Source organism: Alphaproteobacteria bacterium (genome assembly GCA_019635875.1).
Classification (GTDB): Bacteria; Pseudomonadota; Alphaproteobacteria; order Reyranellales; family Reyranellaceae; genus JAFAZJ01.
The window spans coordinates 114,579-228,287 of record JAHBYP010000007.1 but is presented as its reverse complement, the minus strand read 5'-3'; the positions used below and the strand labels follow the sequence as shown (position 1 = coordinate 228,287).

The 113,709-nt window shown below is 69.2% G+C and carries 106 protein-coding genes and 1 riboswitch (2 of these 107 running past the window's edge); of the genes, 51 read left to right on the top strand and 55 right to left on the bottom strand.

Annotated features, from left to right (window positions below; all coding sequences use genetic code 11):
- Both KF889_23620 and KF889_23615 read right to left on the bottom strand, forming a co-directional pair.
- Positions 1–647, bottom strand: the 5' portion of a protein-coding gene (locus tag KF889_23620; GenBank protein MBX3502444.1) for an AI-2E family transporter. 526 nt of this gene lie to the left of the window's left edge; 647 of the gene's 1,173 nt are visible here — the first part of the coding sequence; it begins with the start codon at positions 645–647; the stop codon falls past the left edge of the window.
- Between the two features lie 128 nt (positions 648–775).
- Entirely contained in the window at positions 776–1,468 is a 693-nt protein-coding gene (locus KF889_23615; protein ID MBX3502443.1) for a hypothetical protein, read from the bottom strand.
- 283 nt (positions 1,469–1,751) lie between these two features.
- On the opposite strand from KF889_23615, the gene cobS reads away from it, so the two are divergent.
- The 4 genes from cobS to KF889_23595 all read left to right on the top strand — a co-directional run bounded on the left by cobS (position 1,752) and on the right by KF889_23595 (position 6,790).
- On the top strand, positions 1,752–2,732 hold the full coding sequence (gene cobS / locus KF889_23610; GenBank protein MBX3502442.1) for a cobaltochelatase subunit CobS: 981 nt from the start codon (positions 1,752–1,754) through the stop codon (positions 2,730–2,732).
- Between the two features lie 79 nt (positions 2,733–2,811).
- Positions 2,812–4,674 carry a cobaltochelatase subunit CobT gene (cobT, locus tag KF889_23605; protein MBX3502441.1) on the top strand — a complete coding sequence of 621 codons (1,863 nt, stop codon included), beginning with the start codon at positions 2,812–2,814 and terminating at the stop codon, positions 4,672–4,674.
- A gap of 125 nt (positions 4,675–4,799) precedes the next feature.
- Positions 4,800–6,128 carry a hypothetical protein gene (locus tag KF889_23600; protein MBX3502440.1) on the top strand — a complete coding sequence of 443 codons (1,329 nt, stop codon included), beginning with the start codon at positions 4,800–4,802 and terminating at the stop codon, positions 6,126–6,128.
- Positions 6,092–6,790 (top strand): fused MFS/spermidine synthase, encoded by a 699-nt coding sequence (locus tag KF889_23595; GenBank protein ID MBX3502439.1) that lies wholly within the window; start codon positions 6,092–6,094, stop codon positions 6,788–6,790. The genes KF889_23600 and KF889_23595 overlap by 37 nt, the downstream gene beginning before the upstream one ends.
- Before the next feature lie 3 nt (positions 6,791–6,793).
- On the opposite strand, the gene KF889_23590 is transcribed toward KF889_23595, so the two are convergent.
- Together KF889_23590 and KF889_23585 are read right to left on the bottom strand one after the other, a co-directional pair.
- The gene (locus KF889_23590) at positions 6,794–7,357 is read right to left on the bottom strand and encodes an AAA family ATPase (protein ID MBX3502438.1); all 564 of its coding nucleotides are present in this window, start codon (positions 7,355–7,357) and stop codon (positions 6,794–6,796) included.
- Positions 7,357–8,151: a dienelactone hydrolase family protein gene (locus KF889_23585; GenBank protein MBX3502437.1), complete on the bottom strand. Its 795-nt coding sequence runs from the start codon at positions 8,149–8,151 to the stop codon at positions 7,357–7,359. The genes KF889_23590 and KF889_23585 overlap by 1 nt, the downstream gene beginning before the upstream one ends.
- Positions 8,152–8,232: 81 nt before the next feature.
- Between KF889_23585 and KF889_23580 the strand changes: the two genes are divergently transcribed.
- Both KF889_23580 and KF889_23575 read left to right on the top strand, forming a co-directional pair.
- Entirely contained in the window at positions 8,233–9,267 is a 1,035-nt protein-coding gene (locus tag KF889_23580) for an esterase-like activity of phytase family protein (protein MBX3502436.1), read from the top strand.
- A 187-nt stretch (positions 9,268–9,454) separates the two neighbouring features.
- Positions 9,455–11,545 carry a fused MFS/spermidine synthase gene (locus KF889_23575; GenBank protein MBX3502435.1) on the top strand — a complete coding sequence of 697 codons (2,091 nt, stop codon included), beginning with the start codon at positions 9,455–9,457 and terminating at the stop codon, positions 11,543–11,545.
- A 204-nt stretch (positions 11,546–11,749) separates the two neighbouring features.
- Here KF889_23575 and rpmB read toward each other — a convergent pair whose 3' ends face one another.
- From rpmB to KF889_23525, 10 genes are all read right to left on the bottom strand, one after another.
- Positions 11,750–12,055, bottom strand: coding sequence for a 50S ribosomal protein L28 (gene rpmB, locus KF889_23570; GenBank protein MBX3502434.1), 306 nt, complete (start codon positions 12,053–12,055; stop codon positions 11,750–11,752).
- Between the two features lie 121 nt (positions 12,056–12,176).
- Positions 12,177–12,722: a GNAT family N-acetyltransferase gene (locus tag KF889_23565; protein ID MBX3502433.1), complete on the bottom strand. Its 546-nt coding sequence runs from the start codon at positions 12,720–12,722 to the stop codon at positions 12,177–12,179.
- 2 nt (positions 12,723–12,724) lie between these two features.
- Positions 12,725–13,279 (bottom strand): YcgN family cysteine cluster protein, encoded by a 555-nt coding sequence (locus tag KF889_23560; protein ID MBX3502432.1) that lies wholly within the window; start codon positions 13,277–13,279, stop codon positions 12,725–12,727.
- The gene (gene meaB, locus KF889_23555; GenBank protein MBX3502431.1) at positions 13,276–14,274 is read right to left on the bottom strand and encodes a methylmalonyl Co-A mutase-associated GTPase MeaB; all 999 of its coding nucleotides are present in this window, start codon (positions 14,272–14,274) and stop codon (positions 13,276–13,278) included. The genes KF889_23560 and meaB overlap by 4 nt, the downstream gene beginning before the upstream one ends.
- Positions 14,275–14,387: 113 nt before the next feature.
- Positions 14,388–15,560 carry an MFS transporter gene (locus KF889_23550; GenBank protein MBX3502430.1) on the bottom strand — a complete coding sequence of 391 codons (1,173 nt, stop codon included), beginning with the start codon at positions 15,558–15,560 and terminating at the stop codon, positions 14,388–14,390.
- A 34-nt stretch (positions 15,561–15,594) separates the two neighbouring features.
- Positions 15,595–15,825 carry a DUF86 domain-containing protein gene (locus KF889_23545; protein ID MBX3502429.1) on the bottom strand — a complete coding sequence of 77 codons (231 nt, stop codon included), beginning with the start codon at positions 15,823–15,825 and terminating at the stop codon, positions 15,595–15,597.
- Positions 15,826–15,945: 120 nt separating this feature from the next.
- On the bottom strand, positions 15,946–16,245 hold the full coding sequence (locus KF889_23540) for a nucleotidyltransferase domain-containing protein (protein MBX3502428.1): 300 nt from the start codon (positions 16,243–16,245) through the stop codon (positions 15,946–15,948).
- A 116-nt stretch (positions 16,246–16,361) separates the two neighbouring features.
- Positions 16,362–16,607 (bottom strand): DUF86 domain-containing protein, encoded by a 246-nt coding sequence (locus tag KF889_23535; GenBank protein ID MBX3502427.1) that lies wholly within the window; start codon positions 16,605–16,607, stop codon positions 16,362–16,364.
- 108 nt (positions 16,608–16,715) lie between these two features.
- A complete protein-coding gene (locus tag KF889_23530; protein ID MBX3502426.1) occupies positions 16,716–17,012 on the bottom strand; it encodes a nucleotidyltransferase domain-containing protein in 297 nt (98 codons plus the stop codon).
- Positions 17,013–17,052: 40 nt separating this feature from the next.
- On the bottom strand, positions 17,053–18,918 hold the full coding sequence (locus KF889_23525; protein ID MBX3502425.1) for an ABC transporter ATP-binding protein/permease: 1,866 nt from the start codon (positions 18,916–18,918) through the stop codon (positions 17,053–17,055).
- Positions 18,919–19,043: 125 nt separating this feature from the next.
- Here KF889_23525 and KF889_23520 point away from each other — a divergent pair, with 125 nt between their 5' ends.
- Positions 19,044–19,916, top strand: coding sequence for a DUF3108 domain-containing protein (locus KF889_23520; protein ID MBX3502424.1), 873 nt, complete (start codon positions 19,044–19,046; stop codon positions 19,914–19,916).
- A 133-nt stretch (positions 19,917–20,049) separates the two neighbouring features.
- Here KF889_23520 and scpA read toward each other — a convergent pair whose 3' ends face one another.
- On the bottom strand, positions 20,050–22,206 hold the full coding sequence (scpA, locus tag KF889_23515; protein MBX3502423.1) for a methylmalonyl-CoA mutase: 2,157 nt from the start codon (positions 22,204–22,206) through the stop codon (positions 20,050–20,052).
- A gap of 149 nt (positions 22,207–22,355) precedes the next feature.
- On the opposite strand from scpA, the gene KF889_23510 reads away from it, so the two are divergent.
- The 3 genes from KF889_23510 to KF889_23500 all read left to right on the top strand — a co-directional run bounded on the left by KF889_23510 (position 22,356) and on the right by KF889_23500 (position 25,296).
- Positions 22,356–23,330, top strand: a complete 975-nt coding sequence (locus KF889_23510) for a tripartite tricarboxylate transporter substrate binding protein (GenBank protein ID MBX3502422.1) — start codon at positions 22,356–22,358, stop codon at positions 23,328–23,330.
- A 7-nt stretch (positions 23,331–23,337) separates the two neighbouring features.
- Positions 23,338–24,285: an alpha/beta hydrolase gene (locus KF889_23505; protein ID MBX3502421.1), complete on the top strand. Its 948-nt coding sequence runs from the start codon at positions 23,338–23,340 to the stop codon at positions 24,283–24,285.
- Positions 24,286–24,351: 66 nt separating this feature from the next.
- Positions 24,352–25,296 carry a polyhydroxybutyrate depolymerase gene (locus KF889_23500; protein ID MBX3502420.1) on the top strand — a complete coding sequence of 315 codons (945 nt, stop codon included), beginning with the start codon at positions 24,352–24,354 and terminating at the stop codon, positions 25,294–25,296.
- A gap of 34 nt (positions 25,297–25,330) precedes the next feature.
- Here KF889_23500 and KF889_23495 read toward each other — a convergent pair whose 3' ends face one another.
- The 3 genes from KF889_23495 to KF889_23485 are packed head-to-tail and all read right to left on the bottom strand — an operon-like array spanning position 25,331 to position 28,893.
- Positions 25,331–27,127, bottom strand: coding sequence for an adenylate/guanylate cyclase domain-containing protein (locus tag KF889_23495; GenBank protein MBX3502419.1), 1,797 nt, complete (start codon positions 27,125–27,127; stop codon positions 25,331–25,333).
- 12 nt (positions 27,128–27,139) lie between these two features.
- Entirely contained in the window at positions 27,140–28,015 is an 876-nt protein-coding gene (locus KF889_23490; protein ID MBX3502418.1) for a TIGR01459 family HAD-type hydrolase, read from the bottom strand.
- Between the two features lie 11 nt (positions 28,016–28,026).
- On the bottom strand, positions 28,027–28,893 hold the full coding sequence (locus KF889_23485; GenBank protein ID MBX3502417.1) for an SDR family oxidoreductase: 867 nt from the start codon (positions 28,891–28,893) through the stop codon (positions 28,027–28,029).
- 127 nt (positions 28,894–29,020) lie between these two features.
- On the opposite strand from KF889_23485, the gene KF889_23480 reads away from it, so the two are divergent.
- From KF889_23480 to thiE, 4 genes are all read left to right on the top strand, one after another.
- Positions 29,021–29,959: a TAXI family TRAP transporter solute-binding subunit gene (locus tag KF889_23480; GenBank protein ID MBX3502416.1), complete on the top strand. Its 939-nt coding sequence runs from the start codon at positions 29,021–29,023 to the stop codon at positions 29,957–29,959.
- 34 nt (positions 29,960–29,993) lie between these two features.
- Positions 29,994–31,868 carry a TRAP transporter permease gene (locus KF889_23475; protein MBX3502415.1) on the top strand — a complete coding sequence of 625 codons (1,875 nt, stop codon included), beginning with the start codon at positions 29,994–29,996 and terminating at the stop codon, positions 31,866–31,868.
- Positions 31,869–31,947: 79 nt separating this feature from the next.
- Positions 31,948–32,045: riboswitch (TPP riboswitch) on the top strand.
- Positions 32,037–32,834, top strand: a complete 798-nt coding sequence (gene thiM, locus KF889_23470) for a hydroxyethylthiazole kinase (protein ID MBX3502414.1) — start codon at positions 32,037–32,039, stop codon at positions 32,832–32,834. (Overlaps the previous riboswitch by 9 nt.)
- Positions 32,831–33,442: a thiamine phosphate synthase gene (gene thiE / locus KF889_23465; protein MBX3502413.1), complete on the top strand. Its 612-nt coding sequence runs from the start codon at positions 32,831–32,833 to the stop codon at positions 33,440–33,442. The genes thiM and thiE overlap by 4 nt, the downstream gene beginning before the upstream one ends.
- On the opposite strand, the gene KF889_23460 is transcribed toward thiE, so the two are convergent.
- Genes KF889_23460 through KF889_23450 form a run of 3 tightly spaced genes read right to left on the bottom strand, consistent with a single transcriptional unit; the run spans position 33,443 to position 38,154 of the window.
- A complete protein-coding gene (locus KF889_23460; protein MBX3502412.1) occupies positions 33,443–34,816 on the bottom strand; it encodes an amidase in 1,374 nt (457 codons plus the stop codon).
- 31 nt (positions 34,817–34,847) lie between these two features.
- A complete protein-coding gene (locus KF889_23455; protein MBX3502411.1) occupies positions 34,848–36,605 on the bottom strand; it encodes an adenylate/guanylate cyclase domain-containing protein in 1,758 nt (585 codons plus the stop codon).
- A gap of 37 nt (positions 36,606–36,642) precedes the next feature.
- Positions 36,643–38,154, bottom strand: a complete 1,512-nt coding sequence (locus KF889_23450; GenBank protein ID MBX3502410.1) for an altronate dehydratase — start codon at positions 38,152–38,154, stop codon at positions 36,643–36,645.
- A gap of 115 nt (positions 38,155–38,269) precedes the next feature.
- On the opposite strand from KF889_23450, the gene KF889_23445 reads away from it, so the two are divergent.
- Positions 38,270–38,632 carry a VOC family protein gene (locus tag KF889_23445; protein ID MBX3502409.1) on the top strand — a complete coding sequence of 121 codons (363 nt, stop codon included), beginning with the start codon at positions 38,270–38,272 and terminating at the stop codon, positions 38,630–38,632.
- A gap of 60 nt (positions 38,633–38,692) precedes the next feature.
- Here KF889_23445 and KF889_23440 read toward each other — a convergent pair whose 3' ends face one another.
- Positions 38,693–39,028 (bottom strand): YXWGXW repeat-containing protein, encoded by a 336-nt coding sequence (locus KF889_23440; GenBank protein ID MBX3502408.1) that lies wholly within the window; start codon positions 39,026–39,028, stop codon positions 38,693–38,695.
- Between the two features lie 248 nt (positions 39,029–39,276).
- On the opposite strand from KF889_23440, the gene KF889_23435 reads away from it, so the two are divergent.
- On the top strand, positions 39,277–40,443 hold the full coding sequence (locus tag KF889_23435) for an acetyl-CoA acetyltransferase (protein MBX3502407.1): 1,167 nt from the start codon (positions 39,277–39,279) through the stop codon (positions 40,441–40,443).
- Positions 40,444–40,445: 2 nt separating this feature from the next.
- Here the strand turns inward: KF889_23435 and KF889_23430 are convergent, their stop codons facing one another.
- Together KF889_23430 and KF889_23425 are read right to left on the bottom strand one after the other, a co-directional pair.
- Positions 40,446–41,975, bottom strand: coding sequence for a tetratricopeptide repeat protein (locus tag KF889_23430; GenBank protein MBX3502406.1), 1,530 nt, complete (start codon positions 41,973–41,975; stop codon positions 40,446–40,448).
- Positions 41,972–42,601: a TetR/AcrR family transcriptional regulator gene (locus tag KF889_23425; protein ID MBX3502405.1), complete on the bottom strand. Its 630-nt coding sequence runs from the start codon at positions 42,599–42,601 to the stop codon at positions 41,972–41,974. Before KF889_23425 ends, KF889_23430 begins: the two co-directional genes overlap by 4 nt.
- Before the next feature lie 106 nt (positions 42,602–42,707).
- Between KF889_23425 and KF889_23420 the strand changes: the two genes are divergently transcribed.
- From KF889_23420 to KF889_23410, 3 genes are read left to right on the top strand one after another with little or no spacing between them, the layout of a single operon-like run.
- Positions 42,708–42,956: an acyl carrier protein gene (locus KF889_23420; protein MBX3502404.1), complete on the top strand. Its 249-nt coding sequence runs from the start codon at positions 42,708–42,710 to the stop codon at positions 42,954–42,956.
- A 9-nt stretch (positions 42,957–42,965) separates the two neighbouring features.
- Positions 42,966–43,412, top strand: coding sequence for a hypothetical protein (locus KF889_23415; GenBank protein MBX3502403.1), 447 nt, complete (start codon positions 42,966–42,968; stop codon positions 43,410–43,412).
- A gap of 42 nt (positions 43,413–43,454) precedes the next feature.
- Positions 43,455–44,597 (top strand): mandelate racemase/muconate lactonizing enzyme family protein, encoded by a 1,143-nt coding sequence (locus tag KF889_23410; protein MBX3502402.1) that lies wholly within the window; start codon positions 43,455–43,457, stop codon positions 44,595–44,597.
- Positions 44,598–44,952: 355 nt separating this feature from the next.
- On the opposite strand, the gene KF889_23405 is transcribed toward KF889_23410, so the two are convergent.
- From KF889_23405 to KF889_23375, 7 genes are all read right to left on the bottom strand, one after another.
- Complete coding sequence (locus tag KF889_23405; protein ID MBX3502401.1) at positions 44,953–46,467, bottom strand: amidase; 1,515 nt, start codon at positions 46,465–46,467, stop codon at positions 44,953–44,955.
- Between the two features lie 10 nt (positions 46,468–46,477).
- A complete protein-coding gene (locus tag KF889_23400) occupies positions 46,478–47,164 on the bottom strand; it encodes an ABC transporter ATP-binding protein (GenBank protein MBX3502400.1) in 687 nt (228 codons plus the stop codon).
- 7 nt (positions 47,165–47,171) lie between these two features.
- The gene (locus KF889_23395) at positions 47,172–47,906 is read right to left on the bottom strand and encodes an ABC transporter ATP-binding protein (GenBank protein ID MBX3502399.1); all 735 of its coding nucleotides are present in this window, start codon (positions 47,904–47,906) and stop codon (positions 47,172–47,174) included.
- A gap of 3 nt (positions 47,907–47,909) precedes the next feature.
- Positions 47,910–48,995, bottom strand: coding sequence for a branched-chain amino acid ABC transporter permease (locus tag KF889_23390; protein ID MBX3502398.1), 1,086 nt, complete (start codon positions 48,993–48,995; stop codon positions 47,910–47,912).
- A complete protein-coding gene (locus KF889_23385) occupies positions 48,989–50,233 on the bottom strand; it encodes a substrate-binding protein (GenBank protein ID MBX3502397.1) in 1,245 nt (414 codons plus the stop codon). The genes KF889_23390 and KF889_23385 overlap by 7 nt, the downstream gene beginning before the upstream one ends.
- Before the next feature lie 2 nt (positions 50,234–50,235).
- Positions 50,236–51,093 carry a branched-chain amino acid ABC transporter permease gene (locus KF889_23380; protein ID MBX3502396.1) on the bottom strand — a complete coding sequence of 286 codons (858 nt, stop codon included), beginning with the start codon at positions 51,091–51,093 and terminating at the stop codon, positions 50,236–50,238.
- A 66-nt stretch (positions 51,094–51,159) separates the two neighbouring features.
- A complete protein-coding gene (locus tag KF889_23375) occupies positions 51,160–52,308 on the bottom strand; it encodes a substrate-binding domain-containing protein (GenBank protein MBX3502395.1) in 1,149 nt (382 codons plus the stop codon).
- A gap of 107 nt (positions 52,309–52,415) precedes the next feature.
- Here KF889_23375 and KF889_23370 point away from each other — a divergent pair, with 107 nt between their 5' ends.
- Positions 52,416–52,856, top strand: a complete 441-nt coding sequence (locus KF889_23370) for a MarR family transcriptional regulator (GenBank protein MBX3502394.1) — start codon at positions 52,416–52,418, stop codon at positions 52,854–52,856.
- A gap of 30 nt (positions 52,857–52,886) precedes the next feature.
- Here KF889_23370 and xdhB read toward each other — a convergent pair whose 3' ends face one another.
- Positions 52,887–55,193 (bottom strand): xanthine dehydrogenase molybdopterin binding subunit, encoded by a 2,307-nt coding sequence (gene xdhB / locus KF889_23365; GenBank protein MBX3502393.1) that lies wholly within the window; start codon positions 55,191–55,193, stop codon positions 52,887–52,889.
- Positions 55,190–56,590, bottom strand: coding sequence for a xanthine dehydrogenase small subunit (gene xdhA / locus KF889_23360; GenBank protein ID MBX3502392.1), 1,401 nt, complete (start codon positions 56,588–56,590; stop codon positions 55,190–55,192). Before xdhA ends, xdhB begins: the two co-directional genes overlap by 4 nt.
- Positions 56,591–56,656: 66 nt before the next feature.
- Between xdhA and KF889_23355 the strand changes: the two genes are divergently transcribed.
- Complete coding sequence (locus KF889_23355) at positions 56,657–58,084, top strand: hypothetical protein (protein MBX3502391.1); 1,428 nt, start codon at positions 56,657–56,659, stop codon at positions 58,082–58,084.
- Between the two features lie 158 nt (positions 58,085–58,242).
- Positions 58,243–59,415, top strand: a complete 1,173-nt coding sequence (locus KF889_23350; protein ID MBX3502390.1) for an acyl-CoA dehydrogenase family protein — start codon at positions 58,243–58,245, stop codon at positions 59,413–59,415.
- 45 nt (positions 59,416–59,460) lie between these two features.
- Here the strand turns inward: KF889_23350 and KF889_23345 are convergent, their stop codons facing one another.
- Positions 59,461–59,958, bottom strand: a complete 498-nt coding sequence (locus KF889_23345; GenBank protein MBX3502389.1) for a gluconokinase — start codon at positions 59,956–59,958, stop codon at positions 59,461–59,463.
- Positions 59,955–61,385: an NADP-dependent phosphogluconate dehydrogenase gene (gene gndA, locus KF889_23340; GenBank protein MBX3502388.1), complete on the bottom strand. Its 1,431-nt coding sequence runs from the start codon at positions 61,383–61,385 to the stop codon at positions 59,955–59,957. The genes KF889_23345 and gndA overlap by 4 nt, the downstream gene beginning before the upstream one ends.
- Positions 61,386–61,474: 89 nt before the next feature.
- On the opposite strand from gndA, the gene KF889_23335 reads away from it, so the two are divergent.
- A complete protein-coding gene (locus KF889_23335) occupies positions 61,475–62,272 on the top strand; it encodes an aspartate dehydrogenase (protein MBX3502387.1) in 798 nt (265 codons plus the stop codon).
- Positions 62,273–62,357: 85 nt separating this feature from the next.
- Here the strand turns inward: KF889_23335 and KF889_23330 are convergent, their stop codons facing one another.
- Both KF889_23330 and KF889_23325 read right to left on the bottom strand, forming a co-directional pair.
- Entirely contained in the window at positions 62,358–64,538 is a 2,181-nt protein-coding gene (locus KF889_23330) for an LPS-assembly protein LptD (protein MBX3502386.1), read from the bottom strand.
- A gap of 182 nt (positions 64,539–64,720) precedes the next feature.
- Positions 64,721–65,899, bottom strand: coding sequence for a mandelate racemase/muconate lactonizing enzyme family protein (locus KF889_23325; protein MBX3502385.1), 1,179 nt, complete (start codon positions 65,897–65,899; stop codon positions 64,721–64,723).
- 65 nt (positions 65,900–65,964) lie between these two features.
- Between KF889_23325 and KF889_23320 the strand changes: the two genes are divergently transcribed.
- Positions 65,965–67,125: an NADH:flavin oxidoreductase/NADH oxidase gene (locus tag KF889_23320; GenBank protein MBX3502384.1), complete on the top strand. Its 1,161-nt coding sequence runs from the start codon at positions 65,965–65,967 to the stop codon at positions 67,123–67,125.
- Positions 67,126–67,138: 13 nt separating this feature from the next.
- Entirely contained in the window at positions 67,139–68,269 is a 1,131-nt protein-coding gene (locus KF889_23315; protein MBX3502383.1) for an LLM class flavin-dependent oxidoreductase, read from the top strand.
- 84 nt (positions 68,270–68,353) lie between these two features.
- Here KF889_23315 and KF889_23310 read toward each other — a convergent pair whose 3' ends face one another.
- The 6 genes from KF889_23310 to KF889_23285 form a co-directional block, all read right to left on the bottom strand.
- The gene (locus KF889_23310; protein MBX3502382.1) at positions 68,354–68,764 is read right to left on the bottom strand and encodes a hypothetical protein; all 411 of its coding nucleotides are present in this window, start codon (positions 68,762–68,764) and stop codon (positions 68,354–68,356) included.
- Between the two features lie 9 nt (positions 68,765–68,773).
- Positions 68,774–69,286 carry a hypothetical protein gene (locus tag KF889_23305; GenBank protein ID MBX3502381.1) on the bottom strand — a complete coding sequence of 171 codons (513 nt, stop codon included), beginning with the start codon at positions 69,284–69,286 and terminating at the stop codon, positions 68,774–68,776.
- Between the two features lie 38 nt (positions 69,287–69,324).
- Positions 69,325–69,693, bottom strand: coding sequence for a VOC family protein (locus tag KF889_23300; GenBank protein MBX3502380.1), 369 nt, complete (start codon positions 69,691–69,693; stop codon positions 69,325–69,327).
- A 50-nt stretch (positions 69,694–69,743) separates the two neighbouring features.
- On the bottom strand, positions 69,744–70,910 hold the full coding sequence (locus KF889_23295; protein ID MBX3502379.1) for a mandelate racemase/muconate lactonizing enzyme family protein: 1,167 nt from the start codon (positions 70,908–70,910) through the stop codon (positions 69,744–69,746).
- A gap of 12 nt (positions 70,911–70,922) precedes the next feature.
- Positions 70,923–72,155, bottom strand: a complete 1,233-nt coding sequence (locus KF889_23290; GenBank protein ID MBX3502378.1) for a hypothetical protein — start codon at positions 72,153–72,155, stop codon at positions 70,923–70,925.
- A 339-nt stretch (positions 72,156–72,494) separates the two neighbouring features.
- Positions 72,495–73,472, bottom strand: a complete 978-nt coding sequence (locus KF889_23285; GenBank protein MBX3502377.1) for a transposase — start codon at positions 73,470–73,472, stop codon at positions 72,495–72,497.
- Between the two features lie 248 nt (positions 73,473–73,720).
- Here KF889_23285 and KF889_23280 point away from each other — a divergent pair, with 248 nt between their 5' ends.
- Together KF889_23280 and KF889_23275 are read left to right on the top strand one after the other, a co-directional pair.
- Positions 73,721–74,830, top strand: coding sequence for a mandelate racemase (locus KF889_23280; GenBank protein ID MBX3502376.1), 1,110 nt, complete (start codon positions 73,721–73,723; stop codon positions 74,828–74,830).
- Positions 74,831–75,126: 296 nt separating this feature from the next.
- The gene (locus KF889_23275; GenBank protein MBX3502375.1) at positions 75,127–76,365 is read left to right on the top strand and encodes a threonine ammonia-lyase; all 1,239 of its coding nucleotides are present in this window, start codon (positions 75,127–75,129) and stop codon (positions 76,363–76,365) included.
- A gap of 84 nt (positions 76,366–76,449) precedes the next feature.
- Here the strand turns inward: KF889_23275 and KF889_23270 are convergent, their stop codons facing one another.
- The 4 genes from KF889_23270 to KF889_23255 all read right to left on the bottom strand — a co-directional run bounded on the left by KF889_23270 (position 76,450) and on the right by KF889_23255 (position 79,996).
- Positions 76,450–77,646 (bottom strand): LLM class flavin-dependent oxidoreductase, encoded by a 1,197-nt coding sequence (locus KF889_23270; protein ID MBX3502374.1) that lies wholly within the window; start codon positions 77,644–77,646, stop codon positions 76,450–76,452.
- Between the two features lie 187 nt (positions 77,647–77,833).
- Positions 77,834–78,226 carry a Zn-ribbon domain-containing OB-fold protein gene (locus KF889_23265; GenBank protein ID MBX3502373.1) on the bottom strand — a complete coding sequence of 131 codons (393 nt, stop codon included), beginning with the start codon at positions 78,224–78,226 and terminating at the stop codon, positions 77,834–77,836.
- A 6-nt stretch (positions 78,227–78,232) separates the two neighbouring features.
- Complete coding sequence (locus tag KF889_23260; GenBank protein ID MBX3502372.1) at positions 78,233–79,408, bottom strand: thiolase domain-containing protein; 1,176 nt, start codon at positions 79,406–79,408, stop codon at positions 78,233–78,235.
- Between the two features lie 273 nt (positions 79,409–79,681).
- On the bottom strand, positions 79,682–79,996 hold the full coding sequence (locus tag KF889_23255) for an NIPSNAP family protein (protein ID MBX3502371.1): 315 nt from the start codon (positions 79,994–79,996) through the stop codon (positions 79,682–79,684).
- 83 nt (positions 79,997–80,079) lie between these two features.
- Between KF889_23255 and KF889_23250 the strand changes: the two genes are divergently transcribed.
- The 3 genes from KF889_23250 to KF889_23240 all read left to right on the top strand — a co-directional run bounded on the left by KF889_23250 (position 80,080) and on the right by KF889_23240 (position 83,353).
- A complete protein-coding gene (locus tag KF889_23250) occupies positions 80,080–80,997 on the top strand; it encodes an acyl-ACP thioesterase (protein MBX3502370.1) in 918 nt (305 codons plus the stop codon).
- 92 nt (positions 80,998–81,089) lie between these two features.
- Entirely contained in the window at positions 81,090–82,709 is a 1,620-nt protein-coding gene (locus KF889_23245) for an AMP-binding protein (GenBank protein MBX3502369.1), read from the top strand.
- On the top strand, positions 82,706–83,353 hold the full coding sequence (locus KF889_23240; protein ID MBX3502368.1) for a 2-hydroxychromene-2-carboxylate isomerase: 648 nt from the start codon (positions 82,706–82,708) through the stop codon (positions 83,351–83,353). The genes KF889_23245 and KF889_23240 overlap by 4 nt, the downstream gene beginning before the upstream one ends.
- 193 nt (positions 83,354–83,546) lie before the next feature.
- Here KF889_23240 and KF889_23235 read toward each other — a convergent pair whose 3' ends face one another.
- From KF889_23235 to KF889_23225, 3 genes are read right to left on the bottom strand one after another with little or no spacing between them, the layout of a single operon-like run.
- A complete protein-coding gene (locus tag KF889_23235; GenBank protein ID MBX3502367.1) occupies positions 83,547–84,092 on the bottom strand; it encodes an SRPBCC family protein in 546 nt (181 codons plus the stop codon).
- The gene (locus KF889_23230) at positions 84,089–84,412 is read right to left on the bottom strand and encodes a winged helix-turn-helix transcriptional regulator (GenBank protein ID MBX3502366.1); all 324 of its coding nucleotides are present in this window, start codon (positions 84,410–84,412) and stop codon (positions 84,089–84,091) included. Before KF889_23230 ends, KF889_23235 begins: the two co-directional genes overlap by 4 nt.
- A 42-nt stretch (positions 84,413–84,454) precedes the next feature.
- Positions 84,455–85,828 (bottom strand): CoA transferase, encoded by a 1,374-nt coding sequence (locus tag KF889_23225; protein ID MBX3502365.1) that lies wholly within the window; start codon positions 85,826–85,828, stop codon positions 84,455–84,457.
- 177 nt (positions 85,829–86,005) lie between these two features.
- Between KF889_23225 and KF889_23220 the strand changes: the two genes are divergently transcribed.
- The 16 genes from KF889_23220 to KF889_23145 all read left to right on the top strand — a co-directional run bounded on the left by KF889_23220 (position 86,006) and on the right by KF889_23145 (position 103,676).
- Positions 86,006–87,361: a tetratricopeptide repeat protein gene (locus KF889_23220; protein MBX3502364.1), complete on the top strand. Its 1,356-nt coding sequence runs from the start codon at positions 86,006–86,008 to the stop codon at positions 87,359–87,361.
- Positions 87,362–87,646: 285 nt separating this feature from the next.
- The gene (locus KF889_23215) at positions 87,647–88,471 is read left to right on the top strand and encodes a hypothetical protein (GenBank protein ID MBX3502363.1); all 825 of its coding nucleotides are present in this window, start codon (positions 87,647–87,649) and stop codon (positions 88,469–88,471) included.
- 229 nt (positions 88,472–88,700) lie between these two features.
- On the top strand, positions 88,701–90,320 hold the full coding sequence (locus KF889_23210) for a TPP-binding protein (GenBank protein MBX3502362.1): 1,620 nt from the start codon (positions 88,701–88,703) through the stop codon (positions 90,318–90,320).
- 136 nt (positions 90,321–90,456) lie between these two features.
- On the top strand, positions 90,457–91,728 hold the full coding sequence (locus KF889_23205) for an LLM class flavin-dependent oxidoreductase (protein MBX3502361.1): 1,272 nt from the start codon (positions 90,457–90,459) through the stop codon (positions 91,726–91,728).
- Between the two features lie 16 nt (positions 91,729–91,744).
- Positions 91,745–92,524 (top strand): alpha/beta hydrolase, encoded by a 780-nt coding sequence (locus KF889_23200; GenBank protein MBX3502360.1) that lies wholly within the window; start codon positions 91,745–91,747, stop codon positions 92,522–92,524.
- Positions 92,525–92,638: 114 nt separating this feature from the next.
- Positions 92,639–94,105: a caspase family protein gene (locus tag KF889_23195; protein ID MBX3502359.1), complete on the top strand. Its 1,467-nt coding sequence runs from the start codon at positions 92,639–92,641 to the stop codon at positions 94,103–94,105.
- A gap of 82 nt (positions 94,106–94,187) precedes the next feature.
- Positions 94,188–94,754: a transcription elongation factor GreB gene (greB, locus tag KF889_23190; GenBank protein MBX3502358.1), complete on the top strand. Its 567-nt coding sequence runs from the start codon at positions 94,188–94,190 to the stop codon at positions 94,752–94,754.
- 188 nt (positions 94,755–94,942) lie between these two features.
- On the top strand, positions 94,943–95,254 hold the full coding sequence (locus tag KF889_23185; protein MBX3502357.1) for an HU family DNA-binding protein: 312 nt from the start codon (positions 94,943–94,945) through the stop codon (positions 95,252–95,254).
- Between the two features lie 196 nt (positions 95,255–95,450).
- Complete coding sequence (locus KF889_23180) at positions 95,451–96,302, top strand: SMP-30/gluconolactonase/LRE family protein (GenBank protein MBX3502356.1); 852 nt, start codon at positions 95,451–95,453, stop codon at positions 96,300–96,302.
- A gap of 12 nt (positions 96,303–96,314) precedes the next feature.
- Positions 96,315–97,118 carry an SDR family oxidoreductase gene (locus KF889_23175; protein MBX3502355.1) on the top strand — a complete coding sequence of 268 codons (804 nt, stop codon included), beginning with the start codon at positions 96,315–96,317 and terminating at the stop codon, positions 97,116–97,118.
- Positions 97,119–97,218: 100 nt separating this feature from the next.
- Complete coding sequence (locus KF889_23170; protein MBX3502354.1) at positions 97,219–97,770, top strand: carboxymuconolactone decarboxylase family protein; 552 nt, start codon at positions 97,219–97,221, stop codon at positions 97,768–97,770.
- 159 nt (positions 97,771–97,929) lie between these two features.
- Positions 97,930–98,736 (top strand): SDR family oxidoreductase, encoded by an 807-nt coding sequence (locus KF889_23165; GenBank protein ID MBX3502353.1) that lies wholly within the window; start codon positions 97,930–97,932, stop codon positions 98,734–98,736.
- 4 nt (positions 98,737–98,740) lie between these two features.
- Positions 98,741–101,065: a molybdopterin guanine dinucleotide-containing S/N-oxide reductase gene (locus tag KF889_23160; protein ID MBX3502352.1), complete on the top strand. Its 2,325-nt coding sequence runs from the start codon at positions 98,741–98,743 to the stop codon at positions 101,063–101,065.
- A gap of 156 nt (positions 101,066–101,221) precedes the next feature.
- Complete coding sequence (locus KF889_23155) at positions 101,222–102,412, top strand: amidase (protein ID MBX3502351.1); 1,191 nt, start codon at positions 101,222–101,224, stop codon at positions 102,410–102,412.
- Positions 102,409–102,801, top strand: coding sequence for an oxalurate catabolism protein HpxZ (gene hpxZ / locus KF889_23150; protein MBX3502350.1), 393 nt, complete (start codon positions 102,409–102,411; stop codon positions 102,799–102,801). The genes KF889_23155 and hpxZ overlap by 4 nt, the downstream gene beginning before the upstream one ends.
- 149 nt (positions 102,802–102,950) lie before the next feature.
- Positions 102,951–103,676 carry a DUF1194 domain-containing protein gene (locus tag KF889_23145; protein ID MBX3502349.1) on the top strand — a complete coding sequence of 242 codons (726 nt, stop codon included), beginning with the start codon at positions 102,951–102,953 and terminating at the stop codon, positions 103,674–103,676.
- 51 nt (positions 103,677–103,727) lie between these two features.
- Here KF889_23145 and KF889_23140 read toward each other — a convergent pair whose 3' ends face one another.
- From KF889_23140 to KF889_23120, 5 genes are all read right to left on the bottom strand, one after another.
- Complete coding sequence (locus tag KF889_23140) at positions 103,728–105,197, bottom strand: M81 family metallopeptidase (protein ID MBX3502348.1); 1,470 nt, start codon at positions 105,195–105,197, stop codon at positions 103,728–103,730.
- Positions 105,198–105,605: 408 nt separating this feature from the next.
- Positions 105,606–106,784: an aminotransferase class V-fold PLP-dependent enzyme gene (locus tag KF889_23135; protein ID MBX3502347.1), complete on the bottom strand. Its 1,179-nt coding sequence runs from the start codon at positions 106,782–106,784 to the stop codon at positions 105,606–105,608.
- A 2-nt stretch (positions 106,785–106,786) separates the two neighbouring features.
- Complete coding sequence (arfB, locus tag KF889_23130; GenBank protein MBX3502346.1) at positions 106,787–107,209, bottom strand: aminoacyl-tRNA hydrolase; 423 nt, start codon at positions 107,207–107,209, stop codon at positions 106,787–106,789.
- Positions 107,210–107,364: 155 nt separating this feature from the next.
- Positions 107,365–107,976, bottom strand: a complete 612-nt coding sequence (locus KF889_23125) for a glutathione S-transferase family protein (GenBank protein MBX3502345.1) — start codon at positions 107,974–107,976, stop codon at positions 107,365–107,367.
- Positions 107,977–108,033: 57 nt separating this feature from the next.
- Positions 108,034–108,558, bottom strand: coding sequence for a YaiI/YqxD family protein (locus KF889_23120; protein ID MBX3502344.1), 525 nt, complete (start codon positions 108,556–108,558; stop codon positions 108,034–108,036).
- On the opposite strand from KF889_23120, the gene KF889_23115 reads away from it, so the two are divergent.
- From KF889_23115 to fdhF, 5 genes are all read left to right on the top strand, one after another.
- Positions 108,536–109,966: an amidase gene (locus KF889_23115; GenBank protein ID MBX3502343.1), complete on the top strand. Its 1,431-nt coding sequence runs from the start codon at positions 108,536–108,538 to the stop codon at positions 109,964–109,966. The two genes, KF889_23120 and KF889_23115, sit on opposite strands and share 23 nt — an antisense overlap.
- Entirely contained in the window at positions 109,963–110,865 is a 903-nt protein-coding gene (locus KF889_23110; protein ID MBX3502342.1) for a LysR family transcriptional regulator, read from the top strand. The genes KF889_23115 and KF889_23110 overlap by 4 nt, the downstream gene beginning before the upstream one ends.
- Before the next feature lie 113 nt (positions 110,866–110,978).
- Positions 110,979–111,443 carry a formate dehydrogenase subunit gamma gene (locus tag KF889_23105; GenBank protein MBX3502341.1) on the top strand — a complete coding sequence of 155 codons (465 nt, stop codon included), beginning with the start codon at positions 110,979–110,981 and terminating at the stop codon, positions 111,441–111,443.
- On the top strand, positions 111,440–112,993 hold the full coding sequence (locus tag KF889_23100; GenBank protein MBX3502340.1) for an NADH-quinone oxidoreductase subunit NuoF: 1,554 nt from the start codon (positions 111,440–111,442) through the stop codon (positions 112,991–112,993). Before KF889_23105 ends, KF889_23100 begins: the two co-directional genes overlap by 4 nt.
- A 10-nt stretch (positions 112,994–113,003) precedes the next feature.
- Positions 113,004–113,709, top strand: the 5' portion of a protein-coding gene (gene fdhF, locus KF889_23095; protein MBX3502339.1) for a formate dehydrogenase subunit alpha. Its footprint extends 2,138 nt past the window's final position; only the first 706 of its 2,844 coding nucleotides appear in the window; its start codon is at positions 113,004–113,006; its stop codon lies beyond the right edge, outside the window.

Genomic DNA, 113,709 nt, shown 5'->3' with positions numbered 1-113,709 from the left:
AAGGCGGCGCGTACGTGCTCCATGCGGCTCTCGCCGAAGGAGCGCGACAGGCGGTGGGCGAATTGCTCGTGCTCGAGCAGCAGGAAGACCAGCAGCAGCACGGCCAGGCCCAGGCTGATCGCCGGATGGGCGATGCGGCCGATGATGCCGCCGGCGATCTCGCCCGGCGTCAGCGGCGGCGCCTGCACCTGCACCGCGACCGGCGGCGCGCCGCCGTCGGGCGGCCTGGGCGCCGGCGCGGCGCTCTTCTCCAGGTCGCGGCCCAGGCGCTGCAGGGTGGCGGCGGCCTGGCCGATCACACCCTCCTCGGGCAGGTCGCGGGCGATGGCGCGCAGCTTCACGCGCATGGAGAATTCGTATTTCGGCAGGTCGCGCGCGAGATCGGCGACCTGGGTGCCGATCACCGCGGCGACGAAGGTGAAGCCGCTCACCAGCAGGCTGACACAGAGGACCACGGTGGCCACGCGCGGCACGCCGGCGTGCTTCAGCCGTTGCACCAGCGGCGCCAGGGTGGCGGCCAGCAGCCCGGCCGCCGCCAGCGGCACCAGCAGATCGGCGCCGTAAACCAGGCCGGCGATGACCAGCGCGCCGCAGATGAGGAAAGCCGCCAGCGGCACGAAGGCCGACGAAAGGAACGTCGAGCGCATCAGGCAGTCCGGTGACGGGACGCGGGCATCGCGACCCCCCAGACAACGCCCGGCGCGGCCAAAGGTTCAGCGGCCACAATCCGGACATCGGCCCGCCGTCGACGTCGTTGGGGCGGCGGCGCGCCCGCTCACATGACCGGCGTTTCCCAGCTGTCCTCGGCGACGATGCTGCGATCGACCTCGCGGCCGCCCTCGAAGATGCGGAACCACTTCATGCGCACGCTCGACTCGCCCCAGTGGCCGGCCAGCATGACGGCGCCGAGATAGGTGCGCAGACTGTCGAAGACCATGCCGCGAACGCCATCGACGACGTACAGGCGACCGCCCATGCGCAGCATGACGAAGTGGTGGGTGCGTCGCACGGGGCTGAGCTCGCGCACGGTCTTGGCATTCGGCGCATCCGGCGAGCCCTCGACCAGGATGGGCTGCAGCTCCGGATAGTTGCGCCAGGCGTCGCGCAGCAACGTGGCCAGCGTGTAGGTCTCGTAGACCCCGTGCGCGCCGCGCTTCTGGCCGAGCTGATAGCGGCTGAGGCCGCTTGTCGCCGCCGGCATGACCCGGCCGGTGCACAACCAGTTGGCAACCGCTTCGGCGATCTGACCGCTGGCGAAGGCCGGGCCGTCCTGTGGGAACGAGCGGGCCAGCATCCAGTTGCGCTCGTACGAAGGCGCCCGGGCGATGCCCGCCGACAGCAGATTGGTGCAGCGCTCCACCAGCTTGCGCCGCGGCCCGCGGGTCGAGCGCTCGACGGACGAGCGCACCGGATCCTGAAGGCCGTCGATCCCGGAGAAGTCCCGGGCGCCCATGGCGACGATTTGCATGGCGTGATCTCCCTTTTGCACCTGTCGCCACCTTGCGCCGGCCGTGTCACGTTCCCATCTCGCGGGCGTGCCTTTCATGTCTCGTGTGTAACGCCGTCAGGAATTGTCCGCATCGCGCTGCAGCAACGGGGCAAGGGCTTGATCGGGCTGGGGAATTGCCCCCTCGGAAGGGCATGCCAGCAAGCGGAATATCGCGACGATTGCGCGCTTGCAGCGCTGTAGCCGCCCTGCCATCCTCCGCTCCCCCGGCGTCCCGCCGGGGTTTCCACGTTTGGATTTTGTGATGACGTCCGCTTCCGGCCAGCAAGTACCCGATACCACCGTTTCCGTTCGCGAGGCGTTCGGCATCGACAGCGACATGAAGGCCCCCGCCTTCAAGACGCCGACCGAGCACGTTCCGGTGCTCGATCCCGACTACCTGTTCGACCACGACACGACGCTCGCGATCCTGGCCGGCTTCGCCCACAACCGACGTGTGATGATCCAGGGCTATCACGGCACCGGCAAGTCGACGCATATCGAGCAGGTCGCGGCGCGGCTGAACTGGCCGTGCATCCGCGTCAACCTCGACAGCCACATCAGCCGTATCGACCTGATCGGCAAGGACGCCATCGTCCTGAAGGACGGCAAGCAGGTGACCGAGTACCGCGAGGGCATCCTGCCCTACGCGCTGCAGTCGCCGACCGCCCTGGTGTTCGACGAGTACGACGCCGGCCGCGCCGACGTGATGTTCGTGATCCAGCGCGTGCTGGAGGTCGAGGGCAAGCTCACCCTGCTCGACCAGAACAAGGTGATCCGCCCGCACCCCTCGTTCCGGCTGTTCTCGACGGCCAACACCGTCGGCCTGGGCGACACGACCGGCCTCTATCACGGCACGCAGCAGATCAACCAGGGCCAGATGGACCGTTGGTCGATCGTCACGACCCTGAACTACCTGCCGCACGACCAGGAAGTCGGCATCGTGCTCGCCAAGTCGAAGACCTACGACACCGATGCCGGCCGCAAGACCGTCAACAACATGGTGGCGCTGGCCGACCTGACGCGCGCGGGCTTCATTGCCGGCGACATCTCGACCGTGATGTCGCCGCGCACGGTGATCACCTGGGCGCAGAACGCCGAGATTTTCGGCGACATCGGCTTCGCCTTCAAGCTGACCTTCCTCAACAAGTGCGACGAGGTCGAGCGCACCACCGTCGCCGAGTACTACCAGCGCTGCTTCGGCAAGGAGCTGCCGACCGGCCACGGCAAGGCCAAGCTGCACTGAGGCGCGGGAGCGCGTCGTGGCGACAACCAGCAAAGACTCGACCCCGATCGAGGAATTCCGGCGGCTGACGTCGGCGACCATGCGCGCCATCTCGCGCAAGGACGTCAACGTCACTTTCGTGCCCGACGGCGGCACCGCCATGGGCAACGAGGCGCGCATCACCGTGCCGGCGCGCGACCTGCCGGCCGAGGATGTGGCGCGCGCCCGTGGCGAGGCCGATTCGATGGCGCTGAAGATGCGCCATCACGATCGCAAGCTGCATCTGCGCCGCATGCCCAGTGGCGAGGCGGCGCGCGCCGTCTACGACGTGGTCGAGCAGGTGCGCGTCGAATCGCTGGGCGCGCGCAAGATGCCCGGCGTGGCGCAGAACCTCGACCAGCTGTGGACCGAGCGCTGCGAGCAGCGCGGCTATCGCCGCGTGCGCTCGAAGGACGACGCGCCTTTCGCCGAGGTCGTCGGCCTGATGGTGCGCGAGAAGCTGATGGGCACGCCGATGCCCGAGGCGGCGCGCGACATGGTCGAGCTGTTCCGCGACGAGATCGAGAAATCCGCCGGCAAGGATTTCGAGCGCCTGGCCGAGACCACGACCAACCAGGACAATTTCTCGCGCGCGCTGCGTCGCCTGATCCGCGACCTGCACTTGAGCGACGACGCGATGGACCTCGAGGACGAGTCCAACGAGGACCAGGACCAGAGCGAGAATCCCGACGGCGAAAGCAACGAGACCGGCGAGGACGGCCAGGACTCCTCGGAGACGCACGGCTACGGCGCCACCGGCGAGGAGACCGACGACACCCAGGACCAGGACGACAGCTCGGAGACCACCGCCGACCAGGCGCAGACCGAGATGCAGATGGGCTCGGGCGACGAGGACGAGCCGGGCCGCGCCGAGCGTCCGTGGCTGCCGCCGGGCGCGCTCAGCAACGAGCCGCACGGCCAGCAGTACCACGCCTACACCAACAAGTTCGACGAGGTGGTCGATGCGCCCGATCTGTGCGACGCCGATGAGCTGGCGCGCCTGCGCCAGCACCTCGACCAGCAGCTCTCGCACCTGCAGGGCGTGATCGGCAAGCTGGCCAACCGCCTGCAGCGCCGGCTGATGGCGCAGCAGAACCGCTCCTGGGAGTTCGACCTCGACGAGGGCATGCTCGACGGCGCGCGGCTGGCGCGCATCGTCGCCAACCCGACGCAGCCGCTGTCCTACAAGCAGGAGAAGGACACCAATTTCCGCGACACCGTGGTGTCGCTGCTGATCGACAATTCCGGCTCGATGCGGGGACGGCCGATCACGGTGGCGGCGATGAGCGCCGATATCCTGGCGCGCACGCTGGAGCGCTGCGGCGTGAAGGTCGAGCTGCTGGGCTTCACGACGCGCGCCTGGAAGGGCGGCCAGAGCCGCGAGCAGTGGCTCGCCGCCGGCAAGCCGGCAAACCCGGGCCGCCTCAACGACCTGCGCCACATCGTCTACAAGAGCGCCGACGCGCCGTGGCGCCGCGCGCGCAAGAACCTCGGCCTGATGCTGCGCGAGGGCATCCTCAAGGAGAACATCGACGGCGAGGCGCTGCTGTGGGCGCACAACCGCCTGATCCCGCGCACCGAGGAACGCAAGATCCTCATGGTGATCTCCGACGGCGCGCCGGTCGACGATTCGACCCTGTCGGTCAACCCCGGCAACTATCTCGAACGCCACCTGCGCGACGTGATCGACTGGATCGAGCTGCGCTCGCCGGTCGAGCTGGTGGCCATCGGCATCGGCCACGACGTTACCCGCTACTACAAGCGCGCCGTCACCATCGTCGACGCCGACCAGCTCGGCGGCACGATGATGGAGCAGCTCGCCTCGCTGTTCGACGAGGAAGGCGACGCGCGCACCGCCGACGCCTCGCGCCGCGCCGGCCGCAAGATCAGCGCCGCCATCTCCGCCGGGTCGCGCCGGCACTGAGTGTCATCCCGAGCGCAGCGAGGGATCCAGGCTACTCTGGATCCCTCGCTGCGCTCGGGACGGCAGGCGTGCTAGAATCGCCGTCCCTCTGAGCCGGTTCCCGCCGGCCAACGAATCGGCGAACCATGCCGCTGCACGCCGCCGCGATCTTCCTCGGCTCGTTCCTGCTGTTCCTCGTCCAGCCGCTGGTGGCGCGGCAGATGCTGCCGTGGTTCGGCGGCGCCGCCTCGGTGTGGACCGTGTGCATGGTCTTCTTCCAGGTGGCGCTGCTGGCGGGCTACGCCTATGCCCATCTCGTCATCCGCCATCTCGCGCCCCGGCCGCGCGCCGTGCTGCACCTGGCACTGCTGACGCTCAGCCTGCTGTGGCTGCCGATCTCCGCCGACGCCTCGTGGAAGCCCTCGGGCGAGGACGCACCGGCGCCACGCATCCTGCTCTTCCTGCTCGCCACCATCGGCCTGCCCTTCGCGCTGCTGGCGGCCAACGGGCCGCTGGCCCAGGCCTGGTTCGCGCGCGCGAGGCCCGGCGTCAGCCCCTATCGGCTCTTCGCGCTCTCCAACCTCGCCTCGCTGCTGGCGCTGCTCGGCTATCCCGTGCTGCTCGAGCCGTGGCTCGCCACCGCCGGACAGGTCTGGGTCTGGTCCGGCCTGTACATGGTCTTCGCCGTCGTGCTCGCCGTCACCGCCTCGCTCGACGCGCGGCTGCCGGCGGCCGACGCCAAAGGCGCCACCAAAACCAGTAGCGCGCCGCCGCCGGGCGCGCGCGACTACCTGGTGTGGACCGGGCTGGCCGCCCTGGGCTCCGTCCTGCTGCTGGCGGTCACCAACCACCTGACCCAGGACGTCGCCTCGTTCCCGCTGCTGTGGGTCGTGCCGCTGGCGCTTTACCTCGTCAGCTTCATCCTCTGCTTCGAGCGCGAGCGCGCCTATCGTCTGCCGCTTTACGCCATCCTGTTCATCGCGGTCGTCGTCTGCTTCGCCCTCGCCCGCGGCGTGCCCGGCCTGAAGGACAGCCTGCCGGCGCAGCTCGTCGTCTCGGCCGGCCTGGTCTTCGTCGGCTGCATGATCTGCCACGGCGAGCTGGCGCAGATGCGCCCGGCGCCGCGCCATCTCACCGGCTTCTATCTCACCGTCGCCGCCGGCGGCGCGCTGGGCGGCCTGCTGGTCGGCGTCGCAGCACCGCTGCTGCTGCCCAACTACTTCGAGCTCGACGTCGCGCTCGCCGCCCTGGTCGGCCTGATCCTGCTGCGCATCCGCGCCGGCAGGCCGGCCTCGCCGGTCTTCACCGCCGTCGCGCTGGGCGGGCCCCTGCTGCTTCTCGGCGCCCAGTTCTTCAGGGAGCACGCCGAGTCGGTGGTCTCCAGCCGCAATTTCTACGGCGTGCTGCGCCTGCTCGAGGTCGGCGCGAGCGCCAGATCGTGCACGGCACCATCATCCACGGCCGCCAGTTCCTGAGCCCCGGGCGCCGCCGCGAGGCCGCCGGCTATTACCGACGCGAGGGCGGCGGCGGCCGCGCCGTCGAGGCGCGGATGGAACACGGTCCCGCGCGCATCGGCGTGGTCGGGCTGGGCGCCGGCGCGCTCGCAGCCTATGGCCGCGACGGCGACACGATGCGCTTCTACGAGATCAACCCCGCCGTGATCGCCATGGCGAGGCGCGACTTCACCTATCTCGGCGACAGCAGGGCCGCCATCGAGACGGTGCTGGGCGACGCAAGGCTGGTGCTGGAGCGCGAGCCGCCGCAGCGCTACGACGTGCTGGCGATCGACGCGTTCTCCGGCGACGCGATCCCGGTGCACCTGCTGACCCTGGAGGCGCTCGACGTCTATCTGCGTCACCTCGCGCCTGAGGGCATCCTGGCCTTCCATGTCAGCAACAAGTTCCTGGTCCTGCCGCCGGTGGTGGGTGCACTCGCCAGGGCGCGCGGCCTGCAGGCGCGCTATGTCGGCGACCGCGATCCGGTGAGCGGCGCGGCGATCAGCGAATGGGTGCTGCTGTCGCGCAAGCCCGCGCCGCTGGCCCACGCCCGCATCGCGCCCGCCTCGAGCGAGGCGCCGGCCCGCGGCCCCGCCTGGACCGACGACTTCGCCGCGCCGCTGCTGGCGCTGAAGTGGTAGCCCTCAGAGATCGAAGCGCTCGCGGATCAGCTCGGCGCACGCGCTGGGCGGCATCGCCGCCGTGTCCACTTCGAGATCGTAGACGATCCCGCGATGGACGCGATCATGCTGCCAGCGCGCCAGGCCGATCTGCCGATCGCCGCGCGCACGCTCCCTGGCTTCGAGCACGTCGAGCGGCGCGAACAGCCCGACCAGGCGCAGGTCGACATCCTTCAGCAGGTCACGGTACTGCCGCACCGGGGCGGCGTCGAGCATCACCTCGTCGACGATGAGATCGTTGCCCTGCGCCGCCAGCGCGGCGATGGCGTGACGCATGCCCAGCATGGCACGCTCGAGCACGGGGCCGCCCTTGATGGCGATGACCGGCAGTCCGTCATGCTCCGCCCGCTCGAACACCAGGCCGTCGGGATGATCGAGCATGGCCGCAGGCAGCATCTCCAGGAACGCGTCCATGGCGACATGCAGGAACGGCCTGGTGGCGATCGCCTGGAGCGCGCGGGCCGTGGCGCTTTTGCCCACGCTGCCGACGCCGTTCAGGATGACGACCCGCGCTCGCGCCCGCGCCATCACTTCTCCGGCCGTCCCAGCTGCGAGACGAAGAACGCCACGGTGGCGTTCCACGCCACCTGGGCGTCGAGCTTGGCGTAGGCCTTGGCCAGCGGGTTGGCGAAGTTGCGGCCCGCCGGATAGTGGTGGACCTGGGTCAGCTTCGAGCCGATGCGGCGGAAGCGGTTCTCCATCTCGTAGCGCCAGGCCGGCCCGGCGACATCGTCGCGATCGCCGAAATGGGCGATGACGTGGTTGGGGTAGCGCTTGGCGTCCTCCTCGCTGAACTGCACGCGGCCGTAGAAGAACGCCATCGGGTGGATCAGGGTCTGCCGCGCCGCCGCCAGCGACCAGGCGCAGGACGGGCCGAAGGCGACCAGTCCCAGCCTGCGGTCGATGAAGTCGCGCGAGCGCAGCCAGTCCGCCCACATGGCGATGGCCTTGATCGCCGCGTCCTCGGCGATCGCCGTGCGCGCCAGCTCGGCCGCCTCGAGGTCGGTGCCGGCGGTCTTGCCGCGGAACAGATCGACGACCAGGGCGACATAGCCCTCGAAGGCCAGCGCGTCGGCGTAGACCTGCATCTGCGGCGTCACGCCGAAGCCGTCATGCACCAGCACGATGCCCGGTGCCGGCTTGGCCGGCAGCCTGGTCGGCGTCAGCTTGCCGGTGAACTCGCCGTGGCCGGGCACCGTGATCACGGCGGCATCCTCGGCCAGGGGCTGGCGGCGCCCCTGCGCCAGCACGGCGGGGGCCACGGCGGCCGCCGCGAGGCCGCCCAGCAGGCCGCGCCGGGCCATCCGTCGTCGTTCCGTCATGGGCGCGATTCTAGGCGTGGATTGATGGCCTCGCCATGGCACAATCGAGCCGTCCGTCTTGTCCTCCGAGACCCCAACCGCATGGTTCCGTCCCGCATCCGCGACATCGCGACCGGCTTGCCGGCGCTGGTCGTGGCTCTGTGGCTGGCGACTGCCTGCTCGACGGCCGCACGCGAGCCGGCGCCGGCCGTGGCGATCGAGATCGAGGCGCACGCCATCCCGCTCAACGTCGATGAGCCCACCGTCACCGAGGTGGGCAAGCTGCGCTGGCGTGGCGGGCTCGTGCTGACCTCGCCGGAGCCGCGTTTCGGTGGCTGGTCCGACCTCTGGATCGGCCAGGATGGCCGTGCCCTGCGCAGCGTCTCCGACGAAGGCTCATGGCTCGCCGCGACATTACGCTACGACAAGAGGGGCCACCTGGTCGGCGTCGCGTCGGGCATGGTCGGCTCGTTGCGCGGCGAGGACGGCCGGCTGCTGGCCGGAAAGCTCGCGACCGACGCCGAGGGCCTGGCGCGGCTGCCCGACGGCGGCTGGCTGGTGAGCTTCGAGCGCGACCACCGCGTGATGCACTACCCGCCCGGCGAGGAGAGCGCCGGCCAGGGATTGGCCGGCCGGTCGCGCCGCCTGACCACGCCGCCGGAGTTCCGCTGGCAGCCGGTGAATGGCGGCGTCGAGGCGATGGCGGTGCTGCCCGATCGCCGCACCGTGCTGCTCAGCGAGGCCGCGAGCGAACGGCCGGGGACAGTGGTCGGCTGGCTCGTCGACGCCAGCGCGACCTGGCACAAATTCCACTATCAGACGCGCGACGCCGATCATCGACCGACGTCGATGGCGCTGCTGCCCGACGGCGACCTGGTAGTGCTGGAACGCGCCTTCGATTTCGCGCGCGGCGCGCGCGTCGCGGTCAAGCGCCTGACGGTCGCCGACCTGCGGCCCAACACCGTAGTGCGCGGCGAGGAGCTGGCATGGCTGCGCCACCCGTTTTCGGTCGACAATCTCGAAGGCGTCGCCGCCGTTCACGGGCCGCGCGGCGGGACGCTGCTGTGGCTGCTGTCGGACAACAACTTCAACCCCCTGCAGCGCACCATCCTGCTGCATTTCGAGCTGACGCCGTGAGGCCAGCGCGCACCTCGCCTTCTCGCGGAGCGGGAAGTCGCCCGAAGGACGCAAGACGGCCGCGGGCGCGCGCCGCGCTTGCTCTCTCGGGCAGGGCGATCGCTTCCTTCTCCCCGCCTTCGCGGGGAGAAGGGCAGAACGCCATCTGCGGTCGCGCTGCCTGTCGCGGAAAGACTGGAGCCCGCCCATGACCCGCGTCCTCGCCGCCGGCGCGGTCATGCTGGGCGCCCTGCTGCTGTTCCTGGTGCAGCCGATCGTCGGTCGTCTGCTCCTGCCGCGCTTCGGTGGCGGATCGGCGATCTGGAGCGCCTGCCTGGTGTTCTTCCAGGTGATGTTGCTGCTGGGCTATGCCTACGCCGCCTTCGTCACGACGAAGTTCGGCTGGCGCAGGCAGCGCTGGCTGCACGCCGCCCTGGTCCTCGCCAGCCTCGCTGCGCTGCCGCTGGGCCTGAGCGGCAATTTCTCGGCCGACGGCACGATCGATCCGGCGCTCGGCATCCTGATCACCCTGGCGCTGGGCATCGGCCCCCCTTACGCCATCCTCGCCTCGACCAGCCCGCTGGTGCAGGGCTGGCTGGCGCGCGCCGGCGCCGCGCCGTGGCGGCTGTTCGCGCTGTCCAACGCCGCCTCGCTGGCGGCGCTGGTCGCCTATCCCTTCGTCATCGAGCCGGCGCTGGGACTGCAGGCGCAGACCTGGGTCTGGTCCGCCTGCTACGCCCTCTACGCTACCCTGATCCTCGCCTTCACCTGGCGCATCGTGCGGGCCGACGACATCGAGCCGGCCCCCGCGGCGCCGGCCAAGGACATGGGCATCGACACCGCGCCGTCGCCGCTGTGGATGATCGTGGTGCTGGCGGCGATCCCTTCGGCCCTGCTGGTCGCGGTCACCGAGTTCCTCACCCGGGACGTGGCGCCGGTGCCGATGCTGTGGATCCCGCCGCTGGCCGTCTATCTGCTGACCTTCGTGGCGTGGTTCGACGGCAGGTTGGGCTATGTGCGGCCGATGTGGCTGATCGCCGCCGCGTTGGCGACCGGTGCCATGGCGTGGACGCTGATCACCGACCCGTTCGGCTTCAAGCTCAAGCCCAACCTGCTGGTCTTCGTCGGCGGCTTGTTCATGGTCTGCCTGTTCTGCCACGGCGAGGTGTCGGCGCGACGGCCCGCCCCGTCGAAGCTCGGCCCCTACTACCTGGCGATGGCCCTGGGCGGCGCACTCGGCGGCCTGGCGATCGGCCTCGTGGCGCCGGTGGCGCTTCACGACCAGTACGATCTGGGCATCGTGCTGGCGCTGGTGGCCGTGCCGATGGCGCTCGCCATCCCGCGCCTCGAGTCGCGCATCATGGCCTGGTGGCGCTGGCGGCGCGGCAGGCCCATCGGCGCCGCCGAGTGGCTCGAGACCGCCGCGCTGCGCGGCATGGCCGCGGCGCTCGTCGTGCTGGTGTTCGGCAGCGGCGCCCTCGCGGTGTGGGATCGCTACGAGACCGACCGCTCGCGCACCGTCTCGGTGCAGCGCAATTTCTACGGCGTGCTGCGCGTCACCGAGAGCAACAAGGACACGCAGGACCACTCGCGCTCGCTGGTGCATGGCGCAATCCTGCACGGCTTCCAGATGATGGCGATCGAGCGCCAGCTGCAGGCCACCGGCTATTACCGCGAGGAATCCGGCATCGGCCGCGTGCTGCGCTCGCTGTCCGCGGCGCCACGGCGCATCGGCGTCGTCGGCCTGGGCAGCGGCGTGATGGCGGCCCACGGCCGCGCCGGCGACATCGTGCGCTTCTACGATATCGATCCCGTCGTGCCGATCGTGGCACGGCGCGACTTCACCTTCGTCAACCGCACGCCGGCCGTGGTCGAGATCGTGCCCGGCGACGCGCGCATCCGGCTCGAGCGCGAAGAGCCGCAGGAGTACGGCCTGCTCGCCATCGACGCCTTCAGCGGCGACGCGATCCCCATCCACCTGCTGACCATCGAAGCCTTCGACATCTACATGAAGCACGTCGCGCGCAACGGCGCGCTCGTGGTGCATGTCAGCAACAAGTTCTTCGACCTGGCGCCGCTGGTGGTGAACGCGGCCCAGCGGCGCGGCCTGTACGCCGTGCTGGCGCGCGACCTCGATACCAGCGGCTTCATCGTCAGCGACTGGATGGTGATCACGCGCGATCCGGCGCTGATCGATTCACCCATCCTCAAGCCCATCATCACGCCGGTGACTCCGCAGCCGCATTGGGGCGTGTGGACCGACGACCGGTCCAGCATCCTGCCGCTGATCAAGTGGTGAGCGGAAGCACGCCATCCGCCAGAGCCACGTGCGGCCAACAAGCGCAAATATCATCGCGAGATCAGCCAGGCATCCAGGCAGCTTCCCTGGTTCCCTCGCTGCGCTCGGGATGGCAGGGTGAATCTGATTCTGCGCGCGGCGCGTTGGCCAACAAAAAAAGGCCCGCTCGCGCGGGCCTCGTTCGTTCGATGCTGAATCTTGCGATCAGGCGGCAGCCTTGGCTTCCTTGCGGGCCTTAGCGGCGACGACGCGGCGCTTCAGCGCCTTCATCTCGTCGGAGAGCTTGGAGTTGCCGGTGCCCAGCAGGTAGGAATCGAGCCCGCCATTGTGCTCCAGGGTGCGGATGGCGCGCGGGGTCAGTCGCAGGCGCACGCTGTGGCCCAGGATGTCCGACAGCACCGAGGTGTCCTGCAGGTTGGGCAGGAAGCGCCGCTTGGTCTTGTTGTTGGCGTGGCTGACGATGTTGCCGACCTGGACGCTCTTGCCGGAGAGCTCGCAACGACGGGTCATGATACGGGTCCCGAAAAACGAAGAACCGGCCCGAGGGGCCGGCGTGCGGGCGGACTTGTACGCAACCGGGCCGGCGCGGTCAAGCAGCACCCGCCGGAGACGAAAATCCATTGAAAATCAGTCAGGTAGGCGCCACCAGGCGATACAGCACGTGGCGCCGCAGGCGATGGCCTTCGGGCAGCGCCGGGTGGTCGAAGTCGTCGGCCGGCTCGTGTCGCATGCCGAGCCGCGCCATCACGCGGCGCGAGGGGTGGTTGTCGACCGCGGTAAAGGAGACGATCTGCGGCAGCTTCAGGGTAGCGAATCCGAAGGTCAGCGCAGCACGGGCGCCTTCGGTGGCGTAGCCCTTGCCCCAGGATTCCCGAGCCAGCCGCCAGCCGATCTCGACGCAGGGCATGAAGTGGGCCTCGAAGCGCGGCACGTTCAGTCCGATGAAGCCGGCGAAGGGCGTCACACCCGGCACCTCGACCGCCCAATTGCCGAAGCCGCGTGTCGCCAGGTGCTCACGCGCCCGGCCGACCATGGCGTCGCTCTCGGCCCGGCTGAGCGTTGCCGGAAAGTGGCGCATGACCTCGGCATCGGCGTTCATCGCCGCGAAGGGCGCGAGATCCTCATCCCGCCACGGCCGCAGGATCAGCCGCTCGGTGACCAGCACCGGGTCCGCCATGGTCACATCCAGTCGTCGAGCACGTGGTCGCGATGATCCTTGACCTCCAGCTCGGAGATCACCTTGTCGCGCGCCGAGATTCCGGCTTCGTGCACGGTCTCGGGATCGCCCGAGACCAGCGGATGCCACCAGTAGAGATCCTTGCCCTGCAGCACGAGGCGATAGGCGCAGGTCTGCGGCAGCCAGTCCATCTCGGCGACCACGCCGGGCGTGAGCTGGATGCAGTCCGGCACCACCTGCTTGCGATTGGGATAGTCCTTGCAGGCGCAGGTGTGGGTGTCGAGCATCTGGCAGCAGACATTGGTCTGCACCACCTCGGTGGTGCCCTCCCACTCGAGCTTGTGCACGCAGCATTTACCGCAGCCGTCGCACAGCGACTCCCACTCGCGCAGACTCATCTGCGAGAGCGTCTTGCGCCGCCAGAACGGCAGCGCCTCGCCCGCCACCTTGGCGCGGTCGACCTTCCTGCCGCGCGTGCCGTTGGCCTTCACGCCCAGCTTGCGCGCGATGCTCTTGGCGACCGCCTTGCGGCCCTGGGTGATGGTGCGCTTCTTCATCGGCCGAGGAATGCCTCGAGCAGGCGGCGCGCGGCGGCCGAGGGCGTGAGCGCGCCGCGCTCGACTTCGCGCTCCAGCGGCGCCACCTGGCGCTTCACGTCGGGATGGGTGCGCAACGCGCTCATCAGCGTCTCGCCGACCTCGTTCCACAGCCAGGCCCGCGCCTGGGTCGCGCGGCGCCTCGCGATGCCGGGCTCACCGACGGCAGCGCGGAAGCGGCCGACGGCCTGCCATACTTCGGCGACGCCGGTGCCCTGGACCGCCGAGCAGGTGCGCACCTCGGGCGTCCATTGCGCCGTGGCGGGATGCAGCAGGCGCAGCGCATTGGCGTAGTCGGCGGCGGCGCGGTTGGCGGCCGCCTTGAGCTCGCCGTCGGCCTTGTTGACCACCAGCAGGTCGGCGAGTTCGACCACGCCCTTCTTGATGCCCTGCAGGTCGTCGCCACCGGCCGGCGGCAGCAGCAGCACGAACATGTCGACCATGTCGGAAACCGCCGTCTCCGACTGGCCCACACCCACCGTCTCGACGATCACGACGTCGTAGCCGGCAGCCTCGACCAGCAGCATCGCCTCGCGCGTGCGCCGCGCCACGCCGCCCAGGGTCGTGCCGGCGGGCGACGGGCGGATGAAGGCGTTCGCGTCGCGCGACAGCTTCTCCATGCGCGTCTTGTCGCCCAGGATCGAGCCGCCGGTGCGCTTCGACGAGGGATCGACCGCCAGCACCGCGACGCGACGGCCCTGCCCGATCAGCTCGAGCCCGAAGCGCTCGATGAAGGTCGACTTGCCGACGCCGGGGATGCCGGTGATGCCCAGCCGCGTCGAGCGGCCGGTGCGCGGCAGCAGCGCGGCCAGCAACGCATCGGCGCGCCGGCGATGGTCCTCGCGCGTCGATTCGACCAGCGTGATGGCGCGCGCCAGCGCCCGGCGATCGCCGGCGAGCAGCGGGGCATGCAGCGGATCGTCGGGGGCCTGCGAGCGCGAGGCGGCGGCGGTCATGGCTGCGGTCTAGCCGATGGCGCCCGAAAAGTCAGTAACGCGGCGGCAGGCGCCGCTCCCGGAAAGCGCCACCTCGGGCATGCGCCGCCCGAGCGCCGCGAGGTCCACCGGGCTCACGCGCGATACCGCCTCATGGCCACCATGGCCAGCGCGCAGAGCGCATAGGCCACGGCGAGCGACCAGCCCAGGCCGCGGCCGCCGAAGATGTCCATCGCAGCACCACTGATCGGCGGGCCGACCAGGCTGCCCACGGTGTAGATCATCACGAAGGCGGCGTTGGCGCGCGCCATGTCGCCGGCGGCGAAGCGCTGGCCCAGGATGGTGAGGCCCACCGTGTAGATGCCGAAGGAGGCGCCGCCCCAGATCACCAGCAGCGGCCACACCGTCCACGGCGACGCGCCGAGGAACGGCAGGATGGCGGAAGCCGCCACGCTGGACAGCACGCAGGCCAGCATCACGCCCAGGCGCGGCAGCCGGTCGGCGAGCCAGCCGATCGGCATCTGCAGCACCAGGTTGCCGATCACGAACGCCGTCTGCCACAGCGTCGCCCCCTTGGCGTCGACGCCGATCTCGACGCCGTAGACCGGCAGGAAGGTGAAGACCACCGTCTCACCCGTGCCCGCGGCCAGCGCCGCCAGCATCGCCACGGGCGCGATCCACACCGTGTCCATCAGGCGCCCGCCCGCCTCCGGCTCGATGCGCGGCGCGCCGCGCGCGGCCAGCAACGGCAGGCCGACGGCCAGCGTCAGCACGGCACAGGCGACGAACGGCGCCGCGCCGGTCACGCCGACGACCTGCAGCACCAGCGGCCCGGCGGCCAGGCCGCCGGCGATCAACGTGGAATAGAGCGCCAGGGCGCGGGCGCGCCTGCGCTCCTCGACCACGAGATTGATCCAGATCTCGGTCACCAGCCACGGGATGCCGACCGCCGCGCCCTGCACGAAGCGCAGCGCCGACCACAGGATCAGGATCGCCCAGACCGGCAGATCGAGCGTGAAAGCCTGCACCAGCTGGATCACCGCCGAACCGATCAGCGCGATCCAGATCAGGGTCACCGCGCCGACGCGCTCGGCCCAGCGCGGAATGTAGGCGCCGAACACCAGCAGCCCGACCGACCACAGCGCGCCGCTCAGCCCGATGGTGGTGCGGTCGACGCCGCGTTCCTCCAGCGCCAGCGGCACGATGGGGATCGACGTGCCCATCATGACGCCGGCGCCGAAGATCGCGACGTAGACAGGCCACAGCGCCGAAGCGCCGGCCTGCGAGGGTGGTGCGGCCGAGGCCATGACAGGGACCGGTCCGGGAAGCGGGACCGCGTGTCTAGCCGGTCTCGTCGAGGCCGCGCAATAGTGCGTCAACCGCCAGATGCAACGCCGAGACATCCCCAACCAGGATTTCCCAGAGTCTGTTCTGGTCGACTCGATCGTAGGCGTGCCGCAGCACATTCCCGAGATCGGCGACACGACGCCACGGAATCTCGGGCCTCCTCCCAATCATGTGCGCGGGCAATCGACGAACGGCTTCTGAAAATTCTTTCCAGCCTGCGCTCAACGATGTCCTGCAGATCCTCGTCGGCAAGATACTTGTCGCGCACCGTATCGGCCGACAGCCGTTCCAGGCGCGCCAGGTCCCGCCGCAGGCCAAGCAGCGTCGCGCGGTGGTCCCGATCGTTCATCCGAAGATCGTCACTGAGTCCCGTGCAACCCGGACGGCAACGGCCTGCGGCAGTTCCTGGGGCTCGCAGACCTGCGCATGGCGACCGAAGGCGTCCTCGATATCGTGCTGGATGCCGATACGGTCCAGCAGCGAAAAGCGAGCGTCGGGTGAAACCTCGATCATGACGTCGATATCGCTGGCGGGGCGTTCCTCGCCGCGCGCCACTGATCCGAACAAGGCAAGCCTTACCACGCCCATGTCGCGCAGCGCGGGCTCCCTCCTTCTCAGAAAGTCGATCACCTCGTCCTTCAGCATCGGACCCTCCGGCCGCGCTCCTACCACAACGGGCAAGCCGTCAGTCGCCCGCGCGCCCGGCCCGGTGCCGAGTACTGGCACTGGACATCGACAGACCACGCAAGCGACGCCAGTACTCAGTCCGGTTCGCCCAAACTCCGCAGCAACTGTTCAGCCGCAACTGCCAAAGCCGGCAGATCGAGCATCGCGATCTGCCAAATCTCAGGATCGATGACCTCGCCGTACTTGTGACGCAGCACGTTGCCTACCATGGCAATGTCTCGCCAAGGCAGATCTGGTCGGCGAACCTTGAGTTCGTCGGCGACCCGCCGACTTGCCTCGGAAACTATCTCGATCTCTCGTTCGACAGCGGCCTGCAACATGCGATCGGCGATGAACTCCTCGAGCGACCGTCCAGCCACCCCAGCTTGCCACAAGCGAGCATGACCTCAGGATATCGCGCAAGGGCCCGCGCGAATCCCGTTGCGGCATCAGAATACGTCCACGCTGTCCGGAAGTATGCGTCCCAGCGACTGCGAAGGGAGCAGGTCACGGCGCACGACATCGACGGCACAGCCCAGGGAGTCGGTCAACGCGTTGACCACCCCGGCTCGATCCAGCAGTGAGAACTTCGCCGATGCATCGACGTCGATCAGCACATCAACGTCGCTGTCGGTTCGCGATTCATCGCGGGCAACCGAGCCGAACAGCACAAGATGCCTCACGCCGCGCGCCCGCAATGCGGGCTCAGCCGCCTTCAGGCGATTGATGGCCTCGTCGCGTCTCATCGCATCCGCTCCGGTCAGCCTTATACCACGGCATCGTCCGTCAGTCGCCCGCGCGCAGTCGGCCTTCGGAGCGCAGCGATGGTGCCTGCGGAGTCTCGGCCAGCGCCTCTTCGGCGGCTTCGGCCTGGCGGCGCCACATGTCGGCATAGACGCCGTTCCTGACCATCAGCGCCGTGTGCGTGCCGCGTTCGGCGACGCGGCCCTGGACGAGCACGACGATCTCGTCGGCGTCGACCACGGTCGACAGGCGATGGGCGATGACGATGGTGGTGCGCCCGCGCGAGACCTCGCGCAGCGACTGGGCGATCTCCTGCTCGGTGCGCGTGTCGAGCGCGCTGGTCGCCTCGTCGAACAGCAGGATACGCGGATCCTTCAGGATCGTGCGCGCGATGGCGACGCGCTGCTTCTCGCCGCCCGACAGCTTCAGCCCGCGCTCGCCGACCATGGTGTCGTAGCCCTCGGGCAGGCTGGTGATGAAGTCGTGGATGCGCGCCAGCTTCGCGGCCTCTTCGATCTGCGCGCGTGTCGCCTCGGGACGGCCGTAGCAGATGTTGTAGTAGATGGTGTCGTTGAACAGCACCGTGTCCTGCGGCACGATGCCGATGGCGGCGCGCAGGCTGGCCTGGCTGACGTCGCGGATGTCCTGGCCGTCGATGCTGACCCTGCCGCCGGCGACGTCGTAGAAGCGATAGAGGATGCGCGACACCGTCGACTTGCCGGCGCCCGACGGACCGACGATCGCCACTGTGTGGCCGGCCGGCACGCTGAGCGTCACGTCGTGCAGGATCTGGCGGTTGGCCTCGTAGCGGAAATCGACGTGCTCGAAGCGCACTGCCCCCGGCCCGGGCGCGAGCGTCGGCGCGCCGGGCCTGTCGGCTACCTCGATGTCGGCCTGCAGCAGGCCGAACATCTTCTCCATGTTGACCAGGCCGGTGCGGATCTCGCGATAGACGAAGCCGAGGAAGTTCAGCGGCTGGTACAGCTGGATCAGGAAGGCGTTGACCGCGACGAAGTCGCCAATCGTCATCCTGCCGTTGATCACCTCCTGACCGGCCATCGCCATGACAATCACCAGGCCGGTCGAGATGATGAAGCCCTGGCCGACGTTGAGGATGGAGAGCGACACGCGGCTCTTCACGGCGGCGCGCTCGTAGGCCTTGCGCGCCACGTCGAAGCGCGCCGCCTCGTGCTTCTCGTTGCCGAAGTACTTCACCGTCTCGTAGTTCAGCAGCGAGTCGATGGCCTTCGCATTGGCTTCGGTGTCGCTTTCGTTCATGCGCCGCACCAGCGAGGTGCGCCATTCCGAGAGCTTGATGGTGAACAGGATGTAGCCGGCGATCGCCGCCATGGTGACGGCGGCGAAGCGCCAGTCGTACAGCCACCACATGATCCCGGCGACCAGGAGGATCTCCAGGATCGTCGGGATGATGTTGAAGGTCATGAAGTTGATCAGGAAGTCCATCGCCTGCGTGCCGCGCTCGATGACGCGCGACAGGCCCCCGGTGCGGCGCTCCAGATGGAAGCGCAGCGCGAGCTTGTGCATGTGCTCGAAGGTGGTGAGCGCCAGCGAGCGCACGGCGCGCTGCGCCACCTTGGCGAAGATCGCGTCGCGCATCTCGCCGAAGGCCTGCGCCGCCACCCGCGCGACGCCATAGGCGACCAGCAGCACGATCGGCACCGCGACGACCTGCGCGCGCTGATCCGACAGCGAATCGACGGCGTACTTGTAGAGAAGCGGGACGTTGACATTGACCAGCTTCGCCAGCACCAGCAGGACACCGGCGGTAACGACTCTCAGCCGCAATTCCACCGCATTGCGTGGCCAGAGGTGGGGCAGAAGGATGCGCACCACCCGCCAGGCATGGGCGGCCTTGATGTTGGGCAGAGGGGAGTCGGGCGACGACATATGATGACTGATACCGATGCTGGACGACGCGGAACGGACGGGATATGCCGCGCGGCGGCCCCCATACCGCGAATCCGGCCCAAAGTCTTGCAGGGAGCCGCTGGAGCAGCCTGATGGGAATGGACATGAGAGCGATCGGACGCGCTGGCAAGGGCCGCAGGATACTGGCTGCCCTGACCTTGGCGGCCGCCCTGGGCGGGACCGCCGCCCAGGCGCAGGGGCCGCGAGCCAATACCGCGCCGCCGCAGAGCAAGGTCATCGTGCTGGAGTACGAGGTCCACGTCATCGGGCTCAGGACCCTGACGGTCGATACCATCACCCGCATCGACGGCTCGCGCTACCAGCTCGACATGAGCGTGCGCAACGAAGGCGTGCTGCGGGCCCTGACGGCCGCGTTCGGCTCGCGCAACCAGGCCATCGGCACGCTCGGCCCCGCCGGCGTGACGCCAGGCACCGCCTATACCGGCATCGCCGTGGGCCGCGACTTCAAGCGCAGCTGGATCGTGCGCTATTTGCCCGACGGCTCGCTCGACGAGAGGCACACCAATCTCGACCAGCCGGAGCACTTCAAGCCCACGCCGGCGCAGAAGAAGGGCGCGGTCGATCCGGCGACCGGCCTGATCGTCGCCGCCTTCAGCCCGGGCGGTCCGTGCAACCGCACCATCAAGATGTTCGACAGCAAGAGGCGCTTCGACCTGGTCGCCGGCCCGGCCACGAAGCAGGTGCTGCCTGACGGCTTCACCACGCTATTCTCGGGCGAGACCAACACCTGCGAGATGCGGATGAAGAAGATCGCCGGCTACGGCGACGGCAATCCCAAGGACCAGGCCACCGACGACGATCCGATCCGGGTCTGGCTGGGCAGGCTGGACGACAGCGGCATCGAGTTCCCGGTGCGGGTCACGCTGTCGACCGGCTGGGGCACGCTGGTCGGCCGCCTGAAGAAGCGCGAGATCCGCGCCTTCCGGCCCGAGGACTACCAGGCGATGAACCGCTGAGGTCTTCCTCCCTCTCCCCGTCTACGGGGAGAGGGTTGGGGTGAGGGGTTGCACCAAGTGGCGCACCTTCGCCGTGCGCAACCGGCAACAGCCCCTCACCCCGACCCTCTCCCCGCTCGCGGAGAGAGGGAGATCATTCCGCCGCGATGCGGCCGGGCTTGCCGATCAGTTCCAGGATCTCGTGCGCGGCCCTGGGGATGTTGGTCCCCGGGCCGTAGATGCCCGACACGCCGGCGCTGCGCAGGAAGTCGTAATCCTGCGCCGGGATCACGCCGCCGCAGACCACCAGGATGTCCTCGCCGCCCTGGGCACGCAGGTGCCTGATCAGCTCGGGCACCAGCGTCTTGTGGCCGGCGGCCTGCGAGGACACGCCGACGACGTGCACGTCGTTCTCGATCGCCTGGCGCGCGGCCTCCTCCGGCGTCTGGAAGAGCGGGCCGATATCGACGTCGAAGCCGAGATCGGCGAAGGCCGTGGCGATCACCTTGGCGCCGCGGTCGTGGCCGTCCTGGCCCATCTTGCAGACCATCATGCGCGGACGACGGCCCTCGGCCTCGGCGAAAGCCGCGATCTCGTGCTGGATGCGCTGATAGCCCTCGTCGCCTTCCCAGCCCTGGTTGTAGACGCCGGCGATCGAGCGGATCACCGCATTGTGGCGCGTGAAGACCGTCTCCATCGCGTCCGAGATCTCGCCCACCGTGGCGCGCGCGCGCGTCGCCTCGATGGCCAGCGCCAGCAGGTTGCCTGACCCATCGGCGGCGGCCGCCGTCAGCGCATCGAGCGCCGCCTTGACCTTGGCCGCGTCGCGCCTGGACTTGATCGTGTTGAGCCGCGTGACCTGCGCGTCGCGCACCGCGGCGTTGTCGACGTCGAGAATGTCGACCGGGTCTTCCTGCTTCAGCTTGTACTTGTTGACGCCGACGATCACCTCGTCGCCGCGATCGACGCGCGCCTGGCGCCGCGCCGCGGCCTCCTCGATGCGCAGCTTGGGCATGCCGGCCTCGACCGCCCTGGTCATGCCGCCCATCGCCTCGACCTCGGCGATCAGCTTGCGCGCCTCCGCCACCATGCTGGCGGTCAGGCTCTCGAGGTAATAGCTGCCGGCCAGCGGATCGACGACGTTGGTGACGCCGGTCTCGTGCTGGATGATCAGCTGCGTGTTGCGCGCGATGCGGGCGGAGGTCACCGACGGCAGCGCGATCGCCTCGTCGAAGGCATTGGTGTGCAGCGACTGCGTGCCGCCCAGCACCGCCGCCAGCGCCTCGATCGCCGTGCGCACCACGTTGTTGTAGGGGTCCTGCTCGGTGAGCGACACGCCCGACGTCTGGCAATGCGTGCGCAGCGCCAGGCTGTCGCTCTTCTTGGGATTGAACGGCGCGATCAGCTCGGCCCACAGGAAGCGGGCGGCGCGCATCTTGGCGATCTCCATGAAGAAGTTCATGCCGATCGCCCAGAAGAAGCTCAGCCGCGGCGCGAAGGCGTCGATGTCCAGGCCCTTGCCCAGGGCGGCGCGCACGTACTCCAGACCATCCGCCAAGGTGAACGCCAGCTCCTGCACCTGCGTCGCACCGGCTTCCTGCATGTGGTAGCCGGAAATCGAGATCGAGTTGAACTTCGGCATGTTCTTTGCCGTGTACTCGATGATGTCGGCGACGATCCGCATGCTCGGGCCGGGCGGATAGATGTAGGTGTTGCGGACCATGAACTCCTTGAGGATGTCGTTCTGGATGGTGCCGCTGAGCTTGTCCTGGCTCACCCCCTGCTCTTCCGCCGCGACGATGTAGCCGGCGAGCACCGGCAGCACCGCGCCGTTCATGGTCATCGACACGCTCATCCTGTCGAGCGGGATGCCGTCGAACAGAATCTTCATGTCCTCGACCGAATCGATCGCCACGCCGGCCTTGCCGACATCGCCCACGACGCGCGGATGGTCGCTGTCGTAGCCGCGATGGGTGGCGAGGTCGAAGGCCACCGAGACGCCCTGCTGGCCGGCGGCGAGGTTGGCGCGATAGAAGCGGTTGCTTTCCTCCGCCGTCGAGAAGCCGGCGTACTGGCGCACCGTCCACGGGCGGCCGGCATACATCGTCGCCTTGGGCCCGCGCAGGAAGGGCGGCATGCCCGGCATGGTGTCGAGCGTCTCGAGGCCCTCGAGATCGGCCGCGGTGTAGAGCGGCTTCACCGCGATGCCCTCGGGCGTCATCCAGTCGAGCGACGCCAGCGGACGCTCCTTCAGCTCGCGCGCGGCAAGCTTGCTCCAGTCCTCGAGGGTCTTCTTCGGAAAATCGGCCATCGTCCTGCCCTGCGGGTCCTGCCTGCGGCACGCCCTGCGGCCGGTCTTAGCGCATGCGCCCGTTGCAGGCAAAGCCGGTCGCCGCACCTTCCGCCGTATGGCGAAAACAGGCACAGTCGCGCCGCATGCAAGAAACGTGGGAGCGGACCATGAGGATCACAAGGCGTGGGGCGCTGGCCGGCATGGCCGGCCTGGCCGCCCTGCCCGCGCCGGCGCTGGCGCAGACCTTCCCCAGCCGCACCATGACCCTGGTGGTGCCCTTCCCGGCCGGCGGACCGGCGGATGTCTTCGGCCGGCTGCTGGCCCGGGGCATGTCGGAGCGGCTGGGCCAGAGCGTCGTGGTCGAGAACAAGACCGGGGTGGCCGGCGTCACCGGCGTCGATTTCGTCGCCAAGTCGGCGCCTGACGGCCATGTGTTCGGGCTCGGCAGCCCGAGCGCGCTGACCCTGATGCCGCAGCTGCTGGCGACCATCCCCTACAACGTCGCAAGGGACCTCGCGCCGATCACCCTGGTGACGCGCGTGCAGGAGGTGCTGGGCGTGCATCCCGGCCAGGGCGTCAATACGATGGCCGAGCTGGTGGCCAAGGCCAAGGCGGCGCCGGGCAAGATCAATTACGGCTCGGCCGGGCTGGGCGGCATCACCCACCTCGCCGGCGAGTTGTTCAAGCGCGAGGCCGGCATCGACATCGTCCACGTGCCCTATCGCGGCGCCGCGCCGGCGATCGTCGATTTGCTGGCCGGCCGCGTGCAGATGGCGATCCTCGATATCACCGCGATGCTGGCACACTTCCGCAGCGGCGCGCTGAAACCGCTGATGATGACCAGCGCCAAGCGCTCGCCGCTGCTGCCCGATGTGCCCAGCGCCGTCGAGGCCGGCTTCCCCAAGGTGATCTCCGACAACTGGTACGCGCTGCTCACGCCATCGGGCGTTCCCGCGGCGGCGCGCGCGCGGCTCAACGCCGCCGCCGTCGACACGCTGAAGCAGAAGGCGGTCATCGACGCCTTCGCCGCCCAGGGCGGCATCGTCGATCCGGGCACGTCCGAGATCGCCATCGCCCATATCGCCGAGGAACGCGCCCGCTGGAGCGCGATCATCAAGGCCGCCAACATCAAGATCGACTAGGACCCTCATGCTCGACGCCGAAGTCCGCCTCTTCCTCGACCTGCTGGAGAAGGCGACCGCCGCCGGTCGCCCCAAGCTCAGCGACCTGCCGGTCTCGGTGGGCCGGCCCGCCGTCGATCGCATGTCCTGCGAGGGCGAGGCCGATCCGCCCGACGTCGCGCGCGTGCTCGACGGCACGCTGCCGGGACCGGCCGGCGCGATCGCCTGGCGCCGCTACTGGCCGATGCATGTCGAGGAGAAGACGATCCCGTCGCTGGTCTACTATCACGGCGGCGGCTTCGTGATCGGCAACATCGAGACGCACGACTCGACCTGCCGGCGGCTGGCCAACAAGAGCCGCTGCCAGGTGATCTCGATCGACTACCGCCTAGCGCCGGAGCACCGCTTCCCGGCGCCGGTCGATGACGCGCTGGCGGCGTTCCGCCACATCAGGGACAACGCCGCCGGCTTCGACACCAGTGCCGATCGCATCGCCGTCGGTGGCGATTCCGCCGGCGGTAATCTCGCCGCCGTCGTGTGCCAGCAGACGAAGTGGTCGGGCGAGGCCATGCCGGCCTTCCAGATGCTGATCTATCCCGCCACCGACAGCGTCGGCCACGCCGAGGCGCGGCGGGCCAGGGGCGAGGGCTATTTCCTCACCCAGGAGCTGATGGACTGGTTCTTCGGCCACTATGCGCCGCCGGGCATCGATCAGCGCGATCCCAGGATGTCGCCGCTGCTGGCCGAGGACCTGTCCGGCCTGCCACCGGCCTATGTCCTGACCGCCGGCTACGATCCACTGCGCGACGAGGGCCTGGCCTATGCCACGAAGCTGCGGGCGGCGGGCGTGCGCACCGTCTACAGCCAGTTTCCCGGCACCATCCATGGCTTCTTCTCGCTGACCCGATTCCTCAGGCAAGGCCTGGTTGCCAACGACGAGGCGGCGGGCGTGATGGCGGCCTTCTTCGGCCGCTAAAGCGCGGGGATGGGCGGCACCGTTCCTGCGTATCCATCGACGGGACCTGTCGAGGGAGGCGCCGCGATGCCGTATGCGAGCCGTTGGGCGCTGGCGGCGATCGTGCTCGGCCTCACCATGGTCGTGCTGTCGGCGACGCTGGCCGGGGCGGGCGAGCAGCGCACCATTAGTGTCGCCGGTATCAGCCGCACCTACTATGTCGCCGGGGCTTCGGCGGTGAGCGCCGGCGCGCGGCCGCTGGTCATCATGCTGCACGGCGCGGGCGGCAATGGCGAGCATGCGGTGCGCCGCTACGGCTGGGAGCGCAAGGCCGAGCGCGAGGGCTTCGTCGTCGCCGGGCCCGACGCCTGGCGGCCGTTCCCCGACCGGCCGGCGAATGTCCTGACCAACCCGCGCTTCTGGAATGACGGCGGCGCGCGCGGCAATGCGGCGATCCGCGGCAGCGACGATGTCGGCTTCATCGACGCCATGGTCGAGGATATCGCGCGCGCCACGCCGATCGACCGCGCGCGCATCTACGTCACCGGCTTCTCCAGCGGTGCGGGGATGGCGCAGCGCATGGCGGTCGATCGCGCCAATCGCTACGCCGCCGTCGCGCCCATCGCCGGCATCGTCGTCGTGCCGCCAACCTCGCCGGTGCGCGCCATGCCCTTCCTCTATCTCTCGGGCGATCGCGATCCGCTCAACCCGGTGCAGGGCGGGCCGGTGCGCTCGCCCTGGGGCACCACCTTCACCAAGCCGGCGCATGGCGCGATCAGCCAACGCTGGCGCGAGCTCAACGGCTGCCCGCCGCCGACGCGCACGACGATGGCGCCATCGGTGCGCCTCGAGCTGGCGGGCCCCTGCCGCGACGGCGTCGAGGTGCGCTACGTGCTGGTCGAAGGACTGGGCCACCGATGGGCCGGCGGCGATCGCGACATGCTGCCGGAGTCGATCGTCGGCCCGGCATCCAGCGCGCTCAACATCACCGACACGGTCTGGGATTTCCTGCGCCGCTGGCGCCTGCGCTAATTCCCTCTCCGCGCAAGCAGAGAGAGGGAGATGACTACAGCACGCGCACGAAAGGCACGGGCTCGGTGAAGCCCTTGAGCGCCACGGTCTCGGCCCGGCTGGGCAGGTCGGCGATCAGCGGGCGCACCGCGGGGTCGTCGGCGACGGCGCGCGACAGCACGATGTCGCCGCCGGCCGACTGGCCCTGCAGCCGCGCCGCCATGTTCACCGTGCCGCCGAAATAGTCGAGGCGATCGTTGAGCGTGACGACGATGCAGGGGCCGGTGTGCACGCCAAGCTTCACCACCAGCCCGCCCGCGATGCCGTGCTCGCTGGCGAATCTGCGATCGAATCCGAGGATCGCCTCGCGGATCGCCAGCGCGGCGCCGGCGGCTTCCGCCGGATCGGTGAAGGCGGCCATCACCGCATCGCCGATGGTCTTGACCACCGCGCCGTTGTGGTCGCGCACGACGCGGCCGAGCACGGCGAAATGCTCGCGCACGAGATTGAAGGCCTGCGCGTCGCCGATGCTCTCGTACATCGCCGTCGAGCCGCGCAGATCGGTGAACAGGATCGCCACCTGGCCGACACCGGCCTCGTCGCCGGGCCTGAGCGTCGCGCCCGAGAACATGTCGCGGAAGGCCTGCAGCGTGGTGACCTCATGGGCGGTCAGCGCGTCGCGCACCCACTCGCGCGTCTCGATCAGCAGTGCCAGCTCGAAACCGGCATCGTTGACGAGGGTGATCGTACCCGTCTCGCCGGCCGGCAGCGCCTCGACGCCACCGGCCGTCGCGCGCAGCCCGGGGAAGGCGCCGCTCTCGTGCTCGACCTCGACCGCCTCGCCGGGATGCAGCGTGCGCAGGCGATAGCGGCCCGGCGCGATGTCGGCGTCGACCGTGCGTCGTTCGCCGGGCGCCAGGAGCTGCTGTACGACGACGTGCGGCGTGACGCTGGGGCCGCTGAGGCAGAAGCCGCTGGCCGCCACCGGACGCAGCGAGGCGGCGGGCGCGAAGCCCAGCTCGACGTTGCGCGCGAAGTCGCGGCCGTACTCGATGTTGCAGGAGGCGCAATGCGCGCCGCGCGGCAGCTGGTCGAGCGACGGCACCGCGACCTTGGCGCCGCGGCAATTGGTGCACAGCAGGTTCCAGCGCATGTCGAGCATGCCGCTCTTGACGCCGGCGAGGCAGAGCTCGACGGCGTGCCGCTCGGGCACACCCCACAGCCGCGCCAGGGCCTTGGGCCTCATGTTCTGCAGGTCGACATCCATGCTGGCCCGGATGCGCTCGACCAGGCGGCGTGCCAGGCCATGCGCGTAGCCCGTGCCCTCGGCCAGCCCGATCATAGCCTCGGCGCGTTCCGCCGCCCCCGATGGCGGCTCCGGTGGCGGGAAGTCGAACATTGTCGGCCGCTCGCCGCGCAGGAACTGGGCGGCCTCCTCGATCCGCCGCTTGATCGCGGCGCCGGCCTTCTCGGTCAGCCGCCGTCCGGTCAGCCGGCCGATCCAGGTCAGCGGCTCCCATTGCAGCGTGTAGGTGACGCGCGAGCCCGCGCCGTCGGCTAGGATCTCGACGATCGGACCAAAGCGCTCGAACGGGCCTCTGGAGAAGACGCGGGTCTGGCGGAACTGGCGATTGGTCACCCACTCGTAGGGCTTCTCCTCCCAGGCGAGCTCCATGCCGGCGACCCTGCCGATGCCGCGGCGCAGCACGGTGCCATTGGATTGAGGGATCTCATCGAGCGTGTAGGCCGGCACGCCCAGCGCCTCGTTGATGCGGTTGGTGTCGGCGATCGCCACCCACAGGCGCGCGGGCGACAGATCGTCGAAATGCCAGACCCAGTCGCGTCGCGGCATGAACCGCGCCCCTTACCAGTCGAGCCGGCAGGCCAGCCAGGTCGGACGCACGCCCTGCTTCTCGGCCGCCGCCGTCATCGCCGCGGCATCGGCCGTGCCGTCCATACGCAGGAACTCCTCCTTGTGGATGCCGCCGGCCAGCAGAAGGCTGTCGAGCCCTGCGGAATGGGCGCCGGCGATGTCGGTGCGCAGCGAATCGCCGACGCACAGCACGCGGCGCGGATCGGGATTGCCCAGCATGGCAAGGGCACGCGCATAGACCGGCGCGTAGGGCTTGCCGTGGTACATCACCGAACCGCCCAGCTCCTCGTAGCGCGCCGCCAGCGAGCCGGGGCAGTACTCCAGCTTGCCGGCGTAGACGACCACGAGGTCGGGATTGGCGCAGATGAAAGCGGCGCCGTTACCGCGCGCCGCCTGCATCGCGTCCTCGAAGTCGGCCGGCGTCATGCCGGGCCGCTGCAGGGAATTGGCCAGGATGAAGTCGCTCGTGGCGGGGTCCTCGACAGGCTCGACATCCAGGGCATCGAAGAAACCGGGATCGCGGCCCGAGCCGATCACGAAGCAGCGCCGCCCGAGATCGCGATAGAACGGATCGGCGTCGGCGCGGCCGCGCGTATGCAGGCCGCGCCAGGTCTCGTCGCCCGAGGTCAGCATGTCGCGATAGAGCGCGCGCGGCACGCCGATCCCGGCGAGATGCGGCGTCACCGACACCGAGCGGCGTGCCGCGTTGGACAGCAGCAGCACCGGCCTGCCGGCCCGCTTCAGCGCCTCAAGCGTCGGCAGCACGCCATCGTACGGCTTCACGCCGTCATGCAGCACGCCCCAGACGTCGAGGATGTAGGCGTCGTAGCGGTCGGCGATGTCCCGCAACCCCTTGATCTCATTCATGGGCGACTGACTCAACTCAGCATCTTGGGTGGACGGTAGAGTGGGAAGCCGTTGTAGGGCTTCGAGCGGTCGTGGTCAGGCACTTCGTAGAACGAGGAGCGCGCGTTGTTGTGCAGCCCGCCATCGACACGCACCTGGATGCCGGTGACATAGGCCGCCGCCTCGCTCAGCAGGAAGACGATGGCGGCTGCGATCTCCGACTCGGTGCCGTGGCGCTTCAGCGGCACGCGCCCGACGACGCCGCGCAGCACGCCATGCGCGCTCTCGGGGTAGCGATCGAGGCCCGACGAGGCGATGAAGCCCGGCACGACGCTGTTCACGCGCACGCCCGAATGGGCCCATTCGACCGAGGCCGTGTAGGTGAAGGTCGCCTGGCCGGCGCGCGCCGAGCCGTTGTGGCCCATGCCCGGCATGCCCAGCTCCCAGTCGGCGCCGACATTGACGATGGCGCCGCCATTGGCCTCCATCCATCGCAGATAGACCTCCTTGGATACCAGGAAGGTCGCAGTCATGTTGTTGGCGACCACTGCGTTCCAGCCGTTGAGCGAGATGTCGCGCAGCTTGGCCGGGAACTGGCCGCCGGCGTTGTTTACCAGCCCGTCGATGCGGCCCGCGGCGTCGAGCACGGTGCCGATCGCCGCCTTCACTTCGTCCTCGCGCCTGAGGTCGGCGGCGTGGATCACGGTGTCGGGAACGCCGAGTTCCTCGCGCACCGCCTCGAGCTTCGAGCGCGTGCGGCCGATCAGCGCCAGCCGCGCGCCGAGCGAACTCAGCTCGTGTGCCGCGCATCGGCCCAGGCCGCTGCCGCCGCCGGTGACGATGATGGTCTGGCCGGCGAACAGGCCGGGACGAAAGATCGAACGATAGGATCGCGTCATTGGCTTCCCCGGGGGCCGCAGACTATCACGCCCGCGAGGAGGTGCTTGCGAAACCCGCCGACGGCACTGATAGTGCCGCTCCGAGGGCGACGCAGATCGCCCTCACTGTGTGTTCGGAGGAAGCGCGATGAGACTGTTCATGGGAACCGCCGCCGTGGCTGCGGCGCTGTTTGCTCTGCCGGCTTCGGCGCAGCAGGTCACCTTCTTCACTGGGCCGGCGGGCGGCTCCTGGGTGCCGATCGCCGGCGCGATCAAGGGACTCTTCGACAAGGCCATTCCCGACATCAAGGTCGAGAACCGGCCGGGCGCCGGCCTGATCAACCTCAAGGCGATCGAGGAGGGCAAGGCCGATCTCGGCATGGGCAACCTGATATCGTCGGTCGACGCCATGAACGGCATCGGCCAGGGCATCACCGCGCCCTACAAGAACAACTGCCATATGGCCAACCTCTATGCCCAGGTCCAGCACATCGGCGTGCGCGCCGACAAGGGCATCAAGACGCTGGCCGATCTCAAGGGCAAGGCGGTGGGCACGCTGCCGCGCGGCAACACGACGGAAGTCGTCGCGCAGATGATCCTCGACCTGTCGGGAGTCGGCGCCAAGGGGCTTTCGAAGCTGGCTTACGGCAGCATCGCCGACCAGACCAACATGTTCAAGGACGGGCAGATCGACGCCTCGTTCAACATCACGACCGCACCGTCCGGCGCCTACATGGACATGGCCAACTCGCGACCGCTGCAAATGCTCGACATCCCGGACGACGTGTTCGAGAAGATGCGGGCGAAGAACGGCGGCTTCATGCGCTACGCGATTCCCAAGGCGATGTATCCGGGCATGGCCAGGGACGCCAATACGGTGCAGTTCCCCGCCCATCTGCTGGTCAGCTGCAAGCTGCCGGCGGACCTCGTCTACAAGCTGACGGCGGCGCTGGTCGAGGGGATCCCGACGCTCGAGTCGGTGAACGCCTCGTTCAAGGGCGCCACCGTCAAGACGATGGGCGCGAAGACGGCGATGCCGTTCCACCCCGGCGCCGAGAAGTACTTCAGGGAGAAGGGCGCCCTCTGACGGCGGCTCGACAGGAGGCGATGGAGAGCCGGCCATGACCTACGGGCGGGCGACCGCGTTGCTGACTTCGGGCATCGCGGTCGCGTTTTCGGTCTATCACTTGTGGGTGGCGGTGGTCGGCGTGCCCGAACCGCTGACCTTCCGCGCCATCCACCTGATCTTCGCGATGGTGCTGATCTTCCTCATTCACACCGGACTGAAGGGCAGCTCGGGCAGCCCTCCCGGCCTTCTCGACTGGCTGTTCATCGCCGGCAGCGTGATATCGATCGGCTACATCTTCGTCGAGTACGAGTACTTCATCACCCGCTTCGCGACGGTCGACGACCTGCGTCCGCTCGACTGGGTGATGGGGCTGACCCTGGTGGGCCTGATCTTCGAGGGCACGCGCCGCATCCTGGGCGGCGCGCTGCCGCTCACCGCCCTGGCCTTCGTCGCCTACGCCTTCATCTTCACGCGCACCGATGCGCAGATGATGCTCGACCAGACCTACATGACGACCGAGGGCATCTTCGGCATCCCGCTCGCGGTCTGCGCCAGCTACATCATCCTGTTCGTTCTTTTCGGCGCCTTCGTCGAGCGTACGGAGACCGGCAAGCTGTTCATGGACATCTCCATGGCGCTGACCGGCTGGGCGCCGGGCGGGCCGGCCAAGGTCGCGATTGTCACCAGCGGCATGTTCGGAACGATCTCGGGCAGCGCCGTGTCGAACGTGATGACCACGGGCGTCTTCACCATCCCGCTGATGAAGCGCATCGGCTACCGGCCATCCTTCTCCGGCGCCGTCGAGGCGGTGGCGTCGACCGGCGGCCAGATCATGCCGCCGATCATGGGCGCGGCCGCCTTCGTCATGGCCGAGTTCCTCAACGTCGGCTACCTGCAGGTCGCCATCTGGGCGTTCCTGCCGGCGCTGCTCTACTACCTCGCGGTATTCTTCGCGGTGCATTTCGAGGCCAAGCGCACCGGCATGCGCGGCCTGCCGCGCGCAGATCTGCCGCGCGCCGGTGCCGTGCTGCGCGACCGCGGGCACCAGTTCCTGCCGCTGATCGTCATCGTCGGCGTGCTGATGGCGGGATACAGCGCACCGTATGCCGCGCTGTGCGGCATCGCGTCGGTGTTCCCCGTCGCGGCGCTGCGCAGGACGACGCGGCACGTCGTGACGCTGGGCAACATCGTCGGCGCGCTCAACGACGGCGCGCGCGGCACGCTGGCCGTCGCCGCCGCCTGCGCCACCGCCGGCATCGTCATCGGCATCATCTCGCTGACCGGCGTCGGCATCGATTTCACCGGCCTCGTCGTGAGGCTGTCGCAGGATTCGCTGATTCCGGCGCTGGTCCTGACGGCGCTGGCCGGCATCGTGCTCGGCATGGGCCTGCCGACCACCCCGGCCTACATCATCCAGGTCGCGCTGCTCGTGCCGGCGCTGGTCAAGCTCGGCGTCGCGGTCGAGAGCGCGCATCTGTTCGTCTTCTATTTCGCCATCCTGTCGGCGATCACGCCGCCTGTGGCAATCGCGGTCTTCGCCGCCTGCGGGCTGTCGGGCGGCGGCATGTGGCGCACGGGCCTCGACGCCGTGAAGCTCGGCGCGACCGGCTACATCGTGCCGTTCATGTTCGTCTTCGCGCCGACGCTGATGCTGATCGGCGCCTGGCACGACATCCTGCTGACCGTCATCACCTCGACAATCGGCGTGACGCTGCTGGCTTCGTCGCTGCACGGCTATCTGCTGCGCGAATCCTTCTTCTGGGAGCGGATTCTGCTCTTCGCGGCGTCGCTCGTGCTGATCAAGCCGGGGCTGGTCACGGACCTGATCGGCGGTGGCCTCACCGTCATTGTCGTCGTCTCGCAGCTCTGGCTTCGCCGGCCGGCGACGCAGGCGACTTTGTCCGCCGCCGTGAAGGACTCCGACTAGGACGATCATCGGTCCGCCGGCCGCGGATCGCCGCGTCACCTCCCCGCTGTTGAAACCACGGTCGCGGCCCATTATCGTTCTCTCACCGCTGGGGTGCGCCGCGTCGCGGGGCTGAGAAAACACCCATCGAACCTGATCTGGATCATGCCAGCGAAGGGAGACGGAGCCATGAATCTGATCGACCACGCCTGCCTGCTTCGCCAACGTGTGCGCGGGCGTTCGCCGCTGGTGCATTGCATGACCAACTTCGTCGCCATGGACACGGCGGCCAATGCCGTGCTCGCCATCGGCGCTTCGCCGGCGATGATGCATGCGCGCGAGGAGGTCGCCGAGTTCGCCGCCATCGCCGACGCACTGACTGTCAACATCGGCACGCTGAGCCCCGACTGGGTCCGCAGCATGGAGGTCGCCATCGACGCGGCGAGCCGCGCCGGCAAGCCCTGGGTGTTCGATCCCGTTGGCGTCGGCGCCACGACGTTGCGCCGCAGGGCAGCCGCCACATTGCTAAGGCTGAAGCCTACGGTCGTTCGCGGCAACGCCTCGGAGATCATGGTGCTCGCCGGCCTCGCCGGCACCGGCCAGAAGGGCGTCGACAGCACGCGCGATGTCGCCGAGGCCGAGGCGCCGGCGCGCCAGCTCGCCAAGGCCGCGGGTTGCGTGGTCGTGGTCACCGGCGTGGTCGACATCGCCACCGACGGCGAGCGCGTCCTGCGCACGACCAACGGCCATCCCCTGATGCCGCGGGTCACGGCGCTGGGCTGCGCGCTGACGGCGATCATCGGCGCCTTCCTCGCCGTCGGCGACGATCCGTTGCACAGCGCCGCCGTCGCCACCGCGTTGTTCGGCCTGGCCGGCGAGATCGCCGGGCAGGAGGCGCTCGGGCCCGGCTCGCTGCGCGTCGGCCTGATGGACGCGCTGCACAACCTCGACTCGACCGCGATTCGCACCGGCCTTGATCTGTCGTGAGGCGCGAGGCCCTAAGGCTCTATCTCGTCGCCGATCGCGGCTACGCCGCCGGCCGCCGGCTCCGGCCAATCGTCGAGGCCGCCGTGCGCGCCGGCGTGACGCTGGTGCAGATCCGCGACAAGGGCAACGACGCCCGCGCCTTTCTTGCCGAGGCATTGGAGCTGCGCGCGGCGCTCGCCGGCAGCGGTGTGCCGCTGCTGGTCAACGATCGCATCGACATCGCCCGCGCCATCGGCGCCGAGGGCGTGCATCTCGGGCAGCGCGACCTGCCGCCACGCATCGCGCGCGAGCAGCTGGGACCGGACGCGATCATCGGGCTGTCGATCGAGAACCGCGGACAGCTCGGTGACGGCAAGTTCGACGGCGTCGACTATCTCGGTGTCGGCCCGGTGTTCGCCACCGGCACCAAATCCGATGCCTCAGCGCCAATTGGCCTCGATGGTCTCGCCGCGATCCGCGCCGCAACCCGGTTGCCGATGGTCGGCATCGGCGGCATCGGCCCAGCCGACGCCGCCGCCGTGAGGGCGACAGGCGTCAACGGCATCTGCGTCGTGTCGGCGATCCTCGGCGCGACGAATCCGGCAGCCGCGGCGCGCGCCTTGCTCTGATCACAGCGGCGGGCGTTTGCCGTGCCAGTCGGTGGCACCCTGGAAGGCGTGGCCGGCGCGCAGCACCATCGCCTCGTCGAAATGCCGGCCGACGAGCTGGAAGCCGATCGGCAGGCCGGCGGCGGTGAATCCGCCCGGCAGGGTGATCGTCGGACTACCGCTCATGTCGAAGGGCGCGGTATAGCGCAGGCGGCCGGCGATCTCTGCCGGCTCGCGGCCCGCCGCCTCGATCGTCGCCCAGCTCAGCGCGGCGCGGCTCATCGCCGGCACGAGCAAGAGGTCGACCTCGCGCATCAGCGTGGCGAGCGCGCCGGAGAAGTTCTGCCGCTCTGTCCAGATCCTTGAGATGGTCAGCCCGTCGACCGAGCGGCCACGCTCGAGCAGCATGCGCAGCACCGGGCCGTAGCGGTCGGCGCGCGATGGAAAGGTGGCCTCGTGCGCCACCGCGGCCTCGACGGCGCAGAGCGTGACCCATTCGGCCACCACGCGATCGGGTGCCGGCACCGTCACCGGCACGATGCTCGCGCCCAGGCCGCGCAACACGCGCTCGGCCTCGTCGATCACGCGCAGCACGTCGGAATCGGCGCTGGCGATCAGCGCGCGGTCCAGCCCGATCCGCACGCCCCTGATGCCGCCATCGATGCCGGCGAGATAGTCCGGCACCGGCTCGGCCGACGCCGTCGGATCGTTGGCGTCGGCGCCGGCGATCGCGCCCAGCATCGCCGCCGCGTCGATGGCGCTGCGCGTCATCGGGCCGATATGGTCCATCGAGCCCGCGAGCTCGAACACGGCATAGCGGCTGACGCGGCCCCAGGTCGGCTTCAGCCCGGTGATGCCATTGGCGGTCGAGGGAAAGCGGATCGAGCCGCCGGTGTCGCTGCCCAGCGAGCCGAAGCAAAGCCCGGCCGCCGTCGCCACACCCGAGCCGCTCGACGACACGCCGGTCCAGGCCTCGGCCTGCCAGGGATTCACTGGCCGCGTGATCTCGGGGTGATGCGCGCCGAACGCACCCTCGGTGAGCTGCAGCTTGCCCAGGGACACCGCACCCGCGTCGGTCAGCTTCACCACCACGGTGGCGTCGTGGTCGGGCCGGAAGTCGCGATGGATCGCCATGCCGGCGCCGGTCGGGATGCCCCTGGTGTAGCAGAGGTCTTTCACCGCGATCGGCACGCCGTGCAGCGGGCCGCGCGAGCGGCCGGCTGCGATCTCGCCGTCGGCGGCCCGGGCGCGCGCGAGCGCAAGATCGGCGGTGACGGTGGCGTAGGCATGCAGCTTGGGATCGAGCGCGGCGATGCGATCGAGCATCGCCGTGGTCAGCTCGACCGACGAGAGCTTGCGCGCGGCGATCGCGCGGCCGGCCTCGACGAGGCCCATGTACCAGGGACCACTCACCTCTGTTCTCTCCTCATCCTGCGTGGCCGGCGGCCTGGCGCAACAGCTCCAGCGACCGCGCGCGATCTTCCGGCCGGACCAGCGCCGAGAACCCCGCCAGGCGCTGCTCCAGCCATTCCGGCGCGATCTTGCGCAGCTGCGCGATCTCGGCCGCCGCACGTGCCATGTCGCCCAGCCCGGCATAGTTCAGCGCCAGATAATGGATGTTCGGCGCGTAGCCCGGCTGCTGCCGCTTGCCGAGATTGCCCCACTCGACGCCGCGCGCGTAGTCGGCGTCGACGAAGCTGCCGGCGCAAAGGCAGGTATAGGCATTGTACTGCTGCGGATCGCGCGGGCTGATGCGCAACGCCTCGCGCAGGCGGCGCGTGCCGCTGGCGGTGTCGCCGGACGCGACCTCGGCCCAGCCCAGCGCGATCAGCGTGCCGACGTCGTTGGGGTTCTGCTGCCAGGCGTCGCGCATGTCGTCGAGCGCCTCGTCGAATCTCTGCCCGATCCACAGCGCGGCGCCGCGATAGACGCGCGCCATGTAGTTGCCGCGATCGAGCTCAAGCGCGCGGCTGCCCGCCTCGATGGCCCGCGCGACCGCCTCCTCCGGCGGCAGGCCGGTGCGGAAATTGGCGTGCTGCCAATAGGCGAAGGCCAGCGTCGACAGCGCGCGCCCGCAGCCGGCGTCGAGTCCCAGCGCCTCCTCGGCCTGGGCGATGGCGTGGTCGCGCAGTCGCGCGTCGCCGCGCACATAGGCCTGGTTGGCATCCGCCCAGGCGCGCAGGGCGCGCTCATGGGCGCCGAAATTGGCCGGCCTCGCCCGACGCAGGATCGCCACCTCGGCCGCTTCGACCTCGGGCGCGACGGCGGCGACGATGCGGCGCGTGATGTCCTCCTGCACGTCAAAGACGTCCTCGACCACGCTGTCGTAGCGCTCGGCCCACAGATGGCCGCCGGAGAGCGCGTCGATCAGCTGGGCGTTGATGCGCGCACGCTTGCCCGACATACGGACGCTGCCTTCCAGCACGTAGCGCACGCCCAGCTCGCGGGCGACCTGGCGCACGTCGACGGCGCGACCCTTGTAGGTATAGGCGCTGTTGCGCGCGATCACGAACAGCGAGGAGAAACGCGACAGCTCCGTCGTCACATCCTCGCAGATGCCGTCGACGAAGGCCTCGTCGGATGGCGTGTTGCCCATGCTGTCGAAGGGCAGCACGACGATCGAGGGCCGCGCCGGCAGGGTCAGCTGCGGCTGCACCGGCGGCGCCGGCACGTCGTCGACCACCGCCCAGGCGCGCAGCGGGCGCATGATGTTGTGCAGGCGCCGTTCGCCGAGGTCGATCAGCGGCAGCTCGATCTTGCCCTCGATGTCCTCGCGCACGCGATCCGACAGCAGGATGCCGCCGGCCTCGGCCAGCGATTGCAGCCGGGCGGCGATGTTGACGCCGTCGCCGAAGATGTCGTCGCCTTCGACCACCACGTCGGCGACGTTGATGCCGATGCGGACCTGCACCCGCCGCTCCGCCGGGACCGACGCGCCGCTGCGCTGCACGCCGGCCTGGATCTCGACGGAGCAGCGCACCGCTTCGACCGCCGATTCGAACTCCATCAGGGCGGCGTCGCCCGTTGTCTTCACCACCCGACCGCCGTGACGCTTCACCGCCGGCTCGACGACGTTGCGGAAGACGCCGGCGACGGCGGTCAGCGCGCGCGGCTCGTCGGCCTCGACCAGACGGCTGAAGCCCACGACGTCGGCGCTGACGATGGCGCTGAGGCGACGTTTCATGGCGGCGATGCGGCCGGACTGCCCAGCACCGCGAACCTCACATCGTGGCGCCGATCTTCCACGGCTCGAACTCGTCGTCGCCGATGCCCATCGCCTCGCTCCTGGTCTTCTCGCCCGAGGCCACCCGCAGGATCAGCTCGAAGATGCGCCGGCCGGCCTGCTGGATGCTCTCCTCGCCGTCGACCACGGTGCCGCAGTTGATGTCCATGTCGTCGGTCATGCGGCGGTACAGCGCGGAGTTGGTGGCGAGCTTGATCGACGGAGTCGGCTTGCAGCCGAAGACACTGCCGCGGCCGGTGGTGAAGCACAGCACGTTGGCGCCGCCCGCCACCTGGCCGGTGGCCGCGACCGGATCGTAGCCGGGCGTATCCATGTAAACGAAGCCCTTGGCGGTGATCGGCTCGGCGTACTTGTAGACATCGACCAGATTGGTCGTGCCGCCCTTGGCCACGGCGCCCAGCGACTTCTCCAGAATGGTCGTAAGGCCGCCCGCCTTGTTGCCGGGCGACGGGTTGTTGTTCATCTCGCCGCCGGTGCGCGCGCAGTGGTCCTCCCACCACCGGATGCGCTCGACGATCTTCTCGCCGACCGCGCGGCTCACGGCGCGGCGCGTCAGCAGGTGCTCCGCGCCGTAGATCTCGGGCGTCTCGCTCAGCACCGCCGAGCCGCCGTGGCGCACCAGAAGGTCGACCGCCGCGCCCAGCGCCGGATTGGCGGAGATGCCGGAATAGCCGTCGGAGCCGCCGCATTGCAGCGCGAGGATGAGCTCGCTGGCCGGGATCGGCTCGCGCCTGACATTGTTGGCCTCGGGCAGCAGCTCCTGCAGGAACGACACGGCGCGACCGACGGTTCTGGCCACGCCGCCCTCCTCCTGGATCGCCATCGGGATCAGCTTGGGGCCCTCCTTCAGGCCCTCGGCATGCATCAGGCCGGAGATCTGGTTGGCCTCGCAGCCCAGGCCGAGCACGACAACCGCCGCCATGTTGGGATGGCGCGTGTAGCCCGCCAGGGTGCGGCGCAGCACGTCCATCTCGAGGCCCGACGCCGCCATGCCGCAGCCGCCGCCATGGGTCAGCGGCACGACGCCGTCGATGTTGGGATAGTCCGCGAGCACCGGCGCCAGCCTGGCGGCGATCATGCGGCTGGTCGCGGCCGAGCAGTTCACCGTGGTGACGATGCCGATGTAGTTGCGCGTCGCGGCGCGGCCGTCGGCGCGGCGATAGCCCTGGAAGGTCGCGGGATCGGCGACGTAGTCGGTGGGCCGCGCATCGGCACAGAAGGCGTAGTCGCGCTCGAAATCGCCCATGGCGCAGTTCTGGGTGTGCACATGCGTGCCGGCCGCGAGATCATCGGTGGCGAAGCCGATGATCTGGTTGTACTTGCGGATCGGCTCGCCCCGCTTCACGGCGCGCGTCAGCATCTTGTGCCCGGCGGGGATGGTCTGCGCCGCCTTGGCGCCGGACTCGACCTCGGTGCCGGGCAGGATATCCATGCGCGCAACGACGACGTTGTCAGCTTCATGCAGGCGGATGGCAAGGGGCGCGGCCATGGGTTCCTCCGATTGGCGCCGCAGCCTAGACCGAAACGCCTTTCGCGGCGAGCCGGTCTGGAGGAATCGGCGGAGGTCGCCTAGGCTGGTCGCATCGACGACAGGAGGAACGCCGATGATCGGCTATGTGACCTTGGGAACCAGCGATCTCGCCCGCGGGGCGAAGTTCTACGACGCGATCGCCGCCGAGTTGGGTGCGCGCCGCATCATGGAGTTCGAGAGCTTCATCGCATGGTCCGGCGGCGGCGCCGGCATCGCGCTCACCAGGCCGTTCGACGGCAAGCCGGCCAGCGTTGGAAACGGCGTGATGGTGGCGCTGGCGGCCAAGGACAAGGCCCAGGTCGACCGCATCTACAATCTGGCGATGTCGATGGGCGCGACCGACGAGGGCAAGCCCGGGCCACGCGGCGATACGTTTTATGCCGGCTATTTCCGCGACCCCGACGGCAATAAGCTCAACGCCTTCGTGATGGGCTGACGCAGACGCGCGAACGCCGCCGGCGGGAATTCCGCCGGCGGCGTTCGTTTCGCAGAAGCCTCAGTCGTAGGTCCAGTGGCCCGGGACGTATCGCCAGGCGGCCGGCGGCTCGCGATAGGCCGGCACCTCACGATAGGCCGGCACCTCACGGTACTCGATGACCCGGTTGCGCGGTGACGTGTCAACCCAGTGACCCGACACCCAGACGCGCTGGCCGTTCTGGTAGCTCCAGTAGCCCGGCTGCCAGTAACCCAGAGGCTTCACGTCCTCGCCGGCCGGCCGCTGCGGCACCACCTCGACGCGCACCGGCGGCGAGCTGTAGTACTGGGCCTGCGCCAGCGCCGGAGCCGCGATCACCGCCAGGGCCGTGGTCGCGATCAGGACGGGTTTCAGCATGACTGCCTCCTCGTGAAGGGATCAGGACAACAACGTCCGTCACCGCTTCGAGGTAGGCACCGTTTGCGGCTGGAGCGTCCCGCCCGGCCACACGATGGCGTGAGCCGGCGACGCGCTTTCGCCGCCTCCCCGCCAAGGTTTCGCCTCGGCGCCCTCTTGCGGCGCTGGCGAACGAGTGCATATACACATAATTGACCGCGTCGATCCGGATCACTAGGGTCGGATCAGCATCGCGCAAGGAGACCGCCATGACCGCCTGCATCGTGGGCTGGGCCCATTCCAAGTTCGGCAAGCTCGACGGCGAGACCAGCGAATCGCTGGTGGTGAAGGTCGCCAGCGAGGCGATCGCCCATGCCGGCATCGAGCCGAAAGACGTCGACGTCATCTACGTCGGCAACATGAACGGCGGCTTCGTGAAGCAGGAGTTCCACTCCTCGCTGCCGCTGCAGGCCCATCCCGACCTGCGCTTCAAGCCCTCGACCCGGGTCGAGAACGCCTGCGCCACCGGCTCCGCGGCGATCCACATGGGCATCAACTCGCTCGCGGCGAGGAAGGCGCGCTTCGTGCTGGTGGTCGGCGTCGAGAAGATGACCGAGCTCAACAGCGCGCAGGCCGGCGACGTGCTGATCAAGGCGTCCTACGTCGCCGAAGAGGCCGAGATCGAGGCCGGCTTCGCCGGCATCTTCGGCAAGATCACCTCGACCTATTTCCAGCGCTACGGCGACAAGTCCGACGCGCTCGCGCGCATCGCTGTCAAGGCGCACCGCAACGGGGTGAAGAACCCCTACGCCCATTTCCAGCGCGAGTTCGACTACGCCTTCTGCCGCAATCCCTCCGACAAGAACCCCTTTGTCGCCGGCCCGCTCAAGCGCACCGACTGCTCGCCGGTGACCGATGGCGCCGCCGCGGTGATCCTCGCCGACAGCGACACGGCGCTGGGCATGAAGCAGGCGATCGCGTTTCGCGCCGCCGAGCACGTCAACGACTTCCTGCCGATGAGCAGGCGCGACATCATCCAGTTCGACGGCCCGACGCTCGCCTGGCAGCGCGCGCTTCAGTCGGCGCGGCTCGACCTGCTGGATCTCAGCTTCGTCGAAACTCATGACTGCTTCACCTCGGCCGAGCTGATCGAGTACGAGGCGATGGGGCTGACACCGCGTGGCCAGGGCGAGCGCGCCATCCTCGAGGGCTGGACCGAGCGCGACGGCAAGCTGCCGGTCAACGTCTCGGGCGGGCTGAAGGCCAAGGGCCATCCGGTCGGCGCCACCGGCGTGTCGATGCACGTGATGAGCTCGATGCAGCTTGCCGAGGCCGCCGGGCCGATGCAGTTGGCCGCGCCGACGCTCGGCGCCGTGTTCAACATGGGCGGCGCCGCGGTGGCGAACTACGTCAGCATCCTCGAGCGCGTGAAATAGGTTCAGCCGGCGACCTGCCGATAGATGTCCTCGAGCGCGCGACAGAGCCGTCCGCAGTCGCAGACCGGCGAGGCCAGAAGATGCGCGCGCATGCCCGCGCGCATCTCCGCAAGCGTCGCCGGCATCGCCGGATCCAGCGCCAGCGCGATCGCGCGCTCGACGTAGGCCGCTTGGTCGTCCAGGCACCAGTCGCCCAGCCCGGCGGCCGCCAGCAGCGACTTGCTGGTGCGCGAAGCCCAGCGGTCGCCGTCGAAGGAAAGCACCGGCACGCCCTGCCACAGCGCCTCCGTCGTGGTCGTGCCGCCGTTGTAGGGAAATGTGTCGAGCGCGATGTCGACGCACGCATACGAAGCGAGGAAGTCGAAATGCGCGGCGCGTCCCTCCATGTCGATGCGCGCGCCTTCGATCCCGGCCCTGGCGAAACGGCCCAGCAGGGCACGGCGATTGGACTCGTCGGACAACTCGCCGTTGCGCAGGTGGAGTCGCGCCGTCGGCACGCGTTGGAGGATCGCCGCCCAGGCGGCGATCACGCCGTCGGTGATCTTGTACTGCGAGCCCAGGCAGCCGAAGGTGAGGTGACCATTGGCCAGGCAAGGGGGCGGCGCGACGTCGGGCACCGGGTAGGCCACCTCGAAGGCAAGGTAGCTGCCGGGCACGCGCCAGACACGCTCGCCGTAGTGGCGCTCCTCGCGCCTGGGGATCACCTGCTCGTCGCCGACGATGTGGCCGTAGCCCGGCATCCCCGACGTGGCGAACATGTTGAACCAGCCGATGACCGCCGGCGCCGGCCGTCGCAGGTAGAGCCCCAGGCGGCCCGGCACGCTGAAGCCGTTGAGGTCGACCAGCACGTCGACGCCGACGCGGCGGATATAGTCGGCCAGCTCGGCGGTGCCCGCATTGCGGATGCGGTGCACGATGTCGGCGTCGTGGTCGCGATAGCCGACCTCGGCCGACGGCACGCCGCCATCGGCGAACATGTGCACCTCGAGGGCCGCGCGGTCGTGCCGGTTGATCACGCCATAAACCGGCTTCATCCAGTTGGCCGCGCCGAAGAACGAGGAGACATAGCCCACCCGCAGCTTGTCGCCTGGGGTGCGCTGGCGCCGTTCCGCCTGTGGCGCCGCCTTGATCCTCGCCGCTTCGACGCGCGTCCAGTCGCGGCGCGCGCGCAACACGGCGGCATTGTCGGCCCGCGGATCGCCCGGAATCGCCACCGCCTTGTTCATCAGCGCCATGGCGCGGTGCGCGCCCTCGACCCGCGCGTACTGATCGATCGCCGCCTCGACCTCGCCCAGCGCGAACTGCGCGCGGCCCAGCGCGAGACGGACCGGTGCCGCGCTGGCACCGCAGGCGATCGATCGCGCCAGCGCTTCGGCCGCTTCACCCTGCGCGCCCAGCGCCTGCGCCGCCGATCCCAGCCCGTACCAGCCCTCGGCGGAATCGGGCTGGCGCTTCAACGCTTCGCGATAGAGCGCGACGGCTTCCTCCAGCCGGCCCGCTTCATGCGCGCGATCGGCGTCGTCCAGGCTCATGAGCGACCGTTGCGACGCGCCGCCTTGCGCCGCGCGGCCAGGCCGGCGATCACGCAGTCGATCAGGAAGTGCACCATTTCGGCCGCCGGCGCCGCATCGAGCCGTCCGATGCGGCCGTCGCCCTCGACCAGGGTCACGACGCCGTGCAGCGCGCCCCAGGTCGACAGCGCCGCGATCCGCCGCTCCTCGTCGTTCGCGCCCGGATCGAGCGGCCTCAGCGCGTCCTGCACCAGCGCCAGCGGCCGCTCCAGGGTCGTGCGGTACCACGCCTCGCGCGTCGCCGACGCCTTGGGCAGCGGCTCGAACACTGCGGCCCAGAGCCGGCGATTCTTCGTTGTGAAGGCGATATAGGCATCGGCCATGGCGTGCAGCTGGCGCACCGGATCGCCCTCGTGCACTGCCGACAGCGCCGCCGTCAGCCCGTCGACTGTGCGCGCGGTGACGTGGCGGATCAGGTCGTCAAGATTGGCGAAGTGGTTGTAGATCGTGCCCGGCGTATAGCCGATCGCCGCAGCGATCTCGCGCGCGTTGGCCGCCGCCGTGCCGCCCTGCGCCACCAGTCGCTCGGCGGCGTCGAGGATCATCGCGCGCAGTTCCTGCGGGCTGTGGTCGGAGCGGCGGGCCATCGTGTCCAGCTGGAATGAACGACGTTCAATATTTCCGTTGACATCGATGGGCGCAAGCCTCAATATTGAACAATGTTCAATATCATCATCTCGGAGGAGGGAAACGATGATCACGGTGCGGCATGAAGCGTGCTGGACGCGCGAGGCGATCGCCGAGATCGTCGTGGCGCTGGGGCGCTCGCCGGCGGATGTCGGCGACGACACGCCGATGCCCGAGGCCCTGGGCGATTCACTCGACGCCATCGAGGTGGCGCTGGGCGTCGAGCGGCGCATCGGCGTGGCGCTGAGCGACGACGACCTTTCGCACGTACCGACCTTCGGCGCCCTGGTCGACCTGATCGCCGAGCGCGCCTGATCGCGCGTAATGCGTGGCTGGCGGGCTGCCCTGGGCTCGATCGCGATTGCGGCAACGGCCTCGACAACAGGGTGCGCGAGCCTGATCGGGAATTGCATTCAGATCGCAATGCAGGTCGTCGAACCCAGCTCAAACTTCATCGACAGGGCATTGGCTCATCGCTACTCGGACTGGTACTCGATTGGTTCGAACACGCCGGACTTCGGCGAACGCGTTCCGGTTTGGCGGATCGCAGAACAGGCCAATCGCCGACTCGCCGAAGGCTGCGAACCGATGAACGAAAGGAGCTGCGCCTACCGCAAGGTTCTGCGGGGAATCGAAGAACGCCAGGAGACAGAACGGCGGCTCATGACCCTCCATTTCATGCTATCGCCAAATGCGGCCAAGGGTTGCGCCACGTGCGTCGAGATACATCTTGCGGTCGACGGGAGGGTCACAAGGGCGACGCGATCCTGAACCTTGTGCGCGGCGCGAGGACGCGGCTAGATCGCGTTCGTCATGTCTCTGCCCTCGCCCTTCACCATCGCGCGCATCGAGACCTTCGTCTTCCGCGTGCCCATCGAGAAGCCCGTGGTCGCCGCCTTCGGCACCTTCACCGATCGCGTGTCGGCGCTGGTGCGCGTCGAGGATCATGACGGCGCGCATGGCTGGGGCGAGATCTGGAGCAACTTCCCGTCCTACGGCGCCGAGCATCGCGCGCGCGTGCTGCATGCCGCCGTGGCACCGCGCGCGCTGCGCCAGACGGTCGGCGATCCCGCCGCGCTGTGGCGCGCGCTCAGCGCCGCCACCCATGTCTGGGCGGTGCAGAGCGGCGAGCCCGGCCCGCTGGCCGCCGCGCTGGCCGGGCTCGACCAGGCGGTATGGGACCTGGCCGCACGACGCGCCGGCAAGCCGCTCTGCGCCCTGCTCGGCGGCGCGCCGGGCGCGGTGCCGGTCTATGCCAGCGGCCTCAACCCCGGCGACGGCCCGGCGATCGTCGAGCGCAAGCGCGCCGAGGGCTACCGCGCCTTCAAGCAGAAGATCGGCTTCGGCGAGGATACCGACCTCGGCAACCTCAAGGCGCTGCGCCGCATGCTCGACGAGCGCGAGCGGCTGATGGTCGACGTCAACCAGGGCTGGGCTGTCGAGGAAGCGGTGCGACTGGCGCCCGCCATGGCCGAGTTCGCGCTCGACTGGGTCGAAGAGCCGATCGTCGCCGACCGGCCCGAGATCGAGTGGCGCACCTGCGCCGCGGCCTACGACGTGCCGCTGGCCGGCGGCGAGAATCTGCGCGGCGGCGATCTGGCAGCGGCGGCGCGCGGCGGCGTGCTGCAGGTGATCCAGCCCGACATCGGCAAGTGGGGCGGCGTCAGCGGCTGCCTCGCGGTCGGTCGCGCCGCGGTCGACGCCGGCAAGCGCTACTGCCCGCACTGGCTGAGCGGCGGCGTGGGACTGATGCAATCGGCCCAGGTGCTGGCGGCCGTCGGCGGCGCAGGGCGGCTGGAGATCGACGCCAACGACAACCCGTTGCGCACGGCGCTCATCGCCGTGCCGCCGATCCGCGATGGCGCGCTGTCGATCCCGCTGGCGCCGGGCATCGGCGTCGAGCCCGACCTCGTCTCCTGCGGCCGCTGGCTGACCGACCGGCGCGAGAGTCACTAACGCATCGCGCGGCAAACTCGAGGCGCCTGTCATCCCGAGCGAAGCGAGGGATTCAGGCCTAGCCATAGACCCTCGCTTCGCTCGGGATGACGGGTGCGTTCGATGTACGGCACGCCACTCCGGATGGCAGCTGACGCGCCCGATCTCAGCTTGCCTCCTTGTTCTATCGAGGCGTAACTGGGCTGCAGGGGCCGCAAGCCGATCGAGCGGCTGGCACGCAAGCACGAACGTACCCCCCGACGCGTGCCGCCTGCGGCTGGTTAGCGACCTGGCCGACGGACACGGCTCGAACGGAACGCTCACCTGCCCGCGCCAGCGTCGCATCAAGGCGTGGATATGTGCGGGCTGAAGCCCGCTACATCGACTTCCAGTCGCCGGACTGCTCGAAGGCGAAGGCGGCGCGATAGATCGTGGGCTCGTCGAAATGCTTGCCGATCAGCATCACCGAAGCCGGCAACCCGTCGACTAAACCGCAGGGCAGCGCCATCGCGGGATGATGCGTGATGTCGAAGGGTGCGGTGTTGGCTATCATGTTCAGCGCCCGCTCGACATAGAGCTCGCGCGGCGCATCAGGCGGCGGCAGCGGCGTCGCCTTGATCGGCGTCGTCGGCATCAGCAGCAAGTCGTACCTGGCCAGCGCCGCGTCGTAGGCCGCAGTGAGCAGACGTGTGAGGTTCATCGCCTTGCCGTAGTAGCGGCTGCCGTAGTGCTTGCGGATATAGGTGCCCAGGATCAGGAAGATCTTGGTGGTCTCCGACAGCTCGTCGGCGCGGGTGCGCCAATGGCGATGGAAGTCCATCAGGCTGGTCACGTAGAGATCCGGCCGGCTCACGCCATAGCCGTCGCCGTACATCATCGTCTGCGTCATGCCCTCGGTGCCGATCGGCGTCCACAGCGCCGGCGCCAGCATGTGCATGGGGATCGACACCTCCTCGACGGCCGCACCCAGCGATTCGAAATGCTTCGCCGCCTTGCGCACCTTGGCGTTCACCGCGTCCTCGGCGTTGGGCTGCTGGAAACCCTCCGCCACCACGCCGATCCTCATGCCCTTCGCGCCGCCCCCGAGCGCCTTGGTGTAGGCGTGGATCTTCACGTCGTACTGGCGCGGATCGTAGCCATCCGGTCCGGCCAGCACCTCCAGCAGCAGCGCATTGTCGGAGACGGTCCTGGTCATCGGGCCGGTGTGATCGACATAGATCTCGATCGGCATGATGCCGGTATAGGGAACCAGCCCATGAGTCGGCTTCATGCCGTAGATGCCGCTGAACGAGGCGGGCATGCGGATCGAGCCGCCCTGGTCGCCGCCCAGCGCCATGTCGGCCTCGCCCAACGCCACCACCACCGCGCTGCCCGAGGACGAGCCGCCAGCCGAGTAGCCCATCCTGAACGGGTTGTGCACGGCGCCGGTGGCGTTGGTGTGGCTGCCACCGGACATGCAGTAGTACTCGCAGTGCGTCTTGCCGATGATGGTCGCGCCGGCATCCAGCACGCGCTGCACGACAGTGGCGTCGATGTCCGGGACATAGCCTTCGAGCGTCGAGGCACCGTTCATCATCGGCACGCCGGCCAGCATGATGTTGTCCTTCAGCGCCACGGTCTTTCCTTTGAGCTTGCCATCGGCGGCCCCCTGCACCGTGGTCTTCACGTACCAAGCGTTGTGCTTGTTCTCCTCCGGCGAGGGCCGTTTGCCGGGCGTGCGCGGATACCTTACTTCCGGCAGGTTGTCGGGCATCGCGTCGACGACGTTATATGCGCCGACGCTGGGGCGGATCAGTTCGATGAACGACGTGACGTCGGCATCGGTCAGCGACAGGCCGATTTCGTCGGCGGCCGCGCGCAACTGTGACGGCGTCGGGACTTGCACTGCCATGGTTTCCTCCTCAGGGCGCGAGATGCGTGATGAGAGCGGGGTCGGACTTGACCGCCGTTGCGGTACCTTCCAGCGCGATACGGCCGCGATCCATGACGTAGGCGTAGCCCGCGACCTCGAGCGCGAGCTCGATGTGCTGCTCGACGAGGATCACCGTCATCTCGCGCGACAGCAGGCGCAGGCGATCGGCGATCTCCTCGATCACGCCGACCCAGACGCCTTCGGTCGGCTCGTCGAGCATGAGCAGGCGCGGCCGCCCGAGGATGGCGCGGCCGATGGCCAGCATCTTGCGCTCGCCGCCCGAGAGCGTGCCCGCCGTCTGGTCGAGGCGCTGCCCCAGCTTGGGAAAGAAGTCGAGCGCGTCGTCGATCACGACGCGCTTGGCCTGCCGGACAGCGCCGAGCAGCAGATTCTCGCGCACCGAGAGCTTGGAAAAGATCGCGTATTCCTGCGGCACGTAGCCCAGGCCGCGACGGACACGCTCCTCGGCCGGCAGCGCGTTGACCGGCGCATCCGAGAAAATGATCATGCCCGACGACGGCGGCAGTTCGCCGAACAGCGTGCGTAGCAGGGTCGACTTGCCCGCGCCGTTGCGGCCCAGCACGGCAATGCCGCCGCGTGCCGGCGCCGACAGCGAGACGTCGAACAGCACCTGGCTGCGACCGTAGCCGGCATTGAGGTTCTGCACGGTGAGGATCGCTGCGTCAGACACGGGTCGTGTACACCTGCTGAACCTTGGCGGAGCGCTGGATCGATTCGACGTCGCCCTGGTCGAGCACCTTGCCTTGGTCGAGCACCGTCAACCGGTCGCAGATGTCGCGGATGAAGTGCAGGTCGTGCTCGACGATCACCAGCGCGCAATCGGGCTTGATCGGCTCGAGCAGTTCGCCGGTGACTCGGCGCTCCTGCGGGCTCATGCCGCCGGTCGGTTCGTCGAGCAGCAGCAGTTTCGGCTTCAACGCCAGCGCCATCGCGATCTCCAGCCATTGCTGCTGGCCATGGCTGAGCTCTGCAGCGGGGTCGTGCGCGCGGTCGGCCAGCCGGAAGCGCTCCAGCAGCGACCACACATCGTCGTCGAGCGCGCGGCGACGGCGTGAGAGCAGCAGGCTGGTCAGCGTCTCGCCGGATTGCGCCGCCAGCAGGATGTTGTCGTAGGTCGTGATCTCCGGCAGCACCGCGGTGATCTGGAACTTCAGGCTGAGCCCTGCGCGGGCGCGTTCGTAGGGCGTCGCGCGGGTGATGTCGCGGCCGGCGAAGGTGATGCTGCCACTGTCAGCGAAGTGAGCGCCGGCGATCGCCTTGAGCAAGGTGCTCTTGCCCGAGCCGTTGGGTCCGATCAGGCCATGGAAGGAGCCGTTCTGCACGTCGACATCGACCCCGTCGAGCGCGCGCAGCCCTCGGAACGACTTGCCAACGCCACGGATCTCCAGCAGCGCCATGACTCAGTTCCTGTCCTTGCGGCGCACGCCGTAGCTGCCGATGCGTTCGCGCTCGGACACGAACAGGCCGAGGATGCCCTTGGGCTGGAACATCACGACGATCAGCAGCACTGCGCCCAGGATCACCGGCCAGAAGCGCTTGATCGCATCGATGTCGGCCAGCACGTAGGACAGTACCTCGACTGCGGCGGTGCCAATGATCGGGCCGATGATCGTGCCCGAGCCGCCGAACAGGCAGTAGATCACCGCCGCGGTGGACAGGCCGGGGCCCATGTTGCCGGGGCCGATGAAGCCCTGATGGTAGCTGTAGAGCGCGCCACCCAGACCGGCGACCGCACCGGCGAGCGAGAAGACCAATGCCTTGAAGAGCTGCACGCGATAGCCGAAGAAGGCGAGGCGCTCCTCGTTCTGGCGCATGCCAGCCAGCACGAGACCCAGTTGCGATCGCTTCAGAAAGCGCGCGCCGCCATAGACCAGCAGCAGGATGCCCAGCGCCAGGCAGTAGAAGGCTGTGCCCTCGACGAACTCGTAATCGCCGATCTTCAGCAACTTGACCGACGACAGGCCATTGCCGGCGCCGACATACTGCCAGCCGGAGACCAGGCGCTCGGCGGCATACGAGCCGGTAAGCGTGCCCAGGGCGACGAAGATCACGGTGGGCGGTTTGCGGCCCAGCAGGAGGAACGCCGCGAACAGTGCCGAGAGGATCAGCCCCACCAGTGCGGCCAGCGGCAAGGTTCCCCACAAATCGCTGAACTCAAGGTCGCGGCCGACCAGCGCGATGGCGTAGCCCGCGACGCCGAAGAACAGCGCCTGGCCGAAGCTCATGATGCCGGACAGGCCCCAGCACAGGTCGAAGCTGATGGCCAGCAGCGAGAGGATCAGCACGTTGGTGGCCAGCGTCACCAGATCGGTGCGCTCGGCGAAGGCGAACGGCACGACAATCGCCACCGCCAGGGTCGCGACCTCGACCAGCGGCAAAACGCCAGCCGGAAAGCGGTGCCGGAAAGCGGGCTTGCCGCTCGCCGACGCCGTACCTTTTTCATCCATGGGCGCCGCCTCAGCGCCGACACCCGCCTCGTTCAGCATTCCTTGGGGTCGACCATCTTGTAGCTGCTGATGACATCGTAGCGGGTCTTGCCGGCGTCGACTTTGCACTGCGCGACGTACATGTTCATCTTGCAGTGCATCTTGCCCGGCACCATCTCGGCGCCGCCGCCGGGGCCCTGCTCGATCTTGGCCTTGTCCATCGCCGCGGCGACGGAGTCGCGATCGAGCTTGCCGCCGGTCGCCTTGACCGCCGCTTCGTAGAACTTGACGCCGCGATACATGCCCGTCGCCGCCGAGCCGGCGGTGAACAGATACTTGGTGTCCGGGAACTTCTTGGCGTACTCGACCTGGAGCTGCTTGCTGAACGGATCGTCGATCGCCTGGAAATAGTCGAGGCAGCTGTAGAGCCCTTCCATCTCCTGCACGGGATGGTAGTTCAGCAGGTTCTCGTCGTAGTAGACGCAGGAGAGTATGCCGCCGTTGCGCTGGAAGCCAGACTCGTAGAGCTGCTTCACGAAAGGCTGCAGGCCGGGCGGAATCACGGTGTTGAAGACCACCTCGACCTTGCCATCGCGGATCTTGCCGATGGTGGCGGAGTACTCGGGCTGGTCGAGCGGGTAGTATTCCTCGAACACGACCTCGCCACCATTGGCCTCGATCACCTTGCGCGCGTACTTGTTCAGGAGCTGCGGCCAGACATAGTTGGCGCTGGGCATGGCGAAACGCTTCTTGCCGAGCGTCTTGATGATGTAGGGGATCAGCTCGTCGCACTGCTGCGCCGGTGTCGGACCGGTGCAGAACAGGTTCTTCGTGCACTCCTGGCCTTCGTAAAGCTGCGGATAGATGTACAGCGTGCGGCCGCGATTGACGATCGGATCCTTGATCGCCTGGCGCATCGCCGAGGTGATGCCGCCCAGCACGACGTCGACCTTGCGCTCCTGAATCAGCTTGCGGACGTTGCCGACGGCAATCTTGGGATCCGACGCGGTGTCCTCGAGAAAGAGCGTGATCTGCCGTCCGGCGACGCCGCCCGCCTTGTTGATCTGCTCAACGGCGAACTGCGCTACCTGCCAGTTGGCGTTGCCCGACGGCGCGATCGCGCCGGTGATATCGGTGGCGATACCCATCTTGATCGGATCGGCCGCGAGCGCGCCCTTGGGCGAGAGCATCCAGCCGCCCGCGCTGCCGGCCACCCAGCCGGCGGCACTGAGCGCGGAGGCGCCGCTCAACAGGCGGCGTCGGCCGATGAGCCTTGGCGTGTTGCGATCTTCCGACATGACTAGAGTCTCCCCTGCGTGATGAAGCCCTGCGGGCGAAACTTCACGAACGCCAGCGCAAGCACGAAGACGAGCGGATCGGCGAGCACGGGGATAACAATCCACGGCAAGCCTGCTGCGGTGGTGCCGATGACGGCCGCGCCCAGCACGGGTCCTTCGAAGGTGCCGACGCCGCCCAGCATCACTGACAGGAAGGCCTGCACCAGGAAGCGTGTGCCGATGTCGGCAGAGAGCTGGTAGAGCGGCACGATCAACGCGCCGGCCAACCCCGCCAGCGCCGCGCCGAAGGCGAAGGTCGCGGCGTAGAGCTTCGTGGTCGAGATGCCGCTGGCACGCGCCAGCATCGGGTTCTCGAGCGAGCCGCGGACCTGCAGGCCGATCGAGGTGCGGGCGAGGAACAGCCAGGTACCGGCGATCACCAGCAGCGTGACGACGACGATCACGGTGCGCCAGATCGAAAAGTCGAGACCGAACATGGTGAAGGCGCCGGGCAACGGCTCGGTCACCGACTTGTAGTGACCGCCCAGCAGGCCGCGCACGATCTCGCGGATGACCAGGCCGATGGCGTAGGTGCCGAGCATGGCGATGATCGGCGCGGCATAGAATCGCCGGATCACCCCGCGTTCGAGCACCAGCCCGATGAACCCCAGCACGATGGGCGCGGCGAGGATGCCGGCCCAAGCGGGCAGCCCGTTGCTCTCGAACACGAACACAGTGTAGGCGCCGAGCATCACGAACTCGCCGTGGGCGAAGTTGAAGATGCCCATCATGCTGGCGATGACGCCGAGCCCGAGCACGATCAGCACCATCACCGAGGTGAACGCCAGCAGGTCGAACGCGAGCTTGATACCGGTATCCATCGACGTACTTGAACGGGAAATCTTTTCCCTTTCAAGTATTATTTTGCGATGCAGCAGATCGAGCCATCAGAAGCGCTCGCGCAGCCGGAAGTCGAAGCCGTCGGCCTCGGCGAAGAAGATCGGCATCTCCATGCGGCCGCGCCGCATGCCGACCTCGCCACGCCCGCCGCGATAGACGAGTCCGTCCGCCGCGCGCGTCAGTGCCACCACATCGCTGCCTGCGGCGCGCCGCATCACGGCATCGAGGAAGTGCAGGCCCTCGTAGTTGGATTGCGCCGTGGCGCCGGGGATCGGCGCGGTGGCGCCATAGGCGTCGTGATAGAGGCCCTGGAAATGCTCGCCGGCGGCGCTGCGGTGGCGCTCGAAATAGCCCGAGGCGGCAAACAGGTTCTCGGTGTTCTCGGCGCCGACGCCCAGCAGCACGGTCTCGTCGACGCAATTGGCCAGCCGCAGCATGTGGCGCGACAGGCGGTGCTCGCCGAAGGCACGGTTGAAGACGATGCCGTCGACGCCGATCAGCGAGATGAACACGACATCCGGCCGGGCGCGGCGGATGCGCTCGAAATGCGGCGTGTGGTCGTGCTCGCCCAGCGCCACGAAATCCTCGCCGACGATCTCGCCGCCGGCCTCGGCGATATAACGCTTCACCGCGCGATGCGACAGCCAGGGCCACACATAGTCGCTGCCGATCAGGTACCAGCGCCGCGCGTTCTTGCGCTCTGCCAGCCAGTGGATCGCCGGCCGCGCCTGCCGCGCCGGCGTCTCACCGATGGCCAGCACGCCGGGCATGCGCTCGCCGCCCTCGTAGATCGGCGTGTAGACATAGGGGATGCGCCCCGCCACCGCGCGGCGCACCGCCAGGCGTACGGCGCTGATGTGGCAGCCCATGATGACGTCGGCATCGTCGTCGTCGATCAGCCGTGCCGCCTCGAGTGCAACCTCTTCGGGCGCACCGCCGGCGTCATGGACGGACAGCTCGATCTCGCGACCGCGGATGCCGCCGCGCCGGTTGATCTCGCACGCCGCCAGTGCCGCACTATTGACCGATGCGATGCCCCAGATTCCTGACGGCCCGGACAGTGCCTGAAAATGCGCCACCCGCAGCTTGGCCGGCGACCGGCGGCGCAGGCCGTCGCCGATGCCGGGGTCTGTGGGAAAGAGCATGGACATGGGTGGCCGGGTGCGCAGAGCACCGCAAGGATCCTGGCGCATCATCATGGCGATGACCCTCCGGCTAGCGTTTTACTCCACGGATTAACCATTGAAACTTCAATATTTGCCGGCCATATAAAGCGGCCATTGGTGAAATCAGGGCCCGTCTTTTGTCCGACTCTACCGCCAACCCTCCGATCTCCGGCCATCTGGCCTACCTGCTTGCCCAAGCCAATCGCGAGATCAACCGGCAGCTCGAGGCGCGATTGAGCGTCGAGGGCGTGCCGGTCGAACGCTGGCGCATCCTCAAGGTGCTGTCCAACGGCAACGGCAAGTCGATGGGCGAGCTGGCCGACGCCGTGCTGCTCAATCATCCGACCCTGACCAAGATCATCGACCGCATGGCGGCCGACGCGCTGGTCTATCGCATCTCCGACCCGCACGACCGGCGCAAGGTACTGATCTTCAGCTCCGATCGCGGCAAGGCGCTGGCGCGCCGGCTCGACCCGCTGGTGCAAAGCCAGGAGGAGCACATCGCCGGCAGCTACGGCGACGCGGCGACGAGCGAGCTCAAGCGGCTGCTCGAAACCCTGATCCAACGCACCGGCTGATGGTTTCATCGCGCTGATCCGCAGCAAGTTTCAAGCCAGAGCCGCGCGATCGCGCCGCACGCGCTGCACCGCCATCAGGATGCGCTCAGGCGTCGCTGGCGCATCGAGCTCGACGTCGACCGTGTGATAGGCGACGGAGGCGATGGCATCCTTCAACGCAGTCCATACCGCGGTGGCCAGCATCAGGGGCGGCTCGCCCACGGCCTTCGACCGGAAGATGGTGTCCTCGCGCGACGGCGCGTTCTCGAGGATGCGTGCGTTGAAGATCGGCGGCACATCGCGGCTGCCGGGGATCTTGTAGGTCGACGGTCCCCTGGTGCGCAGCCGGCCCTCCTGGTCCCACCACAGTTCCTCGCAGGTCAGCCAGCCCATGCCCTGCACGAAGGCGCCCTCGATCTGGCCGAGATCGATCGCCGGATTGAGCGAGCGGCCGCAATCCTGCACCAGGTCGGCGCGCAGCACGCGGCTCTCGCCGGTCAGCGTGTCGATCGCCACCTCGGCGACCGCCGCGCCGAAGGAGAAATAGAAGAACGGCCGGCCCTTCAGCGCCACCGGATCCCAGTGGATCTTCGGCGTGCGATAGAAGCCGGTCGACGACAGCGAGATGCGCCCAAGATGCGCCAGCCGCGCCAGCTCGCCGAACTCGACGACGCGATTGGCGCCGGGCGGGCCGAGATGCACGAGGTTGTCGCGGAAGCTCACCAACTCCGCCGGCACGTCGAAATGCGCGGCCGCGAACGCGCTCAGGCGCTGCTTGATAGTGCTCGCCGCCTCGAAGGCCGCCCAGCCGTTGAGGTCGGAGCCGGTCGAGGCCGCTGTCGGCGACGTGTTGGGCACCTCGCCGGTCGACGTCGCGGTGACACGGATGCGATCGAGATCGACCTGGAAGACCTCGGCCACGACCTGTGCCACCTTCACGAACAGGCCCTGCCCCATCTCGGTGCCGCCATGGTTCAGGCGGATCGAGCCGTCGCTGTAAACGTGTACCAGCGCGCCCGCCTGGTTCATGCTCGGCACGTTGAAGGAAATGCCGAACTTCAGCGGGAACATGCCCAGCCCGCGGCGCAGCGGCCCGCCCTGCCGGTTGAAGGCGTCGATCTCGGCGCGCCGTGCCTGCCAGTCCGACTCGCGCGTGACCTGCTCGATGCAGGCGCGGATGCGGTTGTCCTCGATCTTCTGGCCGTACGGCGTCTCGTCGTTGCCGCCCTCGCCATAGAAGTTCGCCGCGCGCACCTGCTCGGGCGTACGACCCAGCACGCGCGCGATACGCAGGATCGCGTCTTCCATCGGCAGCACGCCCTGCGGCCCGCCGAAGCCGCGAAAGGCGGTGTTCGACACGGTGTTGGTCTTGCACGGGTGCCCGACTGCGCGCAGATGCGGGATCCAATAGGCGTTGTCGATATGCGTCAGCGCCCGCACCAGCACGCCCGGCGTCATATCGAGCGAGTGGCCACCATTGGCCGCCAGCAGTGCGTCGAGCGCAAGCACGCGGCCCTCGTCGTCAAAGCCGACCTCGTAGCGAAAGAGAAAGCCGTGCCGCTTGCCCGTCGCCACCATATCGTCGCCGCGCGGCAGGCGTAACTTCACCGGCCGGTTGGTGCGCTGCGCCAGCAGGGCGGCGATCGCCGCAACCCAGGAGGCATTGCTCTCCTTGCCGCCGAAGGCGCCGCCCATGCGACGCACCGCGACCGTGACCTGGTTGAAGTCGAGGCCCAGCACGCGGCTGACGACGTGCTGCACCTCCGTGGGATGCTGGGTCGAGGACTGCACCACGAGGTCGCCATCCTCGCTCGGCGTGGCGATGGCGATCTGGCCCTCGAGGTAGAAATGCTCCTGCCCGCCGCAGCGCAGCTCGCCCTTCAGCCGGTGCGGCGCGGCGGCCATCGCGCGCTCCACATCGCCGCGTGACAGCGTCGACGGTGGATAAAGCAACGAGCCCTTCTCCAGCGCCGCGTCGATCGAGAGGATCGCCGGCAGGCTGTCGATATCGAGGGCGACCTTGCGCGCCGCCGACCGGGCGACATCGAGGCTGGTCGCCACCACGGCGGCAATGGGCTGGCCGACGTGCTCGACCACCCCGTCCGCCAGCATCGCCTCGCCCTTCGCGACATTGGCGCCCGGCACGTCGGCGGCAACGACGATATCGAGAACGCCGTCCATGGCCCGGGCCACGCCGAAATCCACCCGCCCGAGCCGGCCATGCGCCACCGGGCTCAGCACCAGGGCGGCGTGCAGCATGCCGACGGGCTCCGGCTGGTCGTCGATGTAGATCGCCTCGCCGGTCGTGTGCTTCAGCGCACTGTCGTGGCGCTCGGCGCTATGCACGCCGCCCTTCATAGCGCGTCGAGCTCCACCGCGACGCCGGCCGAGCGCAGGTACAGCCGGCGCAGCAGGTTGCCGGCAACCGCCAGCCGGTAGGAAGCGGTCGCGCGCCAGTCGTCCAGCGGCCTGAAATCGTCGGCCAGCGCCCGGGCTGCGCTTTCGATCGTCGCCTCGCTCCACGGCGCGCCGGTCAGCGCCGCCTCGGCATGCGGCGCGCGTGCCGGCGTCGCGGCCATGCCGCCATAGGCCAGGCGCGCGCTGCGGACGACGCCATCGGCCACGCGCAGCCTGTAGGCGCCGAGCACGGCGGAAATGTCCTGGTCGCGGCGCTTGGAAACCTTGTCGACGTGGAAGACCTCGTCGGCGGCCGGCAGATTCATGTCGATCGAGACGATGACCTCGTCGGGCGCCAGCGCCGTCCTGCGGTAGCCGAGGAAGAAGTCGTCGATGCCGACCGCGCGGCGGCCGCGCACCGACGCCAGGTGCACCGTCGCGCCCAGCGCCAGCAGCACCGGTGGCGTGTCGCCGATCGGCGAGGCGGTGCCGAGATTGCCGCCGATCGTGCCCATCGACCGGATCTGCCGCGAGCCCAGGCGGCGGATCATCCCGGCGAACGGCCTGCTATGGCTTTCTATGGTCGGCAGGACCTGCCGATAGGTCGCGGCCGCGCCGATCTCCAGGCGATCTGCGTGCTCCTTCAGGCCGTTGAGTTCCGGCACGCCGCAGATGTGGATGAGCCGCGCTGGAACCTCGCGGTCATGGCTGATCCGCACACCGAGATCGGTACCGCCGGCCAGCAGCCAGGCATCGGGGTGCTCGGCGCGCAGCCACAGCAGCTCGGAGAGCGTCCGCGGCGCATGCAGGATGCTGGCACCGTCGAACTGGCGGGACTCCGTGTCGGGCGGGTCGATTTCCATGGTTTGCCATGGGTCCGCCGAATGCGCACAGCGTGCCACCGCCTCGACGATCGGCCGGTAGCCGGTGCAGCGGCACAGATTGCCGGCCAGCGCGTCGTGAATCAGCTCGGGCGTCGGCGCCTCGCCGCCGCAGGCGAAGGCCACGGCGCTCATCACGATGCCGGGCGTGCAGAAGCCGCATTGCGTGCCGTCGCTTTCGGCCAGGGCGCGCTGCACCGGATGCGGCGCGCCGTCGGCGCCGCACAGCCCCTCGACGGTGCGGATGGCGCGGCCATGCATCTGGCCGACCAGGGCGAGGCAGGCGTTGACCGGCAGGCGCGCCTCGGCCGTCTCCAGCAGCACGGTGCAGGCGCCGCAATCGCCCTCGGCACAGCCTTCCTTGGTGCCGGTGAGCCGGGCCGGGCCGCGCAGCCAGTCGAGCAGGGTCATGGCCGGCGACACGCCATCGAGGCGCCGTCGTTCGCCATTGAGCACGATCTCGATGGGCCCGCTCATGCGATCGACCCTAGCACGCGGTTGACAGGTGGTCCCGCCGCGCCGACATGGCACAATCGAGTCCGCATGGCGCCACGCAAGAGCCGTTCCACTACTTCAGTCACGCTGGCCAACCTCGAACGGTTGGGCGCGGCGCGACTGGCCGCGCTGCTGATGGACCAGGGCAGGCGCGACCGCGCCTTCCGTGAGCGCCTGGCGCTGGCAATCGCCGCCGAGGCCGGCGCCGAGGAACTGGCCGAGCAGATCGAGCGCCGCCTGATCGGGCTGTCGCACCTGTCGCGCCGCTCCCGCCTGGGCGAGGCGCGCGCACGCGAGGTCGGCGACGAGATCGGTGCGCTGCGCGAGATCATCGTCGGGGACGTCGCCCCCGCCCTGCCCGGCCGCGCCATCGACCTGCTGCGCCGCTTCATCGCCATGGGCCCGACGGTTCTCGGCCTCGTCGGCACCACGGAGGGCCTCGCCGCCGTCTTCGACCGGGCCGAGGACGACCTGTCCGGGTTATGGGCGAAACATCCGGCGCGCGACATCAACGAGGTGGTCGAGTGGGTCATCGGCCGCATCGAACAGGAGCAGGAGCGCGCGATGAACATCAACCCCTACGAGCGCGCATTGGGCGAGGACGGCCTGCGGCTGCTGGCCGATCGCATCGGCGCGGCGTTCGGCGCGCTGCCGCGCGAGGCGGTGGGCCAGCGCTGGGCGCACACCATCGGCCGTCACTACGACGCGCGCGTGCGCGCCATGGTGCTGCGCCAGATCCTGCGTCAGATCGCCGATGCGCTGGGCGATGTCGACGCGCTGATCGCCGTCGAAAGCGAGTTCCATCCCACCGAGATCGACGCGCCGGCGATCGCCCGACGCCTGCTCGCCGCCGGCCGCGCCGGGGACGCGCTCAGCTGGCTCGACAACCCGCGCTTCGAGCGCGCCACGCGCAACGCCACCGCGCTCAGGCTGGAGACGCTGGAGGCGCTGGGTCGCCGCGACGACGCCCAGGCGCTGCGGCTCTTGACCTTCGAGCGCACGCTCGAGGTGCCGCTGCTGCGCGACTATCTCAAGCGCCTGCCCGACTTCACCGATGCCGACGCCGAAAAGCGCATCGTGGCGCAGGTCGCGCAACACCGCTCGGCCGGCGAGGCGCTGGCCTTCCTGGTTACCTGGCCGGCGCTCGATGCCGCGGCGGCGCTGGTCGATTCGCGCCTGGCCGAGCTGAAGCCGGTGCCGCCCGATGCGCTGCTCGACGCCGCGACGCGCCTGCGCGAAAGCCATCCCGCGCAGGCCGTGGCGCTGATCCGTGCCGCCGCGCCCACCATCCTGGACAGCGGCTTCGCCCATCACTACGCCGCACTGGCCCGAGCCATGGTCGAGGTCCGCGATCTTCCGCCGGCAACCGATGGCGAGACGCATGACGGCTGGGTCGACGAGCTGCGCCTGCGCTACCCCCGCCGCGACGCCTTCTGGTCGCGCTTCCGCGAACTGGATCGGACAACCTCCGCTTAGTCCTACCTTCCCCGGGAGGGGGAGGGTGCCCGAAGGGCGGAAGGGGGATGCCTCAACTCGCTCGGTGTCCGCCTTCGGCATCCCCCATCCGGCGCTTCGCGCCACCTTCCCCCTCCGGGGGAAGGCAACTATGAGGGGGTCTCAAGGAGATCCCGCACATGATCGATTTCGCCTTTACCGATCGCGACCGCGAACTGCAGGAGCGCTCGCGCGCGTTCATCCGCGATTCGATCATCCCGCGCGAGAAGGATCCCCGGCAGTCGCCGCACGGCCCCAGCGACGAGCTCAGACGCGAGCTCAATGCGCTGGCGCGCCAGGCCGGGCTGCTGTCGCCGCAATGCTCGGCGGAATATGGCGGGCTGGGCCTGACCCATCGCGAGCGCGCCATCGTCTTCGAGGAGGCGGGTTACTCGCTGCTCGGCCCGATCGCCATGCACTGCATGGCGCCCGACGAGGGCAACATGCACATGCTCGAGGCGGTGGCCACCGAGGCGCACAAGCAGCGCTGGCTCAAACCGCTGGCCAATGGCGACATCCGCTCCTGCTTCGCCATGACCGAGCCGCCGCCCGGCGCCGGCTCCGATCCCTCGGCGATGAGCACCACGGCGGTGCCGGACGGCGATCACTTCGTGATCAACGGCACCAAGTGGCTGATCACCGGCGCCGACGGCGCCGGCGTGATCATCATCATGGCGCGCACCCTGATCGACGGCGCAGACAAGGGCGCCACCATGTTCATGGCCGACCTGCCCAACAAGGCGATCGTCACCGAGCGGGTGATCGACACCATCGAGGAGTCGATGACCGGCGGCCACGCCGTGATCCGCTTCGAGAATCTGCGCGTGCACAGGGACGACGTGATGGGCGAGGTCGGCCGCGGCTTCCGCTACGCCCAGGTGCGCCTGGCGCCGGCGCGGCTGACGCACTGCATGCGCTGGCTGGGCGCGGCGCGGCGCGCGCACGACATCGCGGTGGAGTACGCGAATCGCCGCAAGGCCTTCGGCAAGACATTGATCGAGCACGAGGGCGTCGGCTTCCAGCTCGCCGACAACCTGATCGACCTGCACATGGCGCGGCTGGCGATCTGGCATTGCGCCTGGGTGCTCGATCAGGGCCGCGACGCGCGCTTCGAGTCGAGCGTATCCAAGGTCGCGGTGTCCGAGGCGCTGTTCCGCGTCGCCGACCGCTGCGTGCAGGTGCTGGGCGGGCTGGGCGTCACCGGCGACACGCCGGTCGAACGCATCTTCCGCGAGATCCGCGCCTTCCGCATCTACGACGGCCCGTCGGAAGTCCACCGCTGGAGCCTGGCGCGCGGGTTGGCGAGCCGCTGATGTCATCCCGAGCGTAGCGATCTACGGCTTTGCCTGGATCCCTCGCTACGCTCGGGATGACAGCCTGTGGAGCGCCCTTGCCGCGATGGTTTCGGCCGGCGCGTCGATGCCGATGGTGATCGCCTCGTCGTCGCCCGGCGGTTCGAGGGCGGCGAACTGGCTGTCGAGCAGGGTCGGCGGCATGTAGTGGCCCTTGCGCGCCGCCAGCCGCGAGGCGATCAGCGCCTTCTCGCCGGCGAGATGGATGAAGCGCACCTCGCCGCCGCTGCGCAGCACGTCGCGATAGCGGCGCTTCAGCGCCGAGCAGGCGAGCACGACGGTTTCGCCCTTCGTGTTCCAGTCGCCGATCGCCGCCGCCATCGCCGCCAGCCAGGGCGCGCGATCGTCGTCGTCGAGCGGCTGGCCGCTGCGCATCTTCTCGACGTTCTGTGGCGGATGAAACGAGTCACCTTCGGCGTATTGCGCACCCAGTGTTTCGGCGATCAGCTTGCCGACCGTCGACTTGCCGCAGCCGGACACGCCCATCACGACGTAGACAGTCATCCCTTGTGTTCGTCGCCGGCGTAGGGCGCCCACTCGGCGTGATGACGGCCCGGCTTGTCGAGACGGGTGAAGCCGTGCTGGCCAAAGACATCGCGCTGGGCGGCGATCATGTCGGCCCACAGCCGGCCGGTACGCAAGGCGTCGACATAGGAGAGCGACGAGGCGAAGGCCGGCACCGGCACGCCATGGGCGATCGCCGTCACCACCACCTGGCGCCACGAGGCGTCGCCGGCGCTGACCATGCGCCACAACGCCGGCGCGCGCAGCAGATTGGTGCCCGCAGGCAGGCTGGCACAGGCCTCGGCGATCGGCTCGAGCAGCTCGGAGCGCACGATGCAGCCGCCGCGCCAGACCCGCGCCACGGTGGCGAGATGGATGCCCCAGCCCTCCTCCTGGTCGGCCGCGCGCATCAGCGCGAAGCCCTGCGCCAGCACGGCGATGTTGGCCGCCAGCAGTGCGCGGCCCAGGGCGGCGGTCAGCGCCATGCGGTCGCCGGCAAAGGCCATGGTCGGCGGGCCGAGCGCGGTCTCGTTGGCGAGGCGATCGCTCTTCAGCGCCGAGAGGCAGCGCGCGTGCACCGCCTCGGCCAGGGTCGGCGCGGCCACGCCATAGGCCAGCGCAGCATTGGCGGTCCACTGGCCGGTGCCCTTCTGCTCGGCGGTGTCGACGATGCGCTCGATCATCGGCGCGCCGCTGTCGGGGTCGCGCGTGTCGAGCACCTGCACGGCGCATTCCATCAGGAAGGACGACAGCTCGCCCTCGGCCCAGCGTGCGAAGATGGTGCGCGCCTCGCCGTGGCTCATGCCGACCATGCGGCGCAGCAGATGCCAGGTCTCGGCGATCAGCTGCATGTGGGCGTATTCGATGCCGTTGTGTACGGCCTTGACGAAATGGCCGGCCGCGCCCGACCCGACGCGCGCGAAGCAGGCCGAGCCGTCGGGCGCCTCCGCGGCAATCGCCTCGAACAGCGGCGCCACGGAGGCGACGGCGGCGGTCTCGCCGCCGGCCATGATCGCCGGGCCCTTGAGCGCGCCTTCGGCGCCGCCGGAGACGCCGAAGCCCAGCACGTGCACACCCTGGCGCGCGAGCTCGATCTGCCGGCGCTGGGTGTCGCGATAGAAGGAGTTGCCGCCGTCGATGACGATGTCGCCGGCGCCGAGGTGGGGATGCAGCGCCTCGAGCGCGTCGTCGACCGGCTGGCCGGCGGGCACCATCAGCATGATGCTGCGCGGTGCCGGCAGCGCGGCGATCAGGCCGGCGATATCATCGGCGCCGACGGCGCCATCGCCGATGTCCTTGGCCAGCGGCGCGGCCACGCCTTGGGCGGTGTCGAATAGCGCAAGCCGCGCACCGTTGCGGGCGAGGTTACGCGCGAGATTGGCGCCCATGACGCCGAGGCCCATCAGGCCCAATGCCGACGATCGCATGGAAGCCGTGATAGCGTGTGGAAGACGGCTCGGTAAAGCCTTCGCCGCTACCTTCCCCCGGGGGAAGGCAATGAAAAGAGGACCACCTTATGCTGCGTCTCGGACTGATCGGGTATGGCGCCATCGGCCTGCATGTGCGCGAGGCGATGGCGGCCGGGCGCATCGAGGGCGTCGAGTTGCGCGCCGCTATGGTGCGCCGGCCGCGCCAGGAGATCACCAGCCGGCCCGACATCACGCACGATCCCGACCGCTTCTTCGACTACGCCATGGACGTCGTGGTCGAGTGTGCCGGCCACGACGCGGTACGGAACCATGCCGAGCGCGTGCTGGAGAACGGCATGGACCTGCTGGTGACCTCGGTCGGCGCCTTCACCGACACCGTGCTGTACGAGCGCGTGCTGGCGGCGGCGCGGCACAACGGCAAGCGGCTGATCCTGCCCTCCGCCGGCATTGGCGCCATCGACATCCTCTCGGCCGCGGCGGTGGGCGGGCTCGATTCGGTGACGGTGACGGTGCGCAAGGATCCCTCGGCGTGGAGGGGCACGGCGGCGCAGGATCTCGTCGACCTCGATTCGCTGACCCAGCCGCATGTCGTGTTCGACGGGCCGGTGCGCGAGGGCGCGCGGCTCTATCCGCAGAATGTCAACATCTCCGCCGCCGTGGCGCTGGCCGGCATCGGCCTGGACCGCACGCGCGTGGTGATCGTCGCCGATCCGACCATCGCCACGCATGTCGTCGAGGTCGAGGCCGCCGGCGCCTTCGGCCGCTTCAGGTTCATGGAGGACGTCGCCGTCAGCGCCGAGAACCGCAAGACCGGCCGCATCGTCGCCATGGCGCTGGTCAAGACGGTGCGCCAGCTCGCCTCGACGCTGGTGGTGGGGGCGTGAGGCAGTTCTGTCATCCCGAGCGGCGCGAGGGATCTTTTGTCGGCGGAAGGATCCCCGCGCTGCGCTCGGGATGACAGCTTCGCTGTCAGTTCGTCTGGAAGCTCAGGGTTGTGAGCTGCTTGAAGGTCACCTGCACGAGCACGCGCGCGGCGGCTTCGGTGCCGATGCCGGCGAAGTAGATGCCGCGCTGGCCCAGCACGCGGATCAGGAAGCATTCGTCCTCGTAGGTGATCCCGGCCTGGTAGTCGGTGAAGTTGCGACGCGTGATGTCGAAGCGCATGCCCGCCTCGATCGTCCAGTACTCGCCGATCGGGGCACGCATGTAGGCGATGACGGAGTCGCGCGGCGGCGGCACGCCGGGATAACGGCCAAGCGGGCTGGCCGGGCCCTCATGCGCATAGCCCACCGTCAGACTGGCATCGCGACCGAAGAGACGATGGCGCAAGGTCGGCGCGACATAGGCCTGCACGACGCCAAGATCGCGCGCGTCGAAGCGGCCGTACATGTCGAGCGACAGCGGATAGCCGAAATCGCCGCGCACGCCCACGACCCAGTCGGAGGCCTTGTCGCCGGGCGCGCGCAGTCGGCCGCCGAAATTGTCGGTGCCCAGGAGATAGCGCAGCTGGCCAGCCTCGACCGTCAGCGATTCGCCCGACGCGAAGCCCAGTGTGGAGCGCAAGCCGTAGACCACGCGCAGGCCGCTTTCGCGCCGATCGAAGCCGGTGTGGCGGCCCAGCGAGAAGATCGAGCTGAAATCCATCTCCAGGCTGCGCGAATCCTCGTTCAGGGTCGGCCGCGTGCCGGCGATCCTGCCCGAGCCGATCAGCAGCGCCCTGGGCTCGATGACCCACGAGCCGCTCGTGCCCACCGGCGCGACGAAGGGATATGACCACTCGAGCCAGCCGGTCGCGTCGCCCGATCCCCAGCTGCGCGCGACCGTCGGCAGTCCGTTCGACAGCGGGTCGACGATATCCGCCGGTCCCGATGTGGTGCGATCGAGCCGGCCCATGAGCTGCCCGCCGAAGCCCACGACCTGGCCGCCGCCGATCAGCGCGCGGCGCTGCCACTCCACCGTCTGGATCGCGCTGCTGGTCGAGGGCCCGTGCTCGCGCAGCGTCTGGCGCAGAAGCGTGCGCGTCTCCAGCGTGCCGCCCAGCACCAGCAGCGGGATGCGCTGATGCGCGAGCGCGTGGAATCCGGCGTTGGGCACGTGACCGGCGAAGCCGTCGAAGTGCAGGTCCTGGTAGTGCGCGGCGCGGAACTGAAGGAAGGACTGCGCGGCGAAACGTTCGACCGCCGCCACCGAGCGGCTGGAGGCGGCGCGGTCGATGCCGAAATCCTCGTGGAAGGCACGGTCGCCGGAGTAGTCGGCGTCGGCCAGCGCGCGCCAGTTGTCGTCGATGTCCCAGCGCAGCGCACCGCGCAGCAGGTAGCGCAGCCGGCCGCCGTCGTAGGCGAATCGTGGCCGCAGCGAGACGTCGAAGGTGTCGCCACGCTTGCGCGCCTCGACGTCGAACATCGGACGCGCCGGACGCTGGACATAGAGCCGCGGGCGCAGCGAGAGATCGGCGCTGTCGCCGAAGGCGATGAAGTATTGCGGCTGGGCGTAGAACCCGCGCGACACGCTGCGGCCGACATCGAACGACACCAGGCCGCTGCGTCGGCGCACATCGGGCGCCGGATGGGTGAAATACGGCGTGTAGAGCACCGGGACGCCGAAGATCTCCATCGCCGCGTTGCTGTAGATGAAATCCTTCGAGGCATCGTCGACCACGACGCGGCGCGCCGTGATGCGCCATATCGGCGGACGTTCGGGATTCCTCGCGCATTCCTCGCAGGGCGTGGCCTGGGCGTGCTGCAGGGTGAACTGGCGGCCTTCCTTCGTGCTCAGCCGGCCATCGCTGGCGCGCACCCGCCAGCTGCGCCTGAGCACCATGCGGATGTCGCGCCCGGCGCCGTCGGTGAAGGCGGCGTCGACATCGACCTCGGCGAAGAACACCACGTCGCCATTGTCCTCGACCACCGCGACGTTGCCGACGGCGCGCAGCCTGTCGCTGGCGGAGTCATAGATGACCTCGTCAGCCATGATCGAGCGTGTCCCGCGGCGCACTTCGACCAGGCCGCGCGCGATCAGCCGGCGGCCGCCCGCCTCGCGGATCACCTCGTTGGCCAGCACCAGCGTCTCACCGCCGCCGCGCGTGGCCGCCGTCTGGGCCTGCGCCGCGGCGCTCCACACGACGAGGAGAACGATCAGGACCACGATCACGTAAAGCCGCCGAAGCTCACTCCTTTTCCCCCGAGGGGGAAAGTGGCGCGCGCAGCGCGACGGAAGGGGGATGTTGAAGACAGACTCCTGCGTTCGGCTTCGACATCCCCCTTCCGCCCTTCGGGCACCTTCCCCCTCCGGGGGAAGGAAAGGCGGCAGACGCACGACGGTTGCGATTCTTGTCAACCGACGCGCGCGGGATGGGCGCGCACTGCGTCTTCGTTGACGTCGGCGCCCCAGCCGGGCCGCGTCGGCACGATCAGCTCGCCGTTCTCGATCACCGGCGGGTGGGTCACGAGATCGTCCTTCCACGGCACGTCGTCGATGTCGATCTCCATCACCCGGAAGTTCGGGATGGCGGCACAGAAATGCGCGCTCATCAGGCTCGACATGTGGCCGTAGAAATTGTGCGGCGCGCAGTTGATCTCGTAGGCCTCGGCCATGGCCGCGATCTTCACCGACTCGAGCAGCCCGTTCCACGGCACGTCGACGATGGCGACGTCCATCGAGCGGTTCTCGAGGAACGGACGGAAGCCGCGGCGGCCGAACAGCGACTCGCAGGAGGCGACCGGCATGTTGGCCTTGCGGCGGATATAGGCGAGTCCCTCGGGATCGTAGCTGTCGATCTCCAGCCAGAAGAGATTGTACGGCTCGACCTCGCGCGCCACCTTCACGTAGCCCTCGGTCTTGAAGTTGAAGTTGGTGTCGAGAAGGATGCCCATCTCCTTGCCGGCGCCCTGGCGGAAGGCGCCCAGCCCGTCATGGATCGCGCCCAGGATGCGGTTGTCGACATTGAGCTCGGGCCAGCCGGGATTTCGCCCGAAGCCGGGCTGGTGCATGTAGGGCTTGTCGCGGTCGAACATGAAGATGTTGGTCTTCAGCGCCCTGAAGCCGCGCTCCTTCACCTGCCTGCCGAGCGTCACCAGGTCGTCGTAGCCGCGGATCGGTTCCAGGCCCATGACCTCCGACTGGTTCAGCCGGTAGCTGCCGCAATGCGACCAGTAGAGCGGCAGGCGATCGCGCACCGGGCCGCCGAACAGGGCGTAGACGGGGATGCCCAGCGCCTTGGCCTTGACGTCGAGCAGCGCGTTCTCGATCGCCGCGATCGCCTGGGCGTTCACGCCGCCAGGCGCTTGACGTGTAATGGCGTAGAGCTGCGAGGAGATGCGCTCGACCGGTCGCGGATCCTGGCCGATCAGATGATGCCCCAGGCGATGGATCACCGCGGTGAGACCGCCGCTGCCGTAGCTCTCGTTGTACTCCGACCAGCCGACGATGCCCTCGTCCGTGGTGACCTTCAGGAACGAGAAGGTGCGCCAGCCCGCGTTGCAGTGCAGATCCTCGATGGCGATGATGCGCATGGCCGCCCCTCCCGCTTCCGTCGGCGGCAGCCTAGTATGATCGGCGCATGCGTTCACCCCTGGAGATGCCGTCCGTGTCCACGCCTGAGTCCCGGCCGCTGCTGTTCACGCCACTGACCATCAGGGGCGTCACCCTGCCCAACCGCGTGGTGATCTCGCCGATGGTGCAGTACCACGCCAGGGACGGGCTCGCGAACGACTTCCACGTCGTGCATCTGGGCGGCTTCGCGCGCGGTCGCGCCGGCCTGGTGTTCACCGAAGGCACCGCGGTCGAGCCGATCGGCCGGGTGACGCAGCACGACACCGGCATCTGGAACGATCAGCAGGTCGCCGCATTCCGGCGCGTCGTCGACTTCATCCACGCCGAGGGCGCGAAGGCCGCGCTGCAGCTGGCGCATTCCGGCCGCAAGGGCTCGATGCAGCCGGTGCCCGAGGGCAACGGTCCGCTCAACGAGGCGGATTTCGCCAAGGGCCGCCGCGCCTGGGAGGTGGTCGGGCCGACCACCGAGCCGGTGGCGCCGGGCTGGCTGATCCCGCGCGCACTGTCGGCGGCCGATATCGGCAACATCGTCGAGGCCTTCGCGCAGGGCGCCAGGCGCGGCGACGCCGCCGGCTTCGATGTCGCGGAGATCCACGGCGCGCACGGTTACCTGATCGCCTCCTTCCTCTCGCCGGTCAGCAACACGCGTAACGACGGCTATGGCGGCGACCGCGCCGGGCGCATGCGCATCGCGCTCGAGATCACCCACGCGGTGCGCACCGCCTGGCCGCGGCACAAGCCGCTGTTCTTCCGCGTCTCCTCGCTCGATGGCGCCGATGGCTGGAACCTCGACGACACGGTGGCGCTGTCGCAGGCGCTGAAGGCGCTGGGCGTCGATGTCGTCGACTGCTCATCGGGCGGGCTCACCAACACGGCCACCGCGCAGCCGATCCCGCGTCACCCCGGCTTCCAGGTGCCGTTCGCCTCGGCGGTGCGCAACAAAGGCGGCGTGAAGTCGATGGCGGTGGGCCTGATCCTCGACGGCAAGCAGGCCGAGGCGGTGCTCCAGGAAGGCCACGCCGACCTGGTCGCGATCGGTCGACAGGCGCTCTACGATCCGTTCTGGGCGCTGCACGCGGCGCAGGAGCTGGGCTGCGATCCCGCCTTCGCGATGTGGCCGCAGGAATACGGCTGGTGGCTCGACAAGCGGACTAGGTCGCTGGTGCTGCCCAAGGCGGCCGAATAGGGAGGCGCTTGCCATGAAGTTCAGCCTGTTCATGTACTGCACGGTCGGCCGGCGGCACGAACTGGAGGCCGGCATGGCCGGGCGCAGGCCCGAGCTCTACCAGCGCATGCTCGACGAGATCGCCGAGTACGCGCGCTTCGCCGACGACGCCGGCTATTTCGGCTTCGGCCACCCCGAGCATCACCTGCAGATCGAGGGTTTCGAGATCTCCAACGATCCGCGCCTGATGGGCATGTGGCTGGGCCAGCACACCAGGCGGCTGCGTGTCATCACCTGCGGCTTCGTCTCGACCACGCACAACCCGCTGCGCGTGGCCGAGGACATCGCCACCATGGACAACATGCTGGGCGGACGCTTCGGCGTCGGCCTGGTGCGCGGCTACCAGGCGCGCTGGGTCGAGAACTTCAAGGTGCGCGACGACCTCAACGCCGTGGGACCCTGGAACAAGGACTCGCCGGCCGACGCGGCCAACCGCGAGTACTTCTCGGAGTTCGTCGACGTCGTCGTCAAGGCGCTGACCCACGACACCTTCCGGCACCGGGGCAAGTACTGGAGCTTTCCGCCCGAGGGCTTCGTCAATCCGCATCCGCACGGCGTCTATACCGAGTTTGGCCAGGGCGTGGCCGCCGACATGAAGGTCGACGAGATCGGCATCGCGCCGCGTCCGCTGCAAAGCCCACACCCGCCGCTCTATGGCGGCTTCGCCGCCTCGATGCGCACGGCGCTGTTCTGGGCGCGCTATGGCGGGCGGCCGATCGTGCTGACCGACAATATCGACTTCTTCTCCGGCCTCTGCGAAGGCTACACGCGCGAGGCCGAGAAGCACGGCCGCACGGTGAAGAACGGCCACCAGGCCGCGTGGGGCGGCGTATTCATCTGCGCGCCGACCGATGCGCAGGCCAAGGAATGGCTCGAGGACATGCTGTGGTTCTGGAACCGCTGGGCGATCCCCTTCGGCCAGGGCGTGCCCGAACTGCTGGTCGGCTCGCCCGACACCATCGCGCGGCGCATCGAGGCGGTGCACAAGCGCGTACCGATCGACGAGTGCGTGCTCCTGATGCCGCAGGGCCTGCACGACCGCGACCGCATCCTGCAGTCGCTCGAGCTGATGGCGACCAAGGTGATGCCGAGATTCGCGGAGTAACGCACCGCTGTCATTCCGAGCGCAGCGAGGAATCCAGACGGGTGCCTGGATCCCCCTCGCTTCGCTCGGGATGACAAGCGGTGATCAATTGCACATGGAATATTCGTCGCCATCGACGACGAGGATCGGGTAGCCGCTGGAATTGCGATAGGCGTCGAGCTTGTGCGGCTGCCAGTTCGCGCCGTCCTGCGACAGCAGCAGCATCGCGTTCTGCACCCGCCAGTAGTACTGCTCGCCGCCCTGCGAGCCGCCGGCATAGGTGCCGCCCGGGCCGGAGGAGTAGACCTCGCGGCCGCTGCGCACGGTCAGGATGCCGTCGCTGCCGAACTGGCCGCGCCGCGTCGAGGTGGTGCCGGCCGTCGAGCTGTAGCGGAAATGGCACCACGGGCTGCTCATCAGGAACTGGCTGATCTCGGCGTCGGTATAGGCCCGCGCCGGCGACGGATCGCAGATCGTCAGGAAACAGAAGGCGAGGACGAACGCGATGCGGCGCATGACGGCCTCCTATAGCTTGCCGAAGGACACGCCGCGCCACGTCCAGCCCGATGCGGCGACCGCGTCCTGCAGCGGCTTCTTGATCTCCGAGGTGGCGAATTTGTACTGGTAGACCTGTCCGAGGCCGCCCTGTTCGGTGAAGGCGTAGGCCGTGCCGAACTCGATCGACGTCGTCTGGCCGCGAAAGGCCGATGCGGCAACCGACAGCGAGGGGATGCCGGCGCGCCATTCGACCGACCATTCCTGGTCGACGGCGCGCACCTCGCGCTTGTCCGCGTCCAGCCGCATCAGCACCTTGAACACCTTGGTCAGGCCGGCCTTGGCGAAGATCTCGTACCAGGCGGCATCGACGATGCGCCATTCCGCCACCAGATCCACCTTCTCCGGCGCGCCGTCGCGCACGACGAACGGCGCGGTCGGCCGGTTGACCGCGAGGATCGCGGCATGGACCTCCGCCGGCGTCCTGGCGATGACACCCGCGGGCGGCTTCTTCGTGCCCGTCAGCCAGTCGAACAGGCCCATTTCGACCTCCCCTGTCCAGTCGGCGCACTTGCCCTCGACTACTTCCCCGACTCATTCACACCCATGCCATAGGTGATCTGGTTGCCGTCGGGATCGATCACGTCGAAGTCGCGCATGCCGTACGGATAGGTCTCGGGCGGCTTCGGGATGTCGGCGCCGCGCGCCTTCAGCTCCTCGTAGACCGCATCGACATCGCGCACGAAGACGCACAGGCCCGCCTGGCCCGGCTGGCGCCTGGTCTGCGCCGCCGAGAGCAGATGCAGCTGCACCTCGTCGCGACACAGGCAGACGTAGTAGGGCGGCGTGCCCCACTCGAAGGTGATGGTGAAGCCCAGCACGTCGCGGAAGTAGTCGCGGCTGGCAGCGATGTCGCGCACGGCAAAAACGGTCGCGGCGCCGACCAGCATGGAGGCGGGCCTGGGTTCGGCCGACATCGTTGACCTTCTCCCCTCGCGCGTCAGCCGCGCGCGTATTTCGCCAGGAACGCCTCGTCGACGGTGATGCCCAGGCCGGGCCGGTCGGGAATCTCGACCATGCCGCCCGCGACCGGGAACCTCTCGCGCACCAGCTCCTGCAGCATCGGATTGCTGCCCAGAGAGTACTCCAGAATGAAGCCGGCGGAAGAGGTCGCCGCCAGCGCCAGGCCGGCGGCGAAGCCCGGCGCGCCCGACCACAGATGCGGCGCCAGCCGCAGATTGAAGGCAGAGGCGATGGCCGAGATGCGCACGCCCTCGGTGATGCCGCCGGCGATGGCGAGGTCGGGCTGCAGGATGTCGGCGGCGCGCAACTCGGCCAGGTCGCGGAAATCGTGGCGCGTGAACTCGCTCTCGCCGGCGCTGATCGGCACCGAGGAGGAGCGGCGCACCTCGGCCATGCCGCTCTTGTCGTCGCCTGACACCGGCTCCTCGAACCACATCAGGTCGCACGCCTCGACCATGCGGGCGAAGGCCCTGGCCTCGGCGACGGTGAAGGTGCCGTGCGCGTCGCAGGCCAGGCCGATATCCGGCCCCAGCGCCGCGCGCGCCGCCTTCACGCGCGCGGCCGAACGCGCCGGCGTGCCGTCCATCACGCCCACCCGCATCTTCACCGCGCGGAAGCCGCCCTTCTCGACATAACCCAGCAGCTGCCTGCCGATATTGGCTGCATCGGCCCAGCCGCCCGAGGCATAGGCCGGCATGCGCTCGGCGCGCCTTCCGCCCAGCAGGCGCCAGACCGGTGCGTTCAGCGACTTGCCGAGGATGTCCCACAGCGCGATGTCGATGCCGCCGATGGCGCTCAAGGTCAGGCCGCGCCGGCCGAGCTGCGGCAGGCCGTGGCCGCGGGCGATGGCGTGGCCCTCGCGCTGGCGGTTGTACATCACGTCCCACAGGCGCGAGATGTCGCGCGGATCCTCGCCGACCAGCACCGGCGCGAGGTCGAGATTGATCATCGCCGCCAGGCCGGCGCACGAGGCCGCCGAGCCGACGCCGGCCTTGGCCTCGCCCCAGCCGGTGATGCCGGCGTTGGTGTCGACGCGCACGATCACCGAATCGAAGGAATCGACGCGGCCGAAATTGCTGACGTGCTGGCCCGCTTCCGGGATCGGCACATGCACCCAGATGCCGCGAATGGCGGTGATCTTCATCGACTCCACTCTCTATGGTCCGCACTGCCGCGCGACCGGCCCGGCCAGCGCGTCGGCGAACTTGCGCGCGCCGGTCGCGTTGAAATGGCCGTCGTCGACGAAGTCGCCAGCCTGCCAGCGCACGTCGTGCGGCGTGTCGACGAACGGCACGTCGAGCCGCTCCGCCAGACTGCGCAGATCGCCGTTGAGCCGGTCGAGCACCTTGGGCACGTCGCGATAGGGGATCAGCGGCACCCAGCCATAGCCGCTCTCGGTCGAATGCCGGACATGGTCAACGACCTGCGGCACGAAGATCGGCTTGACGCCGTGGTGCCGCGCCACGGCGACGATCAGCGCCATGTTGTCGAGATAGACCTTGGCCAGGCGCCGATCGTGCTCGGACGAGACCTCGCCCCGCGGCTGGGGCAGCGGCGGACGCGCCAGCGACACGACCAGCCGCACGACCACCGAGTAGGATTCCACCGGCAGGGTCGGCAGCAGGCCGAGATTGCCGCGCTGGTGCGGCAGATGGAAGTCGCTGTAGTCGGGCTTCAGGGTCGAGAGGTGCGCGCTGCGCAGATCGTTCCAGCCCATGTAGAACACGGCGCAGGCCGGCGTGGTCTCGCGGAAGGCGAAGAGCGTCGAGACCAGCACCTCGACGCTGCTGAAGCCGTCCATGCCGAAATTCTCGACGATGAAGCCGCCGCCCAGCCGGCGCGAGAGCTGGGATGCCCATGAATCGCCGTCCGTCACGCCGGCGTCGTAGGTCGTCGAGCCGCCGAAGACGAAGACGCGGCGCGCGTCCGCCGCCTTGGCCTGGTTGATCGTCAGCCGGCGCCGCTCGCTTGTGTGCGTGAATGGCCCATACACGCCCGGCCGTGGCGCGCCGACGGTCAGCGGATGCGGCTCGAAGCGGTCGCGGATCTCGGGCGGCAGCGGATGATAGCGGTTGCCGGCGACCAGCCAGTGCACGACATGGCCGCCGGCCTCCAGCCCGATCAGGCAGAGCGGCGCGTAGGCCCAGGCGAGGCTGCGGGTCAGCAGCGCCAGGGCGACCGCGCTGGCGCTGATGCCCAGCCACAGCAGCTCGTAGCGGATGTTGGCGTGGCGATGCGCCTGGGCGAACGGATCCTCGAGATCGGGCGCCTTGACGAACAGCGTGTAGGCCAGGGCCAGGGCGCAGAGCACGGCGCTCGCCAGCGCGATCGCCACGGCCACCACGCGCAGGAACCTGACAACCTGCGCCGTCGCCGACTCGCCGCTCATGCCGCCCTGCCCCGCTTCCACACTGTCGGGCCGACGCTATCGCACGCCGCCGATGCAGCGTCCATCGGTCCTGTGGCCGGGCATCCCGCGCGCAGGCGCCGCCCCCGGGTGCCCCTGCGCAGCGGTCCGGCAGGCGCGGCGCGCTCGCGCGTCAGATTGGTGTCAGGCTTGCATTATTGCGTTGTATAGGGCTCCATCGGAACTTGGCTCGCAGCGCAACCTCAAATCGCTCGCATCTCGCAACAACGCAATAACGCAATCCTGACACCTCTGCCACTCTACGTGACACCTCTATGCCGCTGCCCGTGCCGACAGTGCGCCGACGGTGTCAGGCTTGCGTTATTGCGTTGTTTGCGCCAACGCACGTCTCGCCTTCGCCAGCCGCCGCGCCAACCCGCGATCCGCCGCCACCCGCCCTCGCGCCGCCTCGACCGCGCGGCTGATCGAGCCCGGATCGCGGCCGGTTGCGCGCGCCAGCGCCGACAGCGAGCCGGCGCCCGTCGCCTGCGCCAGCAGGCCGGCCACGCCGCGCGCCTGCGACGCGGCGCGCGCCCGTGTCGGGCCGATCAGCGCGCGCCGATCCACGCCCATCATGCGCGCCGCCGCGTCGATCACCGCCGACAGGCTCGGCGCGCGCGCCGCCTGACGTCGCGCGGCGTGGCGTCGCGCGGCCCGCGGCGGTGAGCCGAGCGTCTCGACCGAGGGCGACGCGAGCGCCGCCTCGATCTCGGCCCACAGCCCGGCATCGTCCGCCGCCGCGCCGGTCTCGGTCCGGGTATCCATGACGAACGCATGCAGCCGACGCCGCGCGACGTTGGCGTCGCGCGCGAACAGCGCCAGCGTCTCGGCACATTCCAGCCAATCGGGCGGTCGCCGCGCGCCGCTGAGCGCGCCGTGGCTCGACCAGCGGTAGCGTCGCGGATCGCGCTCGAGCCCGGTGGCCAGCGGATTGCGATGGATGTAGCGCAGCAGCCCCAGGCGGTAGGCCTCGTCGCCGACCAGCAGCGCGCGAAAGCGGCCCTGAAAGACGTGGCCGATCCGGCCATGCCGTCGGTTGAAGGCGCGCGCGTAACGGAAGGCGAGCTGCTGCATGATGCGCGACAGCGGCGTGCCGGCGACCCGCAGGCAGAGATGCACGTGGTTGCCCATCCAGCAATAGGCCAGCACCCGATGGCCATGGCGCGCCACGCTCTCGGCGAGGATCGCCTCCCAGCGGTTGCGGTCGGCATCGTCGGCGAAGATCGGCTGGCCGGCGTTGCCGCGCAGCATCACGTGGTAGATGGCGTCATCGACGTGCAGACGGGGCTTGCGGGGCATCGGGCGGCCTGGTGCAGCGCGGGTGGGAGACAGTACGGCCAAACAACGCAATAACGCAAGCCTGACACCAAATGGGCACGCAAGCCTGACACCAAATGGGCAACTGACGCACACCAGATGGCGGCGCCCGGTCGGCGACGCTCGGTCGGCGAATGGCTGTCCCGCGCATCGGGCCGTTCTTCGCCATGCCCGCCACCACTAGAGTGCAGGTGGAGCGGGTCGGCCGAAACGGCACGCGGGAGGCAACCATGAAGATCACCGATGTCAGCTTGACGCTCTTCGCCTGGGACGACATCCCGGCCACGACCTATGGCGGCCACTCGGCGCGCTCGGCCGGCAGCAGCGACCTGGGCCTGCTGACCGTGAGCACCGACCAGGGCATCGAGGGCCACGCCTTCGTCGGCTCGGCGATGAACCCGGCCTCGACCGACGGTTCCGGGCTGATCCGCCACCTCAAGCCGATGCTGATGGGCCGCGATCCGCTCGAGCGCGAGCGGCTGAACCAGGACCTGTGGCGGCGCATGCGCGCCTCGAGCGTACGCTGCATCGGCGCCTGCGACGTCGCATTGTGGGACATCGCCGGCAAGGCGGCGAACCAGCCGGTCCACCGGCTGCTCGGCACGTACAGGGACAGGATCCCCGCCTACGCCAGCTCGGCCGTGCTCGATTCGCCGGAGGCCTACGCCGCCGAGGCGCAGCAATACAAGGCGGGTGGCTGGGCGGCCTACAAGATCCATCCGCCGACGCGCTGGCGCGAGGACATCAGGATCTGCGAGGCGGTGCGCCGCGCGGTCGGCGACGACTACACCGTCATGCTCGATTCGACCTGGAGCTACACCTTTCCCGAGGCGCTGCGCGTCGGCAAGGCGGTCGAAGAGCTGGGCTTCCACTGGTACGAGGACCCGCTGCACGACCAGGATCTCTATGGCTACGTCAAGCTCAAGCAGCTGCTGAAGATCCCGATCCTCGCCACCGAGTATCCGATCACCGGCCTGGAAGGCTACGCGCCGTGGATCGTCGAGCGCGCCACCGACTACCTGCGCGGCGACATCGCGGTGAAGGGCGGCATCACCACCCTGATGAAGACGGCGCACCTCGCCGAGGCCTTCCGCATGAACTACGAGATCCACCACGGCGGCAACTCGCTCAACAACTTCGCCCAGCTGCATGTCGCCATGGCGATCCGCAACACCGAGTTCTTCGAGGTGCTGCTGCCGTCAGGGGCGCAGAAATACGGCCTGAACCCCGACATCGATCCCGACAAGGACGGCTTCGTCCACGCGCCATCAGGGCCCGGCATCGGCGCGCCGATCGACTTCGACCTGATCAAGCGCAAGACCGTGACGGTTCTGCGCTGACATCCTTTCCCGGCGGGAGGGCGATTGCATATGGCCCTCACGAGGCGGGGCCGCGCCACTCCCGAGAGCGCGGCGGATCATCGACAAGACGCGCCACTGGAGTGGCGCGCCCCGACCAGGCAACTTTCTTCGAGCCGTTTGGGCCGCGTCGCTCCAGCGACGCATCATGAGCGCCGCTGGAGCGGCGCGGCCCGAAGACAGCCAACACGCCATCTGCGATCGCCCTGTCCTCGCGGGGCGGGCAGGTAAAGCCCGCCGCGCTCGGGACGACCAAGAAGGCGTGCTACAAGGGCACCATGAACGCGCCCGCTTCCTCCCTGCCCGTCACGCTGGCCGACATCGAGGCCGCCGCCAAGATCCTGCAAGGCCAGGTGGCGCGCACGCCCATGCTGCATTCGCGCACGCTGTCGCGCGTCTGCGGCTGCGACGTCTGGGTGAAGTTCGAGAACCTGCAGTTCACCGCCTCGTTCAAGGAGCGCGGCGCGCTGACCAAGCTCTCGACGCTGTCGCGCGAGCAGCGCGGCCGCGGCGTGATCGCCATGTCGGCCGGCAACCACGCGCAGGGCGTTGCCTACCACGCCGGCCGGCTCGACATTCCCGCCACCATCGTCATGCCGGCCTTCACGCCCTTCGTGAAGGTCAAGCACACCCGCGATCACGGCGCGCGCGTGGTGCTGCACGGCGACACGCTGTCCGAGGCGGCGGGTGAAGCGCGGCGCATCGCCGAGGCCGAGGGCCTGACCTTCGTGCACCCCTATGATGATCCGGCGATCATCGCCGGCCAGGGCACGGTCGGGCTGGAGATGCTGCAGGACGCGCCGCATCTCGACACCCTGGTCGTGCCGGTCGGCGGCGGCGGGCTGATCTCGGGCATCGCCATCGCGGCCAAGGCGCTCAAGCCCGACATCCGCGTCGTCGGCGTCGAGACCACGGGCTATCCGGCGCTGTACCAGATCCTGCACGGCGAGCCGGTCTCGGTCGGCGGCGAGACCATCGCCGAGGGCATCGCCGTGCGCGACACCGGGCAGCTGCCGCTGGCGGTGTGCCGCGAGCTGGTCTCCGAGGTGAAGCTGGTCGACGAGACCGACATCGAGCGCGCCATCGTGCTGTTCCTCGAGGTCGAGAAGACCGTGGCCGAGGGCGCCGGCGCCGCCGGTCTCGCGGCGATCCTCGCCCATCGCGAGACCTTCGCCGGCCACGCGGTCGGGCTGGTGCTGTGCGGCGGCAACATCGACACCCGCCTGCTCGCCTCGATCCTGATGCGCGGCCTGGTGCGCGATGGCCGCGTGGTACGGCTGCGGGTGAAGATCAGCGACGCGCCCGGCCAGCTCGCGCGCGTCGCCGGCATCGTCGGCGAGGCCGGCGGCAACATCCTCGAGGTCCAGCACCAGCGACTATTCGGCGGCGTCGCGGCGAAAAGCGCTACACTCGAACTGCTGGTCGAGACCCGCGACGCCGCGCACGTCCGCGAATTGGTTGACGCGTTGGGCCAGCGCTTCAAGGTGAAGCTGCTGGAAGGAACGGCAGAGGGCTGAGTGCCGGGGGCGCGCCACTCCAGTGGCGCGTCATTCTCAGGACCGACGAAGACGCGTCACTGGAGTGACGCGCACCCAGCGCAATCAATCCGCGTCGCGGGCGCCGGCGAGGCGGGTCTTGTATTCGTCGGGGATCGGTTTGCCGGCGTCGGTGTAGGCCTTGGCGATCGCGGCCACGTTGGGGCTGAAGATCGTGCGGCGGTTCGACTTGGTCCATTCGCGCGAGGCCACGACCGTGTCGAGCGAGCCCTGGAAGCGCGGCATCACCCAGCGGGCGAAGAGCTCGAAGCTCTTCATCGTCTTGTCGCGGTCGGCCCATTCATGGGCGCGGAACATCACGCCGCCGATGCCGCCCTTGCTGCTCTCGACCAGCTTCTCGATGCCGCGGCTCACCGTGTCGGGCGAGCCGACCAGGGTCGTGCCCATCTTGACACCCTCGCGCAGCGGATCGTCGGCGCGGCCCGGCGGGCGGCCCAGCGTGTCCTCGAAATAGGTCACGGTCTCGATGCGCTCGCCGACCTTGACCTGCTCGATCGCCGCCTCGTCGTCCTCGGCGGTGTGCATGTTGACCACCAGGCGCCAGTCCTTGCGGTCCATGGTGCGGCCGACCTTGGCGGCCTCGTCCTCGGCGATCTTCCACTGGTTGGCGAGCGCGTCGGGGCCGCCGGGGATGCCGGCGCCCAGCGACAGCACGCCCAGCCCATACTTCCCGGCGGCCTGCATGCCGGCGGGCGTCAGCGTGCTGGCGACAGCGATCGGGAAGCGCGGCCAGGTGTAGGGCGCGAGATGCAGGCGCGCCTGGTTCATCTCGAACCAGTCGGTCTTCATCGTCACCGGCTCCTCGCAGGCGAGCAGCCGCGTGATCGCGTCGAGCGACTCGTCCATGCGGCGGCGCTGCGTGTCGGGGGCGATGCCCAGCATGTAGGCATCCGACACCAGCGCGCCAGGACCGACGCCCAGCATGGCGCGGCCGCGCGTCATGTGGTCGAGCTGCACGAAGCGGTTGGCCACCATCAGCGGGTGGTGATAGGGCAGGCTGGTGACGCCCGAGCCCAGGCGGATGTTGCGCGTGCGCTCGGCGGCGGCGGCGATGATCAGCTCGGGTGAGGCGATCAGCTCCCAGCCGGCGGAATGATGCTCGCCGATCCACGCCTCGTCGTAGCCCAGATGATCGAGCCACTGGATCAGCTCCATGTCGCGCGCGATGGCCAGCGTGGGGTTGTCGCCGACGCGATGGAATGGCGCCAGGAAGATGCCGAAGATCAGACCCTTGTGCGCCATGACGCAGAGCTCCCCGATTCAAAAAGCTTCTCCCCGCGAAGGCGGGGAGAAGGTGGCGCGAAGCGCCGGATGAGGGGCTTATGTTAGCGCGACAACGGCAGCGTGTGGTGAGACGATTCGAAGCCCCTCATCCGCCTCGCTGCCGCTCGGCACCTTCTCCCCGGCTTCGCGGGGAGAAGGAGAAATGCTAAGCCGGCGTGAAGCAGGGCAGCGCGCCGCCGCCGTCGGTCGGCTTGAACACCACCCTCACCGCCTGGCCGATCTTCAGCTTGTCGAAGTCGCAATCGACCATGTTGGTCATCATGGTCGTGCCCTCGGCCAGCGTGACATAGGCCAGCGCGTACGGGATCGGCGCGCGGCGCATGACGCTGTAGGAATAGAGCACGCCCTTGCCCGACGCCGTCGTCCACTCCGTCTTGTCGCTGAAGCAGTACGGGCACAGGCTGCGCGGGTAGTGGTGCGTCCTGTTGCAGGCGGTGCACTTCTTCACCAGCAGCTTGCCTTCCTTGGCGGCTGCCCAATACTCCTCGGTTTCCGGGCTGGTCACCGACGCGGGGAGCTTGCGTTCCTTCTCGGCCATGATCGCTTACTCCCTCTCCAGGATGATCGTACCGCTGCCGTGCCGGCTGCCCAGCGAACCGCCGGTGCCGTGCGCCAGCGCCAGATCGCAGTTCTTCACCTGCACCTTGGGATGCGCCTCGCCGCGCACCTGGCGCACCGCCTCCAGCACCTTGGTGAGCCCGCCGCGATTGCCGGGATGGTTGCTGCACAGCCCGCCGCCGTCGGTGTTGAACGGCAGCTTGCCGGTGCCCGAGATCAGGTTGCCGTCGGCTACGAAGGCGCCGCCCTTGCCCTTCTCGCAGAAGCCGAGATCCTCGAGCTGCATCAGCACGGTGATGGTGAAGCTGTCGTAGATCGAGGCGTACTTGATGTCGGACGGCTTCACGCCGGCCTCGGCGAACGACGCCGGGCCGGTGTAGCGCGCGCCGGTATAGGTCAGGTCGACCGCGCCCCCCATCTGGTTCTTGGTCGTCTCGGCGGCGCCGATGATCTTGACCTTGGGCCGCTTCAGGCTCCGGGCGATCTCCGGCGCGACGACGAGGATCGCGCCGCCGCCATCGGTGATGACGCAGCAATCCAGCCGATGCAGCGGGTCGGAGATGATCGGCGATTTCAGCACGTCCTCGACCGTCACCACGTCGCGCAGCAGCGCATGCTCGTTGTGCTGCGCGTGGTGCGAGGCGGCGACCTTGATCCAGGCGAGCTGCTCGCTGGTCGTGCCGAACTCGTGCATGTGGCGCATCGCGGCCATGCCGTACATGTTCACGACCGTCGGGCCGTAGGGGAACTCGAAGGGCTCGTCCGGCGTCGGCGAGCCGCCGCGGCTGCGCGGCACGGTGCCGGTGGCCATGCCCTCGGCGCGCGGCCGGCCCGCCAGGGTGATCAGCGCCACCTTGCACTTGCCCATGGCGATGGCCTCGGCGGCGTGGCCGACATGCACGACATAGGACGAGCCGCCGACATCGGTCGAATCGAAATGCTTGAGCTTGGTCAGGCCCATGTAGTCGGCCATCGACATCGGCCCCAGCCCGGGCGCGTCGCCGGCGCAGAAATAGGCGTCGACATCGTCCTTGCTCAGGCCGGCGTCCTCGAGACAGCCCCTGGCGACCTCGGCGTGGATCATCGCCAGCGACTTGTCGGTCGCCAGTCGCGTGGGATGCTCGTAGATCCCGCCGATATAGGCCTTGCCCTTGATACTCATGCGGCCGGCTCTCCCTCGTCTCGATGCAAGCGGCGCGCATGTTGGTGGATTTCGTGGCGATGGTCGAGACGCGCGGGTCCGCGCTGCGGAAGCATCAGGTTTGCGCGAGTGCGAGCGCCGGCATTCCACCGGAGCCGTCTGTCATCCCGAGCGCGGCGAGGGATCGAGGATTTCTTCCTGCGAGCGCCGGCGTCCCGCCGGCCCCAGAAGATGCCGGCGGGACGACGGCGCTTCCAAGGAAAGCTGCGCTCGCGACGACAGGTCGTGCTCCCGTCAGACCTTCGGGCTCCATGGCGCGGCCTTGAGGATCTTGTTCTCCTGCGAGGCCAGCATCGGCCGGATGCGGCGGCCGAAATCGACGAACTTGGGATTGGCGCGCAAGCTGGCCCATTGATGGTCGCGCGCGGCGTGGTCGGCGAACTTCCACAGATGCACGATCTGGTGCAGCGGGCCGATGTCGCTGATGAAGTAGCCGACCAGGTTCTTGCGCCACTTCCTGAGTTGCGGCCAGCCATACTGCTCGTAGACCGCGACGACATCGGCGGCGTGCTCGGGCTTCACGTTGTAGGTGCGCAGCTCGTAGATCATCGGCGTCTCCCAGTTCGCATGGCGGCGCGATCCTAGCGCCGCGATGGCGCGGCGGTCGAGGCGATGCTACAGGCGCAGGCGCGATGACCGACCTGATCTCCACCGCGCGCGGCTGCGTCAACACCTGGCAGTGCGACGAGAACGACCACCTCAACGTCCAGCACTTCCCGTCCTTCGCCTGGGACGGCGGACGCTATCTGCACGCCGCGCTGGGTCTCGGGCCGCGCGCGCTCGCCGCCGCAGGATTGAAGGTGCGCACGGTCGAGGATCACGTGCGCTATCACCGCGAGCTCTTCGCCGCCGACGCCTGGGAGGTCGCCTCGGCTCCGGTCGAGGTCGGCGAGTCGACGCTTGTCGCCTATCACGAGATCCGCAGCGCGCTGAACGGCGAGGTGGCGGGCACCGTGCGACAGGTGACGCGCTGCGTCGATACGCACGGCAGGGCGGCGGCATGGCCGTCGGCGTTCCGCGAGCGCGCGCAAGCCGGGCGCGTGGCGCTGCCGGCCAACGCCCGGCCGCGCACCGCGGGCTCGCGCGGACCCCTGCCCGACCTGACGCTCGATCGCGCCGAAGCCGCCGGGCTGTTCACCATCTGCCAGGGTGTCGTGCAGCCCGAGGAATGCGACGCCGAAGGCCTGCTGCTGCCGCGCTTCCACTTCGCCCGCTACTCCGACGGCGCGCCGGGCTTCTGGCAGGGCGTGGGTTTCGACCGCCTGGAAATGCGCGAACGCGACCAGGGCACGGTGGTGCTGGAGCTGCGCAACGAGATTCGCCGGCCGCTCGCCGCCGGCGCGCTCAGCGTGGTCAAGAGCGGCCTGCTGGCGGCGACCGACAAGACCATGCACCTCGCGCACTTCCTGTTCGACGCCGACTCGGGCGAGCTGGCGGCGGCGGCCGATGGCGTGGGCGTGCTGTTCGACCAGAAGGCACGCAAGATCACGCCGTTCACCGCTGAAGATCGCGAACGCCTGGCGGCCAGCATCCTGCGCCTGCCCGCGTAGCGCGGATTCGCTTTGCCGACGCGGGCGATTGCCCCACCATGCGCCGACGCCGGCCTCCGGGGGAAAGCCGCGGGCCGTCGCAGGAGGCACGCATGAGCCGCACCTGGCACGACAAGCGGATCCCCGCGCCCGAGGATTGCGTGTTGCGGCACGTGCTGGAACGGCGCGCCGCCGAGACGCCGGACAAGACCTACGCGATCTTTGCCGACGGCACGAGCTGGACCTATCGCCAGACCCTGGACATCGCGCGCCAGGCGGCGCTCGGCTTCCAGCTTCTCGGCGTGCAGCAGGGCGAGCACGTGCTGTCATGGCTGCCCAACGGGCCCGACGCGCTGCGCGTCTGGTTCGGGCTGAACTGCATCGGCGCGGTCTATGTGCCGGTGAACCTCGCCTATCGCGGCCGCATCCTCGAGCATGTGATCGAAAACTCCGACGCCGCGCTGATCGTCGCGCACGCCGATCTGTACGGTCGCCTCGCCGACATCGACCGCGCGAAGCTCAGGCAGGCCGTCGTCATCGGCGGCAGGGCCGCCTCGATCCCCGGCATGGCGATCCACGACGCCGCGACGCTGTCGCCATCCGGCGCGCCCGCGGCATTCTCGCGCGAGATCATGCCGTGGGACACGCAGACCATCATCTACACGTCGGGGACCACCGGGCCGTCCAAGGGCGTGCTGACCTCCTACGTGCATCTCTACACCGCGGCCAGTGAGTCGTTCTTCTTCCTCGGCGCCGAGGACCGCTTCATGCTGAACCTGCCGATGTTCCATGTCGGCGGCGCCGGTCCGGCCTACGCCATGCTGCTGCTCGGCGGCTCGATCAGTGTCGTCGACGCCTTCGACACGGCCTCGTTCTGGGAGGTCGTCACCCGGACGCAGGCGACCAGCACGGTGCTGCTGGGCGTGATGGCGACCTTCCTGGTCAAGCGCGCGCCCGGCCCCGAGGATCGCGCGCATACCCTGCGCTCAGCGATCATGGTGCCGTTGTGCGAAGATTCCGAGGCGTTCTCGCGGCGCTTCGGCTGCGACGTCTATACCGTGTTCAACATGACCGAGGTGTCCTCGCCGATCGTTTCGGGGCGCAATCCCGGGCCGCTGACCACCGCCGGCCGGCCGCGCGCCGGCGTCGAGGTGCGCATCGTCGACGACAACGATTGCGAGGTGGCGCCGGGCGAGGCCGGTGAGCTGATCGTGCGCACCGACCGGCCCTGGGCGATGAACCACGGCTATTACAGGAACCCCGAAGCCACGGCGCGCGCCTGGCGCAACGGCTGGTTCCATACCGGCGACGCCTTTCGTACCGATGCCGAGGGCAACTACTTCTTCGTCGACCGCATGAAGGACGCGATCCGCCGGCGCGGTGAGAACATCTCCTCCTTCGAGGTCGAGACCGAGATCTGCGCCCATCCGGCGGTGAAGGAAGCCGCCGCCGTCGCCGTCGCCAGTGAGCACGCCGAGGACGAGGTGCTGGTGGCGGTGTCGCTGGCCCAGGGCGCCAGCCTCGATCCGGCCGAGCTGATCCGTTTCCTCGTGCCGCGCATGGCGCATTTCATGGTGCCGCGCTACGTGCGCATCGTCGCCGAGCTGCCCAAGACGCCGACGCAGAAGGTGCAGAAGCATCTGCTGCGCAGCGAGGGCGTCACCGCCGATACCTGGGATCGCGAGGCCGCCGGCATCCGCGTAAGGCGCGAGAAGATCGGCCGCGTCGCATGATCGAGCTTGCCTGCTTCTACAGCCTGTCCTCGCCCTGGGCGTACTTCATGGGCCCGCGCCTGCAGGACATCGTGCGCCGCCACCGCGCGAGGCTCGTGCTCAAGCCCTACGACTTCCAGGTCGTCGTGCCCAGGACCGGCGGCGTGCCGCTGCGCACGCGCCCGCAGCCGCGCCGCACCTATCACGAGCTCGAGCTCGATCGCTGGCGCCGGCATCTCGGCATGCCGCTGGTGCTGAAGCCGAAATACTATCCGGAGATCGTCACCGATCCCGCGTGGAACAAGCGGCCGGGCTGGACGGTGATCGCCGCCCAGCTACGCGGGCTGGACGCGCTGCGTCTCAGCCACGCGCTCCTGCGAGCGCTGTGGGCGGAGGAGCGCGACACGTCGCAGGCCGGGGTGCGCCGCGACGTGGCCGACGAGAACGGCCTGCCCGGCGCCGAGCTGGTGGCGGCCGAGACCAGCGAGCCCGTGCAGGCGCTCTATCGCCAGTACAGCGAGGAAGCCGAGCGGCTGGGCGTGTTCGGCGCACCGACCTTCGTGCTCGAGGGCGAGCGCTACTGGGGCCAGGACCGCCTCGACTTCCTCGACCGCGCGCTCGATCGCATCCGCGCACGCGATATGCCGGGAGCGGCGGCGCAGTGACGATCCCTCTGTCATCCCGAGCGCAGCGAGGGATCCAGAGTGCCTTCCTGGGAGCGCCGGCGTCCCGCCGGCTCATGAAGATGCCGGCGGGACGCCGGCGCTCCCAAGGAGATCCCTCGCTGCGCTCGGGATGACAGCCAGGACTCAATCCGTCCGGATCGCGATCCGCTCGGGGTGAACGGGTTGCCCCCGATCACCGCGGCAGGCGCTCGGCGTACGCCTGCTCGAGCTTCGCGTGCGTCGCCCACATCTGCGGCGGCGTGCGGCCCTCGAGCCGGGCCGTCAGCATCTCGAGATGGAGATGCCAGCCGCCGGAGACATCGGCCATCTCGTCGCGGCCCGACAGCAGCCGATGCGTCAGCACCAACCGAACCTTGTCGCCTTCTGATGTGAGCTCGAAGATCACCTCCGACGGCGGCACGCCGTCCTTGGGCTCGCTGAAGGTGAAGCCGAGCACGCGCGGCGGCTCCCAGCGCGTCACCTCGCTGCGAAAGATCATGCCCTTGTCGGTGACGTCCCGGTACTTCTCCGGCACCGGCTCGTCCGTGGTCATCAGGTTGCGATGCTTGAACCGCAGCTCGAGCCTGCCGCCGACGCGCGGCTCGATCGGTCCGCCGGCGAACCACTTGGCGCGCTGGACGGGATCGGTGAGGAACTCCCACACCCGCTCGATCGGACCGGGCAGGAGTCGCTCGAAGCGGATCGTGCCGGCATCGAGCACCACGCCATACTCGCTCATGATCTTCTCCGTTGCTTGGCCGGCGTCTCGCGCAGCGCGTGCTCCAGGGCGTCGAGTCGCCCTTTCCAGAAGCGCCGCACATCGGCCAGCCAGTGGTCGATCTCCTCGAGCCCGGCCGGATCGAGTCGGTAGATCCGGCGCTGCCCGTCGACGCGCACCGCGACCAGCCTGGCGTCCCTGAGCACCTTCAGGTGCTGCGAGATCGCCGGACCACTGACGGCGAAATGCTCGGCGATGTCGCCGGCGGCGCGCTCGCCCTTGCCCAGCATCTCAACGATCCTGCGGCGGGTCGGATCCGCCAGCGCGGTGAGGCTCTCCATGAGCCTCCATATAAGTCTCTACTTAATTAAGTCAATACTTAATCACAGCCATTCCGGCCGCGAGCTGCCCAGCGGTTCGGCCGGCCGGGCGTAGAAGCATGGCGTCTCGGAGAGCTGCACGACCGGCTTGAGGTGGCGCAGGCGGCCGAACGGGCCGTCGCTCTCCATGGTGATCGCCGCGATCTCGTCATCGGCGAGCTCGGCCCGGGCGTTCGACGCATCGAGCGTGCCCAGCCCGCCGATCCAGTGCGCGACCTGCACCAGCGACAGGCGGACCAGCCACGAGCCGCCCTCGGTGGCGCGCCTGTGCAGCGCCAGCATCACGCCCAGCGCGCCGATGTAGCCCGCGATGTAGTCATTGGCCTGCACCGGCATGTTGCGCGGCTTCTCGAGCGAGCTGCCGGCCACCGCCATGCCGGTGACGTTCTGCACGATGGAGTCGAAGCCGCGGCGGTCGGCCCACGGCCCGGCGTGCGAGTAGGCGCACAGGCTGAGGCAGACGATGCCCGGCCGCAGCGCCGCCAGCGCCTCGGGCGAGAAGCCGCGCGCGGCCAGCGTGCCCGGCCGATAGCCCTGGCTGAAGACATGCGCGCCCCTCACCAGCGCCTTGAGCGTCTCGACGTTGGCGGCATCGCGCAGGTCGAGATAGGCGCCGCGCTTGCCGTGGCCGGTGTCCATCAGCAGGTCGGTCTGGTACGGCAGATGCTCGGCGGCGATGTGCAGGATCTCGGCGCCATTCTCCGCCAGCACGCGCCCGCAGGTCGGGCCGGCCAGCACGCGCGTCAGGTCGAGCACGCGAATGCCGGCGAGCGGCCGGTCGCCCGCCGGCAGCTTCTGCGGCGGCGCCTCGCCGATCTTCACGATCTCGAACAGCGGCAGCGTCGACACCGCCTGGCCATGCGGATGTGCCGCCCACTCCGCCTGCGTGCGCGTCAGCCCGCCGACCATGCCGGCCGCGGCGATCGCGTCCTCGATGTCCTGGCCCTTCCACTCGGCGACGGCGGCGGCGAGGCCGGCGCGATCCTCGCTCTTCGCGCCGCTCACACGCAGCGCGCCGGCGCGATGGTGCGGATGGTTGGTGTGCAGGAACATGTGCCGGCCATCTGCCGTGGCGTAATGGCCCGCCAGCGGATCCCAGCTTACGGGCTTGCGGCCGTCGCGCAGCACGTAGGTGTTGGAGCGCAGCGAGGCGGCGGCGGCGCGCAGATCGACCGCCACCGACTGGCCGCGCCCGCTGCGCAGCCGCCACAGATCGCTCGCCGCCACGCCGATCGCGCCCAGCGCCGCTGCGCCAGCCGAGCCGATGGCGAAGGGCGTCGGAAACACCGGATCGCCGCCGCTGAAGCGCACATCGTCGTCGGCGCGCGGCATGCGCCCGGCGAGCTTCAGCACATCGTGCATCAATCGGATCGGCATCAGGCGCTTCTCCCCTGCACCCAGGACCACTCCCTCTCCCCGCCTGCGGGGAGAGGGAGCAGAGCGCCAAACCACCAAGCCCGGCGTGTGCCGGCAGTCCTAGCACAATCATCCGTTTGACTTCATGCACCGCGCGCGGGAGGGTTCGCGCCGAGAGGGAGAGCGAACGACACCGCCATGCTACAGGACCTGCACGGCCTGACGCTGACCTGCGCGTCGGCCGACGCCGCCGACGCCTTCAATCGCGCCACGCTCGGCTACATCAAGTACCGCCTCGACACGCCCCAGCATCTCGCCGCCGCGCTCGCCGCCGATCCGCAGTTCGCGCTGGCGCAGTGCCTGAAGGGCTATTTCGCCATGCTGTCCTACAAGCAGGCGAACATCGCGACGGCCCGCGAGGCGGCGCTGGCGGCACGCGCGGGAGCCAGGCGCGCGTCGCGGCGCGAGATACAGCACATCGACGCGCTCGAGCAGTGGGTCGAGGGCGACCTCGACGCCGCGCTGGCGAGCTGGGAGAACATCCTTACCGAGACGCCGACCGACGTGCTGGCGCTGCGCCTCTCGCACTTCAACTATTTCTGGCTCGGCCGCGCGCGCACCATGCGCGACTCTGTGGTGCGCGTCGCCGAACACTGGGGCCGCGAGCTGCCGGGCTACGCCACCCTGCTGTCGTGCCTGTGCTTCGCGCACGAGGAGACCGGCAACTACGACGACGCCGAGCCGGCCGGGCGCGAGGCGATCGCCATCGATCCCGGCGATCTGTGGGGCACGCATGCCGTGGCGCACGTCATGGAGATGCAGGGCCGGCACGAGGACGGCATCGCCTGGCTCGACGGGCTGGAGAAGCACTGGGACGGCGGCAACAACCTCAAGCATCACCTGTGGTGGCACCGCGCGATGTTCCACCTCGAGCGGCGCGAGACCGACAGGGTGCTGGAGCTCTACGACCGCGGCTTCCGCAATTTCGACTCGGCCCTGACCAAGGCGCAGCCCGACGTCTACATCGACGTGCAGAACGCCGCCTCGATGCTGTTCCGGCTGGAGCGCCATGGCGTGAATGTCGGCAATCGCTGGGTCGAGATCGCCGACAAGGCCGAGGCGCGCATCGGCGACTGCCTGTCGAGCTTTACCCTGCCGCACTGGATGATGGCGCTGACCGCCACAGGCCGCTTCGGCGCCGCCGACGCGATGCTGGACGAGATGCGCGCGTTCGGCCGCGGCAAGGGAACCATCGCGCCGATCGTCGGGCGCGTCGCGGTGCCGATCTGCGAGGCGGTGATCGCGCATCGCAAGGGCGAGCACCAGGCCGCGCTCGACGCCATGCGCCCGGTGCTGTCGGAGATGTACCGGCTGGGCGGCAGCCATGCGCAGCAGGACGTGCTGAAGCAGATGTTCGTCGACAGTGCCGTGCGCGCCGACAGCAGCAAGGACGTGCGCGTGATCCTGGCGCATCTGCGCACGCGCTATCCCGAGCTGCCGCCGGAGAAGCGCATCGGCTACGCCGAGGCGGCACAGCGCTATTCGAATGCCTGAGCCTTCTCCCTCTCCCCGCTTGCGGGGAGAGGGTTGGGGTGAGGGGCTGCCGCAAGTGGCGCACCACGGCTGTGCCCAACCGGATACGACCCCTCACCCCGACCCTCTCCCCGCAAGCAGGGAGAGGGGGTTCGCCCCGCGATTCCGACACGCATAAGCGGAGGCAGAATCCCCTGTCTCGCAGCGATCGGAATGCTGCGGACGACAACCGTAGAGGTTGAAATAGGAGTTTGTCGCCTGCGGGCTTACACCGGCTGTCATCGTTTCACGCCGGAGTCCGCCCGCATGTCCCGCATCCGCCCGCTCTCTCCCGACTTCTGGACCTGGGAGGCGGTCATCGACTGCACGCCGATGAGCCGCCTGCTGTTCCTCGGCCTGCAGAACTTCGCCGACCCCTTCGGCGTGCTGCCGCTCAAGTCCGGCACCATCCGCATGCAGGTCTTCCCCGGCGACGAGATCGACGACGCCGCCGTGCGCGCCATGCTCGAGGAGCTGGCGGCGCACGGGCTGGTGCGCTTCTACACGGTCGAGGGCCTCGCCTACCTGCGCATCGTCGACTGGCGCCTGCTGCACCGCGTCGCCCGGCGCGCGCGGCGGCGCTACCCGGCCGATCCGGCCGAGCCCGAGCCGCCGCCGCCCCCGCCGCCGCAACCCCAGCCGGTGCCGGCCGACGCCACCGAGCAGGCCCCGCCCGACCCGGCCACCGCGCCGGTGGAACCAGCCGAGGCGGTGCCCTCGGAACGCCCGCCGCCGGCGCCGATCGCCAAGCCGGAGCGCTGGCGGCGCATCATCAAGAACCTGCTGCGCCAGTACTGGGCGCGCCATCCGCTGATCGAGCTGATGGACGACGACATCGCCGACCGCTGGACCGCGAAGTGGATCGCCCAGGGCTGCGACTTCCAGCGCGACATCGTGCCGGTGGTGCGCGACTTCTGCGTCATGAAGCCGTTCTGCGGCCCGCCGGTCGGCTTCCAGGAGCTCGACGAGCATGTCGGGCGCAACCGCGCCCGGCGCGAGGCCGGCGGCGACAACCAGAGCCCGATCGTGCCGGAAGAGGCGCGCGAAACGTCCTGGGCCCAGGACGTGCTCACCCTGCCTTCACCGCGGTGAGTGGCCAGCATCATCTTCTCCTTCCCCCAGAGGGGGAAGGTGCCCGCAGGGCGGAAGGGGGATGTCGAAGACCGACATCGATTTCGTCGAGGCATCCCCCTTCCGTCGCGCTGCGCGCGCCACCTTCCCCCTCCGGGGAAAGGGAGACTCATATGCGATAGCCCTGCGCCAGCGGGGGAAGGTAGTTTGTCGGCAGTCGCAGCAGACGACGGAGGGAAGAATGGAACGCATGACCACCGCGCAGGCCGTCGTCGGCACGCTCAGGCGCAACGGCATCGACACGATCTACTGCCTGCCCGGCGTGCAGAACGATCCGTTCTTCGACGCGCTCTACGACAACACCAACGCCATCCGCCCGGTCCACGCGCGTCATGAGCAGGGCTGCGCCTACATGGCGCTGGGCGCGGCGCTCGCGTCAGGCAAGCCGCAGGTCTACGCCGTTGTTCCCGGCCCCGGTTTTCTCAACACCACCGCGGCCCTGTCGACGGCCTATGCCTGCAACGCGCGCGTGCTGGCACTGTCGGGTCAGATCCCGCTGGCCTCGGTGGGCCGCAATCTCGGCCTGCTGCACGAGCTGCCCGACCAGCTCGCGATCATGCGCGGGCTGACCAAATGGTCGGCGCGCATCAAGGGCGCCGCCGAGGCGCCGGGCCTGGTCAACGACGCGTTCCGCATCATGCAGTCGGGCCGTCCGCGGCCGGTCGGCCTCGAATGCTCGATGGACACCTGGGCGCGCAAGGCGACGGTGGCGATGCCGCAGGACGGCGCGATCCCCGAGGTGGCTCCCGTCGACGAGGACGCCGTCGAGGCCGCGGCCAAGCTGCTGGGCAATGCCAAGCGGCCGCTGATCGCCGTCGGCGGCGGCGCGCTGCACGCCGGCGAGTCCCTGCGCGCGGTCGCCGAGGCGCTGCAGGCGCCGGTCATGGCGGTGCGCATGGGCCAGGGCGCGATCGACTGTCGCCATCCGCTGTCGATCAACAGCCTGGCCGGCCACAAGCTCTGGGCCAGCGCCGATGTCGTGCTCGCCGTCGGCACCCGCCTGCAGACACAGCTCGCCAATTGGGGCGTCGATGCCGACCTGAAGATCGTGCGCGTCGACGCCGACCCCGAGGAGCTGGTGCGCCAGCGCGCGCCCGACATCGGCATCGTCGGCGACTCGGCGCTGGTGCTGAAGGCGCTGGCCGACAGGCTCGGCAAGCACAACGGCAAGCGCGCCGACCGCGCCGAGGAAGTGCGCGAGGTGAAGGCCGGGGTGATGGCGAGCATCGACGGCCTGCGTCCGCAGCTCGACTATCTCGAGGCGATCCGCGCGGCGCTGCCCGAGGACGGCATCTTCGTCGACGAGCTCACCCAGGTCGGCTACGTCGCGCGTCTGGCCTACAAGACCTACAGGCCGCGCACCTTCATCACCACCGGCTACCAGGGCACGCTGGGCTGGGGCTATGCCACGGGGCTGGGCGTGAAGATCGCGATGCCCGACACGCCGGTGCTGTCGATCAACGGCGATGGCGGCTTCCTGTTCACCGCCAACGAGATGGCCACGGCGGCGCAGCACAACATTCCGCTGGTCGCGGTGGTGTTCGCCGACGGCGCCTACGGCAACGTCAAGCGGATCCAGCAGGACCAGTTCAACAATCGCACCATCGCCACCGAGCTGAAGAACCCCGACTTCGTGAAGATGGCCGAGAGCTTCGGCGTCGAAGGCATGCGCGCGCAATCGCCGGCCGAGCTGAAGACCACGATCGACAAGGCCTTCGCGCGCAAGGCGCCGGTGCTGATCGAGGTGCCGGTGGGCCAGATGCCCGATCCCTGGAAGCACGTCGCGCTGGGTCGGGCGCGCAAGGCATAGATGGGAGCGCCGGCGTCCCGCCGGCGGTCCCGGAAGACTTCGCACTGCGATCCCGTGCGGATTGACAGCGGAGCGCCTGGGCGCGTCTTATCGCCGACAGGTAAACGACCGTTCATATGGCTGGAGGAACACCGCCATGAAGCTCATGTGGTTCCATCTGATGCCCTACACGGAGCTGCCGGACGACTTCAACAAGAAGCATCCCAGCGTGTGGGTCGACATCCATTCCTCGCTCTTCGACCCGAAGCGCGCGCATCACATGTACAACGACTTCATGGACGAGCTCGAGTTCGCCGCCGAGTGCGGCTACGACGCGATCTGCGTCAACGAGCATCATTCCAACGGCTACGGCCTGATGCCCTCGCCCAACCTGATCGCCTCCTCGCTGGCGCGGCGCACGACCGACACGGCGCTGTGCGTCATGGGCAATTCGCTGGCGCTCTACAATCCGCCGACGCGCGTCGCCGAAGAGTTCGCGATGATCGACTGCATCTCCGGCGGCCGGCTGATCGCCGGCTTCCCGGTCGGCTCGCCGATGGACACCTGCTACGCCTACGGCCAGAACCCCTCGATGCTGCGCGACCGCTATCACGAGGCGCACGACCTGGTGAAGAAAGCGTGGACCGAGAAGGAGACCTTCGCCTTCAACGGCCGCTTCAACCAGCAGCGCTACGTCAACATCTGGCCGCGGCCGATCCAGGACGATCCGCATCCGCCGATCTGGATCCCCGGCGGCGGCTCGATCGAGACATGGCGCTGGTGCGCCGAGATGGACTACGTCTACTGCTATCTCAGCTACTACGGCTACAAGGCCGGGCTGACGACCATGCAGGGCTTCTGGAAGGAGATGGAGAAGCTCGGCAAGGACCGCAATCCGTACCGCGCCGGCTTCCTGCAGTTCGTCGGCGTCGCCGAGAGCCGCGAGCAGGCGCTCGAGCTCTATACCGAGCCGGCCGAATACTTCTACGGCCGCTGCCTGCATGTCGACGCGCGCTTTGCCCAGCCGCCGGGCTACACCACCGAGGCCACGCAGCGCGCCGGCATCCAGAGCATGGTGGCGCGCGCGGCCAACGTCGCCAACCCGGCGACCAAGGCGTCGCTGAAGGCGACCAACATGAAGGACATCGTCGACGGCGGCTATGTCATCATCGGCTCGCCCGACGAGGTGGTCGAGCAGATCCGCCACGTCGCCACCAGCCTCAATGTCGGCCATCTGATGCTGCTGCTGCAGTACGGCAACATGGGCAAGGCCACGACCCACTACAACACCAGGCTGTTCGCCGAGAAGGTCATGCCCAGGGTGAAGGACCTGTTCTCGGAGTGGGAGGACAAGTGGTGGCCCAAGCCGATGAAGCGCGCCGAGCGCGCCTCGGTCCCCGCCTTCCAGCCACGCCTCGCCGCCGAATAGAAGCACAGGGCATCCCGTGACCGAACCACAGACGCTGACGGTCGACGTCAACGGCTTCGCCTGCCGCGTGTGGCGCAAGGGCAGCGGCCCAGTGCTGGGCTGGCTCGCCGGCTTCGGCGGCCTGCCGCGCTGGACACCGTTCCTCGACAGGCTGTCCGAGAAGCGCACCGTCGTCGTGCCGTCGCTGCCCGGCTTTCCCGGCGCGACGGGCCACAGCGTCCTCGATAACCATCTCGACTGGATCCTCGCCGTCCGCCAGCTGCTGGTGAAGGCCGGGCTCGATGGCGTCGATCTCGGCGGCGCCTCGGTCGGTGGCAGCTTCGCCGCCGAGATGGCGGCGATCTTTCCCGCCTCGGTGAAGCGGCTGGTGCTGGTGGCGCCATTCGGGATGTTCGACGAGGCCGAGCCGGCGACCGATCCGTGGGCGCAGCGCAGCGACGCCGTCGCCGCCCTGATGTGCGCCGATCCCGAGAACTGGAAGCGGCTGGTCGCGCCGCCCGAGGGCGCCAACTCGGTCGAATGGCCGATCGAGATGACCCGGGCCGCCGAGGCTGCGGCGCGCGCCTTCTGGCCGCTGGGCAATACCCAGCTGGCCAGGCGCCTGAAGCTGATCGAGGCGCCGAGCCTGATCCTGTGGGGCGATCAGGACCGCCTGCAGCCGCCCGCCTATGCCCGGCTATTCGCCAGCGGAATCAAGGCAAAGACCACCATCCAGACGGTGACCGGGGCGGGCCATCTGGCCGATCTCGACCGGCCGGATGCCGTCGCCGGGGCGATCCTCGACTGGCTGGGATAGCCCGCCGGAAACGTGAAAAGTGCCGATGCGACCGCACTTTGTCATTGACGAGCGGGCGCTCATTTCTGATATTGATGGCATTCACGTAAGCGTACTTCGCCTGTGGAGGCACCCATGCGTCGGATATTGGCGCTGTTCGCATTCGCGCTCGGCCTCGTGGCATTGGCATCGGCGGCTTCGGCCGAGCGCCGCGTCGCCCTGGTCATCGGCAATGCCGCCTACCAGCACGCCCCGCCGCTGGCCAACCCGGCCAACGACGCCAGGGCCGTGGCGGCCGCGCTCGAGCGGCTGGGCTTCGATGTCGTCTCCGGCTTCGATCTCGGCAACGCCGATCTGCGCAAGACCGTGCGCAGCTTCGCCGACAAGCTGGCCGGCGCCGACGTCGCGCTGTTCTTCTATGCCGGCCACGGCCTGCAGGTCTCGGGCGAGAACTACCTGATCCCGGTCGATGCCGCGATCCAGACCGAGGCCGACCTCGACTTCAACGCGGTGAAGATGGATCTCGTCTCGCGCCAGATGGAGCGCGAGACCAAGGTCAAGATCGTCATGCTCGACGCCTGTCGCGACAATCCGTTCGAGAAGCAGCTGTCGCGCAGCATGGGCAAGACCCGCTCGGCCGCCCTGAAGAAGGGCCTCGCCGAGGTCAACACCGCCGGCGGCTCGATCATCGCCTTCGCCACCGACCCGGGCGACGTGGCGCTCGACGGCGACGGCAAGCACAGCCCGTTCACCGAGGCGCTGCTGCGCCACATCGAGACGCCCGGCGTCGAGATCGGCCTGATGATGCGCCGCGTCACCAAGGACGTCTTCGAGAAGACCAAGGAGAAGCAGCGCCCCTGGACCAACGCGTCGCTGACCGGCGAGTTCTACATGAAGCCGGGCGAGCCCAGCGCGACGCCGGCGCCGGCCCCGACGGCGGGCGCCGCCCCGCCGGCCGCCAGCAGCTTCGACGAGCGCCAGATGGAGCTCGCCTTCTGGCAGTCGGCCGACAAGAGCGGCGCGGCCAAGGACTACGAGGAGTATCTGAAGCGCTACCCGAACGGCCAGTTCGCCGGCATGGCGAAGAACCGGCTGGAGGCGCTGAAGAACAAGCCCGACGCGCCGCGTACCGCCGCCGCCGACCAGGGCCAGCAGGGCCGCTCGGTCGACGCCGCCGCCGCCTCGAAGAACGCCGACGAGGCGACCGAGCTGGCGATCGGCCTGACCGCCAATGACCGCACGGGCATCCAGCGTCGCCTGCTGCTCGCCGGCTTCAATCCGAACGGCGTCGACGGCGCCTTCGGCCCCGGCACGCGCCGTGCGATCACGGGCTGGCAGACCTCGCGCGGCTTCCAGCCGACGGGCTACCTCAACCGCGACCAGTACGGCGCGCTGATCGCCCAGACCGAGACGGCCTACGCCAACTGGCTGGCCAGCGAGCGCGCCCGCGCCGCCGCCACCCCGGCGCCGACCTATCAGCCGCAGCCGACCGCGCAGCCGGCGCCGACCGCCCAGCCGCAGCCGACGCGGCCGACAAGCACGGCGCGCGACGTGATCGACGGTGTCGGCACGGTGCGCGACATGATCCGCATCTTCCGCTGATCCGGGTCCCGCCCAATATCGCCTTGCGACGCGGCCTTCGGGCCGCGTCGTGCGTTATGAGGCCGGGTGGCGGAGGCAGGCCATGAGCAAGGCGTTCATGAAGGAAGACGACGGCGGCATCGACGACGAGGGTGCCGACGCGGTCGCGCCGGCGCTGCCGGCGGGCAGCAAGAACTACATCACGCCCCGGGGCTTCGCGGCCCTGCGCGAGGAGCGCGAGCGGCTGGTGCGTGTCGAGCGGCCGGAGGTCGTGCGGGTGGTGTCGTGGGCCGCGGCCAACGGCGATCGCTCGGAGAACGGCGACTATCTCTACGGCAAGCGCCGGCTGCGCGAGATCGACCGCCGCCTGCGCTTCCTCGGCAAGCGCATGGAGAGTGCGGAGGTCGTCGATCCGGGCAAGCAGATCAGGCGCAACCAGGTGTTCTTCGGTGCCACCGTGACATACGCCAACATGCGCGACGAGGAGCACACGATCACCATCGTCGGCGTTGACGAAGTCGACTCCAACAGGGGCCTCGTGAGCTGGGTGTCGCCGGTGGCGCGGGCCCTCTTGAAGGCGCGCGTGGGCGACACCGTGTCGGTGCGCACGCCCTCGGGCGTCGAGCAGATCGAGGTGTTGAGGATCGCCTATCCGGCCGGCACGGCCTGATCCGCCCGCGTCGCGTGGTGGAAAAAGCCCGGTTTTGCAGGCCCGAATCGCATTCGCCTGTGAAAAAACCTAGGAAAACCGCGAAAAATCGCATGTTCGGCGTGGGCGAGCGCGGAAAAACGGTGTAATTTGCGCATCCCGCCGCCCCCTCCGGACGCGGGTGCACAACAAACAACCGAGGATTCCACATGAGCGACAAGGCCCCCGCCAAGGCCCCGACGGCCCCCACCGTCCCGCTGTCGAAGATGATCGCCGAGCTGGCCGAGAAGAGCGACATGCCCAAGAAGGCGGTCGCCGGGCTGTTCGACGAGTTCGTGCAGCTCACGGTCAAGCACCTCAAGAAGGGCAACAAGGTGCGCATCACCGGCCTGGGCATCCTGCAGGTCCGTCGCCGCGCCGCCCGCATGGGTCGCAATCCGTCGACCGGCGAGGCGATCAAGATCAAGGCGTCGAAGAAGGTCGCCTTCCGCGTCGCCAAGGATCTCAAGGAAGCCATCTGATCCGCGAGGCCGCGCCGCCTGCAGCGGCCGGCACCCGCATCGCCGCGGCGTCGACAGGGCCATTCCGGTGGCCGTGTCGGCGCCGTTTGCCTTGGCGCGCACGCCACCCTTGCGCCGCACCCGCTTGCCGATGCCGCCGCCCGCCCCCTAACCTCCGCCGCGACACGACGCCGGCTCGCGGCGCAGGAGGAAGCGCATGGCCGGCGCCGGCACGCTGGAGACCATTCTCGACGGCCTGACCTTCGGCGAGGGCCCGCGCTGGCATGACGGCCGGCTGTGGTTCTCCGACTTCTATACCCACAGCGTCATCGCCATGGACGCGGCGGGCCGCACCGAGACCATGGCGACGGTGCCGCAGCAACCTTCCGGCCTGGGCTGGCTGCCCGACGGCACGCTGCTGGTCGTCTCGATGCTCGATCGGACGCTGCTGAAGCAGGTCGGCGGCGAGCTGGTGCGGCACGCCGACCTGTCGGCGCATGGGCGCGGTCCCTGCAACGACATGGTCGTCGACGCGAAGGGCCGCGCCTGGGTCGGCAATTTCGGCTTCGACCTGTTCGGCGGCGAGGCGGCGCGCACGACCTGCATCGTGCGCGTCGATCCCGACGGCAAGGTCACGCGCGCGGCCGACGACCTCGCCTTCCCCAACGGCAGCATCGTCACGCCCGACGGGCGCACCTTGGTGATCGGCGAGACGCGCGGCAATCGGCTGACCGCCTTCGACATCGAAGCCGACGGCACGCCGTCGAACCGGCGCGTCTGGGCGCAGTTCGAGGACGTGTTCCCCGACGGCATCTGCCTCGACGCCGAGGGCGCGATCTGGGTCGCCGATCCGCGCGGCCGGCGCGTCGTGCGCGTCTTCGAGGGCGGCCGCGTCGATCGCACGATCGCGCTGCCCGACCGCGGCGCCTATGCCTGCATGCTGGGCGGCGACGACCGGCGCACGCTCTACGTCGTCACCAACAGCGCGAGCGGTCCGAACGTCGCCGCGGCGAGGTCCGGCCGCATCGAGGCGATGCGCGTCGATGTGCCCGGCGCCGGCCTGCCATAGGGAGGAAGTGCCATGAGCGACGACATGGGCCTGAAGGGCAAGGTCGCGATCGTCTCCGGTGGCGGCGCCGCGGGCGACGGCATCGGCAATGGCCGCGCCGCCTGCATCCTGCTGGCGCGCGCCGGTGCGCACGTCATGGTCGTCGACCGCGACATCGCGCTGGCCCAACGCACCGCGAAGATGATCGCCGAGGAGGGCGGCAGCGCCGACGCGCGCGCCGCCGACGTCACCTCGGAAGCCGAGTGCCGGGCGTTGGTCGACGCCACCGTGGCACGCTTCGGCCGGCTCGACCTGCTCGACAACAACGTCGGCATCGGCAGCCGCGGCAGCGTCGTGCAGGAGAGCCGCGAGAGCTGGCAGAACCTGATGAAGGTCAATGTCGAGACCATGTTCCTGGTCTCGAAGTACGCCATCCCGGCGATGATCAAGACCGCCGGTGGCGGCGCCATCGTCAATGTCTCGTCGATCTCGGCGCTGCGCCCGCGCGGGCTGACCGCCTACTCGGTGTCCAAGGGCGCGGTGATCGCGCTGACCAAGGCGATGGCGGTCGATCACGGCCGCGACAACATCCGCGTCAATTGCGTGGCGCCCGGCCCGGTCTACACGCCGATGGTGATCCGCAACGGCATGGCGCCCAAGCAGCGCGAGCAGCGCCGGAACGCCTCGGTGCTGAAGATCGAGGGCACCGGCTGGGACATCGGCCACGCCGTGCGCTTCCTGCTGTCGGACCAGGCGCGCTACATCACCGGCCAGGTGCTGGTGGTCGACGGCGGCGTGACGCTCGTGGCGCCCGAGCGCGAATCCGAGGATCACTGATGTCCCGCTGTCATCCCGAGCGCAGCGAGGGATCCAGGACGACCCTGGATCCCTCGCTGCGCTCGGGATGACAGGGAATGACAAGAGGAGACAACACTCCATGGCGCGCCTGCCCTATCTCACGCCCGACGATCTCAAGCCGGCCGACAAGGATCTGCTGAAGCGCGACATCGCGCTCTATCGCATCCTGAGCTACAGCCCCGACGGCGCGCGCGCCTTCGGCACGCTGGGTCGCTACATCCGCTTCGGCAGCAAGCTCGACGGCCGCCTGCGCGAGCTCGCCATCCTGCAGGTCGGCTACCTCGCGCGCGCGCCCTACGAGTACTCGCACCACATCAAGATCGGCTATGATTTCGGCGTCACCAGGGACGATATCAGGGCGCTGATCGCCGACACCGAGGGCAAGCCCAACAGCCTCGAGCCGCTGGCGAAGTCGGTGCTGCGCGCGGCGCGCGAGATGAGCACCAGGATGGAGGTCAGCGACGCGACCTTCGCCGAGCTCAAGGCGGCGCTGAGCGAGGAGCACCTCGTCGACCTGATGATCACCATCGCCTTCTACAACGGCGTGGTGCGCTTCCTCGGCGCCATGCGGATCGACGTCGAGCCCGAGTACCAGAAGTACCTCGACGAATTCCCGCTGCCGAAGTCGTGAGCGACGTCCACTCGAATTCCTTCCCCCGGAGGGGGAAGGTGCCCGAAGGGCGGAAGGGGGATGTCGAAGACGGACACCGGCTTCGTTGAGGCATCCCCATTCCGGCGCTGCGCGCCACCTTCCCCCTCCGGGGGAAGGTAAGGATCAGGAGAGAATCACATGCGTCTGAACGGCAAGATCGCCATCGTCATCGGCGCCGGGCAAAGCCCCGGCGAGGGCATCGGCAATGGCCGCGCCACCGCCATCCGCTTCGCCCAGGAGGGCGCGCGCGTGCTGTGCGTCGATCGCGATCTCGCCTCGGCGCAGGAAACCGTCGACCTGATCGACAAGCAGAGTGGCCACGCCGCGGCCTTCGAGGCCGACGTGCTGAAGGAGGAGTCGCTGAAGGCGATGGTGACGGACGCCATGCGCCGCTGGGGCCGCATCGACATCCTGCACTACAACGTCGGCGTCTCGATCGCCGGCGGCGACGCGCCACCGACCGAGATCACCGAGGAGGCTTTCGACCGCGTCACCGCGATCAACCTGCGCGGCGCGGTCATGGCCTGCAAGCACGTGCTGCCGATCATGCGCGAGCAGAAATCGGGCGTGATCATCCAGATCTCCTCGGTGGCCTCGGGCTCGAACTACCCGTATGTGGCCTACAAGACCTCGAAGGCGGCGATGATCGCCTTCACCGAGCAGCTGGCGATCCAGAACGCGCCCTACGGCGTGCGCGCCAACTGCATCCTGCCCGGCCTGATGGACACGCCGATGGCCGTCGACACGCGGGCGCGCAAGACCAACCGCAGCCGTGCCGAGGTCGCCGCCGAGCGCGATTCGCGCGTGCCGCTGCGCGCCAAGATGGGCACCGGCTGGGATGTCGCCAATGCCGCCTTGTTCCTCGCCTCCGACGAGGCCAATTTCGTCACCGGCGTGACCCTGCCGGTCGACGGCGGCGCGCTTCTGAACCTGGTGCGGGAGTAGCGTGGTGACGGTCCTGACCTCGACCCATTGGGGCGTCTACGAAGTCGAGATGGAGAACGGCCGCGCCACGGCGCTCAGGCCGTTCCGCGAGGATCCTGATCCTTCGCCGATCGGTCTGCACATGCTGTCGCCGCAGGTCGCGCGCTTGCGCGTGCGCCGTCCGGCGGTGCGCAAGAGCTGGCTCGAGGGCGGTCCCGGCCATCGCAGCGAGCTGCGCGGCGAGGAACCCTTCGTCGAGGTGGGCTGGGACGAGGCCTTCGACCTCGTAGCCGGCGAGATCGCGCGGGTGAGCAGGACACACGGCAACGCGGCGATCTTCGGCGGCTCCTACGGCTGGTCGAGCGCCGGCCGCTTCCATCACGCGCAGAGCCAGATCCACCGCTTCCTGAATGCGGTCGGCGGCTATGTCCGCCACGTCGATTCCTACAGCCTCGGCGCGGCGCGCGTGCTGATGCCGCATATCGTGATGTCGATGGAGGAGCTGTTCGCCGCCCACACCAGCTGGGAGGTGATGGCGGAGCACACGAAGCTGTTCGTGACCTTCGGCGGCGTGCCGCACAAGAACGCGCAGGTCAACGCCGGCGGCCCCAGCGAGCATCGCATCCGCGACGGCCTGCGCCGCATGCGCGCATCGGGCACGCGCTTCGTCAACGTCACGCCGACCGCCGACGATCTCGACACAGGCGGGCAGGACGAGTGGATCGCGATCCGGCCCAACACCGATACCGCCATGCTGCTGGCCATGGCCCATGTCGTCTACACCGAGGGCTTGCACGACCGCGATTTCCTGGCGCGCTGCTGCGTCGGCTTCGAGCGCTATGTGCCTTATCTGATCGGCGAGATCGACGGCATCGTCAAGACGCCGCAATGGGCGGCGGCAATCACCGGCGTGCCGGCCGAGCGAATCGCAACGTTGGCGCGCGAGCTCGCGGCCAACCGCTCGATGCTCAACATCGCCTGGTCGCTGCAACGCTCGCACCACGGCGAGCAGCCCTTCTGGGCGCTGATCGCGCTGGCCTGCATGCTGGGCCAGATCGGCCTGCCCGGCGGCGGCTTCGGCACCGGCTATGGCGCCGCCAACCTGATGGGCAGCCCGCACGCGCGCATCCCCGGGGCGACCCTGCCGCAAGGCGACAACGCGGTGAAGGCGTTCATCCCGGTCGCGCGCATCGCCGACATGCTGCTGAACCCGGGCGCGACCTTCGAGTACAACGGCGCCACGCACAGCTATCCCGACATCAGGCTGGTGATGTGGGCCGGCGGCAATCCATTCCATCATCACCAGGACCTCAATCGGCTGAAGCTGGCGTGGCGCAAGCCGCAGACCATCGTCGTCAACGAGCAGTTCTGGACCGCGGCGGCGAAGATGGCCGACATCGTGCTGCCGGCGACGACCTCGCTGGAGCGCGACGACATCGGTTCGGCGACGCGCGAGAAGCACGTCATCGCCATGAAGGCGGTGAAGCCGCCGGAGGGCGAGGCGCGCGACGATTTCGCGATCTACGGCGCCATCGCCGAGCGGCTGGGCGCGAAGGAGCGCTACACCGAGGGCCTCGACACCATGGGCTGGCTGCGCCGGCTCTACGGCGAGAGCCGCGAGCGCTCGGCGAAGATCGGCATCGCGCTGCCGTCGTTCGACGATTTCTGGCAGGCCGGGCTGGCGACCGTGCCCGACACCAACGAGCGGCCGGTGATGCTGGCGAAGTTCCGCGAGGATCCGGCCAGGCATCCGCTGAAGACGCCATCGGGCAGGATCGAGATCTTCTCCGAGCGCATCGCCTCGTTCGGCTACGACGATTGCCCCGGCCATCCGGTGTGGATGGAGCCGGCGGAATGGCTCGGCAGCGCGCAGGCCGGGCGCTATCCGCTGCACATGATCTCCGACCAGCCGACCGACAAGCTGCACAGCCAGCTCGACCACAGCCCGCACGCGGCGGCGACCAAGATCAAGGGCCGCCAGCCGATCACCATCAGCGCCGCCGACGCGAAGCGGCGCGGCATCGCCGACGGCGACCTGGTGCGCGTGTTCAACGAGCGCGGCGCCTGCCTCGCCGCGGCGAAGGTGTCCGAGCGCATCCGCACCGGCGTGGTGCGGCTGTCGACCGGCGCCTGGTTCGATCCCGCCGGCGGCGGCGCCAACCGACCGCTGGAGAAGCACGGCAATCCCAACGCGCTGACCCGCGACATGGGCGCGTCGAAGCTGTCGCAGGGCTGCACGGCGCAGACCTGCCTGGTCGAGGTCGAGCGCTACGACGGCGTGGCGCCCGCGGTGACGGCGCACGACCTGCCGCGATTCGTGCCGAGAACACCGAAGGTGGCGGCGGAGTAGAGTCGACGAGTCTTCGGCCTTGTCTTTACCTTCCCCCGGAGGGGGAAGGTGGCGCGGAGCGCCGGATGGGGGATGTCGAAGACGGACGCCTGCGTTCGGGTTCGACATCCCCCATCCGCCTTCGGCACCTTCCCCCTCCGGGGGAAGGTAGATCCTATGGAAGGAGTTCCCGTGCGCGATACGGTTAACGCGTTCGTGTCAGGCACATCGATCCACATCGCCGGCAAGCCGGGCGGGCCGCTGTCTGGTCTGACATTCGCCGCCAAGGACCTGTTCGATGTCGCCGGCCATCCCACCGGCGGCGGCAATCCGGACTGGGCTGCCTACAACCCGGTGCCGACGCGGCACGCCTGGGCGGTGCAGACCCTGCTCGACGCCGGCGCCGACCTGATCGGCAAGACCATCACCGACGAAGTGTCGCTGGGCATCCTGGGCGAGAACGAGTTCGATGGCACGCCAATCAATTCCGCTGCGCCCGATCGCGTGCCCGGCGGCTCGTCCTCTGGCTCGGCCGCCGCCGTGGCCGCCGGCACTTGCGACACGGCACTGGGCACCGATACCGGCGGCTCGGTGCGCGTGCCGGCAAGCTTCTGCGGGCTGTACGGCATCCGCCCGACGCACGGCCGCCTCGACCTCACCGGCATGCTGCCGCAGGCGCCGACCTCCGACACGACCGGCTGGTTCGCACGCGACGCCGCGACCTTCGCACGCGTCTGCGAGGTGATGCTCGGCGAGGCAATCCCGACCGCACTGCCGTCGAAGCTGCTGATCGCCACCGACGCCTTCGGCTTCGCCGATGCCGACGCCGCCGCGGCGCTGCGGCCGATGGTGCGCCGGCTGGCGCAGCTCATCGGCACGCCTGCCGAGACGCTGCTGGCACCGCAGGGCCTGTCGGTCTGGGCACGTGCGCAGCGTACCCTGCAGCCGGCCGAGGCGTGGCAGACCTTCAAGACCTGGATCGATCGCGACAACCCGCGCTTCGCCTTCAACGTTGCGCGTGGCCTGGTACACGGCTCGATGATCCCCGAGAGCGAGCGCGGCTGGGCCAACCTGATGCGCCAGGAAGCGCGCGGACGGCTGCGCCACCTGCTGCCGCCCGATACGATCCTGTGCATGCCGACCACGCCCTTCCCCGCGCCCAAACGTGGCCTCCCGCTGTCGACGCTCGATCCGCTGCGCGATCGCATCACCTGCCTGTGCGCGCATGGCGGGCTGGCCGGCCATCCGCAGGTGAACATCCCCGGCGCGACGGTCGACGGCGCGCCGATTGGGCTCTCGATCCTCGGCGCGCGCGGCAGCGACGCGATGCTGGTGGCAGTGGCGCGCGCGATGGAGCGGGCGGCATGAAGGAGAACATCCCCGAGATCGTCGCCGAGGTGAGCGCGCTGTTCGAGCGCTACGAGCAGGCGCTGATCGACAAGGACGTCGAGGTGCTCGACGCGACCTTCTGGAACAGCCCGCACACCATCCGCTACGCCCTGCACGAGAACGGCTACGGCTTCGAGGCGATCCACGCCCATCGCGTCGCGCGGCCGCCGGGACCCGGCTTCAAGGAAAAGCGCATCCGGCTGGAGATCCTCACCCTGGGCCGCAACCTCGCCACCGTGAACCTCGAGTTCAAGGTGCGCGGCAAGGAGCAGATCGGCCGGCAGAGCCAGACCTGGGTGCGCTTCCCCGATGCCGGCTGGAAGGTGATCGCCGCCCATGTCTCCGTCGTGAGCGAGCGGCCATGGTGAGGCGTACAACTTCTACCTTCCCCCGGAGGGGGAAGGTGCCCGAAGGGCGGAAGGGGGATGTCGAAGCCGAACGCAGGAGTCCGTCTTCGACATCCCCCATCCGTCGCGCTGGCGCGCGCCACCTTCCCCCTCCGGGGGAAGGTAAAGCAATGTTGCGCCGCGGCCTCGCCGCGCTGCCGCTGGCGTTCCTGTTGCCGCGCGCGGCGCGGGCGGCGAATGTCGACCTGCTGCTGGTGCTGTGCATGGACGCCTCCGGCAGCATCGACCAGGGCGAATTCGAGCTGCAGCGCCGCGGCTATGCCGAGGCGATCAGCGATCCGCGCATCGTCGAGGCCATGACCGACGGCGAGCATCGCGCCACCGCCATCGCCGTCGTCGAGTGGGGCTCGCCGATGGGCGCGGCCACCGTGGTGCCGTGGATGCTCGTGCGCGACCGCGCCTCGGCCGACGCGCTGGCCAGGGCGCTGATCGACGCGCCGCGCTCGCATCAGACCTATAACGCCATCGGCGACGCCGTCGAGCATTCCATCCGCCTGATCGCCGCCGCACCGCACCAGGCGACGCGCCGGGTGATCGATGTCTCGGGCGATGGGCCGGACATGCGCGGAAGAAGGCCGGCACACGAGGCGCGCGATGCCGCTGTCGCCGCTGCCATCACCGTCAACGCGCTGGTGATCGTCGACGAGAGCAGGAGCGGCCCGCGCGGCCAGGGCCTCATCGGCCACTACGAGCGCGACGTGATCGGCGGCCCCGGCGCCTTCGTCATGGTCGCCGACGGCCGCCGCGCCTTCGCGCAATCGATCCGCGCCAAGCTGCTGCGCGAGGTCGCGGGGCTCGATGGCCCGCGCATCGAGACTAGAACCGCATCACGCTAGAGCAGCCCATTCCCTCTCCCCGCGAGCGGGGAGAGGGAGAAAGAACGCGCATCAGAAGATCAGCCCCGGCTTGGTCTCCGCATCCAGCGGATAGATCGGCCGGTTGATCCTGGTGTACGGGATCTTGCGGAAGTCGCGGCTGAGCGGCGCGTCGGATTCGATGTAGATCACCTTCTTCGCGATCGGTCCGTAGGCGCCCATGAAGTGGTTGGTCGACTTCACGACCACCAGCTTGCGTCGCGTCGGATCGATGCCGAGATTGGTGAACAGCTCCAGCCCCAGCGCCTGCGTGCGGTTGGAGATCAGCACCACCTCGACGCCGCTGATGCGGATCGCGGCGCAATCGCCCAGCGGCACGCGCGTGGGACCGAAGCTCTGCCACGCGTCGCGCACCAGCGCCGTCACCGTGACCTCGGCGTCGATCGGCTGGCCCGAGGTGACGCCGATCTTGCCGCCGAAGCGCAGCGGGAAGGTCGCGTTCAACCCGGCGTCGAAGCACAGCCGCACCGCGATCGGATCCCAGATCGGCCCCAGGGCGGCGCTCTCGACCTTCTGCTCGATCAGATGGCGCAGGATGGTGGTGTTGTCCGACGGCGCGCCGCCGCCGGCATTGTCGGCGGGATCGGCCATCACCACCGGCAGGTCGTTGAAGGCGCGGCCCTCGGCCACGCCGCCGGCGACGTCGAGATATTGCGGCATGGTCTTGCCGCGCAGCGAGACCAGCTCCTCGCCGAGCTTCGCCGCCAGCGTGTCGGCCTTCTGCTTGTCGCCGTCGGTGATCACCAGCATGCGCGTGCCGATCTCCGGCACGTCGCCGTAGGGGAAGCAGTGCGCCACCGACAGCGACAGCACGCCGTCCTTGCCCTCCATCGCGAACAGCCGGTCGACGAAGGCGCGCATCAGCGGCAGGGTCGTGGGATAGCTCTGGATCTGCCGGCAATCGTAGACCGACATCACGGGCTTGATCTCGCCGCGCAGGGTGCGCAGCACCAGGGTCAGCACCTCCTCGGCGCGCTCGACCACGTCGGTGTGCGGGAATTCCTTGTAGCAGATGATGATGTCGGCGAGAGACAGCCGCTTGAGGGTGAGGTGGCAGTGCGGGTCGAGCTCGACGCCGATCACCACCTTGGGCCCGACGATGGCGCGCACCTTCTCCAGGATGTCGCCTTCGACGTCGTCGTAGCCATGCGCCACCATCGCGCCGTGCAGGCCCAGCAGCACGCCGTCGACCGGCATCGCCGCCTTCAGCTGGTCGAGAATCTCGTCACGCATGAGTTCGTAGTCGGCGCGGTTGGTCGTGCCGGCCGGGCTGGCGGCGAAGCAGCTGCCCTCGATCAGGGTGAAGCCTTCGGCGGCGGCGCGGCGGCGCGCCACGAATAGCGGCGCGGTGCACATGCGCGGCGCATCGTCAGGATGCTCGCCCGGCCGCAGGAAGACGCTCTCGCGATAGCCGTCGAGACTGGTCGGCATCGGCGAGAAGGTGTTGGTCTCGGTGGCGAGCGTGGCGGAGAACAGACGCATGAGAGGCCGGCCTTCGAGCTGGAACTTGTGCGGCGAGTATGCCCACCCCGCGGTTCGATCGCATATGGCGGATTTCTACCTTCCCCCGGAGGGGGAAGGTGGCGCGCAGCGCCGGATGGGGGATGTCGAAGACGAACGCGGGAGTCCGTCTTCGACATCCCCCTTCCGCCCTGCGGGCACCTTCCCCCTCCGGGGGAAGGGAAATCCAAGTGCGACCGGGCCGACAGCTCAGGATGACAGGGCGCGTCGCAACGCGGCGGCGAGTGCGGGATCGTCGTCGGGCGCCAGCGCCTGCGCATGGCCTTCAGGCTGAAATGGCGCAACGAGTATGCTCGTCCTGTCGTTCTGAGCGAAGCGAAGAACCTCGCGGTGGTGCGGCTTGCACGACCGCTGGATCCTTCGCTTCGCTCAGGATGACAACACTCGTCGCAGCGCGGCGGCGAGTGCGGGATCGTCGTCGGGCGCCAGCGCCTGTGGGTCGACGATCAGGATGTTCTGCGCCGCCTTGCGTTCGGAGACGTGAACCGGCGGATCGTCGGCCAGCAAGGCGCGGCTGACGGCGAGCGCGTCCTTGCAGGCGATCTCCAGGATCGGCGCGCGGCCGGTGATCGCGGCCGGAACAAGAGTGGCGCTGTCGTCGAGGAAGCCGGCGATGATGCGCAGGCGCGATTCCAGCGCCGCGTTGGTCGCGCCATCGTCGGCCTCGACGAAGCGCCTGAGCGCCACCAGCAGGCCGACGATCTCCTCCTTGCCGGCCTTGAAGCCGCGGCCGATGCCGTGATGCGGCACGCCGTTCATCGCCGCGCGATCGATCAGGTCGGGCGGCGACCAGGTCTGCGGCGCCAAGTCCATGTCGAGCTGCTGCACCAGCGCGGCGCCGACCAGATCGCGCCGACCGGCGAGAATGCCCGACGCCTGCGGGCCGCCGATCGCCTTGCCGCCGGAGAAGGCGACGAGGTCGGCGCCCAGCTCGATGAAGCGGCGAAGATTGCTCTTGGGCGGCAGCTGGGCGGCGCCATCGACGATCACCGGGATGTCGCGCGGCCGGCAGACCGAGGCGACCAGCGGCAGGTCGGCGATGCTCTGCGGATTGACGGCGAAGGCGAAGGCCGCTGTGCGCGGCGTGATCGCCGCCTCGATCTCCCACGCCTCCAGCCCGCGCACGCCGGCGCCGGTGCCGCGGTCGTTGTGGCCGATATCGACCAGCCGCGCGCCCGATGCCGTCAGCGCGTGCGCGTAGCCGGTGCGATGCGTGCGCGGCAGGATGATCTCGTGCCTGAACTCCTCGGCGTGCGGCAGCGCCGCCATCTTGGCCACGTCCCAGCGCGTCATGCTGGCGGCGGCGGCGAGCGTCAGCGCCGCCGCTGCGCCCGTGGTGATCATGCCGGCCTCGGCGCCGGTGATCCCGGCAATCTGTTCGCTGGCGGCGGATTGCAATTCGGCGATATCGACCGAGGAGCGCGCCGCCTCGGCCATCGCCGTGACGACCTCCGGCGCCATCAGCGCGCCGCCCAGCCGGGTGAGCGCGCCGGCGGCATTGATGCGCCGCTTCACGCCCAGCACGCCGTAGATGTCGTTGGATGGCATCGTCAGTCCGTCGGCCGCGACTGGCGCAGGGCCTTGACGCGGCCGCGGCGTTCCTTCGACGCCAGCCGCCGCTCCTTCGACGCGCGGGTCGGCTTGGTCGGCCGGCGCGGCGGTGGCGGCGGCGCGGCCGCTTCGCGGATCAGCTCGACCAGGCGCTCGAGGCCATCCTCGCGATTGCGAACCTGCGTGCGGTAGCGCTGCGCCTCGATCACCAGCACGCCCTCGCGCGTCAGACGTCTTCCGGCCAGTTGCTCCAGCCGCGCCTTCACCGCGTCGGGCAATGACGGCGAGTTGCGCACGTCGAAGCGCAGCTCGACCGCCGTCGACACCTTGTTGACGTTCTGCCCGCCCGGACCCGACGCGCGCACGAAGCTCTCGACGATCTCGGACTCGTCGATGGCGATGCGGTGGTTGATGCGGATCAGGGGCATGACAGATTACCTTCCCCCGGAGGGGGAAGGTGGCAGCGCGAAGCGCTGACGGATGGGGGATACCTCAACGACATCGTTGTCCGTCTTCGACATCCCCCATCCGCCTTCGGCACCTTCCCCCTCCGGGGGAAGGTAGGGGGAAGCGGACATCACGCCGCGCTCGGCCGGGCCTTCACGCGCTCGTTCCAGGCGACGATGTTCTTCAGCGAAGGATCGATCGGTTGGTTGATCTTGGCGAAGAAGTTGACGAAGACGAAGAGCATGATGTCGGCGAGCGTGAAGCGGTCGCCGGCGATCCAGGTCTTGCCCTCCATCAGCCCGTCGAGCCATTTCAGCTTGTCCTGGGCGCAGGCCTTCAGCCCGGCCGCCGCCTCGGGCAGGCAGCGCATGCGGCTCTCGAACATCTTCAGGCCATCCGAGTAGCGGAAGCCGTTGGCCATAGGCTCGAGGATGTTGAGGTCGACGCGGCGCACCCACATGTGCGTCACCGCCCGCTCCTGCGGCGTGTTGCCGATCAACGAGGGCGAGCTCTTGTTGACGTCGTCGAGGTACTCGCAGATCGCCGTGATCTCGCTGATCACCGTGCCGTCGTCGAGCTCCAGCGCCGGGCTCTGGCCGGACGGGTTGACCTTGAGGTAGGGCTCCTTGCGGTTCTCGCCGGCGCGGATGTCGACCTGCACCAGCGGCAGCTCGATGCCCTTCTCCTTCATGAACATGGTCACGACCGCCGGATTCGGCCCGATCGACGTATGCAGCCTCATGGGTGTCCCCTCGCGTTGTTCTTGCGTCCCAAGCGGTAACAACCGGCGCGGTGGCGGTCAACGACGGGCTGTCCTGCGCGCCCGGCGCAGCCGCACGATGGTCTCGTCCAGCGCCGAGAGGAACCGCGACTTGTCGCGACCGGCCTTCGGCTTCGGGCCGCCCGTCACTTCGCCCATGGCGCGCAGATCCGACATCAGCGCCCGGCTGGCCAGCGCCATGCCGATGGAATCCGCGGTGAACGGCACGCCGGTATTGCCGATCACCGCCGCGCCGGCCTTCAGGCAGCGGTCGGCCAGCGGGATGTCGGCCGTGATCACGATGTCGCCGGGCTGCACGCGGGTGGCGATCCAGTCGTCGGCCGCATCGAAGTTGCCCTCGACGACGACCCGTTCGATCCTCGGATCCGGCGGCACCATGAAGAAGCTGTTGGCGACGACGAAGACCTTCAGCCCGTAGCGGGCCGCGACGCGGTAGATTTCGGCCTTCACCGGGCAGGCGTCGCCGTCGACGTAGATCTCGATATCGCGCATGGTCGTCGGCAGTATAGGGGGAGAGGCGATGAGCGAGGACCTGTTGTTCATGCCGGCGGTCGAGGCGGCCAGCCTGATCCGCCGCGGCAGGCTCTCGCCCGTCGAATACGTCGAGGCCGTGCTGGGCGCGATCACCCGCAGCCAGCCCAGGATCAACGCATTCGTCACCATCATGGCCGAGGAAGCACGCGAGACCGCGCGCAAGGCCGAGGTCGCGGTGCGCGAGGGCGCGCCGCTGGGTCCGCTGCACGGCCTGCCGGTCAGCATCAAGGACCTGATCGACGTGCAGGGCGTGCGCACCACGCACGGCTCGCACATCTTCGCCGACCATGTCGCTTCGGCCGACGGCGTGACGCCGGCGCGGCTGCGCGCGGCCGGCGCCATCCTGATCGGCAAGACGACGACGCCGGAGTTCGGCCACAAGGGCCTCACCGACAGCCCGCTGCAGGGCATCACGCGCAATCCCTGGGGGCTCGATCGCACGTCCGGCGGATCCTCCGGCGGCGCGGCGGCGGCGATCGCATCGGGACTCGGACCGCTGGCGATCGGCACCGACGGCGCCGGCTCGATCCGCGGCCCGGCGGCGACCTGCGGCATCGTCGGGCTCAAGCCGACCCTGGGCGTCGTGCCGATGGAGACGGCCAGCGACGTCTTCGCCAACAACTCCTTCGCCGGGCCGATGACGCGCACGGTGGGCGACGCGGCGCTGATGTTCGCCACCATCGTCGGTCCCGACCCGCGCGATCCGTGGTCGCTCAACGCGGCGCTGAAGCCGGTGTCGCCGCTGCTGCAGGGCCAGAAGCTGACCGGCGTGCGCTTCGGCTATATCGAGAAGATGGCCAACAAGCTTCTCGACCGCGAGGTGCGCGCCAACACCGAGGCGTCGCTGAAGGCACTGGAGGCGCTGGGCGCCGAGATCGAGCCGGTGAGCGAGGCGATCGACTGGATCGAGCACGAGGGCCGCGTGCTCTACCAGACCGGCATCGCCGCGCGCATGAAGCCGCGCATGGCGCAATGGCGCGCGAAGATGGACCCCTCGATGGTGCAGTTCGCCGATTGGGGCGAAGGCTTCTCGATGCACGACCTGCGCAACGCCGAGTACGCGCGCACCGGCCTGTTCCAGCGCGTGCAGAAGCTGCTGGCGCGTTACGACTTCCTGGTCTCGCCGACCACGGCGCGCACCGCGCTCGATGCCAGCTTCGATGCCACGCAGCAGGTGATCATCGAGAACCAGCCCTGCGGCATCACGCGCCAGAGCTGGACCGCCTACCAGTATCCCTTCAACCTCACCGGCCACCCGGCGATCTCGGTGCCCTCGGGCTTCGCCGGCGACGGGCTGCCCACCGGCCTGCAGATCGTCGGACGCTGGGGCCACGATCTCGACGTGCTGCGCGCCGCGGCGCTGTTCGAGCAGGCGCGGCCCTGGGCCGACAAGCGGCCGGCGGCGATCCGACCATGATCGACAAGCTGGAATACCTGATCGCGCTCGCGCGCGAGCGGCATTTCGGCCGCGCCGCGGAGGCCAGCGGCGTGACGCAGCCGACCTTCTCGGCGGCGATCAAGCAGCTCGAGGAGACGCTGGGCGTCCTGCTGGTGCAGCGCGGCTCGCGCTTCCACAGCTTCACGCCGGAAGGTGAGCGCGTGCTGGAATGGGCGCGGCGCATCGTCAGCGACGCGCGCGCCATGCGCTCGGAGATGCGCTCGCTGAAGGAGGGCCTCGCCGGCCACATCCGCATCGCCGCGATCCCTTCGGCGCTCGCCATGGTCGCCTCGCTGACCACGCCCTATCGCGCGCGCCATCCCAACGTGTCGTTCACCGTGCTGTCGCGCACCTCGATCGAGATCCTCTCGCTCCTCGAGAACCTCGAGATCGACGCCGGCATCAGCTACCTCAACAACGAGCCGGTCGGCCGCGTGCAGACCGTGCCGCTCTATCGCGAGCAGTATCTGCTGCTGACGACCTCGGAGAGCCCGCTGGCCGACCGCAAGCAGGTCAGCTGGGGCGAGGTCGGGCGGACGCCGCTCTGCCTGCTGACGCCCGACATGCAGAACCGCCGCATCATCGACCGCCTGCTGCGCGAAGCCGGCGGCGAGCCGGCCCCGACCCTGGAATCGAATTCCATGATGGTGCTGGTCTCGCATGTGCGAACCGGCCGCTGGTCCAGCGTCATGCCGGCCAAGGTCGCCGAGACCCTGGGCCTGACCGAGACGATCCGGGCCGTTCCCATTGCCGGTGACGGCCCCGACCCGGTGATCGGCCTGATCGTCCCGGATCACGAGCCGAAGACCCCGCTGACCGCCGCCCTGGTGGCCGAGGCACGGCGGCTGGCGGCGGCCGAGGGCCTCGCCGCCAATTGAAATCGGCGGTTCGATAGACATATTCTATCGGGCAACCGAACTGCTTTCTTGATCGCTGCACGATCGGCGCCAATCTGATGGGCGTAACGGCAGCGTGACTGGGAGCGCGGCCAATGCCCGCCTGGCAAGAAGCGCGCGCGCGGCAGATCATCGAGACCCACCGGACCGACGACGGTCCGACCTTGGTCATCCTGCAGGCGCTGCAGCGCGAATTCGGTTTCATCTCCGAGGAGGCCGTCGTGCTGGTCGCCGACGCGCTCAACCTGACGCGCGCCGAAGTGCACGGCATCGTCAGCTTCTACCACGACTTCCGGCGTGAGCCGGCCGGCCGGCATGTGCTGAAGCTGTGCCGCGCCGAGGCCTGCCAGTCGCTGGGCGGCGAGCGGCTGGCGGCGCACGGACAATCACGACTGGGTGTCTCCTGGGGCGGGACGACGGCCGACGGCAGCGTCACCCTGGAGCCGGTGTTCTGCCTCGGATTGTGCGCCAGCGGCCCCGCCGCCCTGCTCGACGGTCGCCCGCTGGGCCGCCTCGACGCCGGCCGCCTCGACCGGCTGCTCGACGAGGTGGCGTCGTGAGCGCGCTTGTCTATCTGCCGCGCGACGTCGCCGCCCTGGCGGTCGGCGCCGACGAGGTCGCCCAGGCGCTGGGCGAGGCCGCCCGGCGGCGCGGCGTGACCCTGGAGATCGTCCGCACCGGATCGCGCGGCCTGTTCTGGCTCGAGCCGATGCTGGAGCTCGCGACGCCCGAGGGTCGCGTCGCCTACGGGCCGGTCGAGGCGTCGGACGCCGAGGCGCTGCTCGACGCCATCGTCGCCGGCGGCGGGCCGCACAGGTTGAGGCTGGGACCGCCGGAGGCGATCCCGTTCCTCAAGCGCCAGACGCGGCTGACCTTCGCGCGCTGCGGCATCATCGATCCGCTGTCGCTCTCTGAGTACCGCGCCGCCGGCGGCTATCGCGGTCTCGAACGCGCGCTGAGCATCGGCCCGGCGGCGATCGTCGAGGCGGTGGTGCAGTCCGGCCTGCGCGGCCGCGGCGGCGCCGGCTTCCCCACCGGCATCAAGTGGCGTACCACGCGCGAGGCCGTCGGCCAGCCCAAGTACATCGTCTGCAACGCCGACGAGGGCGATTCCGGCACCTACGCCGATCGCATGATCATGGAAGGCGATCCGTTCTGCCTGATCGAGGGCATGACCATCGCCGCCATCGCCGTCGGCGCCGCCAAGGGCTTCCTCTACATCCGCTCCGAATACCCGCACGCCATCGCCACCATGGAGGCGGCGCTGGCGATGGCGCGACGCGACGGCTGCCTGGGCGCCAATGTCGCCGGCTCGGGCCATGCCTTCGACATCGAGATCCGCGTCGGCGCCGGCGCCTATGTCTGCGGCGAGGAGACGGCGCTGCTCGACTCCCTCGAGGGCAAGCGCGGCATGGTGCGCGCCAAGCCGCCGCTGCCGGCGCATCGCGGCCTGTTCGGCCGGCCGACCGTGGTCAACAACGTGCTGTCGCTGGCCGCGGTGCCGACGATCCTCGCCGAGGGCGCCGATTTCTATCGCGACTTCGGCATCGGCCGCTCGCGCGGCACCATGCCGATCCAGCTCGCCGGCAATGTGCGCCACGGCGGCCTGTTCGAGACCGGCTTTGGCGTGACGCTGGGCGAGCTGGTCGACGACATCGGCGGCGGCACGGCGAGCGGCCGGCCGGTGCGCGCGGTACAGGTCGGTGGCCCGCTAGGCGCCTATTTCCCGCGCGCGCTGTTCGACACGCCGTTCGACTACGAGGCCTTCACCGCGCGCGACGGGCTGATCGGCCATGGCGGCATCGTGGTGTTCGACGACACCGTCGACATGGCGCACCAGGCGCGCTTCGCGATGGAGTTCTGCGCCATCGAATCCTGCGGCAAGTGCACGCCCTGCCGCATCGGCTCGACGCGCGGCGTCGAGGTCATCGACCGCATCGTGCGCGGCGAGAAGCGCGAGGCCAACCTCGCGCTGCTCGAGGATCTCTGCGGCACCCTGAAGTTCGGCTCGCTCTGCGCCCTGGGCGGTTTCACGCCCTTCCCGGTGATGAGCGCGCTGCGACATTTCCCCGAGGATTTCGGCGCCCGAACAGGCGCCGTTCCGGCTTGAGGCCACGGTCATGTCCCTGATCAAGGAAACAGACTACGGAACCCCACCCGCCCGAACGGAGAAGTCCGTCACGCTCAGCATCGACGGCTTCGAGGTCACCGTTCCCGAGGGCAGCTCCATCATGCGCGCGGCGATGGAGGCCGGCATCAAGGTGCCCAGGCTCTGCGCCACCGACTCCGTCGAACCATTCGGCTCCTGCCGGCTGTGCCTGGTCGAGATCGAGGGCCGCGCCGGCACGCCGGCCTCGTGCACGACGCCGGTCGCATCGGGCCTGCGCGTCTCGACCCAGACCGAGCGGCTTAAGAAGCTCCGGCGCGGCGTGATGGAGCTCTACATCTCCGATCATCCGCTCGACTGCCTGACCTGCGCGGCGAACGGAGACTGCGAGCTGCAGGACATGGCCGGCGCCGTCGGCCTGCGCGAGGTGCGCTACGGCTATGCCGGCGAGAACCATCTCGACGCGGTCAAGGACGAGTCGAACCCCTATTTCACCTTCGATCCGTCGAAATGCATCGTCTGCTCGCGCTGCGTGCGCGCCTGCGAGGAGGTCCAGGGCACCTTCGCGCTGACCATCCAGGGCCGCGGCTTCGCCTCCAAGGTCGCCGCCGGACTCGACGAGCAGTTTCTCGACTCCGAATGCGTGTCCTGCGGCGCCTGCGTGCAGGCCTGCCCGACCGCGACCCTGATGGAGAAGTCGGTCATCGACACCGGCCAGC

Coding starts and splice junctions, on each gene's coding strand:
- KF889_23615 (MBX3502443.1), bottom strand. CDS start 1,468: ATGCAAATCGTCGCCATGGGCGCCCGGGACTTCTCCGGGATCGACGGC.
- cobS (MBX3502442.1), top strand. CDS start 1,752: ATGACGTCCGCTTCCGGCCAGCAAGTACCCGATACCACCGTTTCCGTT.
- cobT (MBX3502441.1), top strand. CDS start 2,812: ATGCGCGCCATCTCGCGCAAGGACGTCAACGTCACTTTCGTGCCCGAC.
- KF889_23600 (MBX3502440.1), top strand. CDS start 4,800: ATGCCGCTGCACGCCGCCGCGATCTTCCTCGGCTCGTTCCTGCTGTTC.
- KF889_23590 (MBX3502438.1), bottom strand. CDS start 7,357: ATGGCGCGGGCGCGAGCGCGGGTCGTCATCCTGAACGGCGTCGGCAGC.
- KF889_23585 (MBX3502437.1), bottom strand. CDS start 8,151: ATGACGGAACGACGACGGATGGCCCGGCGCGGCCTGCTGGGCGGCCTC.
- KF889_23580 (MBX3502436.1), top strand. CDS start 8,233: ATGGTTCCGTCCCGCATCCGCGACATCGCGACCGGCTTGCCGGCGCTG.
- KF889_23575 (MBX3502435.1), top strand. CDS start 9,455: ATGACCCGCGTCCTCGCCGCCGGCGCGGTCATGCTGGGCGCCCTGCTG.
- rpmB (MBX3502434.1), bottom strand. CDS start 12,055: ATGACCCGTCGTTGCGAGCTCTCCGGCAAGAGCGTCCAGGTCGGCAAC.
- KF889_23565 (MBX3502433.1), bottom strand. CDS start 12,722: ATGGCGGACCCGGTGCTGGTCACCGAGCGGCTGATCCTGCGGCCGTGG.
- KF889_23560 (MBX3502432.1), bottom strand. CDS start 13,279: ATGAAGAAGCGCACCATCACCCAGGGCCGCAAGGCGGTCGCCAAGAGC.
- meaB (MBX3502431.1), bottom strand. CDS start 14,274: ATGACCGCCGCCGCCTCGCGCTCGCAGGCCCCCGACGATCCGCTGCAT.
- KF889_23550 (MBX3502430.1), bottom strand. CDS start 15,560: ATGGCCTCGGCCGCACCACCCTCGCAGGCCGGCGCTTCGGCGCTGTGG.
- KF889_23540 (MBX3502428.1), bottom strand. CDS start 16,245: ATGCTGAAGGACGAGGTGATCGACTTTCTGAGAAGGAGGGAGCCCGCG.
- KF889_23535 (MBX3502427.1), bottom strand. CDS start 16,607: ATGTTGCAGGCCGCTGTCGAACGAGAGATCGAGATAGTTTCCGAGGCA.
- KF889_23530 (MBX3502426.1), bottom strand. CDS start 17,012: ATGAGACGCGACGAGGCCATCAATCGCCTGAAGGCGGCTGAGCCCGCA.
- KF889_23525 (MBX3502425.1), bottom strand. CDS start 18,918: ATGTCGTCGCCCGACTCCCCTCTGCCCAACATCAAGGCCGCCCATGCC.
- KF889_23520 (MBX3502424.1), top strand. CDS start 19,044: ATGAGAGCGATCGGACGCGCTGGCAAGGGCCGCAGGATACTGGCTGCC.
- scpA (MBX3502423.1), bottom strand. CDS start 22,206: ATGGCCGATTTTCCGAAGAAGACCCTCGAGGACTGGAGCAAGCTTGCC.
- KF889_23510 (MBX3502422.1), top strand. CDS start 22,356: ATGAGGATCACAAGGCGTGGGGCGCTGGCCGGCATGGCCGGCCTGGCC.
- KF889_23505 (MBX3502421.1), top strand. CDS start 23,338: ATGCTCGACGCCGAAGTCCGCCTCTTCCTCGACCTGCTGGAGAAGGCG.
- KF889_23500 (MBX3502420.1), top strand. CDS start 24,352: ATGCCGTATGCGAGCCGTTGGGCGCTGGCGGCGATCGTGCTCGGCCTC.
- KF889_23495 (MBX3502419.1), bottom strand. CDS start 27,127: ATGCCGCGACGCGACTGGGTCTGGCATTTCGACGATCTGTCGCCCGCG.
- KF889_23490 (MBX3502418.1), bottom strand. CDS start 28,015: ATGAATGAGATCAAGGGGTTGCGGGACATCGCCGACCGCTACGACGCC.
- KF889_23485 (MBX3502417.1), bottom strand. CDS start 28,893: ATGACGCGATCCTATCGTTCGATCTTTCGTCCCGGCCTGTTCGCCGGC.
- KF889_23480 (MBX3502416.1), top strand. CDS start 29,021: ATGAGACTGTTCATGGGAACCGCCGCCGTGGCTGCGGCGCTGTTTGCT.
- KF889_23475 (MBX3502415.1), top strand. CDS start 29,994: ATGACCTACGGGCGGGCGACCGCGTTGCTGACTTCGGGCATCGCGGTC.
- thiM (MBX3502414.1), top strand. CDS start 32,037: ATGAATCTGATCGACCACGCCTGCCTGCTTCGCCAACGTGTGCGCGGG.
- KF889_23460 (MBX3502412.1), bottom strand. CDS start 34,816: ATGGGCCTCGTCGAGGCCGGCCGCGCGATCGCCGCGCGCAAGCTCTCG.
- KF889_23455 (MBX3502411.1), bottom strand. CDS start 36,605: ATGAAACGTCGCCTCAGCGCCATCGTCAGCGCCGACGTCGTGGGCTTC.
- KF889_23450 (MBX3502410.1), bottom strand. CDS start 38,154: ATGGCCGCGCCCCTTGCCATCCGCCTGCATGAAGCTGACAACGTCGTC.
- KF889_23445 (MBX3502409.1), top strand. CDS start 38,270: ATGATCGGCTATGTGACCTTGGGAACCAGCGATCTCGCCCGCGGGGCG.
- KF889_23440 (MBX3502408.1), bottom strand. CDS start 39,028: ATGCTGAAACCCGTCCTGATCGCGACCACGGCCCTGGCGGTGATCGCG.
- KF889_23435 (MBX3502407.1), top strand. CDS start 39,277: ATGACCGCCTGCATCGTGGGCTGGGCCCATTCCAAGTTCGGCAAGCTC.
- KF889_23430 (MBX3502406.1), bottom strand. CDS start 41,975: ATGAGCCTGGACGACGCCGATCGCGCGCATGAAGCGGGCCGGCTGGAG.
- KF889_23425 (MBX3502405.1), bottom strand. CDS start 42,601: ATGGCCCGCCGCTCCGACCACAGCCCGCAGGAACTGCGCGCGATGATC.
- KF889_23420 (MBX3502404.1), top strand. CDS start 42,708: ATGATCACGGTGCGGCATGAAGCGTGCTGGACGCGCGAGGCGATCGCC.
- KF889_23415 (MBX3502403.1), top strand. CDS start 42,966: ATGCGTGGCTGGCGGGCTGCCCTGGGCTCGATCGCGATTGCGGCAACG.
- KF889_23410 (MBX3502402.1), top strand. CDS start 43,455: ATGTCTCTGCCCTCGCCCTTCACCATCGCGCGCATCGAGACCTTCGTC.
- KF889_23405 (MBX3502401.1), bottom strand. CDS start 46,467: ATGGCAGTGCAAGTCCCGACGCCGTCACAGTTGCGCGCGGCCGCCGAC.
- KF889_23395 (MBX3502399.1), bottom strand. CDS start 47,906: ATGGCGCTGCTGGAGATCCGTGGCGTTGGCAAGTCGTTCCGAGGGCTG.
- KF889_23390 (MBX3502398.1), bottom strand. CDS start 48,995: ATGCTGAACGAGGCGGGTGTCGGCGCTGAGGCGGCGCCCATGGATGAA.
- KF889_23385 (MBX3502397.1), bottom strand. CDS start 50,233: ATGTCGGAAGATCGCAACACGCCAAGGCTCATCGGCCGACGCCGCCTG.
- KF889_23380 (MBX3502396.1), bottom strand. CDS start 51,093: ATGGATACCGGTATCAAGCTCGCGTTCGACCTGCTGGCGTTCACCTCG.
- KF889_23375 (MBX3502395.1), bottom strand. CDS start 52,308: ATGATGCGCCAGGATCCTTGCGGTGCTCTGCGCACCCGGCCACCCATG.
- xdhB (MBX3502393.1), bottom strand. CDS start 55,193: ATGAAGGGCGGCGTGCATAGCGCCGAGCGCCACGACAGTGCGCTGAAG.
- xdhA (MBX3502392.1), bottom strand. CDS start 56,590: ATGAGCGGGCCCATCGAGATCGTGCTCAATGGCGAACGACGGCGCCTC.
- KF889_23355 (MBX3502391.1), top strand. CDS start 56,657: ATGGCGCCACGCAAGAGCCGTTCCACTACTTCAGTCACGCTGGCCAAC.
- KF889_23350 (MBX3502390.1), top strand. CDS start 58,243: ATGATCGATTTCGCCTTTACCGATCGCGACCGCGAACTGCAGGAGCGC.
- KF889_23345 (MBX3502389.1), bottom strand. CDS start 59,958: ATGACTGTCTACGTCGTGATGGGCGTGTCCGGCTGCGGCAAGTCGACG.
- gndA (MBX3502388.1), bottom strand. CDS start 61,385: ATGCGATCGTCGGCATTGGGCCTGATGGGCCTCGGCGTCATGGGCGCC.
- KF889_23335 (MBX3502387.1), top strand. CDS start 61,475: ATGCTGCGTCTCGGACTGATCGGGTATGGCGCCATCGGCCTGCATGTG.
- KF889_23325 (MBX3502385.1), bottom strand. CDS start 65,899: ATGCGCATCATCGCCATCGAGGATCTGCACTGCAACGCGGGCTGGCGC.
- KF889_23320 (MBX3502384.1), top strand. CDS start 65,965: ATGCCGTCCGTGTCCACGCCTGAGTCCCGGCCGCTGCTGTTCACGCCA.
- KF889_23315 (MBX3502383.1), top strand. CDS start 67,139: ATGAAGTTCAGCCTGTTCATGTACTGCACGGTCGGCCGGCGGCACGAA.
- KF889_23310 (MBX3502382.1), bottom strand. CDS start 68,764: ATGCGCCGCATCGCGTTCGTCCTCGCCTTCTGTTTCCTGACGATCTGC.
- KF889_23305 (MBX3502381.1), bottom strand. CDS start 69,286: ATGGGCCTGTTCGACTGGCTGACGGGCACGAAGAAGCCGCCCGCGGGT.
- KF889_23300 (MBX3502380.1), bottom strand. CDS start 69,693: ATGCTGGTCGGCGCCGCGACCGTTTTTGCCGTGCGCGACATCGCTGCC.
- KF889_23295 (MBX3502379.1), bottom strand. CDS start 70,910: ATGAAGATCACCGCCATTCGCGGCATCTGGGTGCATGTGCCGATCCCG.
- KF889_23290 (MBX3502378.1), bottom strand. CDS start 72,155: ATGAGCGGCGAGTCGGCGACGGCGCAGGTTGTCAGGTTCCTGCGCGTG.
- KF889_23285 (MBX3502377.1), bottom strand. CDS start 73,472: ATGCCCCGCAAGCCCCGTCTGCACGTCGATGACGCCATCTACCACGTG.
- KF889_23280 (MBX3502376.1), top strand. CDS start 73,721: ATGAAGATCACCGATGTCAGCTTGACGCTCTTCGCCTGGGACGACATC.
- KF889_23275 (MBX3502375.1), top strand. CDS start 75,127: ATGAACGCGCCCGCTTCCTCCCTGCCCGTCACGCTGGCCGACATCGAG.
- KF889_23270 (MBX3502374.1), bottom strand. CDS start 77,646: ATGGCGCACAAGGGTCTGATCTTCGGCATCTTCCTGGCGCCATTCCAT.
- KF889_23265 (MBX3502373.1), bottom strand. CDS start 78,226: ATGGCCGAGAAGGAACGCAAGCTCCCCGCGTCGGTGACCAGCCCGGAA.
- KF889_23260 (MBX3502372.1), bottom strand. CDS start 79,408: ATGAGTATCAAGGGCAAGGCCTATATCGGCGGGATCTACGAGCATCCC.
- KF889_23255 (MBX3502371.1), bottom strand. CDS start 79,996: ATGATCTACGAGCTGCGCACCTACAACGTGAAGCCCGAGCACGCCGCC.
- KF889_23250 (MBX3502370.1), top strand. CDS start 80,080: ATGACCGACCTGATCTCCACCGCGCGCGGCTGCGTCAACACCTGGCAG.
- KF889_23245 (MBX3502369.1), top strand. CDS start 81,090: ATGAGCCGCACCTGGCACGACAAGCGGATCCCCGCGCCCGAGGATTGC.
- KF889_23240 (MBX3502368.1), top strand. CDS start 82,706: ATGATCGAGCTTGCCTGCTTCTACAGCCTGTCCTCGCCCTGGGCGTAC.
- KF889_23235 (MBX3502367.1), bottom strand. CDS start 84,092: ATGAGCGAGTATGGCGTGGTGCTCGATGCCGGCACGATCCGCTTCGAG.
- KF889_23230 (MBX3502366.1), bottom strand. CDS start 84,412: ATGGAGAGCCTCACCGCGCTGGCGGATCCGACCCGCCGCAGGATCGTT.
- KF889_23225 (MBX3502365.1), bottom strand. CDS start 85,828: ATGCCGATCCGATTGATGCACGATGTGCTGAAGCTCGCCGGGCGCATG.
- KF889_23220 (MBX3502364.1), top strand. CDS start 86,006: ATGCTACAGGACCTGCACGGCCTGACGCTGACCTGCGCGTCGGCCGAC.
- KF889_23215 (MBX3502363.1), top strand. CDS start 87,647: ATGTCCCGCATCCGCCCGCTCTCTCCCGACTTCTGGACCTGGGAGGCG.
- KF889_23210 (MBX3502362.1), top strand. CDS start 88,701: ATGACCACCGCGCAGGCCGTCGTCGGCACGCTCAGGCGCAACGGCATC.
- KF889_23205 (MBX3502361.1), top strand. CDS start 90,457: ATGAAGCTCATGTGGTTCCATCTGATGCCCTACACGGAGCTGCCGGAC.
- KF889_23195 (MBX3502359.1), top strand. CDS start 92,639: ATGCGTCGGATATTGGCGCTGTTCGCATTCGCGCTCGGCCTCGTGGCA.
- greB (MBX3502358.1), top strand. CDS start 94,188: ATGAGCAAGGCGTTCATGAAGGAAGACGACGGCGGCATCGACGACGAG.
- KF889_23185 (MBX3502357.1), top strand. CDS start 94,943: ATGAGCGACAAGGCCCCCGCCAAGGCCCCGACGGCCCCCACCGTCCCG.
- KF889_23180 (MBX3502356.1), top strand. CDS start 95,451: ATGGCCGGCGCCGGCACGCTGGAGACCATTCTCGACGGCCTGACCTTC.
- KF889_23175 (MBX3502355.1), top strand. CDS start 96,315: ATGAGCGACGACATGGGCCTGAAGGGCAAGGTCGCGATCGTCTCCGGT.
- KF889_23170 (MBX3502354.1), top strand. CDS start 97,219: ATGGCGCGCCTGCCCTATCTCACGCCCGACGATCTCAAGCCGGCCGAC.
- KF889_23165 (MBX3502353.1), top strand. CDS start 97,930: ATGCGTCTGAACGGCAAGATCGCCATCGTCATCGGCGCCGGGCAAAGC.
- KF889_23155 (MBX3502351.1), top strand. CDS start 101,222: ATGGAAGGAGTTCCCGTGCGCGATACGGTTAACGCGTTCGTGTCAGGC.
- hpxZ (MBX3502350.1), top strand. CDS start 102,409: ATGAAGGAGAACATCCCCGAGATCGTCGCCGAGGTGAGCGCGCTGTTC.
- KF889_23145 (MBX3502349.1), top strand. CDS start 102,951: ATGTTGCGCCGCGGCCTCGCCGCGCTGCCGCTGGCGTTCCTGTTGCCG.
- KF889_23140 (MBX3502348.1), bottom strand. CDS start 105,197: ATGCGTCTGTTCTCCGCCACGCTCGCCACCGAGACCAACACCTTCTCG.
- KF889_23135 (MBX3502347.1), bottom strand. CDS start 106,784: ATGCCATCCAACGACATCTACGGCGTGCTGGGCGTGAAGCGGCGCATC.
- KF889_23125 (MBX3502345.1), bottom strand. CDS start 107,976: ATGAGGCTGCATACGTCGATCGGGCCGAATCCGGCGGTCGTGACCATG.
- KF889_23115 (MBX3502343.1), top strand. CDS start 108,536: ATGAGCGAGGACCTGTTGTTCATGCCGGCGGTCGAGGCGGCCAGCCTG.
- KF889_23120 (MBX3502344.1), bottom strand. CDS start 108,558: ATGAACAACAGGTCCTCGCTCATCGCCTCTCCCCCTATACTGCCGACG.
- KF889_23110 (MBX3502342.1), top strand. CDS start 109,963: ATGATCGACAAGCTGGAATACCTGATCGCGCTCGCGCGCGAGCGGCAT.
- KF889_23105 (MBX3502341.1), top strand. CDS start 110,979: ATGCCCGCCTGGCAAGAAGCGCGCGCGCGGCAGATCATCGAGACCCAC.